General features: G+C 65.3%; 101 protein-coding genes. 37 read left to right on the forward strand and 64 right to left on the reverse strand.

Annotation, left to right across the window (positions count from 1 at the left end; genetic code table 11):
• From A7X97_RS06505 to A7X97_RS06565, 13 genes are all read right to left on the reverse strand, one after another.
• On the reverse strand, nt 1-555 hold a 555-nt coding region (locus tag A7X97_RS06505), incomplete at its 3' end, for a flagellin N-terminal helical domain-containing protein (protein WP_484359122.1).
• Nucleotides 556-786: 231 nt separating this feature from the next.
• Nucleotides 787-1,992 (reverse strand): flagellar hook-associated protein FlgL, encoded by a 1,206-nt coding sequence (flgL, locus tag A7X97_RS06510; RefSeq protein ID WP_049461054.1) that lies wholly within the window; start codon nt 1,990-1,992, stop codon nt 787-789.
• A complete protein-coding gene (gene flgK / locus A7X97_RS06515; RefSeq protein ID WP_049461056.1) occupies nt 1,989-3,869 on the reverse strand; it encodes a flagellar hook-associated protein FlgK in 1,881 nt (626 codons plus the stop codon). The genes flgL and flgK overlap by 4 nt, the downstream gene beginning before the upstream one ends.
• An 8-nt stretch (nt 3,870-3,877) precedes the next feature.
• Nucleotides 3,878-5,074, reverse strand: a complete 1,197-nt coding sequence (gene flgJ, locus A7X97_RS06520; protein ID WP_049461058.1) for a flagellar assembly peptidoglycan hydrolase FlgJ — start codon at nt 5,072-5,074, stop codon at nt 3,878-3,880.
• A 1-nt stretch (nt 5,075) separates the two neighbouring features.
• A complete protein-coding gene (locus A7X97_RS06525) occupies nt 5,076-6,218 on the reverse strand; it encodes a flagellar basal body P-ring protein FlgI (RefSeq protein ID WP_087786533.1) in 1,143 nt (380 codons plus the stop codon).
• Nucleotides 6,219-6,220: 2 nt separating this feature from the next.
• Complete coding sequence (gene flgH / locus A7X97_RS06530) at nt 6,221-6,913, reverse strand: flagellar basal body L-ring protein FlgH (RefSeq protein WP_049461061.1); 693 nt, start codon at nt 6,911-6,913, stop codon at nt 6,221-6,223.
• Nucleotides 6,914-6,935: 22 nt separating this feature from the next.
• On the reverse strand, nt 6,936-7,721 hold the full coding sequence (gene flgG, locus A7X97_RS06535) for a flagellar basal-body rod protein FlgG (RefSeq protein WP_049461063.1): 786 nt from the start codon (nt 7,719-7,721) through the stop codon (nt 6,936-6,938).
• A gap of 103 nt (nt 7,722-7,824) precedes the next feature.
• Entirely contained in the window at nt 7,825-8,574 is a 750-nt protein-coding gene (locus A7X97_RS06540; protein WP_075075990.1) for a flagellar basal body rod protein FlgF, read from the reverse strand.
• A gap of 32 nt (nt 8,575-8,606) precedes the next feature.
• Complete coding sequence (flgE, locus tag A7X97_RS06545; RefSeq protein ID WP_049461067.1) at nt 8,607-9,830, reverse strand: flagellar hook protein FlgE; 1,224 nt, start codon at nt 9,828-9,830, stop codon at nt 8,607-8,609.
• A 32-nt stretch (nt 9,831-9,862) separates the two neighbouring features.
• The gene (locus tag A7X97_RS06550) at nt 9,863-10,543 is read right to left on the reverse strand and encodes a flagellar hook assembly protein FlgD (RefSeq protein WP_049461069.1); all 681 of its coding nucleotides are present in this window, start codon (nt 10,541-10,543) and stop codon (nt 9,863-9,865) included.
• 23 nt (nt 10,544-10,566) lie between these two features.
• The gene (flgC, locus tag A7X97_RS06555) at nt 10,567-10,974 is read right to left on the reverse strand and encodes a flagellar basal body rod protein FlgC (protein ID WP_075075989.1); all 408 of its coding nucleotides are present in this window, start codon (nt 10,972-10,974) and stop codon (nt 10,567-10,569) included.
• Nucleotides 10,975-10,977: 3 nt separating this feature from the next.
• On the reverse strand, nt 10,978-11,373 hold the full coding sequence (gene flgB, locus A7X97_RS06560) for a flagellar basal body rod protein FlgB (RefSeq protein ID WP_075075988.1): 396 nt from the start codon (nt 11,371-11,373) through the stop codon (nt 10,978-10,980).
• A 138-nt stretch (nt 11,374-11,511) separates the two neighbouring features.
• Nucleotides 11,512-12,456 carry a chemotaxis protein gene (locus A7X97_RS06565; protein WP_111007705.1) on the reverse strand — a complete coding sequence of 315 codons (945 nt, stop codon included), beginning with the start codon at nt 12,454-12,456 and terminating at the stop codon, nt 11,512-11,514.
• A gap of 231 nt (nt 12,457-12,687) precedes the next feature.
• On the opposite strand from A7X97_RS06565, the gene flgA reads away from it, so the two are divergent.
• The 4 genes from flgA to A7X97_RS06585 all read left to right on the forward strand — a co-directional run bounded on the left by flgA (nt 12,688) and on the right by A7X97_RS06585 (nt 15,372).
• The gene (flgA, locus tag A7X97_RS06570; protein ID WP_005416463.1) at nt 12,688-13,344 is read left to right on the forward strand and encodes a flagellar basal body P-ring formation chaperone FlgA; all 657 of its coding nucleotides are present in this window, start codon (nt 12,688-12,690) and stop codon (nt 13,342-13,344) included.
• Between the two features lie 75 nt (nt 13,345-13,419).
• Nucleotides 13,420-13,725, forward strand: coding sequence for a flagellar biosynthesis anti-sigma factor FlgM (gene flgM, locus A7X97_RS06575; protein ID WP_005409579.1), 306 nt, complete (start codon nt 13,420-13,422; stop codon nt 13,723-13,725).
• Nucleotides 13,722-14,060: a FlgN family protein gene (locus A7X97_RS06580; protein WP_014037132.1), complete on the forward strand. Its 339-nt coding sequence runs from the start codon at nt 13,722-13,724 to the stop codon at nt 14,058-14,060. Before flgM ends, A7X97_RS06580 begins: the two co-directional genes overlap by 4 nt.
• A 91-nt stretch (nt 14,061-14,151) precedes the next feature.
• On the forward strand, nt 14,152-15,372 hold the full coding sequence (locus A7X97_RS06585; protein ID WP_053496680.1) for an ATP-binding protein: 1,221 nt from the start codon (nt 14,152-14,154) through the stop codon (nt 15,370-15,372).
• A gap of 93 nt (nt 15,373-15,465) precedes the next feature.
• Here the strand turns inward: A7X97_RS06585 and A7X97_RS06590 are convergent, their stop codons facing one another.
• Nucleotides 15,466-17,238, reverse strand: coding sequence for an EAL domain-containing protein (locus tag A7X97_RS06590; protein ID WP_065196741.1), 1,773 nt, complete (start codon nt 17,236-17,238; stop codon nt 15,466-15,468).
• Nucleotides 17,239-17,241: 3 nt separating this feature from the next.
• Entirely contained in the window at nt 17,242-19,344 is a 2,103-nt protein-coding gene (locus A7X97_RS06595; protein WP_032954159.1) for a sensor histidine kinase, read from the reverse strand.
• Between the two features lie 130 nt (nt 19,345-19,474).
• On the opposite strand from A7X97_RS06595, the gene A7X97_RS06600 reads away from it, so the two are divergent.
• Nucleotides 19,475-22,234 (forward strand): bifunctional diguanylate cyclase/phosphodiesterase, encoded by a 2,760-nt coding sequence (locus tag A7X97_RS06600; protein WP_111007706.1) that lies wholly within the window; start codon nt 19,475-19,477, stop codon nt 22,232-22,234.
• Between the two features lie 191 nt (nt 22,235-22,425).
• On the opposite strand, the gene A7X97_RS06605 is transcribed toward A7X97_RS06600, so the two are convergent.
• The 8 genes from A7X97_RS06605 to A7X97_RS06640 form a co-directional block, all read right to left on the reverse strand.
• Complete coding sequence (locus tag A7X97_RS06605) at nt 22,426-23,457, reverse strand: GAD-like domain-containing protein (protein WP_075075986.1); 1,032 nt, start codon at nt 23,455-23,457, stop codon at nt 22,426-22,428.
• Nucleotides 23,458-23,577: 120 nt separating this feature from the next.
• Nucleotides 23,578-24,084, reverse strand: coding sequence for a hypothetical protein (locus tag A7X97_RS06610; protein WP_075075985.1), 507 nt, complete (start codon nt 24,082-24,084; stop codon nt 23,578-23,580).
• Nucleotides 24,085-24,151: 67 nt separating this feature from the next.
• On the reverse strand, nt 24,152-24,367 hold the full coding sequence (locus A7X97_RS06615; RefSeq protein ID WP_049461083.1) for a hypothetical protein: 216 nt from the start codon (nt 24,365-24,367) through the stop codon (nt 24,152-24,154).
• Between the two features lie 98 nt (nt 24,368-24,465).
• Entirely contained in the window at nt 24,466-25,656 is a 1,191-nt protein-coding gene (locus A7X97_RS06620) for a methyl-accepting chemotaxis protein (protein ID WP_014647075.1), read from the reverse strand.
• Nucleotides 25,657-25,872: 216 nt separating this feature from the next.
• Nucleotides 25,873-26,487: a high frequency lysogenization protein HflD gene (hflD, locus tag A7X97_RS06625; RefSeq protein WP_075075984.1), complete on the reverse strand. Its 615-nt coding sequence runs from the start codon at nt 26,485-26,487 to the stop codon at nt 25,873-25,875.
• A complete protein-coding gene (mnmA, locus tag A7X97_RS06630) occupies nt 26,484-27,626 on the reverse strand; it encodes a tRNA 2-thiouridine(34) synthase MnmA (RefSeq protein ID WP_075075983.1) in 1,143 nt (380 codons plus the stop codon). Before mnmA ends, hflD begins: the two co-directional genes overlap by 4 nt.
• Nucleotides 27,623-28,084 (reverse strand): NUDIX hydrolase, encoded by a 462-nt coding sequence (locus tag A7X97_RS06635; protein WP_049460786.1) that lies wholly within the window; start codon nt 28,082-28,084, stop codon nt 27,623-27,625. Before A7X97_RS06635 ends, mnmA begins: the two co-directional genes overlap by 4 nt.
• A 1-nt stretch (nt 28,085) precedes the next feature.
• A complete protein-coding gene (locus A7X97_RS06640) occupies nt 28,086-28,559 on the reverse strand; it encodes a hypothetical protein (protein ID WP_005416476.1) in 474 nt (157 codons plus the stop codon).
• Nucleotides 28,560-28,671: 112 nt separating this feature from the next.
• On the opposite strand from A7X97_RS06640, the gene clpS reads away from it, so the two are divergent.
• On the forward strand, nt 28,672-28,998 hold the full coding sequence (clpS, locus tag A7X97_RS06645; RefSeq protein ID WP_005416477.1) for an ATP-dependent Clp protease adapter ClpS: 327 nt from the start codon (nt 28,672-28,674) through the stop codon (nt 28,996-28,998).
• 138 nt (nt 28,999-29,136) lie between these two features.
• Here the strand turns inward: clpS and A7X97_RS06650 are convergent, their stop codons facing one another.
• Nucleotides 29,137-29,949 carry an APH(6) family putative aminoglycoside O-phosphotransferase gene (locus A7X97_RS06650; RefSeq protein WP_075075982.1) on the reverse strand — a complete coding sequence of 271 codons (813 nt, stop codon included), beginning with the start codon at nt 29,947-29,949 and terminating at the stop codon, nt 29,137-29,139.
• Nucleotides 29,950-30,087: 138 nt separating this feature from the next.
• On the opposite strand from A7X97_RS06650, the gene clpA reads away from it, so the two are divergent.
• Nucleotides 30,088-32,373: an ATP-dependent Clp protease ATP-binding subunit ClpA gene (clpA, locus tag A7X97_RS06655; RefSeq protein WP_065178564.1), complete on the forward strand. Its 2,286-nt coding sequence runs from the start codon at nt 30,088-30,090 to the stop codon at nt 32,371-32,373.
• Between the two features lie 72 nt (nt 32,374-32,445).
• Here the strand turns inward: clpA and A7X97_RS06660 are convergent, their stop codons facing one another.
• The 4 genes from A7X97_RS06660 to A7X97_RS06675 form a co-directional block, all read right to left on the reverse strand.
• On the reverse strand, nt 32,446-32,826 hold the full coding sequence (locus tag A7X97_RS06660; protein ID WP_049460780.1) for a hypothetical protein: 381 nt from the start codon (nt 32,824-32,826) through the stop codon (nt 32,446-32,448).
• Between the two features lie 202 nt (nt 32,827-33,028).
• On the reverse strand, nt 33,029-33,247 hold the full coding sequence (gene infA, locus A7X97_RS06665) for a translation initiation factor IF-1 (protein ID WP_005409596.1): 219 nt from the start codon (nt 33,245-33,247) through the stop codon (nt 33,029-33,031).
• 86 nt (nt 33,248-33,333) lie between these two features.
• Nucleotides 33,334-34,074 carry a leucyl/phenylalanyl-tRNA--protein transferase gene (gene aat / locus A7X97_RS06670; RefSeq protein WP_088497515.1) on the reverse strand — a complete coding sequence of 247 codons (741 nt, stop codon included), beginning with the start codon at nt 34,072-34,074 and terminating at the stop codon, nt 33,334-33,336.
• Nucleotides 34,075-34,139: 65 nt separating this feature from the next.
• The gene (locus A7X97_RS06675) at nt 34,140-35,264 is read right to left on the reverse strand and encodes a GNAT family N-acetyltransferase (RefSeq protein WP_088497503.1); all 1,125 of its coding nucleotides are present in this window, start codon (nt 35,262-35,264) and stop codon (nt 34,140-34,142) included.
• A 192-nt stretch (nt 35,265-35,456) separates the two neighbouring features.
• Between A7X97_RS06675 and A7X97_RS06680 the strand changes: the two genes are divergently transcribed.
• On the forward strand, nt 35,457-36,731 hold the full coding sequence (locus A7X97_RS06680) for an N-acetylmuramoyl-L-alanine amidase family protein (protein ID WP_245884963.1): 1,275 nt from the start codon (nt 35,457-35,459) through the stop codon (nt 36,729-36,731).
• Nucleotides 36,732-37,064: 333 nt separating this feature from the next.
• Here the strand turns inward: A7X97_RS06680 and trxB are convergent, their stop codons facing one another.
• Nucleotides 37,065-38,036, reverse strand: a complete 972-nt coding sequence (trxB, locus tag A7X97_RS06685) for a thioredoxin-disulfide reductase (protein ID WP_005416486.1) — start codon at nt 38,034-38,036, stop codon at nt 37,065-37,067.
• Between the two features lie 233 nt (nt 38,037-38,269).
• Between trxB and A7X97_RS06690 the strand changes: the two genes are divergently transcribed.
• The 3 genes from A7X97_RS06690 to lolA all read left to right on the forward strand — a co-directional run bounded on the left by A7X97_RS06690 (nt 38,270) and on the right by lolA (nt 43,363).
• Nucleotides 38,270-40,630 (forward strand): DNA translocase FtsK, encoded by a 2,361-nt coding sequence (locus A7X97_RS06690; protein ID WP_072166984.1) that lies wholly within the window; start codon nt 38,270-38,272, stop codon nt 40,628-40,630.
• 39 nt (nt 40,631-40,669) lie between these two features.
• Nucleotides 40,670-42,613, forward strand: a complete 1,944-nt coding sequence (locus A7X97_RS06695; protein ID WP_088497501.1) for a DUF3857 domain-containing protein — start codon at nt 40,670-40,672, stop codon at nt 42,611-42,613.
• A gap of 111 nt (nt 42,614-42,724) precedes the next feature.
• Entirely contained in the window at nt 42,725-43,363 is a 639-nt protein-coding gene (lolA, locus tag A7X97_RS06700) for an outer membrane lipoprotein periplasmic chaperone LolA (RefSeq protein WP_005416489.1), read from the forward strand.
• 231 nt (nt 43,364-43,594) lie between these two features.
• On the opposite strand, the gene A7X97_RS06705 is transcribed toward lolA, so the two are convergent.
• Nucleotides 43,595-44,767 (reverse strand): hypothetical protein, encoded by a 1,173-nt coding sequence (locus A7X97_RS06705; RefSeq protein WP_088497500.1) that lies wholly within the window; start codon nt 44,765-44,767, stop codon nt 43,595-43,597.
• 290 nt (nt 44,768-45,057) lie between these two features.
• On the opposite strand from A7X97_RS06705, the gene A7X97_RS06710 reads away from it, so the two are divergent.
• Complete coding sequence (locus A7X97_RS06710; RefSeq protein ID WP_227836677.1) at nt 45,058-46,335, forward strand: replication-associated recombination protein A; 1,278 nt, start codon at nt 45,058-45,060, stop codon at nt 46,333-46,335.
• A 22-nt stretch (nt 46,336-46,357) separates the two neighbouring features.
• On the opposite strand, the gene A7X97_RS06715 is transcribed toward A7X97_RS06710, so the two are convergent.
• Entirely contained in the window at nt 46,358-46,723 is a 366-nt protein-coding gene (locus A7X97_RS06715) for a hypothetical protein (RefSeq protein WP_049436388.1), read from the reverse strand.
• A 182-nt stretch (nt 46,724-46,905) separates the two neighbouring features.
• Here A7X97_RS06715 and A7X97_RS06720 point away from each other — a divergent pair, with 182 nt between their 5' ends.
• The gene (locus tag A7X97_RS06720; RefSeq protein ID WP_026346975.1) at nt 46,906-47,277 is read left to right on the forward strand and encodes a DUF805 domain-containing protein; all 372 of its coding nucleotides are present in this window, start codon (nt 46,906-46,908) and stop codon (nt 47,275-47,277) included.
• A 73-nt stretch (nt 47,278-47,350) separates the two neighbouring features.
• Here A7X97_RS06720 and A7X97_RS06725 read toward each other — a convergent pair whose 3' ends face one another.
• A complete protein-coding gene (locus A7X97_RS06725) occupies nt 47,351-47,725 on the reverse strand; it encodes a hypothetical protein (protein ID WP_005416493.1) in 375 nt (124 codons plus the stop codon).
• Nucleotides 47,726-48,045: 320 nt separating this feature from the next.
• Here A7X97_RS06725 and A7X97_RS06730 point away from each other — a divergent pair, with 320 nt between their 5' ends.
• From A7X97_RS06730 to A7X97_RS06770, 9 genes are all read left to right on the forward strand, one after another.
• Nucleotides 48,046-49,074 (forward strand): alpha/beta hydrolase, encoded by a 1,029-nt coding sequence (locus A7X97_RS06730; RefSeq protein ID WP_088497499.1) that lies wholly within the window; start codon nt 48,046-48,048, stop codon nt 49,072-49,074.
• A 122-nt stretch (nt 49,075-49,196) separates the two neighbouring features.
• Nucleotides 49,197-50,573 carry a YncE family protein gene (locus A7X97_RS06735; protein WP_111007707.1) on the forward strand — a complete coding sequence of 459 codons (1,377 nt, stop codon included), beginning with the start codon at nt 49,197-49,199 and terminating at the stop codon, nt 50,571-50,573.
• 51 nt (nt 50,574-50,624) lie between these two features.
• The gene (locus A7X97_RS06740; protein WP_088497498.1) at nt 50,625-51,671 is read left to right on the forward strand and encodes a heme/hemin ABC transporter substrate-binding protein; all 1,047 of its coding nucleotides are present in this window, start codon (nt 50,625-50,627) and stop codon (nt 51,669-51,671) included.
• Nucleotides 51,668-52,711, forward strand: coding sequence for a FecCD family ABC transporter permease (locus A7X97_RS06745; RefSeq protein WP_088497497.1), 1,044 nt, complete (start codon nt 51,668-51,670; stop codon nt 52,709-52,711). Before A7X97_RS06740 ends, A7X97_RS06745 begins: the two co-directional genes overlap by 4 nt.
• The gene (locus A7X97_RS06750; protein ID WP_088497496.1) at nt 52,708-53,469 is read left to right on the forward strand and encodes a heme ABC transporter ATP-binding protein; all 762 of its coding nucleotides are present in this window, start codon (nt 52,708-52,710) and stop codon (nt 53,467-53,469) included. The genes A7X97_RS06745 and A7X97_RS06750 overlap by 4 nt, the downstream gene beginning before the upstream one ends.
• A 64-nt stretch (nt 53,470-53,533) precedes the next feature.
• Nucleotides 53,534-54,283: a hypothetical protein gene (locus A7X97_RS06755; RefSeq protein ID WP_088497495.1), complete on the forward strand. Its 750-nt coding sequence runs from the start codon at nt 53,534-53,536 to the stop codon at nt 54,281-54,283.
• 415 nt (nt 54,284-54,698) lie between these two features.
• Nucleotides 54,699-56,735, forward strand: a complete 2,037-nt coding sequence (gene fusA, locus A7X97_RS06760) for an elongation factor G (RefSeq protein WP_088497494.1) — start codon at nt 54,699-54,701, stop codon at nt 56,733-56,735.
• A gap of 252 nt (nt 56,736-56,987) precedes the next feature.
• Complete coding sequence (locus tag A7X97_RS06765; protein WP_005409616.1) at nt 56,988-57,260, forward strand: hypothetical protein; 273 nt, start codon at nt 56,988-56,990, stop codon at nt 57,258-57,260.
• A 110-nt stretch (nt 57,261-57,370) separates the two neighbouring features.
• Complete coding sequence (locus A7X97_RS06770; protein WP_053496662.1) at nt 57,371-58,126, forward strand: SapC family protein; 756 nt, start codon at nt 57,371-57,373, stop codon at nt 58,124-58,126.
• Here the strand turns inward: A7X97_RS06770 and A7X97_RS06775 are convergent.
• The 11 genes from A7X97_RS06775 to A7X97_RS06825 form a co-directional block, all read right to left on the reverse strand.
• On the reverse strand, nt 58,083-60,452 hold the full coding sequence (locus tag A7X97_RS06775) for an ATP-binding protein (protein WP_227836684.1): 2,370 nt from the start codon (nt 60,450-60,452) through the stop codon (nt 58,083-58,085). The genes A7X97_RS06770 and A7X97_RS06775 overlap by 44 nt on opposite strands.
• Entirely contained in the window at nt 60,449-61,075 is a 627-nt protein-coding gene (locus tag A7X97_RS06780) for a response regulator transcription factor (RefSeq protein WP_072166996.1), read from the reverse strand. The genes A7X97_RS06775 and A7X97_RS06780 overlap by 4 nt, the downstream gene beginning before the upstream one ends.
• 315 nt (nt 61,076-61,390) lie before the next feature.
• A complete protein-coding gene (locus tag A7X97_RS06785) occupies nt 61,391-61,924 on the reverse strand; it encodes a lipocalin family protein (RefSeq protein ID WP_088497492.1) in 534 nt (177 codons plus the stop codon).
• Nucleotides 61,925-61,932: 8 nt separating this feature from the next.
• The gene (locus tag A7X97_RS06790; protein ID WP_088497491.1) at nt 61,933-63,006 is read right to left on the reverse strand and encodes an SAM-dependent methyltransferase; all 1,074 of its coding nucleotides are present in this window, start codon (nt 63,004-63,006) and stop codon (nt 61,933-61,935) included.
• Nucleotides 63,003-63,788, reverse strand: coding sequence for a DUF1295 domain-containing protein (locus A7X97_RS06795; protein ID WP_088497490.1), 786 nt, complete (start codon nt 63,786-63,788; stop codon nt 63,003-63,005). The genes A7X97_RS06790 and A7X97_RS06795 overlap by 4 nt, the downstream gene beginning before the upstream one ends.
• On the reverse strand, nt 63,785-64,330 hold the full coding sequence (locus A7X97_RS06800) for a DUF2878 domain-containing protein (protein WP_088497489.1): 546 nt from the start codon (nt 64,328-64,330) through the stop codon (nt 63,785-63,787). Before A7X97_RS06800 ends, A7X97_RS06795 begins: the two co-directional genes overlap by 4 nt.
• Before the next feature lies 1 nt (nt 64,331).
• Nucleotides 64,332-65,591 (reverse strand): SAM-dependent methyltransferase, encoded by a 1,260-nt coding sequence (locus A7X97_RS06805; RefSeq protein WP_088497488.1) that lies wholly within the window; start codon nt 65,589-65,591, stop codon nt 64,332-64,334.
• Nucleotides 65,588-66,355, reverse strand: a complete 768-nt coding sequence (locus tag A7X97_RS06810) for a DUF1365 domain-containing protein (RefSeq protein ID WP_088497487.1) — start codon at nt 66,353-66,355, stop codon at nt 65,588-65,590. The genes A7X97_RS06805 and A7X97_RS06810 overlap by 4 nt, the downstream gene beginning before the upstream one ends.
• A complete protein-coding gene (locus A7X97_RS06815; protein WP_111007709.1) occupies nt 66,352-67,629 on the reverse strand; it encodes an NAD(P)/FAD-dependent oxidoreductase in 1,278 nt (425 codons plus the stop codon). Before A7X97_RS06815 ends, A7X97_RS06810 begins: the two co-directional genes overlap by 4 nt.
• 1 nt (nt 67,630) lies before the next feature.
• Entirely contained in the window at nt 67,631-68,581 is a 951-nt protein-coding gene (locus A7X97_RS06820; protein WP_065178583.1) for an acyl-CoA desaturase, read from the reverse strand.
• Between the two features lie 81 nt (nt 68,582-68,662).
• A complete protein-coding gene (locus A7X97_RS06825; RefSeq protein ID WP_031269076.1) occupies nt 68,663-69,430 on the reverse strand; it encodes a hypothetical protein in 768 nt (255 codons plus the stop codon).
• Between the two features lie 131 nt (nt 69,431-69,561).
• Here A7X97_RS06825 and A7X97_RS06830 point away from each other — a divergent pair, with 131 nt between their 5' ends.
• The 3 genes from A7X97_RS06830 to A7X97_RS06840 are packed head-to-tail and all read left to right on the forward strand — an operon-like array spanning nt 69,562 to nt 71,562.
• A complete protein-coding gene (locus tag A7X97_RS06830; RefSeq protein ID WP_053496654.1) occupies nt 69,562-70,185 on the forward strand; it encodes a sigma-70 family RNA polymerase sigma factor in 624 nt (207 codons plus the stop codon).
• A complete protein-coding gene (locus A7X97_RS06835; protein WP_088497486.1) occupies nt 70,182-70,856 on the forward strand; it encodes a ChrR family anti-sigma-E factor in 675 nt (224 codons plus the stop codon). Before A7X97_RS06830 ends, A7X97_RS06835 begins: the two co-directional genes overlap by 4 nt.
• Nucleotides 70,857-70,869: 13 nt before the next feature.
• Nucleotides 70,870-71,562 (forward strand): NAD-dependent epimerase/dehydratase family protein, encoded by a 693-nt coding sequence (locus A7X97_RS06840; RefSeq protein WP_088497513.1) that lies wholly within the window; start codon nt 70,870-70,872, stop codon nt 71,560-71,562.
• A gap of 2 nt (nt 71,563-71,564) precedes the next feature.
• On the opposite strand, the gene A7X97_RS06845 is transcribed toward A7X97_RS06840, so the two are convergent.
• The 4 genes from A7X97_RS06845 to A7X97_RS06860 all read right to left on the reverse strand — a co-directional run bounded on the left by A7X97_RS06845 (nt 71,565) and on the right by A7X97_RS06860 (nt 77,364).
• Nucleotides 71,565-73,964, reverse strand: coding sequence for a hybrid sensor histidine kinase/response regulator (locus A7X97_RS06845; protein WP_088497485.1), 2,400 nt, complete (start codon nt 73,962-73,964; stop codon nt 71,565-71,567).
• Nucleotides 73,957-74,424, reverse strand: a complete 468-nt coding sequence (locus tag A7X97_RS06850) for a response regulator (protein ID WP_005416517.1) — start codon at nt 74,422-74,424, stop codon at nt 73,957-73,959. The genes A7X97_RS06845 and A7X97_RS06850 overlap by 8 nt, the downstream gene beginning before the upstream one ends.
• Nucleotides 74,421-76,661 (reverse strand): ATP-binding protein, encoded by a 2,241-nt coding sequence (locus A7X97_RS06855; RefSeq protein ID WP_088497484.1) that lies wholly within the window; start codon nt 76,659-76,661, stop codon nt 74,421-74,423. The genes A7X97_RS06850 and A7X97_RS06855 overlap by 4 nt, the downstream gene beginning before the upstream one ends.
• A gap of 115 nt (nt 76,662-76,776) precedes the next feature.
• Entirely contained in the window at nt 76,777-77,364 is a 588-nt protein-coding gene (locus A7X97_RS06860) for a biliverdin-producing heme oxygenase (protein ID WP_172412153.1), read from the reverse strand.
• A gap of 127 nt (nt 77,365-77,491) precedes the next feature.
• Between A7X97_RS06860 and A7X97_RS06865 the strand changes: the two genes are divergently transcribed.
• On the forward strand, nt 77,492-77,785 hold the full coding sequence (locus tag A7X97_RS06865; protein WP_111007710.1) for a hypothetical protein: 294 nt from the start codon (nt 77,492-77,494) through the stop codon (nt 77,783-77,785).
• A gap of 16 nt (nt 77,786-77,801) precedes the next feature.
• Here A7X97_RS06865 and A7X97_RS06870 read toward each other — a convergent pair whose 3' ends face one another.
• The gene (locus A7X97_RS06870) at nt 77,802-78,287 is read right to left on the reverse strand and encodes a TspO/MBR family protein (RefSeq protein ID WP_072167008.1); all 486 of its coding nucleotides are present in this window, start codon (nt 78,285-78,287) and stop codon (nt 77,802-77,804) included.
• Nucleotides 78,288-78,360: 73 nt separating this feature from the next.
• On the reverse strand, nt 78,361-80,556 hold the full coding sequence (locus A7X97_RS06875) for an AsmA family protein (RefSeq protein ID WP_088497481.1): 2,196 nt from the start codon (nt 80,554-80,556) through the stop codon (nt 78,361-78,363).
• 133 nt (nt 80,557-80,689) lie between these two features.
• Between A7X97_RS06875 and A7X97_RS06880 the strand changes: the two genes are divergently transcribed.
• The 5 genes from A7X97_RS06880 (at nt 80,690) to A7X97_RS06900 (ending at nt 86,729) form a co-directional block, all read left to right on the forward strand.
• A complete protein-coding gene (locus A7X97_RS06880; RefSeq protein ID WP_088497480.1) occupies nt 80,690-81,169 on the forward strand; it encodes a GNAT family N-acetyltransferase in 480 nt (159 codons plus the stop codon).
• 213 nt (nt 81,170-81,382) lie between these two features.
• Nucleotides 81,383-83,398, forward strand: coding sequence for an alkyl/aryl-sulfatase (locus tag A7X97_RS06885; protein ID WP_111007711.1), 2,016 nt, complete (start codon nt 81,383-81,385; stop codon nt 83,396-83,398).
• Between the two features lie 98 nt (nt 83,399-83,496).
• Complete coding sequence (locus A7X97_RS06890; protein ID WP_245884964.1) at nt 83,497-84,282, forward strand: transporter; 786 nt, start codon at nt 83,497-83,499, stop codon at nt 84,280-84,282.
• Between the two features lie 1,453 nt (nt 84,283-85,735).
• Nucleotides 85,736-86,065, forward strand: a complete 330-nt coding sequence (locus A7X97_RS06895; RefSeq protein WP_080376385.1) for a YegP family protein — start codon at nt 85,736-85,738, stop codon at nt 86,063-86,065.
• Between the two features lie 202 nt (nt 86,066-86,267).
• Nucleotides 86,268-86,729, forward strand: a complete 462-nt coding sequence (locus tag A7X97_RS06900) for a hypothetical protein (protein ID WP_053494981.1) — start codon at nt 86,268-86,270, stop codon at nt 86,727-86,729.
• 338 nt (nt 86,730-87,067) lie between these two features.
• Here A7X97_RS06900 and A7X97_RS06905 read toward each other — a convergent pair whose 3' ends face one another.
• Nucleotides 87,068-87,985 carry a DNA-binding protein gene (locus A7X97_RS06905; RefSeq protein WP_111007712.1) on the reverse strand — a complete coding sequence of 306 codons (918 nt, stop codon included), beginning with the start codon at nt 87,983-87,985 and terminating at the stop codon, nt 87,068-87,070.
• Between the two features lie 103 nt (nt 87,986-88,088).
• Here A7X97_RS06905 and A7X97_RS06910 point away from each other — a divergent pair, with 103 nt between their 5' ends.
• From A7X97_RS06910 to A7X97_RS06920, 3 genes are all read left to right on the forward strand, one after another.
• Nucleotides 88,089-89,177, forward strand: a complete 1,089-nt coding sequence (locus tag A7X97_RS06910; protein ID WP_111007713.1) for a site-specific integrase — start codon at nt 88,089-88,091, stop codon at nt 89,175-89,177.
• 42 nt (nt 89,178-89,219) lie between these two features.
• The gene (locus A7X97_RS06915) at nt 89,220-91,067 is read left to right on the forward strand and encodes an AAA family ATPase (RefSeq protein WP_111007714.1); all 1,848 of its coding nucleotides are present in this window, start codon (nt 89,220-89,222) and stop codon (nt 91,065-91,067) included.
• A gap of 183 nt (nt 91,068-91,250) precedes the next feature.
• Entirely contained in the window at nt 91,251-92,528 is a 1,278-nt protein-coding gene (locus tag A7X97_RS06920; RefSeq protein ID WP_111007715.1) for a hypothetical protein, read from the forward strand.
• 112 nt (nt 92,529-92,640) lie between these two features.
• Here the strand turns inward: A7X97_RS06920 and A7X97_RS06925 are convergent, their stop codons facing one another.
• The 5 genes from A7X97_RS06925 to A7X97_RS06950 form a co-directional block, all read right to left on the reverse strand.
• Nucleotides 92,641-93,534, reverse strand: coding sequence for a hypothetical protein (locus A7X97_RS06925; RefSeq protein ID WP_111007716.1), 894 nt, complete (start codon nt 93,532-93,534; stop codon nt 92,641-92,643).
• A 1,128-nt stretch (nt 93,535-94,662) separates the two neighbouring features.
• Nucleotides 94,663-94,857 carry a hypothetical protein gene (locus A7X97_RS06940; RefSeq protein ID WP_111007718.1) on the reverse strand — a complete coding sequence of 65 codons (195 nt, stop codon included), beginning with the start codon at nt 94,855-94,857 and terminating at the stop codon, nt 94,663-94,665.
• Nucleotides 94,858-95,042: 185 nt separating this feature from the next.
• Entirely contained in the window at nt 95,043-98,834 is a 3,792-nt protein-coding gene (locus A7X97_RS06945; protein ID WP_088497473.1) for an autotransporter outer membrane beta-barrel domain-containing protein, read from the reverse strand.
• Nucleotides 98,835-99,077: 243 nt separating this feature from the next.
• Entirely contained in the window at nt 99,078-99,311 is a 234-nt protein-coding gene (locus tag A7X97_RS21675) for a hypothetical protein (RefSeq protein WP_143592550.1), read from the reverse strand.
• Between the two features lie 76 nt (nt 99,312-99,387).
• On the reverse strand, nt 99,388-100,068 hold the full coding sequence (locus tag A7X97_RS06950) for a response regulator (protein WP_088497472.1): 681 nt from the start codon (nt 100,066-100,068) through the stop codon (nt 99,388-99,390).
• Between the two features lie 116 nt (nt 100,069-100,184).
• Between A7X97_RS06950 and A7X97_RS06955 the strand changes: the two genes are divergently transcribed.
• Complete coding sequence (locus tag A7X97_RS06955) at nt 100,185-100,844, forward strand: response regulator (RefSeq protein WP_088497471.1); 660 nt, start codon at nt 100,185-100,187, stop codon at nt 100,842-100,844.
• Nucleotides 100,845-100,855: 11 nt separating this feature from the next.
• Here A7X97_RS06955 and A7X97_RS06960 read toward each other — a convergent pair whose 3' ends face one another.
• A complete protein-coding gene (locus A7X97_RS06960; RefSeq protein ID WP_245884965.1) occupies nt 100,856-104,098 on the reverse strand; it encodes a hybrid sensor histidine kinase/response regulator in 3,243 nt (1,080 codons plus the stop codon).
• Between the two features lie 157 nt (nt 104,099-104,255).
• Nucleotides 104,256-106,916, reverse strand: coding sequence for an ATP-binding protein (locus A7X97_RS06965; protein WP_111007719.1), 2,661 nt, complete (start codon nt 106,914-106,916; stop codon nt 104,256-104,258).
• A gap of 273 nt (nt 106,917-107,189) precedes the next feature.
• Here A7X97_RS06965 and A7X97_RS21895 point away from each other — a divergent pair, with 273 nt between their 5' ends.
• Both A7X97_RS21895 and A7X97_RS06970 read left to right on the forward strand, forming a co-directional pair.
• Nucleotides 107,190-107,375 carry a hypothetical protein gene (locus A7X97_RS21895; RefSeq protein ID WP_172412152.1) on the forward strand — a complete coding sequence of 62 codons (186 nt, stop codon included), beginning with the start codon at nt 107,190-107,192 and terminating at the stop codon, nt 107,373-107,375.
• A complete protein-coding gene (locus tag A7X97_RS06970; RefSeq protein ID WP_172412151.1) occupies nt 107,372-108,565 on the forward strand; it encodes a TIGR00341 family protein in 1,194 nt (397 codons plus the stop codon). Before A7X97_RS21895 ends, A7X97_RS06970 begins: the two co-directional genes overlap by 4 nt.
• Nucleotides 108,566-108,648: 83 nt before the next feature.
• Here the strand turns inward: A7X97_RS06970 and A7X97_RS06975 are convergent, their stop codons facing one another.
• The 7 genes from A7X97_RS06975 to A7X97_RS07005 all read right to left on the reverse strand — a co-directional run bounded on the left by A7X97_RS06975 (nt 108,649) and on the right by A7X97_RS07005 (nt 115,296).
• Complete coding sequence (locus A7X97_RS06975; RefSeq protein ID WP_088497467.1) at nt 108,649-109,092, reverse strand: fimbrial protein; 444 nt, start codon at nt 109,090-109,092, stop codon at nt 108,649-108,651.
• A gap of 62 nt (nt 109,093-109,154) precedes the next feature.
• Complete coding sequence (locus A7X97_RS06980; RefSeq protein ID WP_146260231.1) at nt 109,155-109,556, reverse strand: fimbrial protein; 402 nt, start codon at nt 109,554-109,556, stop codon at nt 109,155-109,157.
• An 86-nt stretch (nt 109,557-109,642) separates the two neighbouring features.
• Entirely contained in the window at nt 109,643-110,137 is a 495-nt protein-coding gene (locus A7X97_RS06985; protein WP_088497465.1) for a fimbrial protein, read from the reverse strand.
• Between the two features lies 1 nt (nt 110,138).
• A complete protein-coding gene (locus A7X97_RS06990; protein WP_146260232.1) occupies nt 110,139-111,185 on the reverse strand; it encodes a fimbrial protein in 1,047 nt (348 codons plus the stop codon).
• A 5-nt stretch (nt 111,186-111,190) separates the two neighbouring features.
• Entirely contained in the window at nt 111,191-113,875 is a 2,685-nt protein-coding gene (locus tag A7X97_RS06995; RefSeq protein WP_111007722.1) for a fimbria/pilus outer membrane usher protein, read from the reverse strand.
• Between the two features lie 35 nt (nt 113,876-113,910).
• Nucleotides 113,911-114,651 (reverse strand): fimbrial biogenesis chaperone, encoded by a 741-nt coding sequence (locus A7X97_RS07000; protein ID WP_111007723.1) that lies wholly within the window; start codon nt 114,649-114,651, stop codon nt 113,911-113,913.
• A 60-nt stretch (nt 114,652-114,711) separates the two neighbouring features.
• Complete coding sequence (locus tag A7X97_RS07005; protein ID WP_088476134.1) at nt 114,712-115,296, reverse strand: fimbrial protein; 585 nt, start codon at nt 115,294-115,296, stop codon at nt 114,712-114,714.
• Between the last annotated feature and the right edge of the window lie 47 nt (nt 115,297-115,343).

Below are 115,343 nucleotides of genomic sequence, written 5' to 3' on the forward strand. Positions count from 1 at the left end.
CACTGCGGCAGTGCTCGTCTGGGTTGCGGCGAACAGACCCGAACCCAGCGAGCTGGTGCGGGCATTGACGATCGAGTTGATGCCAATGGTCTGGCCCGCATCCGCGCCGATCTGGAACTGCGCGCCGGAGAACGTGCCGTCCAGCAGGCTGGTGCCGTTGAAGTTGGTCTGGCGGGCAACGCGGTCGATTTCCGAGGTCAGCTGCTTGACTTCGCCGTTCAGTGCTTCGCGGTCGCTGTCGGAGTTGGTGGCATTGGCCGACTGCACCGACAGTTCACGGATGCGCTGCAGGTTGTTGCCGATTTCAACCATCGCGCCTTCGGCGGTCTGGGCCAGCGAGATGCCGTCGTTGGCGTTGCGCACGGCAACGTCCAGACCGCGGATCTGGGTGCTGAAACGCTCGGAGATCGCCAGGCCGGCGGCGTCGTCCTTGGCGCTGTTGATGCGCAGGCCCGAGGACAGGCGCTGGATCGTGGTCGCCAGGCTGTTGCCGCTGGTGGACAGATTGCGCTGAGCGTTCAGCGACATCACGTTGGTATTGATGACTTGTGCCATTTTTTCTCTTCCTGTGGGCGAAGGCCGGCGCGAGGTGGCCGACCGATGCACGACGCGAAGGTGTTTCGCGTTTGCAAGGTCCAGTAACGGCGCCAGGAAGGCGGTCTTTAGCACAAACGCCAACGCCACCGTCCCGAAGGGCGGTGGTTGGGTGCCGCAGCCCAGGCGGGCTGCGGTTCAGCGGCCTTCGTCGCGCGGCCCGGGGGAGTGCCGCGCGACGAAGGCGCCTGCTCAGCGGATCGCGTTGAACAGCGACATCTGCTGCATCTGGGTAAAGATCGTCTGCGCGGCCTGCAGCGCGATCTGTTCAAGCTGGTACTGGCCCACGGCTTCGGCGTAATCCAGGTCGCGGATCGACGACAGCGTGGTTTTCAGGGTGACCGCGTTGGATTCGCGGGTGGCGGCGGCATCGTCGATGGCCTTCAGCTGCGCACCACCGGCCGAGCGCGCGTCGATGAACTGTTCGGCGGCGCGGGCGATATCGCGGATGCCCGACTGCAGTGCGTTCTGCTGGTTGGCCACCTCGGCGGGGGTGTTGGCGGCGGTGTTGAGCGCATCGATCATGCCCTGCACCGTGGAAAACACATCGCGGGTGCCCGACGGGCCGATGCTGAAGCTGTCGCCGGCCGCGGGCGCGCCTTCGATACGCATCGACACGCCTTCGAAGCTGATGTCCTCGCCGGCCTTGAACGTGCCGGTGCCGACCACGGTGCCGGTGGAATCGAGCACTTCGTACTGGTCGGCAGCGGTAAAGTTCAAGGAATAGCTGCCGCCATTCCAATTGCCGGAAGAAGAATTCAAACCAAAGGTGGTGAGCACGCCATTGCCGGTATTGCCGGCTGCAGCCGCACCATCCAGGGTGCCATCGCCGGTGCGGATGCGCAGGAAAATCTCGCTGCCGGGCAGGGCATCCTTCACGAAGGTATCCGGTGCCACTTCCACCTGGCGCTGGGTCTGGTCGCCGTTGTAGCTGACCGTACCGTTACTCAGCTTGAACGGCGCGTCGGCATCGTCGGTGCCGCCGAACAGGTAGCGGCCCGTGCCGTCGGTGGTGTTGGCCAGCGACAGCAGGCTGTCGTACACCGTCTGCAGCTCCGAGCCGATCGACTTCAGGTCGGCCGCCGACAGGGCAGGGTTGTTGGCCTGCAGGGTCAATTCGGTAATGCGCGCCATCAGTTCGTTGGCGCCGGACAGGGCGTTTTCCTGCAGGCCCAGACGGTTCTGCACCACGTCGGCGTTGGATTTGAAGCGGTCCAGTTCGGCCACGGCGCGGTCCAGGCTGACCGCGGTGCCGGCGGCGACCGGGTCGTCCTTGGCCGACACCAGGCGCTGGCCGGTGGCCAGCTGCTGTTCCAGGTGACTCATCTTGGCCTGCTTGGACAACATCAGCGAGACGGACTGGCTGAACATCATCCCGGTGGAAATGCGGTTGTTCATCGCGATACAGCTCCCAGGATGGTCTGGAACATGGTGTCGGCAGTGGAAATCAGCTGCGAGGCGGCCTGGTAGGCCTGTTGCAGGCGCAGCATGTCGGCAGCTTCTTCATCCAGGTTCACCCCGGAAATCGAATCGCGCGCGGACTGTGCCTGGTCGGTGATCACCTGCTGCGCATCCAGCGAATATTCCGCTGCACGGGCGGCGGCGCCCACCTGCGTGGTCAGCCCGCCCAGTGCGCCGTTCAACGTGATGGTGCCGGCGTTGAATGCCTTGGCGTCCTCGACCTTGGCCAGGGCCAGGGCATTGCTGTTGTCGGACGAACCGACCGGGGTGGGGGTGATGTTGAAGGTATCGCCGGTCTTCGGCGCGCCATCGAGCACGAAACTCCAGCCATTGGCGGTGATCGCCTGGCCGGCGGTGTAGGTGAACGGTCCATTGCCATCGATGGTGTATTCGGTGGCCGAGGTGAACACGATTGCGGCAGGGTTGCGCAGGTTGGCGTTGCTGGCGTCGGCCACCTTCACGTCGCTCAGCTTGCCGGTGCCGGTGTTGGCCAGCGCGGCACTGCCCTTGATCGGCGCGGCCGCGGCCAGGCGCGAGGTATCGGTGATCGCCACGCCGATGCTGCCGGCCACGCCCGCGGTGGGCTGCAGCAGGAAGCGGTCATTGGTGGCCGGGGTGCCGCTCACCACCAGCTCCACGCCATTGATCTTCAGCGGATCGGTGGCGGTGCCGGTACCGGTCATGGCCACGCTGGCGCCGGTGTCCGAACGCATCGCCAGCCACTGGGTGCCGTCATACTTCAGCACGATGTTCTGTGCATCCAGCGATGACAGGTCGCCGTAGCTGGCGGTGATCGAGGCAGTGCCGGTATTGCTGGTATTGCCGGTCACCCGCGGGCTGCCGATGTTGAACAGGTCGCCGCCCATGTTGCCGTACAGATCCACGCCGTTGCGGTGGGTCTCGTTGAACGTGGTCGCCAGGCCCACGGCCAGCTTGCCCAGTTCGGCCTGGGCCGGGGTCAGCACGGTGTCGCGGAATTCCAGCATGCCACCGACCTGGCCGCCCAGCTGCTTCGGGTCCAGGGTGATCTTGCCGCCCTGGGTCTGCAGCGCCAGTTGCAGGCGCTCGGGCTGGTAGGGGTCGGTGACCGTGGTCACCTTCGAGGCGGTGGTACCGACCACCAGGGCCTGGCCGCCGGCGGTGTACACGTTCAGGGTGCCGCCATCCTGGGCCACGGCGGTGCCGCCGGTGTAGCCCACCAGGTTGGCGATCAGCTGGTCACGGCGGTCCAGCAGGTCGGGCGCAGCAGTGGCCGCATTGCTGCCGATCACCCCGTTGATCTGGGCGATTTCCGCAGCCAGCCGGTTGATTTCGGTGGCGGCCGCGGTCAGGCCGTTGTTCACTTCGCTGTTGAGCGTGTTCAGGCTGTTGTTGAGCTGCTGGAAGCGGTTGGCCAGCGTGTTGGCGCTGTCCAGCACGTTCTGCCGGTCGGCGCTGCCCGACGCGTTGGACGACAGGCCGCTGACCGAATCGAAGAAGTTGGACCACACGCCGGACACATTGGTGGCGGTGTCCGAGAACAGCGCATCGACGCGGTCGGCCATGGTGGAAAGCTGCTTCAGCCGCGCCAGTTCGCCGCTGCTGTCCAGCAGGCGGGAAATGGCCAGCTGGTCGGCGGTGCGGCGGATGTCAACGATACGCGTACCGTTGCCGACATCACCGTAGCCGAAGTTCTGCGGATCGGCGGTGGCAAAGTCGACCTTCTGCCGGCTGTAGCCGGGCGTGTTGATGTTGGCGACGTTGTGGCTGGTCGTCGCCAGGGCACGCTGGAAGGCGAGCAGGGCGTTGGTACCGGTGGAAAGGACGCTGGACATGGGGTTCCTCAACGGCGGGTGATACCCAGCGCCGCGGTTGCGGTGCTGGCGAAGGTCTGGCCAAGGCGGGCGCCGGCATCGGTCACCGCGGCTACCGCGCGTTCGATGGTCGGGCCACCGGCAATGGCGGCGATCTTGGCGGCGTAGCTCGGGTCGGTGGCATAGCCGGCACGCTGCAGGCCACGGGCGAAGCCCTGCACATCGGTGCCGGCCTGCAGGGCCTGCTGGTAGCGCGGGCTGGTCTTCAGCAGGCGCACGTAATCGGCGAAGCTTTCGGCCGGCGAGCTGTAGGCGCGGAAGCTGGCGGTTTCGTTACGGCGCACGCCATCCACGTATTCGTGGGTGCCGGCCACCGCGCTCTGGCCGTTCCAGCCGGTGGCCTTGATGCCGAACAGGTTGTGCGAGGTGCTGCCGTCGGCATGCTTGATCTGGCGCTTGCCCCAGCCGGTTTCCAGCGCGGCCTGGGCCACCAGGGCGCGGGCATCCACGCCCAGTTCCTTGGCCGCGTTCTGCGCATGCGGCCAGATGCTGGCCACGAAGCCTTCCGGCGTGTGTGCGCCCAGCTGGGCCACCGCGGTGCGGCTGGCCAGCGCGTCGGCGGCGGTGGCGGTGCTGCCACGGTTGCTGGCCGTGGGCGCCCACTGGTCGCTGGCGGCGGCCCAATCGGCACCGCCAATGCTGCCCGCATACGGATCCTCGGTGCCCAGCGCACGGTGCGCGCTGCTGCTCTCGCGGCCGGCAATCAGGTCCAGCGCCTGTTCCATCGGTGCCACCGACGATTGCGCGCCGTCCTGCACGCCTGCGGACATCTGCTGCAGGATGCGCAGTGCGTTGCTGGCATCTTCCAGCGGCAGCGACGGCGCCTGCGCCGGTGCGTTCAACTGGTAGGCGCGGCTGGCCTTGGCCGGGTCCACGCGGGTGTCCAGCGCCGGGGCGTCGCCCTGGTTGCCGGACAACTGGCGGGCGATGGTTTCGTGCAGGCCCAGGCCCTTGCCGCGGGTCAGGGTCTCGGCAATCTTCTGGTCGTACATGTCCCGGAAGACCTTGTTTTCACCCGGGAACAGCGAATCGCCGAAGCTGGCATCGCGCATGCTCTTCACCAGCATCTGCGCGAACTGGCCTTCCAGCTGGCGTGCGACCTTGTCGATCTTGGCCGGATCGTTCTGCTGCGTCGGGTGCAGCTCAAGGGCGGGGGTGATACGCATGTCAGATCACCTCAAGCTCGGCGCTCAGCGCACCAGCCTGCTTCAGGGCTTCCAGGATCGCAATCAGGTCGCCCGGCGCGGCACCCACCGCGTTCACCGCGTGCACGATTTCATCCAGGCTGGTGCCGCCGCTGAACTTGAACATGCGGCTGCCATCGTTGGTGGCGGTAATGGTCGATTGCGGGGTCACCACGGTCTGGCCACCGGCCAGCGCGTTGGGCTGGCTGACGTTGGCGTTTTCCTGGATGGTCACGGTGAGCGAGCCGTGCGAGATGGCTGCCGGCCCCACGCGCACCTGCTGGCCGATCACCACGGTGCCGGTGCGCGAATTGACCACCACCTTGGCCGGTGCGCTGCCCGGGGTCAGTTCCAGGTTTTCAATGCGGGCCAGCAGACCGATGCGGGCACCGGGATCGGTGGGCGCACGCACGGCCACGGTCACGCCGTCCACCGCACGCGCGGCGCCTTCGCCGAAGGCATTGTTCAGCGCGCCAACCATGCGCGAGACGGTGGTGAAATCGTTGTTGTGCAGGTTCAGGGTGATCTCGCCGTTGGCACCGAACACATCGGGCAGCGCACGTTCAACGGTGGCACCGCCGGGAATGCGGCCCACGCTGGGCACGTTCACCGACACGCGCGAACCATCCTTGCCCTGCGCACCGAAGCCGCCCACGATCAGGTTGCCCTGGGCAATCGCATAGATCTGGCCGTCGGCACCGCGCAGCGGCGCCATCAGCAGCGAACCGCCGCGCAGCGACACGGCGTTGCCGATGGAAGACACGGTGATGTCGATCGGCTGGCCCGGCTTGGCGAACGGCGGCAGTTCGGCGTGGATCGCCACGGCGGCCACGTTCTTCAGCTGCGGATTGACGTTCGGCGGCACGTTCACGCCCAGCTCGCCAAGCAGGTTTTTCAGGCTCTGCACTGTAAAGGGTGCCTGGCTGGTACGGTCGCCGCTGCCATCCAGGCCGACCACCAGGCCATAGCCCACCAGCGCATTGCCGCGCACGCCGCCGACCTGGGCCAGGTCCTTGATGCGCTCGGCGCTGGCAGGCGCAGCCATTGCCAGCAGAAGGAAGAATGATCCGTAGAGCGACGCCATGCGTCGCTGCCACGTAGAAGAGAAGAGAGCTTTCATGGCCATACTCAGAACGGCGTCAGGCCGGAATTGAAGAAGCGGCTCAGCCAGCCCATCGCGTTGGACTGCGCGACCGGGCCGCGGCCGCCGTAGACGATGCGGGCCTCGGCCACGCGGCTGGAAGGGATGGTGTTGTCCTGGCTGATGTCGCCCGGGCGCACGATGCCCTGCACCTGCACCAGTTCATCACCCTGGTTCAGCCGCAGGTTTTTCTGCCCCTGCACCACCAGGTTGCCGTTGGGCAGGCGCTGGATCACCGTGACCGTGACGCTGCCCTGCAGGCGGTTGCTCTGCGCGCTGTTGCCCTTGCCGGTGAACTCGCGTTCGCCATTGGCGCTGGCGCTCAGAATGTCCTTGCCGCCCAGGGTGACCGGCGCGCCGAACAGCGAGGGTGAGCCGATGGTCAGGCCCGATTCCTTGCTGGTTGCAGTGTTGGCACTGGTCTGCGCGGTGGTGTTTTCCAGCAGGGTGATGGTCAGCAGATCACCGACATCGCGGGCGCGGCGGTCGGCATACAGGTTCAGCGTCGGGCCGGCGGCATAGATGGCGCCGGCGGTGGGCGCGGCCTGCATCGGCACGATCGGCTGCACCGGGGCCATGGCCGGGTAGGGGCGCACGTCGCCGGCAATCACGCAGCCGCCCAGCAGGGCGGTCACGGCGCAGCACAGCGCGGTGCGGGCGAGGGTAGAGAAGGGCGACATGGCGGTATCCCGGTGGTTGCGGTCAGACGTTCTGGTTCAGGTAGCCGAGCATGGCGTCGGTGGTGGAAATGGCCTTGGCGTTCATTTCGTAGGCGCGCTGGGTTTCGATCATCGACACCAGCTCTTCCACCACGTTCACGTTGCTGCCTTCCAGCGCACCCTGCACCACGGTGCCCAGACCGTTCAGGCCGGGGTTGCCGTTCTGTGCGGGGCCCGATGCCGTGGTTTCCAGGAACAGGTTTTCACCGCGGGCCTGCAGGCCGGCCGGGTTCACGAAATCGGTCAGGGTCAGTGCGCCCACCTCCACCGAAGCGGCGTCGTCGGCCATCTTTACGCTGATGGTGCCGTCGCTGCCGATGGTGACCGACTGCGCGCCTTCGGGAATCTGGATGCCCGGCTGCACCGGATAGCCGGTGTTGGTCACCAGCTCGCTGTCCTGGTTGATCTTGAACGAGCCATCACGGGTGTACGCGGAACTGCCGTCGGGCAGCTGCACTTCGAAGAAGCCGCGGCCGTTGACCATCACGTCCAGCGCGCGGCCGGTCTGCTGCTGGCTGCCCTGTTCGAAGTTCTTCGAGGTGGCCACCACGCGCACGCCGGTACCCAGCTGCAGGCCGGTCGGCAGCTGCGTCTGTGCCGAACTGGCGCCGCCGGGCTGGCGCACCTGTTGGTACAGCAGGTCTTCGAAGCTGGCGCGGTCCTGCTTGAAACCGGTGGTGTTGGTATTGGCGAGGTTGTTGGAAACCACCGACATGCGCGTCTGCTGCGCATCCAGTCCGGTTTTTGCGATCCACAATGCCTGGTTCATCTTCGGAATCCTGTCTGGCTGAAGCGGGCCGCGCGGTGCGGCCGTTGGTGAAGGCTGTGCAAGCGGTGTGCCAACGCCGGCCCGTGCCGGCGCCGGAATTCCGTCAGCCGCCCAGGCGCAGCAGGCTGTTGGCGCTGCGCGCGTTCTCGTCGCCGTGCTTGATTACCTGCACCTGCATTTCGTACTGGCGCTGCAGCTGGATCATCTGCACCAGCGCGCCGGCGGCGTCCACGTTGCTGCCTTCCAGCTGGCCGCTGTGCACGGTGGCGCCCTGCGCCTGGGCGAAGGGCTGCTGCGGGTCGGTGTTGCGGAACAGGCCGTCCAGGCCGCGCTCCAGGCGCTCGTCCGGCGCCTGCACGATCTTGATGCGGCCGATCATCGCCATGGTCTGCGGGCCTTCGCCCCGCGGAATGATCGAGATCGTGCCGTCGTTGCCCACTTCCATCGCCTGGTAGGGCGGAATGGCGATCGGGTTGTTGTTGTCATCCAGCACCGCACGGCCGCTGGAGGTCACCAGCTGGCCGTTGGGGGTGACCGACAGCGCGGCCCCCCGGGTGTAGGCTTCGCTGCCATCGGTGGCCTGCACGGCCAGCCAGGTGCCGGTCTGCAACGACAGGTCCAGCGGCTTGCCGGTGATGTGCTGCGCGCCGGCGCTGCGGTTGAAACCGGCGTCGACGTGCAGCGCATCCACCCGCGAGGCATAGCCCTGCCCACGGATCGGGAAGGCCTCGGTGTTGGCCAGCGCTTCCTTGAAGCCGGGGGTGTCGGAGTTGGCGAGGTTGTGGCTGAGCGTACCCTGCGCCTGCAGGGAGGCGCGGGCACCGGTCATCGCCACGTAAAGGGCTTTATCCATGCGGGGAGTTCCGTGACAGGGTCAGCAGCTCATCAACGGATGTTGATGACGGTCTGGGTGATCTGGTCCTGCGTGGTGATCATCTGCGCGTTGGCCTGGAAGTTGCGCTGGGCCACGATCATGTTCACCAGCTGCTCGGTCAGGTCCACGGTGGACGATTCCAGCGCGCCGGCCTGGATCTTGCCCAGGTTCGAGGTGTCCGGAGAGCCGGTGCGCGGGGTGCCCGAATCGAAGGTTTCCACCCACAGGTTGTTGCCCTTGGCTTCCAGGCCCTGCGGATTGTTGAAGGTGGTCAGCGCCACCTGGCCCAGCGCCTTGTCATCGCCGTTGGAGTAGCGGGCAAACACCACGCCGCTTTCCGAAACGGTGATTTCATTGAGCTTGCCGGCCGCGTAGCCATCCTGCTGGGTGTTGCGCAGGGCGAACTTCTCGCCGTACTGGGTCGAGCCGGTCACATCCAGGGTCATGTTCAGCACGCCCGCGCCGGTGGTCGGGGTGAACGTGCCCAGGCTGATCTTGCCGTCGGCCGGGTCGATCAGGGTGCCGGCGTTGTCGAATTCCAGGTCGGTGGGCGTGCCCGCGGCCTGGCCGTCAACGTAGTTGTGCACGCGCCACTGGTTCACGCCCGGCAGCTTTTCGAAGTACGAGACCTGGGTGTGGCTGACGCCCAGCGAGTCGTACACGGTGATGCCGCCGCTGGAGAAGTTGTAGCTGTTCGAATCGGTCGGGTCGAAGGTGCCCACGGTCGGTACGCTGGCGTTGGCCGGCAGGGTGAAGCCCACCTTCACTTCGCTGGTCTGCTTGGGCGGGCTGTCGGTGGTCAGCAGCTGCAGGTCGACCAGGCGGCCGGCGTCGAAGTTGGTGCCATCGGCGTTCGGCGCGAACACCTGCAGGCGTGCGCCCTGCGGGTTGATCACGTAGCCGGCCGAATCGGTCTGGAAGTTGCCGGCACGGGTGTAGACGCGCGCACCGTTCATGTTCATGGTGAAGAAGCCCTCACCGGAAACGGCCATGTCCAGGCTGCGCCCGGTCTGCTCGTTGTTGCCCTGCAGGAACTGCTGGGCCACGTTGGAAACGCGCACGCCCGAACCGATCGAGTTCTTCGACAGGCCATAGCTGGTGGCCGAGAACAGGTCGGCGAATTCGGCGCGCGATTCCTTGAAGCCGGTGGTGTTGACGTTGGCGACGTTGTTGGCGGTGACGCTCAGGTCGGAGTTGGCGGCATTGATGCCGGACAGTGAAATGTTGAAGCCCATGGGATGCTCCTGGTAGATGCGGGATGTGCGGCTCAGCTGACGCGGAGCACGTAGTCGATCGGGGCCGTGCCCAGGCCCTTCAGGTTCAGGTACAGGCCGTCCGAGCCGACGGTCACGCTTTCCACTGGCGCCTGCACATAGGTGGACAGCTTGGTTTCCGCGCCAGCGGTGTCGGTGTGGGTGGCGGCAATGGTGTAATCGCCGGCAGCCACGCGGTTGCCGTTGGCATCCTTGCCGTCCCACTCGAAGGCGGTTTCGCCGGCGGCGGTAGCTTCAACACTCAGCTGGGTGACCGTGTTGCCGTTGGCATCGGTCACCGTCACGTTCACGATGCCGGCGCCCGGTGCGGCAACCACGCCGCTGGCACCGCCTTCATCGCCCAGCACCATCTTGGTGGAAGGCACCAGCACTTCGTGGCCGACCAGTGCCGCGCCGCGCAGCACCTGGTCGCTGGCCATCGATTCCTGAAAGCCCTGCACCGTGGTGTTCAGATCGGTAATGCCCTGCACGGTGGACATCTGCGCCATCTGCGCGACCATCTGCGTGTTGTCCATCGGCTTCAGCGGGTCCTGGTGCTGCAGCTGTTCGGTCATCAGGCGCAGGAAATCGGCCTGATCCAGCGTGCTCTTGCGCGTGCTGGCGTTGCTGTTGGGGGCAGTCAGGCCCAGGGCGCTGTACACGTCCTGGCTGGTCTGGGTAGAGACGGTGGTCATCGGGTAATCCTCAAGGGTCCGCCTCAGCGGCCCATGGTCAGGGTGGCCAGGGCCAGTTCCTTGGCGGTGGTCAGCATTTCCACGCCGGCCTGGTAATTGCGCGAGGTCGAGATCAGGTTGACCATCTGCGCCACCGGGTCCACGTCGGGCTGGTAGATGTAGCCTTCGGCGTCGGCCAGCGGGTGGCCTGGCTCGTAGCGCTTGATCGGCGCTGCTTCGCTCTGGCTGATTTCCTTCACCTTCACCGAAGTGACATTCGGATTAGTCTTGCTGGTAACGGCCTGGAAGATCGGCTCCAGCGGCTTGTACACCGCGTCGGCCGAGCCGGCGATGCTGTCAGCGTTGGACAGGTTGGAGGCGATGGTGCTCATGCGCACCGACTGCGCCTGCAGCGCGGAACCGGCGATATCGAAGATCGGCAGATTGCTCATGGCTTATTGCCCCGTGATCGCGGTCAGCATGGAACGCACCTTGCTTTCGACGAAGCTGAGCGAGGCGCGGTATTCCAGGGCGGCACGGCCATAGGCGGCGCGCTCTGCATCGGGGTCGACGGTGTTGCCGTCCAGGCTGGGCTGCACCCCTTCGCGGGCCACCTGGAACGGGTTCAGGCCACTACTGATTTCGTAGTGCTGCTCGTTGGTGGTGGTCATCAGACCGTTGGCATCCAGCCCCTGGGCGTGGCGCAGGGCGGCATCGAAGTCCAGGTCCTGGGCCTTGTAGCCGGGGGTGTCGGCGTTGCCGAGGTTGCTGGCGATCAGCTTCATGCGCTGTTCGCGCAACGGCATGGCCTGGGCGTGGACACCCAGGTAATCGGTAATCAGGTTGCGCACGATGCACTCCCACAGGAACGTTGCCCGGGAAGCTGCAAGGGGTGTGCCAAATTCGAGAGGGTTGTGCCGGCCGCGGGCCGGCTCCCCGATGGATCTGCGGTTGCCGGCCAGCGGCCGGCACTACCGGATCAGTGGCCGTCAGGCCGCCATCGCCACCTTGCGCAGGCGGTCCAGCACGAAGTCAGCCAGCTCGTGCGGCGAGTACTTGGCGACGAAGGCGTTGGCGCCGACACGCTCGACCATGGCGTTGTTGAAGACACCCGACAGCGAGGTGTGCAGCAGCACGTAGAGGCCGGCCAGGCCCGGATGGCGCCGGATTTCCGTCGTCAGCGTGTACCCGTCCATGGCCGGCATCTCGATGTCGGAGATGACCATGGCATAGCGTTCGGCGGGGTTTTCGCCCGAGGCTTGGATCTGCAAGAGGTGGTCGAGAGCCTGCTTGCCATCGGAAAGCAGGGTGGCACCCACGCCCAACTGATCCAGCACGCTGCGGATCTGCTGGCGGGCCACGCGCGAGTCGTCCACCACCAGCACCTGCAGCTGGGGGCCATCGGCGGGCATTGCCATCGCCGGATCGAGTACGGCGTCACCGCGGACCTGGGCGATATCGGCCAGCACGCTTTCAACGTCGATCACCTGGATCAGCTCACCCTGGAAGCGGGTTACCGCAGTCAGGTAGCTCGACTCGGCGCCAAGCTCCGGCGGCGGGTGGATGTCTTCCACCGCGATGTTGACGATGCGTTCGACGCCGCTGACCAGGAACCCCTGGATCGAGCGGTTGAATTCGGCGACGACCAGGTAACCCGGCGAGGTATCGGCATCGGGCTCACGTTCGGGGTGGCCGATGGCCAGGCCCAGGTCCAGCACCGGCACCGAGCGGCCGCGCACGTCGGCCACGCCGGCGAACTGGCTGGGCAGGCCGGGTACCTGGAACAGCTCGGGGCGCCGCAGGACTTCCTGCACCTTGAAGACATTGACGCCAAAAAGCTGACGTCCGCCGAGACGGAACAGCAGCAGCGCCAGGCGGTTGTGGCCGGCCAGGCGGGTCCGCTGGTCGATCCGGTTGAGCAGGTCATGGGACATGGCTGCTGTATCGGCGCGTTGGGTGCCAAACTTGAGGGCGCTCTGCCACTGCGCGCTCCACACCGCAATTGTGTTGTCGCGCCATGTTCGACCGAGGCTCTTGTAGCCTCGAGCGATGCTCGGCTGGCTGTTGGGCGCAAAGCGGTCGAGCATGGCCTGACTCTACAAGTGCCCCTCTGGCACACCCCTTGCACGCACCTGGGCCAGCTCTTGCCGATTGAAGGAGGCGCCATGTGCCGGGTCACATCTCTATTCGCCATCGCGCTGGCCGTGGCCTCGCCGTGGGCGGCTGCCGCCGACTGGCAGCCGGTGGCAAGCATCCGCGCGGCGGCCTTGTCGACGCTGCCGGCGGGCAGCGAGGGCGAGGCCCAGGTGGCCGATGCGCTGCGCCTGCCGAAGTGCGGGGGGGCGTTACAGGTGCAGCCCACCGCCAACACCACGGTGGAAGTCAGCTGTCCGGACGCGGGCGGCTGGCGCCTGTTCGTGCCGGTAAAGGTGCGGCGCAACCAGACCGTACTGGTGCTCAACCGCGGAATCGGCACTGGAGAAACCCTCACTGCCGCCGATATCACCACTGCCCAGCGTGACGCTGCCCGGATTGCCGGCGCGGTGCTGTCCGATCCCAATGCAGCGATCGGCCGCGTCGCCCGCCGTCCGTTGCAGGCCGGAGCCCTGCTGTCGAACAACGATCTGGTGGTGCAGCGTCTCATCAAGCGAGGAGACAATGTGGCCCTGGTGTCGCGTCGCGGCTCGGTCGAGGTCCGCATTGCCGGCCGTGCGATGGGTGATGCCGGTGAGAACGAACGGGTCTCGGTCGAGAACCTGTCCTCGCGGCGGATCGTGCAAGGCACGGTCGATGCCGCAGGTGACGTAATCGTGGCGCGTTGAATTACCGCAAAATATCGCTAAAGATCACGGCCCTGCGGCCGTTATCCCTTGTGAACGGCAACTCCAGGACACCCCATGAGCCAGAAAATCGACGGCAACCTGCAGGTCCCCCAGGCACTGCGCAGCGTGACGACCCCGGCCAACAAGCCCGGTGTCAGCACCGATGCGGCGGCGCGCCCGGTCGAGGCGGCCGACAGCCTGCGCCTGACCGGCGAGGCCACCAATCTGCAGGCCATCGAGCGCGAGCTGACCACCGCCCCGGCGATCGACGCCCAGCGCGTGGCCGCCGTGCGCGAGTCGCTGCAGAACGGCACCTACAAGATCAATCCGGACGCGATCGCATCGCGCATGCTCGATCTGGACCAGCAGCTGCACGGATGACTGCGGCGATGAGCGAGCCGCTGCAGCGTCTCGCCCAGGCCCTGGACGTTGAACGCCAGGCCCTGGTCGAGCACGACGTGCACGCCCTGATCCGGGCTACCGGCGCCAAGCTGGAAGCGTTGCGTGCGCTGGAAGGCGCGCCACCGGTGGGCGAGGGCGAACAGCTGCAGGAACTGGCCGAGCGCAACCGGGCCAACGGCGTGCTGCTGTCGCGCCGCCGCCGCGAGGTGAACTGGGCGCTGCGCCAGCTCGGCCGCACCGAAGACGCCTCGGCCTACGATGCCAAGGGCCAGTCGCACACGGTCAGCATCGGCCGGCCCCTCGCCGTCGCCTGAGGCGACGGCGGTCGCATAACCCCTCACGGCGGGCTGAAGCCCGCTGCATGACCGCGTATATTGGGCGCCTGTTCGAACGTCCCGAGTCGCCGTGTCCGCTGCCAACGCCCTGGTTACCGCCCCCCTTCCGCCGCAGCCGGTGCTGCAGGCCCTGCTTGAGCGCCTGCGCGAAGGCCTGCTGCTGTTCACCGATGACGGGCGGGTGGCCCTGGCCAATCCGGCCGCACAGAACCTGCTGGCCAGTGGCGAGGACGGCGGGTTGCCGCCGCCGCAGCGCCTGCGCGAACTGCTGCCGCCCGATGCGCTGGAACAGGCTCGCCAGCATGGTCACTGGAATGGCAGCCTGCCGCTGGGCGAGGGCGTGGTCATCGCCCATCTGTACCACCATGGTCCGGTCGGCCAGGGGCATTTCCTCGCCCTGTTCCGCCACATCGAAGGGCAGGAAGACTACGAACGCGAGCTGCAGCAGCGCCATGCCGAACTGCGCCAGGCCTACCTGCGCCTCAATGGCACCCAGGAAAAGCTGCTGCAGTCGGAGAAGATGGCGTCGATCGGCCAGCTGGCCGCCGGCGTCGCGCACGAGATCAACAACCCGATCGGTTACGTGCACTCCAACCTGGGCAGCCTGCAGGAATACCTGCGCAGCCTGTTCACCGTGATCGAAGCCTACGAGCGCGCCCTGCGCGCACCGGACCCGAAAGCGCTGATTCCGGAAATCGATGATATCCGTGACCGTCTGGATATCGATTTCATCAGCCGCGACCTGCCGCAGCTGATGGCGGAATCGCGTGAAGGCATCGAGCGGGTCACCCGCATCGTGCGCGACCTGAAGGATTTCTCGTATTCCGGCCGCGACGAGTCGTGGAAGCTGGTCGACCTGCACGCGGGCCTGGAATCGACCATCAACATCATCTGGAACGAACTCAAGTACAAGGTCACCCTGGTGCGCGAGTTCGGCCAGTTGCCCCTGGTGGAGTGCCTGCCATCGGAGTTGAACCAGGTCTACATGAACCTGCTGCTCAACGCCGGCCATGCCATCGCCGAGCGCGGCACGATCACGGTGCGTACCGGCGTTGATGGCGATCACGTTTGGGTCGAGTTCGAAGATACCGGCGGTGGCATCTCGCCGGAACTGCGCCAGCGCATCTTCGATCCGTTCTTCACCACCAAGCCGGTGGGCAGTGGCACCGGCCTGGGCCTGTCGATCTCCTACAGCATCATCAACAAGCACCACGGCCGCATCGATCTGGACAGCACGCCCGGCGTGGGCTCGCGCTTCCGCGTGGTGCTGCCGGTCAAGCAGCCGCGCTGACCGCTTCTGGCAGTGCCGGCCGCTGGCCGGCAACCTCATTGAACCCGATATCCAGAGCAGCCGGCCAGCGGCCGGCTCTACCAGAGGGGATGGTTACCGCAATGGGCGCTCCTCGCCGCCATCTCCGCTCTCCACCGGCGCCGGGCCGGCATTGCTGCGGCGCTGTTCCTCGTACGTGCGGAACGCCTGGTGGATGTGCTTGCGCAGCTCGTCGTCGTTCCACGGCTTGGTCAGGAAGCGATAGATCGCGCCGCGGTTGATCGCATCGGTCACCGTGTTCAGATCGGTGTAGCCCGACAGCACCAGGCGGATCGTATCCGGGTACAGCATCTTCACCCGGCCCAGGAACTCGGTGCCGCTCATGTCGCTCATTCGCTGGTCGGACAGGATCACCTGCACGTCGTTGATCGCCAGCAGGTCGAACGCATCGCGCACGTTGCCGGCGGCCAGGATGCGGTAGCCGTCGCGGCGGAACAGGCGCACCAGCGAGCGCAGCACGTTTTCCTCATCATCCAGCAGCAGCAGCGTCCGGTCCGGGCGCGTCTCGGCGAAGGCTTCCGGGCGCAGGTAGCGGCGGCGCAGGGTCATGCCGGCGGCATCGGCCGACATCGGTTCGCCGAACAGGTAGCCCTGGAACACGTCGCAGTCGTTGCGGCGCAGGAAGCCCAGCTGCGCCTGCGATTCCACGCCGTTGGCGATCACGGTCATGCCCAGCTGGTGGCCCATGGCGATGATCGCGCGGGCGATGGCCGCTTCACGATTGCCGGCCGGCGCGCTCTTGATGAAACTGCGGTCGATCTTCAGCTTGTCCACCGGGTAGCGCACCAGCGCGCTGAGGCTGGAGTCGCCGGTACCGAAGTTGTCCAGGCTCAGGCTGATGCCTTCATTGCGCAGGTTGGCCAGCGTTTCGTGGACGAAATTGACGTTGTTGGTCAGCGCACTCTCGTTGATCTCCAGCGTCAGCATGTGCGCCGGTACGCCCGCCGCCTGCAGCAGTGACATCACTTCGGCGAAGAAGTTCGGCCGCAGCAGCTGCAGGGTGGACACGTTCACTGCGATGGTGAAGTCATCGAAGCCCTGGTCGCGCCACAGCCGCGCCTGCTTCAAGGCGCCTTCCAGCACCCAGGTGCCGATCTGCACGATGATCCCCAGGCGTTCGGCGGTGCGCATGAAGCGCTCCGGCACCAGCATGCCCAGGGTCGGCGACTGCCAACGCAGCAGCGCTTCCATGCCCACCACGTGGCCGTCGCGCGCGCTTACCAGTGGCTGGTAGCGCAGCTTCAGCTCGCCATTGGGAATGGCATCGACGATCTGGCGCGCGATGATGCTCTCGCTGTGCGCGCTTGGCGGGGTGTCCACCGCATGGATGCGCACGGCATTGCCGCCTTCGCGGGCGGCCTGGTACAGCGCATCCTCGGCATGGTCGAGCAGGCGCGAGGTGCTGCTGGCATGTTCCGGGCACAGGCTCACGCCCAGCTTGCCGGTCATGAACAACGTGTACGGCAGCACCGACAACGGCAGCTCCATCTGTTGGCGGATCTCCTCGGCGAAATCCTCCGGCAACGGCAGATCGGCGGTGCGCGGCACCGCGATCAGGAACTCGTCGCTGCCATGTCGCCACAACTTGCCGCGCCCGCGCAGGTAGGACTGCAGGCGCTGTGCCACCAGCACCAGCGCCTGGTCGCCCACTTCGGCACTCATGTTTTCATTGACCGATGCGAAATGGTCGATGTCCACGTGCATCAGCATCAGTGCGATGCCGCCTGAGGCTGCCTCGGCAACCATTGCCTGCAGCTCGGGGTTGCCGGCGCCAAGGCGGTCGGGAGCGTCATCGATGCTGACCGGGGGCAGGTTGGGATTCCACATGGTTCAGTATTCCGGTGAATCGACGGCAGCCCTGCTGGCCGCCTGGTAGGGGAGGTGGACATCGACCAGGGTGCCTTCGCCATGCGCGGATTCAATCCGCACGTGGCCACCGACGCTCTGTGCGCGCTCGCGCATCACGATGAGGCCCAGGCCGCGCGGGCCGTCCGGATCGAAGCCTTCGCCGTCATCGCGGATCTGCAGGTGCAGGCCGCGCTGGCCGACATCGCGCAGCTGCAGCAGGACCTGGCTGGCGCGCGCATGGCGCAGCGCATTGGTCAGGCTTTCCTGTGCGATGCGGAAGCAGGCCTGTTCGATGCTGTTGTCGGGGCGATGCGGCAACGGCTCGATCTCGGCCAGCAGCTCCACCGGCGAGGAGCGGAACAGAACCCGCGCCTGCCAGCTGAGTGCTGCCTCCAGGCCCAGTGCATCCAGCTGCGGGGGGCGCAGCAGGGTGGAGATGTCGCGCAGTTTGGCCACGGTGGTGTCGGCCAGGCTGACGATCTGCGCCAGATCCTGCCCACGCCGCTGCGGATCGTCCTCTTCCAGCGCCGCGTGCGCCGACAGCTTGATCGCGGTGATGGCCTGGCCGATGTCATCGTGCAGATCGCGCGAAATCGCACGACGTTCGTCCTCCTGCAGCGAGAACAGCCGCCCGGCCATCGCCTGCAGTTCGCGGTTGCTGGTTTCCAGCGCGCTGCGGATGCGCTCGGAATCACTGAGGTCGCGCACGATCAGCAGCTTGCAGTCGCGGCCACCGTAGCGCACGTCGCCCACCGCCAGGCCGGCATGGAAGCTGCGGCCGTCGCCGCGCTGCATGGCCACCACGCTGCTGTGGCCTGGTCCCAGGTGCGGCTGGCCGGCACGCAGCTGGCTGCGCACCCGCGGCAGGTCTGCGGCAGCGACCAGCGCCGACAAGGGCTCGCCCAGCAGGGTATGGCTGCCGTAGCCGAACAGGCCGGCGGCCCAGGCGTTGGCGTACAACACATGTTCGTCGGAGAGGATCACCACGCCGTCGGGCAGTACCCGCACCAGCTCGCGGAACTGCTCCTCGCGCTCGCGCAGCAGTCGCCGCGACTGCTCGCGTTCGGTCACGTCCTGCAGCGTGCCGAGCACGCGGTTGCGGCCAGCCTCATCGAGACCACTGGCGGCACGCAGGTGCACCATCAGCGCGCGCCCGTCCATCGACAGCAGCGGCAGCAGCACGTCCACCTGTACCGGCTCGCCGGAGCACAGCTCGGCCAGCAGCTGCTCGGTCTGGGTGGCGGTGGCCGGGTCGGCCGGCACCAGCAGTTCGTCGAAGCGGTGCCAGCGGCGGGCTTCGGGCGGGCGGCGGCCGAGCAGGCGATAGACCTGGTTGGAATAGCGGCCCAGCCCGGTGGACGGGTCCAGCTCCCAGGCGCCGATGCGGGCCAGTTCGTGGGCTTCTTCCACCCGTGCCAGCGCCTGGTCGCGACGCAGCTGGGCCAGGTCCTCGGCAGTGCGATCGATGGCGATCAGCAGGCGCGCATTGTGACCGTCGTAACTGATCGCGTTGGAGCGCAGTTCCATCTGCCGCAGCGCGCCATCGCGCAGCTGCAGCTGCGCGCGCAGGATGCACAGCTCGTCGGGCGCCTCGCGGATCGCCTCCAGCTTGGCCTGCAGCGCCTGGCCCTGGCCGGGTGGCCACAAGGCGTCGATGGTCTGTTCCAGCAGCTCATCGCGCTCCCAGCCGAAAGCGGTGCAGGCGGCTGGGTTGGCGTCGAGGATCGCCAATGTGTCCAGGTCATAGACGAGGATCGGGCCGGGGTTGCCCTCGAACATCTGCCGCAGGCGCAGCTCCGAGGCCTGCTGGCGGGCGTGGGTATGCAGCACGTGCTCGGCCAGCGGGCGCAGCAGCAGGTACAGCAGGCCCGCGCTGGCCAGGGCGAAGAACGAGCCCTTCAGGCCTTGCCACAGGGCCGCCTGCTGCGGATCGGGCACCAGCGCCTGCACCACGCTGTCGGTGGAGATCATCCAGGCCAGCGCCATCACCAGGTAGCTCAACACCACCCGTCGCCGGTCACGGCTCAGCGCCTGCGCCATCCGCGGGTCGGGAACTGGGGCGTTGCCGGTCGGTTCTGCGGGCATGGACGGGGAGGGTGAAAGGGGCGCCGGTCATCTTACCCCGCAGCGTGCCGTCACCACTCAATTATCCGCCGCAGGCGCCGTTAACCACTGCGTGCCCCGCTGACGGGCGAGTCATCCGGAGCAAGATCGCGTGGACCAAGGGATCATCGCCAGCCTGCTGCAGCACCCGCTTGCGTCGGCGCTGGTCATCGTCGACCGTACCGGGCGCCCGCTGGCGGCCAATCCGGCCGCGCGCGAGCATGGCCTGCCGGCCACCGTGGCTGCCTATGCGCCAATGCTGGAAGATCTACGCCTGATGGCCGCCGATGGCGGCATCGTGCCCTGCACGCTGCCAGGCGGCCCGCGCGGCCACTACGACGGCCACCTGCGCGCCGTGCATGACGGTGCCGGCAACCTGCTGGCGTTCACCCTGAGCATTCCCGAGCCGGTGCCGGTCGATGGGGGTGGGCGCTGGGAACTGGCACTGGACAGCGCCGGTCATAGCCTGTGGGACTGGGACATCCCCAGTGACCGGGTGGCGCGCACGCCGGCGCTGGGCGACGAGACGGCCACCGAACTGCTGTCGCGCGTGCACAGCGAGGACATCGACCAGGTGCGTGCCGCGCTCGACGAGCACCTGCGCGGGCGCAGTGAGCAGTACAGTGCACAGTTCCGCTTCCGCCAGGCCGATGGCCAGTGGCGTTGGGTGCTGGATCGCGGCCGCGTGGTCGCGCGCACCGCTGATGGCCAGCCGCTGCGCATGGTCGGCACGCATACCGATATCGAGCAGCAGAAGCAGCTCGAATCGCTGCTGCAGGAACAGCAGCTGCACCTGAGCGAGGCCCAGCGCATCGCCAGCATGGGCAGCTGGTCGTTCGACCCCAACAGCGGGCACTTCTGGTGGTCGCCGGAACTGCGATCGCTGCTGGCGCTGGAGCACGGCGCCGTGCCCGGCCAGCGGCGCTGGCTGAAGCAGCTGCATCCGCGCTCGCGTGGCGCGTTGCGTGCGGCATGGCGGCGGCTGTGGCGCGATGGTCGTGCCGCCAATCTCGAGCTGGAGCTGACCCGTGGCCATGAGCCATCACAGCACCTGCGGCTGTGGATGCAGCCGCTGCTGGACATGGACGGGCAGCCCAAGCGCCTGCTCGGCCAGGTGCAGAACATCACCGAACAGCACCAGACCGACGCGTTGATTCGCTGGCGCACCGAACTGCTGAACCGGGTTTCCGCGCTGGGCCGCATCGGCGGCTGCGAGATCGAGGTGCAGACCCGGAGCATGCAATGGACCGAGGAATGCTATCGCATCCACGGCCTGCGCAAGGAGCCGATCACCCTCGATCAGGCGATGGCGCTGTATACCGAAGACTCGCGCGATGCGTTCGAGGCGGCACTGGCCCGCATCGCCAACGGCGGCCTGCCCGAGCAGCTGGACCTGTGCTTCTACCGCCAGTCCGGCCTGCGTGTCTGGGTGCAGGTGCTGATCGAGCTGGATCGTCGTGACGGACTGCCGCCGCGCTTCGTGGTGCTTTTCCGTGATATCACCCGCGAGCGCGAGGCCAACGAGCGCATTGAACTGCTGGCCCACTACGACCTGCTGACCGGCCTGCCCAATCGCGTGCTGCTCGGCGAACAGACCGCCGAGGCCATCGAGGAGGCGCGTGATCGCGGCACCTCGTTGGCGATGCTGTTCATCGACCTGAACGGCTTCAAGACCATCAACGACAGCTTCGGCCACGCCACGGGTGATGCGCTGCTGAAGGCTGCCGCGACCCGCCTGCACCAGAACCTGCGCAACAATGATCTGTTTGGCCGTTTCAGCGGCGACGAGTTCATCGTCGTACTGCGCGACCTGGCTGAGCCCGAGGATGCGGGACATGTCGCCCGCAAGCTGATCGCCTCGCTGGCCGAGCCGCTGCGCCGTGGCGAGACCACGCTGAAGGTCGGTGCCAGTGTCGGCATCGCGATGCTGGGTGATGCGCAGACCGATTTCGATTCACTGCTGCGCGCTGCCGACGCCGCGATGTACGCGGCCAAGGAAGCCGGACGCAACACCTACCAGTATTACAGCCAGGATGCCCTGGCCCGCATCCAGCGCAGGCTGGAGCTCGAGCACGCGCTGCACGGTGCGATCGAGCGCGAGGAGTTCAGCCTGGCCTATCAACCGCTGCTGCATGCCCACCAGGGCGAGCCGCCGGCAATCGAAGCACTGCTGCGCTGGCATCGCCCCGGCATCGGCTATTGCAGCCCGGCCGAGTTCATTCCCATCGCCGAGAAATGCGGCGAGATCGTACGCATCGGCGACTGGGTACTGAACGAAGCCTGCCGTCAGGCAACCGCCTGGGACCGGGCTGGACTGCACTTCGACCGCATCGCGGTCAACGTGTCGGCGGTGCAGCTGCGCGACCGTGGCTTCGCCGAACGTGTGATCGAGATCTGCCATGCCCACGGCTGGCCGCCGCAGCGGCTGGAGCTGGAGCTGACCGAATCGGCGCTGATCCGTGACACCGACATCCTGCGCCACTGCTTCGACGTGCTCGAACGGCACGGCGTGCCGCTGGCGGTGGACGACTTCGGTACCGGCTTCTCCAACCTCAACTACCTCAACCGCTTCCCGGTCGGGCGGCTGAAGATCGACCGTAGTTTCGTGCAGGGCATGCTGCACGATTCGGGCACGGCCGAAGTGACCCAGGCCATCGTGCACCTGGGCCACGCGCTGGGCATGAAGGTGGTGGCCGAGGGCGTGGAGACGCACCAGGAGGAAGACATGCTGCGCCGCCAGGGCTGCGACGAGATCCAGGGTTACCTGTACTCGCGCCCGCTCAGCCCGCGTGACCTGGCGCAGTGGCTGCGTCAGCAGCGTCCGTTACCGATGCGCACCGACGCCAGCAGCGAAGCAGTGCTGGTGCGCTGACCACCCGCCGCTGGTAGGTGCCGACCGTTGGTCGGCACGGTTGCCGCATGGCGTGGATCTACTCAAAGAGCCAGCATCAGGTAGTTGCCGACCTTGGTCGGCGTGCACGCTGGTTCGCCCGTTGATGTGTCCGCCGTCAGCGACGCTGCGCAAGCTCTGCGAGCACATCCAGCGCCTTGCGTTTTACCAGGCTACCTAGCCCGCCAGCCGTGCTCTGACACCGGCTCCTTCGAGCTGTAAATCTCTCCGTCGCCCAGCGGCCCCAACATCTCACGGGCTCGCCAGAACATTGGCTCCCCGTCCTCGGCCAGAACATCCAGTTCGGCAGCATCCAATGCAAGCAGGAAGTCGTGCAGGCGTCTGTCGCGGTCGATGTTGCTTGCTGGAAGAGTCAGTGTTGCAGGCGCGCATAGGTAACCTTCGTGGGGTTCAAGCGTGAGTTCGACTCCGGTTCGCTCGCCACAGATCAGCATCTGGCCGAATGGCGAGATCGCATAGACATGGAAATCATCTTTGCCCCATAGAGGGCTGCCCGCCAGAAGGTCGGCGAGCACCGATTCGTACCCCGCAGGGTTCACCAAAGCCAGTCGATCATCGTGATAGCGCGCAAGACCGTCGCGCTGCCACAGTGCCAGCAATGCGTCCGGGAACCTGCCTTTCCAGAGCGTCAGCATGGTGTCAGCAACAGGCGAGCCTGGAGTACTGGTTTGCAGTTGATCCAGAAGGCTCGTCGTGAAGAGGGCGGAAGTATCGGTATCCACGACTGCCGAGACGGTCTCCGGGTGGTCCCGGCCCTCCGGATCTTCCGGCAGCAGGTCGAGGAATGTCAGCATGCTCTCGGCCCGTGCAAGCTCCAGGTTCGATTCCTCGCCCGGAATGGCGCTTGCCTTGCTTCCGGAGACAAGCAACAAGGCGCCCGTTGGAAGCTCATGCCACGGGGCTTCAAGGATCAGATAACGTCGCGGCGCCTGTTCGGCATCATCGTCAAGGATGATGACTGGCGGGCCGTCTTGCACGCACCCCGCGGACACTTCAACTGCTGCATCGATCACACCCGCTTCAGGATCGTACGCATCGATCGGAGCGGAGTAGGGCTGCTGGAACGCTCCAAACGTCTTCAGCGCCTGCTGAAGTGCCTCAAGGGAATCGGGATCCACGGTCAATGGGACAGGGGTTGCCGGAAGCTGCAAAGCTACTGAGAGGCAGAGAAGGGCGCTGGTCATCGGGCTGGTTTGATCTGAACCCCAATCGGCCCCTTCACGATGAAGGGCGCATGGTTCACGGTCCATGCAAACAGTCGGAAATGCTGGCATGGCGGGGCATCGTCCACGCGTGGCGTGGATCTATTTCGGAAACTCCGCCTTCAACTGCATGCGCAGCGCCTCGACAATGGCCGCATAGCGCCGCTTCTGCACCAGATAGCTGGCCAGGAACAGTGGCAGCACCAGCAGCATGGGCGCCACCATCGGGCGCATCGCCACCAGCGGCAACAGCAGCAGCGACAGGATGGCCACGAACCAGCTGCACAGTCCGATCACCCGCACCTCGTGCCGCCGTGCGTTGAGCACGATGCGTCCACGCATCACCGGGAAGTAGCGCAGGCCGAAGCTCGGCGCGAAGCTCTCGCGGAACGCCATGCTGCCATCGGGCAGCGCATGGAAGGCCAGCCGCAGCCACTTGTCCTGCGGCAGGTCACGCTCCAGGCTGCCCAGCGAGAGCCGGGCCTGCATGGCCGGCGGCGCCGCGATGCGTTCGTTGAACAGGGTGATGCCGCAGCTGAAATAGCCGGCCACCCAGGCCATCAGGAGGACGGTCTCCAACAGCACGAGTGCGATCAGGGTGATGGCCATAGGTCTTCCATGGACGGGACCGGGCAATCATGCCATGCGGGATGCCCCACCCACGCAGGGCGTGGATCTACTTCAGGGCTTCGCCATCCAACCCCAGGTCCCACGCCAGCCCCAACAGCTCGTCGTCCGCCGGCGATGGCGCCGGGCGCGCGTCCGCCAGCTGCTGCAGCTCGCAGATTTCCTCGCGGGCGACCTCTTCCAGCTTTTGCAGCTGCTCACGCACGCTCGCGTTGCGCGGGCGCTCGGTGTCGGTGAGGGCGGGCAGGGCGCGGATCAGGGTCATGGTGCGCGTACAGGATGCATCCAGCGGCGGGTTACAGGCAAAGGCCCCGGACGAACCGGGGCCTTGCGGGCTGCCGGCGAGGGCAGCGGACATCAGGATCAGAACAGCTCTACCGTGCCGGCACCCATGCTCTGCTGGGCAACCGGCTTGTGCGGCGGGCGTTCCCATTCGCTGCGCAGTTCGCGCAGGCGGTTGCCGGTGCGCTGCAGGGCGCTGGCGATCTCCTCGTCGAACACGCCGCCATTGCGGTGCAGCAGCTCCTGCAGGGCCACCGCTTCGCGGTTGATCGCGGTCAGGCGGTCCAGGTGGGTGTGCACGCCGCCCAGCGCCTGGGTGGCGATGTCTTCGAACTGCAGGGCGCGCACGGCTTCAGCCACGCTGCCATCGATCGCGCGGGCGCACTCGGACACTTCGCGCATGCCGTCGCCCAGCGAGGCATTGATCTGCGCGACGTTGTCGAGCATTGCCGCCGCTTCCTGGCGCGCTTCGCGGGAGCGGTCCATGTCACGCGAGGCCATGTGCGAGACCGTCTCGCGCACCTTGGCGATGGCGTCCTTGGAGCTGTGCGCCAGCTTGCGGATCTGCTCGTTGAAGGTGGTCGAGCGCTCGGACAGGTTGCGCACTTCGTCGGCGACCACCGCGAAGCCTCGGCCGGCTTCACCGGCACGCGCGGCTTCGATGGCGGCGTTCAGCGCCAGCAGGTTGGTCTGGTCGGCGATCGACTTGACGTCTTCCAGCAGCGCGAAGATGCCATCCAGGTGCTGTGCCATCTGGTCGATGTGCTGCACGGTGGTGCTGCTCTGGCCGCTCACCTGTTCCAGCGCTTCCACCAGCTGTTCCATGCGGTGGCTGGCGTGCTGGGCGAAACGGGCAACGTCGAGGCCGGCATTGCCTTCATCGCCGGCGCGGTCGACGATGCGCGACAGCGCCTGGCTCTGCTGGCGCGACTTGCGGTTCATCGCATCGAAGCTGCCGCCCAGGCTGGAGACCGCCTGGCGGATAAGGTCGCGGGCGCGTTCCACTTCACCACGCGAACCGTCGATTTCGTTGCCGACGAAGTTGCGCAGTTCGGTCAGCAGCTGGTCCTGCTCACGCAGGACACGGGCATGTTCCGGGGAACGATGCGCCTGGGCGCGGGTGGTCCACCACGCAAAGCCGAGCCAGCTCAGCGTCATCGTGGTCAGGATCGCCCAGCGCAGGGCGGCCGGCCACTCGAAACCGATGGCGAAGGGGAGCAGCAGGGTCAGAGCCAGGGGGGCGGCCAGACGGATGAAAATGCGTGAGTACATGGACGTTCTCGGGAGGTGCACGGAGGATGTATCGGCCGTACCCCCTTTCTCTTTAACGTCGATGTGCTTGGAAGTGCATTCTGAATGCGCCGGTTTTCCGGCGCTTGGCGGCTTCGGGGTCTGAGCCCTTTCCGTGCCGGAAAGGGATCCGACCCCTGGGTAGGCAGCGGCGGGGTCGGATCCCTTTTCGTGGAAAAGGGCTCTGACCCCACACCCTTACGCCAGCTGCCGGTCCACGGCCTCGATCATCGCCTTGCGGCCGAACAGGAAGTCCCAGTAGCTGCCGCCCAGCTGGCGCCACAGCACTGCCGAGCGCACCGCGGCCAACAGCAGGGCACGGATCTCGGCCACCACGCCGGCCTGGCCCAGGTAGTGCGGGTTGCCCTGCACCATCACCCGCGGCTTGAGGTGGCTGATGGTGTCCGCGTACAGGCTTCCCAGGCTGGCCAGCACATCCGGGTGGCCGCTGTCGCCCAGTTCGGTGGCCTGGAGCTGGGCACGCTCGATGCCCGAAGCAACCTTGTTCACGGTGGCGCCATCCTGAACAAAGCGGCGCTCCAGCTGCAGCACCGACAGCGCCAGTTTCGGCAGGATCGGATCCTGGCCCTGGTTGCGGAAATAGTTGTGCAGCAGGCGCAGCCCGGCCTTCAGTGCATGGCGGTCACCGAACACCGCCTGCGGCGAGGACGCATCGACACGGAACACGCTGTCCACGGCGGTGCGCACGGCGGCGGCGTCGGAATGGCCGGTATCGGCGATGCGGCGTACCTGCTGCAGGGCCTGGGCAATGCCGGCCAAGGCCAGGACGCGGTCGTCGACAGTGAAACTCATGCAGCGGTTACCTCAAAAGGGGAGGGGGTGGTGCGCAGGCGCTGTTCCAGCGGCGCATCGGTGGCGGCGATCACCGCGCCACCCAGGCACACCTCACCGTCATACAGCACCAGCGATTGACCGGGGGTAACGGCACGCTGCGGGCGCGCGAAGGTGACCAGCACGCTGCCATCGTCCAGCACGTCGACCGTACACGGCTCATCGGGCTGGCGGTAGCGGGTCTGGGCGGTGCATTCGAAGCGTCGCGCGGGTGGCGAGCCCGAGATCCAATGCGCCGGCTCCGAGCGCAGGCGCTCGGACAGCATCCATGGGCTGTCGCGATCCTGGTCGACGTACAGCACGTTGCTGGCCACATCCTTGCCGACCACGTACCACGGTGCGGCCGGGCGGCCGCGTACGCCGCCGATGTTCAGGCCCTCGCGCTGGCCCAGGGTGAAATAGAACACGCCCGGATGTTCGGCGATCACGCTGCCGTCGGCCGGGTCAAGGATCTGGCCGGGCCTGGCCGGCAGGTAGCGGCCGAGGAATTCGCGGAAATCCCGCTCGCCGATGAAGCAGATGCCGGTGGAATCCTTCTTGGCGTGGGTCGGCAGGCCGACGTCGCGCGCAATCCGTCGCAGGTCGGTCTTCTCCAGGTCGCCGATCGGGAACAGGGTGGCCGCCAGCTGCTCCTGGCCCAGCTGGTGCAGGAAGTAGCTCTGGTCCTTGGAGCGGTCGGCACCGCGCAGCAGCAGCCACTGGTGGCCGCGCTGGGTCACCCGCGCATAGTGGCCGGTGGCGATGCGCTCGGCGCCCAGCTCGCGGGCGGCATCCAGGAAATGCTTGAACTTCACTTCACGGTTGCACAGCACGTCCGGGTTCGGCGTGCGGCCAGCGGCGTATTCGGCCAGAAAGTGCTCGAACACGCCCTGCCAGTACTCGCTGGAAAAGTCCCGGAAGTGGAACGGGATACCGAGCAGGCCGCATACGGCGACCGCATCGCGGCGGTCATCCTCGGCACGGCAGTCACCGCTGCCGTCGTCGGCCCAGTTCTGCATGAACAGGCCGGCCACGGCCTCGCCCTGCTGGACCAGGCGCCAGGCGGCGACCGAAGAGTCGACACCACCCGATACGCCCACCATCACGCGCGGCGTGCTCATGCGACCTCCCGGACCAGCGAAAGCGGATGGCGCTGGCCACCCAGGTAATCCGCCACCACCTGCCAGACCAGCGGGCTGCGCTGGCGCTCGCCGGCGGCCTGCAGCTCGGCCGGGGTCAGCCACAGCGCGCGGTCGATGCCGGTGTCCAGTGGTTGGGCCGGGTCGTGCGAGACCGGGTGTGCTGCGTAGCAGAAGCGCAGGAAGGCGGTGCCGTCGCCGGCAGTCCACTGGTAGCAGCCGATGAAATGGGTCAACTGCACGGTCCAGCCGGTTTCCTCCCGGGTCTCGCGCAGGGCTGCCTCGGCCAGGCTTTCGCCTGGCTCGAGGTGGCCGGCCGGCTGGTTCAGCACCTGGCGGCCTTCAATGGTCTCTTCGACCAGCAGCACGCGGCCGCCGTCAACCACTACCGTGGCGACGGTGGCGTGCGGTGCCCAGCGCGGGTCCGGCGTGGCGTTCAACTCAGAACTCGTCCTTCTTGGTCAGCTCCAGCTCCATCGCGTCGGCGGTGCGGATGGCCGCATCGATGGCGTCGCTGAGCTGGTCCGGGGTGGCATCGGCGTCGATCTTGACCACGAACATGGCGGTGGTGTCCTGCTTTACCCAGCCCCCCATCTTGGCGTCCTGCGAATCCTCCAGCAGGCGGTTGGCCACGGCCACCGGGAACTGCTTGGTCTTGGCGTTGTAGGCCGGCGACCAGATCTCACGGATGTTGTGGCTGCCGAAATCCTCCACCGCCGAGCGCACGTAGACCATCTGGGTGCGGTCACCCTCGACGTCGAACACCATGCGGTAGTCGCCATCCTCGTCGACTTCGTAGGTATAGCCCAGCTTGTCCAGATGGCGGGCCACGGACTTGTCGGCGCTGGTTGCGGCAGTGGCAGAGCCGGCAGCGGCCAGCGCGATCAGCAGGGCGGGAAGAAGGGTCCTTTTCATGAAGATCCTGTGAAACAGTGTTGGGAGAGGGTGCAATTGTGACGGTGGGCGTGCGTGCCGTCCAATCTGCGGCGGGCCGACGCAGGCCTGCCCGAGCCCCTATAATGGATGGATGCCCCATGAGTCCTCCCCCGATTCCCAGCACGAGCACGGCGTTGCCGTAGAGCCCGCGCGCCCGGAAGTGGCGCCGCCGCCGTTCTACCAGGTGATGCTGCTCAACGACGACTACACCCCGATGGATTTCGTGGTGGATGTGCTGCAGCAGTTCTTCAGCATGGACCTGGACAAGGCCACCCAGGTGATGCTGCACGTTCATACCCGCGGCCGCGGCGTCTGCGGTGTCTTCACCCGCGAAGTAGCCGAGACCAAGGTTGCCCAGGTCAACGAGTACTCGCGGATGAACCAGCATCCGCTGCTGTGCACAATGGAAAAGGCCTGACCGGCTGCCGATTCGCGTCCGGGCACAACGATCCCGGACCCAGTGTGCCCACCAAGGTGGGCACCTACCAAAGCAGAGGCCTGTATCGATCGTGGATGGAGCGCCCCCAGCAAGGTAGGCACCTGCCAAGCGCGGGTCTCAGCTCTCCGCCAGCGCCTCCAGCGCCATCCGCGCCACCGCCTCGTCCACGTCGGCCGGGTCGCCGCCATCCCAGAACCACACTGCCGACAGCCCCGCGCTGGCTGCGATCCAGCGCAGCAGGCGCGTGCGTTCCAGGCCGGCCAGTGCGCTGACCTGTTCCAGCCGGGCAGCAAACCGCTCCGGCCGCGTGGCCACGTGGATGCCCGGGCCACAGAGATCCGGATTGCTGAACATCGTCGTGTAGTCGAACGCACGGTCGCCCAGCAACCGCTTCGGGTCGATCGCCAGCCAGCCGCGCGCGCCGAAATCGAGCACGTTGTCGTGGTGCAGGTCGCCATGCAGGGGCCGGACCTCGCGCTCTTCCTGCAGCAACCCCTCCGCCAGTGATCTGCACTGTTCCAGCAGTGGCGGCAGCGCAGCCCTTGGCTGCAGCAGATCGGCGAACCATGTACGCAGGCAGACCAGTTCCGCTGGCGGCGCGCTCCGTGGCCGGTGCAGCCGTTGCAGGACCTGGCACAGGATCGTGGTGCAGGCCTCATCGTCGCCCTCGATCGAGCGTTGCCGCAGCGAGTCGCCGCCGGCACGCTCGATCAGGATCGCCGGCCCGGCGTGGGCCAGCAGGCGGGCAGCGCCGTCGCCGTCCCACCAGCGCAGGAGGCGGTGGCTGTTCTGTTCCTCGGTTTCGCTGCTGATCTTCAGCATCGCCGGCGTGCCGGCAGCGGTCAGCACCGGCCAGAGCCGGGCATGGGCCGTTTCGATGGCCGGGCCATCACGCCGCAATCGCCAGCGGCTCAGGTAGGGTTCGCTCATGCCGGTTGAGGTCTTCTGGAGTGAACGAAGATCAAGCGTTCTGCAGTGCTAACGCCATCTGAACGCAGCAATCCGCTAGGGTGATGGAAATCGCGTAGTCAGGCCGCATATTGTTCCCATCTGCCGCCGGAGTAATCCATGTTCAGCAAAGACCTCGAACACACCATCGGCCAGTGCTACAAGCGCGCCCGTGAGGCCCGGCATGAGTTCATGACGGTCGAACACCTGCTGTTGGCACTGCTCGACAATCCGTCCGCCCAGGCCGTCCTGAAAGCCTGTGGTGCCGACGCCGAACGCCTGCGCCAGGAGCTGGAGCAGGCCATCGAGGCCTCAGTGTCGCGCCTGGCCGAAGATGACGGTCGCGATACCCAGCCGACCCTGGGCTTCCAGCGCGTGCTGCAGCGGGCCGTGTACCACGTGCAGTCCTCGGGCAAGAAGGAGGTCACCGGCGCCAACGTGCTGGTCGCCATCTTCGGCGAGAAGGACTCCCACGCCGTCTACTACCTCAACCAGCAGGATGTGACCCGGCTGGATGTGGTCAATTACCTGTCCCACGGCATCGCCAAGCTGGGCGAGGAAGGCGAGCAGCCGTCCTCCTCCTCCGACGGCGAGGGCCGCATGGAAGGCGGGGAGGGTGAGCCGAAGGGTGATGCCCTGACCGAGTTCGCCAGCAACCTCAACGAACAGGCCCGGTCCGGCCGCATCGATCCCCTGGTCGGTCGTGGTGACGAGATCGAGCGCACCATCCAGGTCCTGTGCCGTCGCCGCAAGAACAATCCGCTGTACGTGGGCGAGGCCGGCGTGGGCAAGACCGCCATCGCCGAGGGCCTGGCCCGCCGCATCGTCGAGGGCTCGGTGCCCGACGTGCTTGCCGACGCGGTGATCTATTCGCTCGACCTGGGCGCGCTGGTGGCCGGCACCAAGTACCGTGGCGACTTCGAGAAGCGCCTGAAGGGTGTGTTGACCGCGCTGAAGAAGGTGCCCAACGCAGTGCTGTTCATCGACGAGATCCACACCATCATCGGCGCCGGCTCGGCCTCGGGCGGCACCATGGATGCGTCCAACCTGATCAAGCCGGCCCTGGCCTCCGGCGAGCTGCGCTGCATCGGTTCGACCACTTTCCAGGAATACCGCGGCATCTTCGAGAAGGACCGGGCACTGGCCCGCCGCTTCCAGAAGATCGACATCGTCGAGCCGACCGTTGGCGAGACCTACGAGATCCTGCAGGGCCTGAAGTCCAAGTACGAGCTGCACCACGGCGTGACTTACTCCGACGAGGCGCTGCAGGCGGCGGTGGACCTGTCGGTGAAGCACATCGGCGACCGCCTGCTGCCGGACAAGGCCATCGATGTGATCGACGAGGCCGGTGCCCGCCAGCGCCTGCTGCCGGAAGGGCAGCGCAAGGAGCTGATCGACGTCGAGGAAGTGGAGGCGATCGTCGCCAAGATGGCGCGCATCCCGACCAAGCAGGTCAGTGCCACCGACAAGGATGTGCTGCAGCACCTGGAGCGCAACCTGAAGATGGTGATCTTCGGCCAGGACCCGGCCATCGAGACGCTGTCCTCGGCAATCAAGCTGGCACGCTCGGGCCTGGGCAATCCGGAAAAGCCGATCGGCAACTTCCTGTTCGCCGGCCCGACCGGTGTTGGCAAGACCGAGGTGACCAAGCAGCTGGCGCTGCAGCTGGGCATCGAGCTGGTCCGCTTCGACATGTCCGAGTACATGGAGCCGCATTCGATCAGCCGCCTGATCGGTGCCCCTCCAGGCTACGTCGGCTTCGATCAGGGCGGCCTGCTGACCGAGAAGATCGTCAAGACGCCGCACTGCGTGCTGCTGCTGGACGAAATCGAGAAGGCGCACCCGGACATCTTCAACATCCTGTTGCAGGTGATGGATCGCGGCGTGCTGACTGATACCAACGGTCGCGAGGCCAACTTCAAGAACGTGGTGCTGGTGATGACCACCAATGCAGGTGCGGCGCAGGCCTCGCGGCGCTCGATCGGCTTCACCAAGCAGGACCACGCCACCGACGCGATGGAGACCATCCGCCGCAGCTTCACCCCGGAATTCCGCAACCGCCTCGACGCGGTGGTGCAGTTCCAGGCGCTGGGCTTCGAGCACATCCTGCGCGTGGTCGACAAGTTCCTGATCGAGCTGGAGATGCTGCTGCAGGACAAGCACGTCAGCCTGTCGGCCACGCCGACCGCGCGCGACTGGCTGGCCCACCACGGCTTCGACCCGCTGATGGGTGCGCGTCCGATGGCCCGGGTGATCCAGGACAGGATCAAGCGTCCGCTGGCCGACGAGCTGCTGTTCGGCAAGCTGGTCAACGGCGGCAAGGTGAGCATCGATGTGCGCGACGACGAGCTGGTGGTCGAAACCCAGGCCGAACCGGAGCGCCTGCTGCCGGTCACGGTGGAATGAACTGACCCCCGGCCGGTTTCGGCGGACCTGAAATGACAAGGGCGGCTTCGGCCGCCCTTGTTGTACGCGACGTCAGCGGCTGCGCTGGCGGGCTTTCTTCTTGAAGGTTGCCTCGTCAACTGGTTCGATCTGCGACACGATGCAGCGGCTGGAATCGGTGTTCAGCTGGCTGCGGCCGGCAGCGCACAGCAGACCCTGCTGGCCGTCCGTAGCGAAGCTCAGTTTCCGCGAGTAGCCTGCCGCCGAGCAGTCGTCCTGGAAATGCACGACGTAGTGGTCCTGGCCATTGCGCAGCAGGATGTTGCGCGAGGCGCCGGCGCGCACCAGTTGCTGGTCGCTGCCCAGCTGGACGCAGTCACTGGAGGTGGAAAGAGTATCGGCGGCGTGCACGGGCGCTGCGCTGGCGGACACGGCAAGGGCGACGAGCAGAGCGGTCAGCGGGAGCATGTTCATGGCGGGGCAGGGGATGGCGATCCGGACTGGATCGGGTCCTACGATGCCGCCACGGATGCAGATGCGAATCTGCCGCAAGCAGGGCTGACCGACGTCACGGTGAGTTCGGTCACGATGACCTCCGGCAGGGCCGGATTGCAGGCATGACAAAAGGCCAGCAACCAGGGCTGGCCTTGTCGAAATGGCGCAGCGCGCCGACCGCTTACTTCATGCGGTAGGTGATACGACCCTTTGTCAGGTCGTACGGGGTCATTTCAACCTTGACCCGGTCACCGGTGAGGATGCGGATGTAGTTCTTGCGCATGCGGCCGGAGATGTGGGCGATGATTTCGTGCCCATTTTCCAGACGAACGCGGAAAGTGGTGTTCGGCAGCGTCTCGCTGACGGTGCCCTCGAACTCGATGGAATCGTCTTTCGACATGTAGTCCTGTGCGGTTCAGAAAACGGCCACGCTGGGCCTAAGGCGCGGTATTTTACGCGTGACCGGCCCAGCTTGCAAAGTTTGTGTTAACCGCCGGCCAAATGCCGGGCTGGCAAGCGTCCGACGGCCTGTGTCCACGAGCCTTCACGGCCGTCATGGCGCACGGCCTGGCGCACGTGCTGCAGGAATTCCGAGCGCGGCAGGTGTTCGGCGCCCATCCGCAGCAGGTGCGGATTTTCCACCTGGGCGTCGATCAGCTCCCAGCCCCAGCCGTGAATCGTGGACGCCAGTGCCGCCAGCGCGATCTTGGAACCCCCGCTGGCGCCGCTGAACATGCTCTCGCCGAAGAACATCGACCCGATGGCCACTCCGTAGATGCCGCCGACCAGCGACTGACGGTCCCAGACTTCGAACGAATGGGCGAAGCCGAGATCGTGCAACTGGCTGTAGGCCTCGACCATCGCCGGGCTGATCCAGGTGCCGTCCTGGCCGGGCCGAGGTGCCGCCGCACAGGCGCGCATCACCTGGCTGAAGGCGGTGTCGGCGGTGACCTCCCACGTGCTACCGCGCAGCTGGCGGCGGAAGCGGCTGGACAGGTGCACGCCATCGGTGCGGAACACCATGCGCGGATCAGGCGACCACCACAGGATCGGCTCGCCCTCGCTGAACCACGGAAAGATGCCGCCGGCGTAGGCGTTGAGCAGGCGCGCTGGATGCAGATCGCCACCCACCGCGAGCAGGCCGTCGGGCTGGCGCAGGGCGGTCTCGGCCGGAGGGAAGGGCGCGTCCGGCGCATCGGCCAGGCGCCAGGGCAGCTGACGGGTCATGCCGGCATTGTAGTCGTCGCGGCCCCGCGCGAATGCCGCGGTAGATGCCAACCCTGGTTGGCTGGTCACCCGTCCGCGCGAAATGGGCTGTGCCCCAGCAGCTCCTGCCGGTACCGCCGCACATCGCGCCGCTCCTGCCGGCACCACTCCTGCAACGCCTCGGCGAAATCCGCGTCGGCCACCCAATGCCGACTGCGCACCAGTGCTGGCAGGAAGCCGCGCGCCAGTTTGTGCTCGCCCTGGGCGCCCGGCTCGAAACGGCTCAGGCCTTCGCGCAGGCAGTATTCGATGCCCTGGTAGTAGCAGGCTTCGAAATGCAGGCCGGGCAATGTGGCGCCGCCCCAGTAGCGACCGTACAGCGTGTCACCACCGCGCAGGCAAAGTGCGCCGGCAATCGGCTGGCCTTCCTGCTCGGCCAGGAACAGCACCAGCCCGCGTCCCAATGAAATGGCCAGATGGCGCAGGAAGGCCTCGGTCAGCGCCGGGGCATTGCCGTACTCAAGGAAGGTCTGCAGGTAGAAGCGGTACATCGCCTGCAGGTCGGCGCGGCCGGCTTCATCGCCGTGTACCACGCGGAAGCTGATGCCCTGGCGGGTGACCTTGGCCCGTTCCTGGCGGATGTTCTTCCGATGCTTGTGGTTCATCGCACCGAGGAACTGCTCGAATGTCGCCCAGTCACCCGGGTTCTGCCACTGGAACTGCACGTCCTCGCGCAGCAGCCAGTCATCGCCGAACAGGGCCTCGTCCACTGCGGTGTGGAAGTTGATATGGGCCGATGACACCTCCAGTGCTGGCAGTGCGTCGCGCAACGCCGACAGCAGCGTGGTGCGCTCTGAATCGTGACGGGCCAGCAGGCGCGGCCCGGTGACCGGCGAGTACGGCACCGCGCCCAGCCACTTCGGGTAGTAGTCGCGGCCATGCCGGGCATAGGCGTTGGCCCAGGCATGGTCGAACACGAATTCGCCGTGGGAGTTGGTCTTCAGGTAGCCCGGAATGGCGCCGATCAGGCGCTCGCCCTCCCAAAGCGTGAAGTGCCGGGGTTGCCAGCCCCAGTCCTCGCGCAGGCAGCCGTGCTGTTCCAGGCCTGAGAGGAAGACGTGGCTGACGAACGGATTCTGGCCGTCGTGCAGGGCGTCCCAGTCGGTGGCGGGAATGGACTGCAGGGAGTCGAGGAAGCGGGCGGAGGGCATGGTTGGCAAGGATAGGCCAGGTGGATCGCGAACGGTGCTGGCGGGGCTGGGTTGGTTTGTTCCGGTTGGGGATGAGGGAAATTTGAAATCTCCATCCGTGTGCGCTGGGTGCGGAATCGCGGGCGCATGGGTCGGCAGGGTGGCGGGGCGCTGCATGACTGGCGCGCATCCAACCACTTGGAGAAATGAACAATGAAGGGATTGAAGCTTGCAACTGCCGTGGTCGCGTGCGGCCTGATCTTTGCGTTTCCTGTTTTGGCTTTTGGAGATCAGCCAGCAGAAGTGCTTGAGGATCCGGGTGCCTACGCGGAGGTGGTTGCGCTGTTGGAGCGTGAAGTTGGGAGCCAGTTGACGCGTCATTTGCAGGAGAGGGGTGAGCTGCGACACGTCAGCGTCAGCATCCGTCTCAATGCGAAGGCAAGATCAATGGTGATCAGCTTTGGGCCTGGATATCTTCCTGGCCCCGATCGGGGTTATGACGAGCTCTTCCTGATTCCGATGGCGTCCTCGTTGAGGTTCTATGCCGAAAAGTCAGGACTGATTGTGAACGACATTGATTTCCTATTCGACGGAAAAACTCTTGAGGAGTACTACCCGGAGGATCTCGCCGTTCCGCCGCAGGCGCGGGCGAGATCGACGCATACCTCAGCTTTGGTATCAGCAAGCCATGGCTACATCAGCTTGCATCCCAGTAGAGAATGGAAGTTTCAGCGGCCGGCGCCTCTGGGCATTCAGGAAGACACGCTGAGTCCACTGTTTGGCGACGAACTGCAAGGATTGATCGAACAACGTAGCGGCTTGACGGTGCACCGGGCACGGAGCCGCTCCACGGAACTCCATCCGGAGTCCGGGAAGCCATGGGAGCACATGTCATCCCGCTACCACCTGAAGGCTCTTTTCCCCGAACGCACCGACATGTGGAATGAGTTTCCGAACAGCCCAGAGTCTGCTCGCGAAAAGGAAGAGGACATACGGGCTCGCCCCAACTACGCAAACCATCTGGGTGTGGATGTGATGCTGAGCCTGCACACCAATGGCAGCGATTCAGCCAGTCTGCGTGGAACCGAGGTCTACTATCATCAGGACAAACCGCAGGACAAGGCGCTAGCGGATAGCATCCTCTGTGGGATGCGTGAAATCATCCGAGCGCAACCGGGCTATCGGGATTTCCCGATTCGCGAGAGTTCGACCTCGGCCAGGCACGGCGAGAACCGCATTGGGAAGATGCCCTCGGTGATCATCGAAACCGCCTACCACTCCAATCCTGATGATGTGGCGGCACTGCAGGACCCCGTCTTCCGCTCGGCGTCGATGAAAGGCGTGGAGAAGGGCTATCGCCTGTGGCAACGGGAAAGACGTGTGAGCCGCTGTCCGGGCAGCCGATCGCGGATGTCGACGTTCCATCCGGCGACTCGCGCGAGGTGGACGTGGCGTTTGCGGGCCATCCGCAATTCCCGATCAGCCTGATCACCCACAATACGCTTTGCCCACCAGGGTGGAGCTGCAGCGGACGGACGGTGGTCATCGATTCGCCTGACCAGCCCAGCAGGATGCAGCTCAGCTGCGGTCGCAACAGCGTGGGGGCGCTCGGCTGGGAGACGCTCGTGTTGGATGCGGATGGGGTCAAGTCGCAGCCCGTGCCTCACACCGTTCGTTGTGTTGCCAATGAGGGCGGCCCTGATCGAAATGGCTTGCCTGAGAATACGGCTGCCGCAGGGATGTAACGAGAAAGGCCGACGCTTTCGCGTCGGCCTTGCCTGAGTCGAGCATGGCTCGACTCTACAGAGCATAACCAGCGCTTCAGCTGGCCTTCCCCTGCGCGTCCAGGTAGCGCTCGGCGTCCAGCGCGGCCATGCAGCCGAAGCCGGCCGAGGTGATCGCCTGGCGGTAGTGCTGGTCGGCCACGTCGCCGGCGGCGAACACGCCTTCCACCGAGGTCTGGGTGGCGTTGCCGCCCAGGCCCGAGCGGATTTCCAGGTAGCCGTTGTTCATCGCCAGCTGGCCGTCGAACAGGGTCGTGTTCGGATGGTGGCCGATGGCCACGAAGAAGCCGTGGGCGTCGATGTCGCGGGTGCTGCCGTCCAAGGTGGACTTTACGCGCACGCCAGTCACGCCGGCATCGTTGCCCAGCACTTCCTCCACCTGGTGGTGCCAGACGGTCTCGATCTTGCCTTCGGCCACCTTCCTGAACAGCTTGTCCTGCATGATCTTTTCCGCCTTCAGGGTGTCGCGGCGGTGGACCAGGTAGACCTTGCGGGCGATGTTGGACAGGTACAGCGCCTCTTCCACGGCGGTATTGCCGCCGCCGACCACGACCACGTCCTGGTCGCGGTAGAAGAAGCCGTCACACGTGGCGCAGGCGGAGACGCCGCGGCCCTTGAAGGTCTCTTCGGTCGGGATGCCCAGGTACTTGGCGGTGGCGCCAGTGGCGATGATCAGCGCGTCGCAGGTGTACTCGTGGCTGTCGCCGATCAGCTTGAACGGGCGCTGCGACAGGTCGGCGGTGTGGATATGGTCGAAGATGACCTCGGTTTCGAAGCGCTCGGCGTGCGCCTGCATGCGCGCCATCAGGTCCGGGCCCATCAGGCCGTGGGCGTCACCCGGCCAGTTGTCCACCTCGGTGGTGGTCATCAGCTGGCCACCCTGCTGCAGGCCGGTGATGACGACCGGCTTCAGGTTGGCACGGGCGGCGTAGACGGCGGCGGTCCAGCCGGCCGGTCCGGAACCGAGGATGACGAGGCGCTGGTGGCGGGAGGGCAGGCTGGTGCTCATGTAAACTCGCGAAAAGGTAGATGGGACAAGGCGCTGGCGATGTTTGCGCAGCATCCAAGGCAGGTCATAGAGTGGCGGCTGGGGCAGGGCGATTCAAGCCGATGAACAGAACGCCGTCATCCAACGGTGGTTCCGGGCCTCGGATTGCCCTGTCGGGCGTCGCATAACTGAAAACTGACGCCGTCTCATTTATTATCAATCACTAACAGCGCATTCCAAAGGTATGGTCTAAGGTGGCGAAGCAGGTCCCCGAACGCTCCAAGTCCGACGACAGCAAGGCGTCACGTCGCACGGCCGCGGCGGCGACGACCGACAATCCACGCCGCCAGCGCCTCTGGCGCGATCTGGGCCTGATCGCCATCGCGCCGGCCCTGCTGTACCTGGCGGCCAGTCTGTTCACCTATTCAGCCACGGATCCGGGCTGGTCGCATACCGGCAGCGTGGTCGCGCCGGTGCACAACCTGGGTGGCCGCGCCGGGGCCTGGATTGCCGACGTGCTGCTGCAGCTGTTCGGCTACATCGCTTTCCTGCTGCCGGTGGTGCTCGGCGCACTGGCGTGGATCGCCATGTTCGGCCTCAAGCGCGAGAGCAAGGGCGAGAACGATCTGGACCCGGCGCTGCGCCTGGTCGGCCTGGTCGGTTTCCTGATCGCCGGCACCGGCTTCCTGCATGTGCGCCTGTTCAGTGGCGATGTTGCCAGTGCCGGCGGCATCCTCGGCAAGCTGGTGGGTAATTCGCTCACGGTGGGCTTCGGCGCGCTGGGGGCGAACCTGTTCGTGCTGGTATTGCTGCTGGCCTCGATCACCCTGGCCACCGGGCTGTCCTGGTTCACGGTGATGGAGAAGATCGGCCGTGGCGTGATGTCGCTGGCGCCGTTGCTGGAACGCAAGAAGGAAGAAGTCACCGAGTGGAAGCAGACCCGGGTGATGCGCGAGGAGCGCCAGGAAGTGCGCAAGGCCGACGCCGAAGTGCGCGCCAAGCGCGAGCCGGTAAAGATCGAACCGCGCCCTGAGCCGGTGATCGAGAAGAGTGATCGTGCCAAGCGCGATACCCAGATTCCGATGTTCCGTGGCGTCAACGGCGATGGTTCCGACCTGCCGCCGCTGGCGCTGCTGGATGATCCCAAGCCGCAGCCGAAGGGCTACGACGAAGAAACGCTGGAAACGCTGTCGCGGCAGATCGAGTTCAAGCTGAAGGACTTCCGCATCGATGCGCAGGTGGTCGGCGCCAACCCTGGCCCGGTCATCACCCGCTTCGAGATCGAGCCGGCACCGGGCATCAAGGTCAGCCAGATCAGTTCGCTGGACAAGGACATCGCGCGTGGCCTGTCGGTGAAGTCGGTGCGCGTGGTCGACGTCATCCCGGGCAAGTCGGTCATCGGCCTGGAAATTCCCAACGTCACCCGCGAGATGATCTTCCTGTCCGAGCTGCTGCGCTCGAAGGAATATGACAAATCGGCCAGCGTGCTGACCCTGGCGCTGGGCAAGGACATCGCCGGCCGCCCGACCGTGGCCGACCTGGCGCGCATGCCGCACCTGCTGGTGGCCGGTACGACCGGTTCGGGCAAGTCGGTGGCGGTCAACGCGATGGTGTTGAGCCTGCTGTTCAAGGCCTCGCCGAAAGACCTGCGGATGCTGATGATCGACCCGAAGATGCTCGAGCTGAGCGTCTACCAGGGCATTCCGCACCTGCTGGCGCCGGTGGTTACCGACATGAAGGAGGCCGCCAACGGCCTGCGCTGGTGCGTGGCCGAGATGGAGCGCCGCTACAAGCTGATGAGCGCGGTGGGTGTGCGCAACCTGGCTGGCTTCAACAAGAAGGTGAAGGAAGCCCAGGACGCCGGCCAGCCGCTGATGGATCCGCTGTTCAAGCCGAACCCGGAGCTGGGCGAGGCGCCGCGTCCGCTGGAAACGCTGCCGTTCATCGTCATCTTCATCGACGAATTCGCCGACATGATGATGATCGTCGGCAAGAAGGTGGAAGAGCTGATCGCGCGCCTGGCACAGAAGGCGCGTGCGGCTGGCATCCACCTGATCCTGGCCACGCAGCGCCCGTCGGTGGATGTGATCACCGGCCTGATCAAGGCCAACATCCCGACCCGCATCGCCTTCCAGGTCAGCTCCAAGATCGACTCGCGCACCATCCTCGACCAGTCCGGCGCGGAGACCCTGCTCGGCCACGGCGACATGCTGTATCTGCCGCCGGGTACTGCGCTGCCCGAGCGCGTGCATGGTGCGTTCGTGTCCGACGACGAAGTGCACCGCGTGGTCGAGCACCTCAAGGCGATGGGCCCGGCCGACTATGTCGACGGCGTGCTGGACGAAGTGCAGACGATGGGCGACGGCGTGGTCGTCGGCGCCACCGGCCTGCCCGAGAACAGCTCCGCTGGCGACGAGTCCGACCCGTTGTATGACGAAGCACTGCGGGTGGTCACCGAGACCCGCCGTGCCTCGATTTCCGGCGTGCAGCGCCGGCTGAAGATCGGCTACAACCGTGCAGCGCGACTGATCGAGGCCATGGAAGCGGCCGGCGTGGTCAGCCCGCCCGAGCACAACGGCGACCGCACGGTGCTGGCACCGCCGCCGCCGAGGTAAGACCCGACGTATCCCCCACGACGTCCAAGGAACCGACGCATGCTTCACCCCGTACCAAGCGCGCTGGCGCTGGCGCTGGCAGCCCTGATGGCTGCCGGCCCGGCACTGGCAGAAACCGCCACCTCCGCGCCCGCCACGGCGCCGCCATCCACCAGCGGCGATACCGAAGCCAGCAATAATTTCAGCATTGTCCGTTACCGCGCCGACTACCAGGTGCGGCCCGATGCGGGCAATGTGCAGACCGAAACCTACGAAGTCCTGCTCAAGACCAAGGCCTCCGTCGAGCAGTTCAGCCAGGTGCGGCTGAGCTACAGCGAGAAGATGGAAACGCTGGAAGTGCTCGGCGCCTACACCATCACTGCCGAAGGCCAGCGCCGCGACGTTCCGGCCGACCGTATCTACACGCAGGAGAGCTACTCCAGCGCCTCGGCGGCGATGTATGCCGACCGCAAGGTGCGGGTGATCGTGTTCCCGAACCTGGCCCCGGGCACGCGCCTGTACTACCAGGTGCGCCGCACCCAGGCCACGCCGTACTTCCCGGGCTATTTCGGCCTGTGGGAGACCTTCAACGTCTTCACCGAGTACGAGGACGCCGAGGTCACCCTGAGTGCGCCGGCCAACCTGCCGATGTTCGTCGACAGCCGCGGCGTGCAGGGCAGTGACCGGCCGACAGTGAAGAATGGCCAGGCGCAATGGCGCTGGCGCTACCAGCGCCGCGAGGCGATGCCGGCGCAGAACTGGTCGGCGGCGGGCTGGGAGTTCGGCCCGAACATCATGGCCAGCACGTATCGTGACTGGTCGCAGATGGGGCGCGCCTACCAGCTCAAGGCGGGCCCGGCGGCCCAGGTGACCCCGGCGCTGCAGGCGCTCGCTGATGAGATCACCGCCGGCATCAGCGACCGCCGCGAACAGGCTGATGCGCTGTATCGCTGGGTCGCGCAGAACATCCGCTATGTGGCGGTGTACCTGGGCAACGGTGGCCTGGAGCCGAACAGCGCGCAGAGCATCCTCGACAATCACTATGGTGACTGCAAGGACCACGTGACGATCCTCGAGGCGCTGCTGGCGGCCAAGGGTATCGCCAGCTCGCCGGTGCTGATCGGTGCGGGGGGCGGCCCGACGCTGCCGAAGATTCCGGTGCTGGGCCGCTTCAACCACGCCATCACCTATATCCCCGAGTTTGATCTCTACCTGGATTCGACCACCGCGTGGGCACGCTTCGGGCAGCTGCCGGAAGGTGACCTGGGTGCGCCGGTGATGCGTACCCGTGACGCCACGCTGGCGCGTACCCCGGCCAACACGCCGGAGCGCAATGCCACCTCGATGGAAGTGCGATTCACCTTCGACGCCAACGGCAACCTGCGCGGTGAGACGATTCCGAAGCTTGGCGAGAACGCCGAGATCGGCATGCGTGCGCAGTTCTCCCAGCTCAACGCGCAGAACCGTGCGCGCGCTGAAGAGCAGATCATGGCCTCGTCCGGTTTCGATGGGCGAGGGCAGCTGCAGATCCAGGGCGTGCCGGTCGACCTGACCCGGCCGTTCGGCTACCGCATGGCCTTCCAGGCCGAGGACTACGCCGACTTCAGCGTGGCCGGCGGCATGGCCGTGCCGGACCCGCCGGGTGGCGAGTCGGTGCGTGGCTTGTACGCCACCGCCTCGGCGCCGGCCAACGAGACGCCGTTCTACTGCAATGCCAGCCTGCGCGAGGAAACCTATCGCCTGCAGTTCCCGGCCAATGCGCCGATCATCGCCATTCCGGCCAGCCAGCGCTTTACCAATGCCGCTGGCGAATACCGGGTGGACTGGAGCCGCGAGGGCCAGGAGGTGATCGTGCACCACCGCTTGCAGCAGAACGCGGTGCGTGGCCCCGAGGCGCTGTGCCAGCCGCAGGACTATCCGGCGTTCCGCGCGCTGTATCGCGAGGTGCGGCGCGGCTTCCGTGGGCAGGTGCTGTACGGCAAGCTGCCCGGCTCGGGCGGCTGAATCGCCGATGGACGTTCAGGGCGGCATAATGTCGTCCTGATCGCCCATTCATCTTCCCCCGGGCACACTGGCAACCACCTTTCCTGGCGCCCGCGCCCACAGGATTTCCGCATGAACTTCCGCTTCCGCCGTTTCCTTGCCACGACTACCCTGGCCGTCGCCTGTGCCGCTGCCGGCAGTGCCTGGGCCGGTGCCCGCGATGACCTGAAGACTTTCACCAGTGGCCTGAAGGGCCTGGATGGCCAGTTCAGCCAGCAGGTGTTCGACAGCCGCGGCAAGGTGAAGGAATCGACCAGTGGCCGCGTGGCCCTGTCGGCGCCGCGCCTGTTCCGCTGGGAATACGTGCGCCCGCACGAACAGCTGATCGTGGCTGACGGCAGGAAGGTCTGGATGTACGAGCCGGACCTGGAGCAGGTCACCGTGCGCGAGCAGGGCAAGGAAGAGCAGAACAGCCCGCTGACTGCGCTGATCAACCCGGCGCTGCTGGAACAGCAGTACGACGTCAGTGAAGAGGCTGCGCAGCGTGATGGCCTGCAGTGGCTGTCGCTGTCGCCGAAGCGCGAGACCGAAGCCAGCTTCCAGTACGCCGCGCTGGGCTTCAATGCCCAGGGCCTGGCCAAGATGGAGATCACCGACGCGGTCGGACAGCGCACCGTGATCAGCTTCAGTGGCTGGAAGCGCAATCCAGGCTTTGCTGCCGGCACTTTCAGCTTCACCCCGCCGAAGGGCACGGACGTCATCGGTAATTGACCGAGGATGCCGGGCATGACCCGGCGCCACCTGCTCCGGTGGGTGTCAACCGGCACCGCCTTGGTGGGTGTCAACCTTGGTTGACGCAATTTTGATCTGCCGGCCAGCGGCCGGCACTACCACCCGTGCGACCTGATTCAACGGGCATAGCCTGGCGCTGCCTGCTCTGGTGGGTACCAACCGGCACCGCCTTGGTGGGTGTCACCCTTGGTCGACATGCTTCCGGCTGGCTCATCCGTTGTCTGGATGAACGATCACCTGCCACGCGGTGCCGTCAAATCGAATCAGGTCCCAGGGCGTCAGCACCCAGAGCACGCTACCGACGGAACTGATATCAATAATCGTTGCATCTCTCAGTTCTTCGGGGATGCCTTCCAGCAACGGTTCAACTGCGCCGGTTTCTAGACTGTAGACGTAGAGGCCGCCATTCTCCGAGCCGATGTAAAGCTGTTGCTTGTACTGGCACGCAGAGTTGAAGTTGATGCCTTCGCTGACGTCGTGGTGCAAGCACTCGAATCCAGTGGAGATGTCGCCCGTAACGATGGTGCCGTCCATGCCTACAAAGACGAGGCGGCCCTCGTCGGTCCTGCAGGCATGAAACAGCTCCGCAGTAGTGACTTGCTCGGGCACGGTCCAGCTCGAGCCATCCCAATGCGCAATCAGGCCTTGGGAGCCGATTGCGTAGAGGTCAGCAAAGCCCGTTCCGCAGAGGTCGTTCACGCTGCCCACGCGGAACTCAGCGAGTAGCTGGTTGAATCGCTCATCCTCCCGGACATGGATCATGTGGGCGCGCCAATCGGCGAATCTCCGGCGAAGCTCTGCGTCGCGTTCCATCGGATCTCGAGGAAGTGCGGGAGCATCGCCCAGTTCGAGCAGGTGGCCGACATCTTCGAGCCAACTGTCGAAGTCGTCCAGATCCGACTCGTCTTCGTCCTCCTCGCACAAGGCAGTCGCGAATTGGGTTGGCAGCTGCTGCCATCCGCCTTCGCCGCGATGATGGATCTGTCCTCTTGTGCCCGCGCAGAAAAGGGCGTCGCCCAGCAGTCGCAAACGGGTAAGACCTCCGGGGAAGTCGGCGCCTTCAGCCGAGACGTACTCGATCGTGGCCCCAGCACGGGAGTAATCTTCCAGCTGCCCATAGAAATCCAGCGCAAGCACACGACGGGGGCGACCGCCTTCTTCCTCTGGGACAAGCTCTGTGGACATGACCTGGAAGTCCTGCAGGTCATGGTAGAACCACTCCTCTTTGGGGGTGCGGCCAAAGACGAACATGCGGGTGGGTGGGCCGGGATCCGGGTCGTAGTAGTCATGCCCGGGGCCAAGGGCGGCAGCCAGATAGTAGATGTCCTCGTCGACAGCGCAGCCAGCAATGAACTCAAGGAGATTGGATTCGGGATCGCGCACGCTTGGGTCCTGGATGGCTGGGTCTCTCGAATTTTCAGTCGCTGGAAACAGTAGGCGGAACTGCCCAGTATGGATTCCTGTTGAATCAGTGACTTATCGACGAGGTGCTTGCGCAGCTACGGCTCATTTCCGACAGATTCTGGGGTTGCCGGCCAGCGGCCGGCACTACCGGAATCGTCGTCACCCTGTCGCGGTACAATGAGTGGGTGGCAAGACATCGTTCAACTTCCTTCCCCGGCCCCGATCTGCTGAGCGTTGATCGGGAACATCTGCGCCCGCTGGCCGAGCGCATGCGCCCGCGCACCCTCGACGAAATGGTCGGGCAGAAGCGCCTGCTGGCGCCGGACAGCGCGCTGCGTCGCGCGGTCGAATCCGGGCGCGTGCATTCGATGATCCTGTGGGGCCCGCCGGGCTGCGGCAAGACCACGCTGTCACTGCTGCTGGCCGAGTACTCCGATGCCGAGTTCCGTGCCATCTCCGCCGTGCTGTCCGGCTTGCCGGAAGTGCGCCAGGTGCTGGCCGAGGCTGCGCAACGATTCGCCGAAGGCCGGCGCACCGTGCTGTTCGTGGACGAGGTGCATCGCTTCAACAAGGCGCAGCAGGATGCCTTCCTGCCGCACATCGAGCGTGGCACGATCCTGTTCGTCGGTGCCACCACCGAGAATCCGTCGTTCGAGCTGAACTCGGCGCTGCTGTCGCGTTGCCGCGTACATGTGCTGGAAGCGGTATCGCCAACCGATATCGTCGAGGCGCTGGAACGCGCGCTGGGCGACCGCGAACGCGGCCTGGGCGAGGAGGGTATCGAGGTTGCGCCCGAGCTGCTGCTGGAAATCGCCACTGCCGCTGATGGTGACGTGCGCCGCGCACTGACCCTTCTTGAAATCGCCGCCGAACTGGCGGGTGGGGAGGGCGGTCGCATCACCCCGCAGACCCTGACCCAGGTGCTGGCCGATCGTACCCGCCGCTTCGACAAGGGCGGCGAGCAGTTCTACGACCAGATCTCAGCGCTGCACAAGTCGGTACGCAGTTCCAATCCGGATGCCGCGCTGTACTGGCTGACCCGCATGCTCGATGGCGGTTGCGATCCATCCTACCTGGCACGTCGACTGACCCGCATGGCGATCGAGGACATCGGCCTGGCCGATCCGCGCGCGCAGAGCATGGCGCTGGAAGCCTGGGACATCTACGAGCGGCTCGGCAGCCCGGAAGGCGAGCTCGCGTTCGCCCAGCTGGTGCTGTACCTGGCCAGCACCGCCAAGTCGAACGCGGGCTATGCCGCGTTCAACCAGGCCAAGGCCGACGTGCGCCAGAGCGGTACCGAAGAGGTGCCGTTGCATCTGCGCAATGCGCCAACCAAGCTGATGAAGGAGCTGGGCTACGGCGCCGAATACCAGTACGACCACGATGCCGAGGGGGGCATCGCGCTGGACCAGACCGGTTTCCCGGATGCGATGGGCGAACGGGTGTACTACAACCCGGTGCCGCGGGGCCTGGAGATCAAGCTGAAGGAAAAGCTGGATCGGTTGCGCGCTGAACGTGAAGCGGCGCGGGCGGCAAAGGGCCGTTGACCCTGCTTGTGTGGCGGATACGTCAATCTGCGCCGATTAGGATCAGGTTGGTGCCTGTGGGATGAAGCCAGAGAAAGACTTCCTGCTTGCCCTTGCGGAAGCCAGACGAGCAGACTGCTTGCCAGCCTTGCCCACAGTTGACCTCGGGGAATCCCTGGACGGTAGGGTGAGAATACTCGCGTGGCGTTGCGACCCACCCAGCCTTTAACAGGGCGCGGCGCAGCGCCTTGTAGTCCATTTCCCATTGCGCATCCACTGCCTTGAGTGCGCCAGGCATCGGTGGCGGGTTTGCCTTGAGGCTGCCCATTATGTAGCCGGGCTCTATGTAGTCAGGTTCTTTCGAGGGCAGTGCGGACGTCAGCAGTAAGGCGATCAGGATGCTCTTCATTTGCCCAGCGTAGTGATGTTGCTGCGCTGTGCAAATGGCGTTGACGCAAATGCCGCGGTGAGGAACAGAAGGGGCGCCCGGAGGCGTCCCTCACTAAGGTAGCCGAGCAGGGCTCGGCGCTACATTGTCCTGCGGGCGCTCCTTTGGCACACTGCGCGGCTGCTTTTTCAAGGATTGATGCCGTGCAGGAAATGATTCTGCCGTTGAAGCGTTATGCCCAGTTCGAGGGTCGTGCCAACCGTCGCGAGTACTGGATGTTCCAGCTGTTCCTGTTGATCGTCTCCGCCGTGCTGATGGTGCCGCTCATCGCCGGGCTGGTGATGCAGTCCGACGTGCTGGGCATCGCGTCGATCATCCTGTTCGTCGTGTTCTGGCTGGCCACGTTCGTGCCGGTCATCGCCGTCACCGTGCGCCGACTGCACGACTGCAACCAGTCTGGCTGGATGTACCTGCTGGCCTTCGTTCCGTTCGGTGGCCTGGTGATCTTCGTGTTCGCGCTGCTGCCAGGTACACCGCAGGAGAACGTCTACGGCCCGGTGCCTGCGGGGCCGTGAGACTGCGTGAGTCGAGCATGGCTCGACTTCTACAGGGCGGGAAAACGAAGCCGGCGTTTCGCCGGCTTCTTTCTTACTTGATGCTGCAGTCGCCGAAGGAAAGGTAGTCCGTTCCCGAGCTGAACTGCAGCGTGCAGCTTGCGGTGAAAGTCGCGCCTTCTTCCAGCGCGCCCAGCTTGGCCGCCTGGTGCTCGTCGTCGCTGGTCAGCCGGGCCAGGACATTGCCCTGGTCGTCGCCGGCCTCGATCAGCGGCTCGCCCGCCAGGTTGCTGGAGACGCCCAGGGCAACGGCAGTGAATGTCACCGTCTGGTTGAGTTCTTCCATGCCCAGTGACGAATTGCCGGCCTCTTCAAAGGCCTGGTAGAGCGTTGGCAGATCCTGTGCGGCATGGGCGGCCAGCGGTGCAAGCAGGCCGAGGGAAAGGGCGATCAAGGCGGTGCGCTTCAAGGTGTTCTCGCAGTCACGGGATTCATTCCCGTGGATGGTGGTCAGTAGATCCACGCCATGCGTGGATGGGTTTGGCAAAGGACAGGGCGCGGCCGGCGACTCGATTGCCCATCCATCCGCAGCCCTGCGAGGGAAGGGCGCTCCTGCGCCCCGCTGCCCGGCAAAGTAGTGGATCCGGTGTTTCCGGCGCAACCGGGAAAATGAATGCATCGCGCGCGTGATACACAGTGTGACGTTTGATCGATGTGATAATCATTCGCGTTTAAGGTAGACTGCGGTCCCCTGAGAACCGGCGGCCTTGGCCGCTCCTGCCGCCACTGATGAAGCTTTTCGTCCTGCCTTCGCGCCGTGGCCCATTGGCCCGCGGCCTGGCTGCCATGATGATGGGTCTGCTCCTGGCCACTCCTTACGCCCATGCGCAGCAGCGTAATCCGCTGCAGAAGATCGGCCACACCGTGCTGGACGAGCCGGCGGCCAGCTATCGCTTCGAGCGTTTCGTGGTGGACAGCCCGGACCAGCAGCGCCGTTGGCGGGTGAACCTGGCGATTCCGGCCAGGGCCGGCAAGACCCCATCCCCGGTGCTGTACGCGCTGGATGGCAATGCCGTGGCCATGGTGCTGGACCAGCCGCTGCTGGCCGAGCTGGCTGCGCGCAAGGCACCGCCGGTACTGGTGCTGATCGGCTACGACAACGACCTGCGCATCGATTCCAGGGCGCGTACCCGCGACTACACCGCGTGGATCGACCGTGCCGACGACGAGAGCGGCACGGCCCAGGCCGTCGGCGGCGGCGCTGCGGCTTTCCTGGATGTGATCGAGCGCCGCATCAAGCCGGAAGTCGAGCGTCGCGCACGCATCGATACGCGGCAGCAGGCGCTGTGGGGCCATTCGCTGGGCGGGTTGTTCGTGCTCAATGCGCTGTACACGCGACCTGCCGCGTTCCAGTCCTATCTGGCAGCCAGTCCGTCGCTGTGGTGGAGCCAGGGCGCGGCGCTGGGTGATCCAGAGCAGCAGTTCGTGCAGAACGTGCACGGCCAGCCGGCCAAGCTCTGGCTGATGCTGGGCGGCGCCGAGCGCGTCGGTGATCGCGGCAAGCGCGATATGAGCAACCCGCGCGTGGTTGCGCACCTGCGCCGGATCAGTGGCGCCACCCCGGATGCGGCGATGCAGTTGTCCGAGCGGCTGGGCAAGGTGCCGGGCCTGAGCGTGCAGTACCGCGAGTTCGACGGCCTCGGCCATGGCCCGATGCTGCCCGCGTCGTTCCATGCCGCGCTGCATGAGTTGTACGGCGTGACCGACCGCAGCGCCGGCGATGGCGCGCCCAGTGGCGGAGACAACGCCGCCGAATGAATGCCTTCGCACGCGATCCCGTGCGACCCCACTACCCAGGCGAGGCTGCCGGCGTGCAGCGGCCCAGGCAACCGATGACTCCCGCGCCGCGTGGCGCGGCCTACGTGTGCAAGGAGCCTGCCATGTCGTTCCGTCCGTCTTTCCGTCTCACCTCTCTCGCCGCCGGCCTCTTGCTGGCGGTGACCGCCACCGCCCAGCCCGTGTTCGATCAGCCGGCCAACGCCACCTTCAAGGGTGAGGTCGTCTCGCGCGGTGAGAACGTGGTCCCCGGCAGCACTGCCGATGTGGTTGGTCGTGGTTTCGTGCCGGGCCAGAAGGTCAGCCTGCTGCGTGGCGACAGCGTGCTCAACACGCAGCCGCTGGTGGTCGATGCCGACGGCAACTTCAAGACCCAGCTGAGCATTCCGGCCGATGCGGTGCCGGGCACCCACCCGGTGGTGGTGCGCGCCAGCCAGCCGGCTGCGGCCACGGTGCTGAAGCTGCGCGTGTCGCCGCAACTGCCGCTGTCCGGCCAGGCGCAGTTCGCCACCCAGTCCAACAGGCTGGTGCCGGGGCTGTATCAGTCCGCTTACAGCGCCGCCAGCAATGCGGTGTTCGTGACCTCGGCGGTGGGCCGTCCGCCGGTGACCCAGTCGCAGTTGCTGAAGCTGGACCCGAAGTCGCTGAAGGTGACCAGGGCGATCACCCCGGCGCAGGTGCCGGGCAGCACCAACGGCGCGGTCTATGCGGTCTACGGTGTGGGCGTGGATGACATCAATGGCAATGTCTGGGTGACCAATACCCGCCAGAATTCGATTGCGGTCTATCGCCAGAAGGACCTCTCGCTGGTCCACCAGTTCCCGGTCGACACCGTGCCGCATGCGCGCGACGTGGTAGTCGACGGCACCCACGGCAAGGTGTTCGCTTCGGCCACGGGTGAGGACCACCTGTCGGTGTTCGATGCGAAGACGTTCACGGAACTGCCGCAGGTGACGCTGGAGTCCGGCGTGGATGATGGCAAGTTCACGCCGATGAGCCTGGTGCTGGACGAGAAGGGCGGCAAGCTGTTCACCGTCAGCATCGGCACGCCGGAAGCGGCGGTGATCGATGTGGCCAGCGGCAAGGTCGACAAGGTCATTGACCTGGGCAATTCGATCAGCGCCTCTGGCGTGGCCTTCGACGCAGCACGCAACCGCCTGTACGTGGCCTCGCAGGGCACCGACAACCTGCTGATCGTCGATGTGGCTTCCGGCAAGGTGCTGCATGACGTGCCGGTCGGCGCCGGCGCGCTGAACGTCGCCTTCGATGATGCCTCCGGCCTGGCCTATGTCAGCAATCGTGGCGCCGGTACGGTCACGGTGGTGAACGGCGACGGCAAGGTGGTGGCCAACCTCGATGGCGGCACCCTTCCGAACCATGTGCGTGCCGACGGCAAGGGCAACGTGTTTGCGGTGAACAAGTCACGTGGCGCCGAAGATCCGAAGGGTGATCGCATCACCCGCATCACCCCGAAGCAGTAAGTCACAGGGCAGGGCGGCGTGCGCGTCGCCCTGCCAGCAAGGAGAATGTCCATGAACATCGCGTCCCGTCTGCGCCTGTGTGCGCTCCCGCTGGCTGTTTCGCTGGCGCTGTCTGCCTGCAGTGGCTCGTCAACGCCGTCGGATGGCCACAAGACTGCCGAGCCGCCTGCCGCAACAGCTGCTGCCGAAACCGCGTTGCCGGCAGGCTGGCAGCGCCTGGCCGGTGCCGAGATGCCAGCGGTGCATGAACAGAGGGCCGTGCTGCCGGCCAAAGTGCATTCCGATGACGGTGCTGACATTGAAGTGTCCGACACCAGCCGGATCATTGCCGGTGGTGACGACGTCATCGCGGTGATCGAGGCGCTGGGACTGGGCAAGCAGGTATTCGCTGCGCCAACCAACACCACCACCCAGGCCGGCCTGGCTGCCCCGCACCAGTTCCTGTTCAACCGCACCACGGGCGTGGAAGGCGTGCTGAGCCTGCAGGGCTCGCTGTTCCTCGGCAACAGCCTGCGCCGCCACACCGAGCTGGCGAAAAAGCTGCGCGAGGTGGGCGAGCCGGCGGTGGTCATCGATGACCTGCAGCCGGCGCCGGACAAGGTGCGCAAGGTCGCTGCGGCACTAGGGCTGGCCGAAGCGGGGCAAACACTGGCCACGCAGGTGCAGCGCCAGCTCGACGAGGCTGCAGCGATTGGCAAGGGCCTGGGCCATGCGCCACGACTGATCCACGTATCGGCGACCGGCGCTGGCGGCTCGCCCACTGTTGCAGGTGCCGACAGCGCCTCGGCGCAGCTGATCGCCCTGGCCGGCGGCATCAACATCGGCACCGAGGCCGGGGTGAAGAATTACTCGCAGCTGAGCAATGAGGGCGTGGTCGCGGCGGCACCGGAAGTGATCCTGGTGACCGAGCATGACCTGCAGCTGTTCGGCGGTGCCGAAGGCCTGTGGAAGGCGTACCCGACGCTGAAGCAGACCCCGGCTGGGCAGGCCAATCGGGTCTGGGTGATGCCGGATGTGCAGCTGAAGTACACCAGCGTGGGTTCTGGTGCGGGCGCGCTGGCACTGGCCAAGGCCCTGGCAGCGTTGCCGAAGGCATGAGTCCGGCGGATCGGCGCCGCCGTCGCGGGCGGGCGATGTTGATGGTGGCCTTGCTGGCACTGCTGGGAGCGGTGCTGGCGTCGTTCGCCGTGGGCCCGCTGCGGTTGCCACCGCTGGAGGTGATGCAGGCGCTGGCGGTGAAGCTGGGCCTGCTTGATCCGCAGGCGGTCAGCAGCCGCGATCTGGCGGTGGTCTGGCAGCTGCGTATTCCGCGTGCCCTGTTGGGCGCGATGGTCGGTGCGTCGTTGGCGATGGCCGGTGCCAGCCTGCAGGGCCTGTTCGGCAATCCGTTGGCCGACCCCGGCATCGTCGGTGTCAGCCAGGGTGCTGCGCTGGGTGCAGTGGCTGCCATTGTTCTCGGCGCTGCCGGTGCCGCCGGTTGGCTGGTGCCGGTTGCCGCCTTCGTCGGTGGCGCCCTGGCCATCGGCCTGACCTATGCGCTGGCGCGGCCGGGCAAGGGCAGTGGCAATGCGACGCTGCTGCTGGTCGGTATCGCGATGGCGGCCTTCTGTTCGGCGCTGATCGGTTTTCTCACCTATATCGCAAGCGAAAGCGAACTGCAGTCGCTGGTGTTCTGGCAGATGGGCTCGCTGGCACGTGCCAACTGGGCCGATGTGGTGGCGGTGGTGCCGCTGTTTGCGATTGGCGTGTTCGCGTTGCAACGATTGGCAACGCCGCTGGACATGCTGGCGCTGGGCGAGCGCCAAGCCCAGCATCTGGGGCTGGATGTGACCCGCACGCGGCGCCGACTGGTAGCGTTCAGCGCGCTGCTGGTGGGGGCGGCGGTGGCGTTTGCGGGCTCGATCAGCTTCGTCGGCCTGGTGGTGCCGCACGTGGCGCGCCTGCTGGTGGGTCCCGGTCATCGCTGGCTGCTGCCGTTGTCCGGCCTGCTGGGTGCACTGCTGATCGTGGTGGCGGATACGGCCGCGCGCACGCTGGATCCGCCCGCGGAGATTCCGCTGGGCCTGTTCTCGGCCGCGCTGGGTGCGCCGTTCTTCCTCTGGCTGGTGCTGCAGCAGCGCCGCAAGGCGGTGCCATGAGTGTGCTGCTGAAGCTGCACGAGGTGGTGGTGCGCCGCCAGCAACGTGAGATCCTGCACGGCATTTCCTTGGCGTTCGAACCGGGTACGGTGACCGCGCTGGTGGGCCCGAACGGTGCGGGCAAGTCGACGCTGTTGGCGGTCGCGGCCGGCGACCTGCGCGCCGATGCGGGCGAGGTGAGCCTGCTGGGCAGGCCGCTGGCCAGCTACAAGGCGGGGCCGCTGGCGCGCGAGCGCGCGGTAATGCCGCAGGAGCACGGCGTGCGTTTTGCTTTCAGCGTCGAAGAGGTGGTGGCGATGGGGCGATTGCCGCATCCGCCGGATCCGCGTGTGGACGACGCGCAGGTGGAAGCTGCCATCGATGCCGCCGAACTGCAGGTCCTGCGCCTGCGCGAGGTGCAGCAGCTGTCCGGTGGTGAGTCCGCCCGGACCACGTTCGCGCGCGTGCTGGCACAGGACACGCCATTGCTGCTGCTGGATGAGCCCACTGCTGCGCTGGATCTGCGCCATCAGGAGCGCACGCTGCGCAGTGTGCGTGCCTGTGCCGAAGCCGGTGCGTGCGTGATCGTGGTCCTGCACGACCTCAATCTGGCGGCCGGCTATGCCGACCGCATCGTGCTGCTGGAGCAGGGCACGGTGGCGGCCGATGGCACGCCATTGCAGGTGCTCACCGAAGACAACCTGCAGCGCGTGTACCAGCAGGATGTAGTGGTGCTGGAGCATCCGCGTCGTGGGGTGCCGCTGGTGGTGGTGACCTGAGCGAAGGTCCGCCCGATTGCTCCGGGTATCATGGCGGCTTCGTCTTCTTCAAGGGACTGATGCCATGTTCCGCACGGTTACCCGCAGCGTGCTGCTTGCCGCGATGATTGCTTCCGTTTACGCAGCCCATGCAGCGTCGACCTCCCAGGTTTTGCTGACCAACGCGGCCGAGAATGCCTCGCTGATCGAAACCCGGCATTCCAGTGGCGACGGTGCCGGAGTGACGTCGATGAAGACGCAGTACTTTGCCAACGAGGAAATGTCGGTGAGCTGGGACGACCAGCAGGTGCTGGTGCTGTGCAGTGAAGCGGCGTACCTGAAGATTCCTGCCGCCAAGCTCAAGGCCGGAGCGCTGACTACCGAGCAGCGGCAGATGATCGTCTATCAGGCACTGATGTCCGGCTTGGGGGCTGTCGCGGGCGTTGTCGGGCCGGCAGGCGAGGTGGTGACCGTGGCGGATGACGGTAGCGAGACCCGCAGTGTTGGCGAGAACAGCTGGGCATACGGTATCGAGCGCTACGACGTGATCAGTCAGCGGCTGCCGGATGGTGCTCTTCGGGTCCGGACCCGTAAGACGGAAACCGTGAATACCACGCCGCCGGCGGGCCCGGACGACACATTCAGCACCGAGGATGATCAGGCCGCACGCCTGTCCGAGCTGGCGCCGGTGGGGAGCTGGATCGAGGTCGTGATTCATGGTGGCCCACGGCTGCCGCACGTGGACCCGGCGATTTCGTTGAAGGGCTGGATGTCGATGGGGGATGACCAGCCTGCAACAGTGGCCGAGGCGCGCAAGCTGCACGGCTGCAAGTGAGGGCTGCCAGGGGTCAGATCCCTTTGCCAGGGGCAAAGGGATCTGACCCCTATCGTTGTCGGCCTCATCGTTCCATTTATGTGCGCAATATTCACTTGCGCGCCAGATTGGCAGGTCTAGAATGCGCCCCATGAACCGGATGCCGCTCCTGAAGTTTTTCACCCTGACCCGCGCAAGCGCGGAATGGGCGTGTCTGCCTGGAGCTCCACAGGGCCGCTGAAGCGGCTATCGCTGGATCATCCACAGAGCGCCCTTCGGGGCGCTCTTTTCGTTTCTGCAGTTTCATTTCCCTAACCCGACGTACCGCAAGGAGAACGTGCCATGCACCAGATCGCCGAGACCGAACGCTAGCCGCGCACCCTGTCGCCAACCGGGGTGCGCGGCCCCCGTAGTTGGCTTTGCAGGAACCTATCTCATGAACACCCAAGTCCTTTCCCGCCGTCGCAACCTTGGCATCATTGCCCACATCGACGCCGGCAAGACCACGCTGACCGAACGCCTGCTGTGGAAAAGCGGCGAGATCCATCGCGTCGGCGAAGTGCACGACGGCAATGCGACCACCGACTTCTCGGCGATCGAGCGCGAACGGGGCATCACCATTGGCGCGGCCGCCGTGCAGGCGCAGTGGGCACCGCGTGATCTGCCGCCGCATCGGTTGACCCTGATCGATACCCCCGGCCACATCGATTTCGCCATCGAGGTCGAGCGATCCCTGCGGGTACTCGACGGCGCCGTGGCGGTGTTCTCGGCCGTGGATGGCGTGCAGCCGCAGTCCGAGACGGTGTGGCGCCAGGCGCGTCGCCATCACGTGCCGCTGATCGCTTTCGTCAACAAGATGGACCGCGTAGGCGCTTCGTTTGAGCGCGTGCTGGAGCAGCTGCAGGACAAGCTGCGCGCGCGGCCGTGGGCGCTGGGCGTGCCGTTGGGCAGCGAAAGCGGCTTCAGTGGCTGGGTCGATCTCGTCGATGCGCGCGTGCTGCAGTGGCAGGAGGGCGGCGCAACCACGGTGACCCCGTGGGACGAAGCGGCGCGCGCCCAATGGCAGGCCCAGCGCGATGCGCTGGTCGAAGCTGTGGCCGATCATGACGAAGAACTGGCCGATGCCTGGCTGGAAGGTCGCGTGATTGGTGCCGATATGCTGCGCGCGGCGATCCGGCGGGCGACGCTGGCAGGTGCAGGCGTGCCTGTGCTGGCCGGTGCTGCGTTCAAGGACAAGGGCATCGAGACGCTGCTGGATGCCGTGGTCGATTACCTGCCGTCGCCGCTGGACCGCCCTGCTGTCAGGGCTGAAAGCGATGAGGGCGAGGTGATGCTGCCGCCGGATCCGGACGGTCCACTGGCAGGCCTGCTGTTCAAGATCACCCACCAGCAGCACGGGGCGCTGAGCTTCGTGCGGCTGTACTCGGGCACCTTGAAGGTGGGCGACGCGGTGGCCAGTTCGCAGCATCCGCAGGGGCGGCGTGTCAGTCGCCTGGTGCGGGTGCAGGCCGACCAGACCCATGACATCGAGCAGGCCGTGGCCGGTGACATCGTCGCGGTCCTGGGCTGGAAGGATGCGGTCAGTGGCGAGACGCTGAGCAGCCGTGCGCTGCCGTTGCGCCTGGAGAACATCCAGGCTCAGGCGCCGGTGCTGGCCTGGCGGTTGGAGCCGGCGCGTGCGGCGGACCTGATCCGGATGGCGCAGGGACTGGCCAGCCTGGCCCAGGAAGATCCCTCGTTCCGTGTGGAAACGGACCGGGAAACGGGTGAAACCCTGGTCTGGGGCATGGGTGAGCTGCATCTGGAAGTGATGGTCGAGCGCCTGCGCAGCGAATGGAAGGTCGACGTGGCCGTAGGTGCGCCGCGCGTGGCCTACCAGGAGACGCCGATGCGCCCGATGACCGGTGTCGTCGGGCGGCTGGTCAAGCAGACCGGTGGCCAGGGCCAGTTCGCGCACGTGGTGCTGGATGTGGCGCCGCGCGACGACGACCTTGTCGTGTTCAACGACCGCATCGTCGGTGGCGTGGTGCCGCGCAGCTTCATCGCAGCGGTGGAAAAGGGCGTGCGTGCCGCGCTGTCGGAAGGTCCGCAGGGACATCCGGTGGTCGGCATCGAGGTCAGTCTTGTCGATGGCCAGACCCATGCCAAGGACTCTTCGGAGATGGCGTTCCATCGCGCAGGCGCCGAGGCGATCAAGGCGGCGCTGGCCGAGGGTGGCACGCAGCTGCTGGAGCCGGTGATGGCGGTGACGGTGCATTCGCCGTCGGCGTCGGTAGGTGATGTGGTCGGCGACCTCAACCGGCGCCATGGCCGCATCGCCCGCATCGAGGACCAGGACGGTCGTGCCGAGGTCAGTGGTTTCGCGCCACTGGCGCAGCTGGTGGGGTACACCACCTCGCTGCGTTCGCTCAGCCAGGGGCGGGCCAGCAGTGAGGCGCACCTGCACGGCTATGAGCCAGTACGCGCGGCATGAAGAAGGCAAGGGAGCCCGTTCGCGGGCTCCCATTTTTTTTGTCCGGGTTTCCGTATCCGCGCATGGCGTGGATCTACCGGGTGACCGGGTCGCGAGCTCTGCAGTAGATCCACGCCATGCGTGGATGGATCCGCACCGACACGGCAACATTGGCGCTGCATCGCACCAAATCTGTAGAAAAAGCTGGATTAAAGTGATGCCTCACGATAAATTGCGCACCCCCCGTTGCTCGCCGCCGCCCGCACCCCTCTCATGCGTGATGACAAAGACCCCGGAACCCTGGAGCTGACCCTGCCGCGCAAGCGCGGTCGTCCGCCCAAGTTCGGGTACGCGATGAGCGATGCGCAGCGGGCGGCGCGCTATCGTGCGCGCAGGGCAGGGCAGGCCAACCATGCCGACGTGCGTTCCTGCAGTGACATGGTGCTGCTGGACAAGATCCGTGCGGCGGTCAGTGCCCGCGACACCGAGCTGGCCGGTTTCCTGGTCCACGTACTCTGGCAGCGCTACCCCCTGCAGCTGAAATAGTTCGCCGGTGGGGTGGCCGTTGTCATCGAGCTTGTTGATAATGCGGGATTCAGGTTGTTCCCGCTGGCGTGCCCGGGATGGCAGGCGCGCATGATCGAACGGTTCCCAACATGACCACCACCAGCGACACCACCACCGAAGCGGCGCCGAGCGGCGCCCCCCTGTTCTATACCCGCCCGGTGCCGCTGCAGGCCGATGTGCATGCCGATCTGCGCATCCTGCCGGGCAAGCTCGAGTTCGCCGCCGGCAACAATGCCATTCCGCTGGTGCTGGGCGAGTTCTCGCTGGCCCTGCACCACTTCCCGATCCTGTTTGCCGGCCCGAGCGCGGTTCCGATGGCTGCCGTGGGCGTGTCCGACCAGAACCTGTTCATCAAGGATGGCCTGTGGGAAGACGAGGCCTATATTCCCGCCTACCTGCGCCGCCACCCCTTCATCTTCATCGACACCGGTGCGGAGAATGATTTCCTGCTGGGCATCGACGAAGAGAGCCCACGCGTGGTCAAGGGTGGCGAAGAAGGCCAACCGCTGTTCGTTGATGGCAAGGCCACCGAGATGGTGCAGCAGGCCCTGGAATTCTGCGGCCAGTACACCCGCGAACACGAACAGACCCAGGCCTTCTCCAAGGCCCTGGTCGACAACGGCCTGCTGGTGGAGCGCAACGCCACCGTGCGTATCCCGGATGGCCGGGAGTTCAACCTCAACGGTTTCCTGGTCGTGGACGTCGAGAAGTTCGTCGCGCTGCCGGAAGCAACCGTGGTCGAGTGGCACCGCAGTGGCTGGCTGGCACTGATCCACCAGCACCTGATGTCGCTGGGTCGCTTCAATGACCTGACCCGTCGCCAGGTCGAGCGTCTGGCCGCGTGATCAAGGGGGTGGGCAGGGTTCCCGCGACGCGGGCGCCCTGTCCGGCCTGCAGTACGCCCAGCAGGCGACGTGCGTCGGTCCAGTCCGGCGTGGCGTCCTGCGCCAGATCGACCAGCTCGGCCGCGATGGCGGCGTGCTCGCATTGACCCAGCATCTGTAGCGCGCCCTGCAATCGGTGCGCGTGATGACCGAGCGCCGATGCGTCTGCATGATCGACAATCCGCTCGATCCTGCCGAGTTCATCGCAGATGTCGGCGCTGTAGGCCGCGTCCATTTCAGTCACCTGCTCAAGTGCGTCCACGCTCTCCGGCGCCGGAATGCCCAGCGCAGCGAGCAGTTCGGCGGCGCGCAGCGGCTTGGCCAGCACCGCGTCGAAACCCGAGCGGCGGCAGCGTGCGTGGTGACGTCGCCCGCTGCGGGCAGACAAGGCGATCAGACGGACCGGATGCCCGCTGCGGGCGCGCAGTTCGCGTGCCAATGCGTAGCCATCGATGCCACGCAGCCCAATGTCGATCAGCGCGGCAGGGCGGGGGTGGCGTATCTGTTCGGCCAGCGCGCTGGCCGCGTCTTCCAGGGCACATACCTCGGCGCCCCAGCGCCGCAACTGTTCGGCAATGACGTGGCGATTGAGTGCGTGGTCCTCCACCAGCAGCAGTTGCAGCCCGGCCAGTGGCGTGCCCTCCACGGGCATGTCCCGGACACTCTCGGCAGAGTCAGCAGCGCATACCGGCAGGCGCAGGATGAAGCGGCTGCCGCGACCGAGGACGCTGTGCACGGTCAGATCGCCCCCCATCGCACGTGCCAGCTCGCGTGCAATGGAAAGCCCGAGGCCACTACCGCCACGCTGATGCCCACCGCTGCCTTGATGGAAAGGCTGGAACAGTTCGGCTACCTGTGCGGGCGCGATCCCGATCCCGCTGTCGATCACCTCCAGCAGCAGCTCTTGCGGCCGCGCTACTGGAAGCAGTCGCAGGCGCAGCTCGATGCCGCCGATATCACTGAACTTCACCGCATTGGCCAGCAGATTGCTGGCAATCTGGCGTAGCGCATCAATGTCCACCCGAATGATCGGCGAAGGTTCGGTCGGGGCATCAAGATGCAGTTGCAGGCCTTTCTGTTGCGCCTGAGGCCGAATGGCCTCCAGTGCCTGCCGGCAAAGCCGGGTCGCATCACAGGCTTGTGCATGCGGCCTGAAAGCGCCGCTGGCGAGGCGCGAAAAGTCCAGTGCGCGATTCAACAGGCCGCGCAGGGATTGGCCGGCGCTGCTGGCAGCGGCGAGCAGATCGCGCTCGCCTTTCGGCAGTGTCGATCGTCCAAGCAGCTCGATCGAGGCCAGTACGGCCTGTGCCGAATTGCGCATCTCGTGACTGATCATCCCGATGGCCTGCGCGCTGCGGCGGTCGCCGCGTACCCGCAGGTGACGGGTCATGGGCCACAGCAACAGCGCGACCAGCAGAGGGGGCAGCAGCAGCCAGCCGCGCGGGGGCGAGGCCTGCATCCAGTCCAGTGCGTTTCCCGCCGCCGCTGGCAGGGTCTGGCCTGCCCACAGGTGGAGCAGGCTCGCATGCTCCTCCAGCGTGATCTCCCGCAACGCCTGTCCGATGCGTTCAAGCAGCTGCTGGTCTTCCTGGCGGACGAGCAGGTAGAGGTCGGTGGAGAAGTCGCTGTCGAATGGCTGCAGGCGCAGGCTGCCGTTGAAATGGCGTCGAACCAGCGGGCGCAGCGTGGATTCCAGGCCAATCGCCACGTCGGCCAGGCCGGATTGAACTGCCGTCAATGCTGCGTACCGATCAGGCAGGTGCTGCAGCCGGATCTGAGGATGATGCGCGCGCAGCCAGCCGGCGTAGGGCCCGCCTTCAACGACGGCCACCACCCGGCCGTCGAGCTCGCGTATCTCCCGTGGCAGCCATTCACCGGCGCGCCCTGCCAGCAGGGTGGCGCCACCCCGGAAGCGGCTGGACGCGGCGAGGTCGGGGCAGGGCAGCTTCTGGTGTCTCGCGCCGCCAAACACCATGACCAGGTCGGCCTCGTGATGACATACAGCGAGGATTGATGCGGCGGTCGTCGGATAGGGGTGTTCCAGGAAGCTGAGTTGGGCGTGACGCGCCACCAGGTTGGCGTAGCCATGGGCGAGCGTCGGCGGTGATGACGGATCGGCTATCGCTGCGGGCACGGGGCGTAGGGACGGAGCGGTGGAGACCCGCACGCTGCTGCCCGGTAGCCAGCGTGGTGACCGGATATCTTCCGCCGACGCGGCGGGAAGGAGAAGCAGTACCAGCAACCCCCGGATCAGCAGGCACGGACGCAATGGCGCATGGCGCCTCACGGCGACTCCAACCGTTCACGCAGCGCATAGATCTCCACATCGCTGCGCAAGCCCAGCTTGCGCAGCACCGCGACCTTCTGTGTGCTGACGGTCTTGATGCTGCGGTGCCGGCGCAGCGCGATCTCCGATACGGTCAGGCCTTCCAGCAGCAGCTCCAGTACCTCCCGCTCGTTGCGGCTGAGCTCGCCACGATCGCCGGCCAGCCTGACGTCCGGCGGAATCCGGATCAGGCCCTGGAAGACGCGCACGATGGCGTCGGACAATGCCGCAAGGGGTTCGGCCTTGCTGACGAACCCACCGAGTCCGGCATCGATCAGGCTGTTGAGATTCGTGGTGGGAGAGAGCGTGGCGAAGGCCAGCATTGGTGTGCGCGGGAATTCGCGACAGAGCAGCGTAACCAGCTCGATGCCGCCCAGGTCGCCACGGGCGAGCGTGAGATCGATGATGGCCACATCCACGGGCAAGCGGTGCAGGCTGTCGATCAGCGCACTGCTGCAACCATGGCTGGCGACGATGTCGAACCGGAGATCGCCTGACAGGTGCAGGGCGGTGCCGCGACGGACGACTTCATGGTCGTCCAGGAGCGCCAGTCGAAGCCGGCGCGGTGCAGGAAATCCATTCATGCGCGGGAGGTGGTCAGCGCCCGTGGGCGTGGCCGCCATTCTGGCGCCGCTGTCGCGTCGAACATCGAATTTGTTGCGTTTTTACGACTATTCCTAAAGATCGATGGATGAGCTCCATCGATAAGAGCTGATCCATGGGCTGGACGTATCGTCAGGTTGAGAGCCGTGTGGACGCAGTGTCCTGGTGCGCTCTCGCTGGGTACAGGTGGCCTGGGTTGCAGGGCTGCCGGCACCCTTCGAGGGGGGGGTATTAATGTGACGCGTCACGCTGAAGTGCCTGGTCACCCGCGAGCCGAGTGGTCGGCGGTTGGCGATCTATCGCACCGACTGAGGTACGCGCCTGAGCCTGCCGGTGTCGTAGCCCATGGCCGCGATGCGCTCCACGGCGTGCTGGTAGTCGCTGTCCGATACGTGCGGGGTACGTGCCATGTACCAGACATAGTCGCGCTTGCTGCGTGCGACGATGGTCTGGCCATAGTCGTCGTCCAGCCAGGCAATCACATACTCGGCCTGGATCGGCCAGATGAACTGCATGCCCCAGATCGCGCCATTGCCGTTCCTCTCGACCCGTCCAACCGGGTGCATGGACTTCTGCGGGGCGTCGAAACTGCCCTTGCGATAGGTGAAGGTCGTCTGGATGCGCCCGTCCGGCCGCAGCGCATAGCTCTCCACCGCGTCGAAGGCCTCGCGCTCCGGCCATGAGGGTATGTGGGCGATCACATACCAGTCGCCCATGAAGCGCGGCACGTCCACCGAGGGCGGGCGGGGCAGGGGACGGGTATCGCTGGAGCTGCAGCCGGAACCGAACAGGCTCAAGGCCAGCAGGGGAAGCAGGGAGCGCATGCGCATGTCACACCTCAACGGGGACGGAACAGATAGTGGGCAACCAGCCACTGCTGGCCATCGTCGTAGCCGAACAGCTCGGCGCAGGCCATCCAGAACATGCGCCAGCGCTGCCACCAGATCTTCGCCGCCGCCTGGCCGTAGGTTGCGACCAGTACCGGCATCACCGCCTCGCGGGCCGCATCCTGGTTGGCCAGCCAATGGTCGGCGGTGCGCTGGTAGTGGGTGCCGTCCAGCAGCCAGCGCTGATCGAGTCGCAGGTCGCGCTGGAAATGCAGCAGCGTGTCAGCGGCCGGCATCAGGCCGCCGGTGAAGAAATGGCGCCCCATCCAGTTGTCGCCGCCCTCGGTCTCGAACGGGTACATCAGCGTGCGATGGGCGAAGATGTGCACGAACAGCGCGCCGTCGGGCTTCAGCCACTGCGCGATGTGCGCCAGCAGTCGCTGGTAGTTGCGCACATGTTCGAACATTTCCACCGAGACACAGCGATCGAAGCGTGCCGTGGGCAGCTCAAGCTGGTTGACGTCGCAGGTCAGCACCTCGACGTTGTGCAGGCCCCTGGCCTGGCACTGCGCCATGATGTGCTGGCGTTGGCTGTGCGAGTTGGACACCGCAGTGATGTTGGCCTGCCGATAGCGTTCGGCCATCCACAGGGTCAGCGAACCCCAGCCACAGCCCAGTTCGAGAATCTGCTGGCCGTCGGCAAGTCCGGCGCGCTGGCCATACAGTTCCAGCATCGCTTCCTCAGCCTGCTCCAGCGTTTCGCGCCCGGTAGGGTAGTAGCAGCTGCTGTACTTCAGCCGCTTGCCCAGGCAGGCCTGGAAGAATGCCGCGGGAACTTCGTAGTGCTGGCGGTTGGCCGCGTCGGTATGCAATGCGAGCGGACTGTCGGTCAGTTCTGCGATGCAACGGCTGAAGCGCGCGGACTGTGCCTCGATACCCCCCGCCGATTCCTCGTGCAGGCGTTGCGCGCACAGGCGCCGGATGCCTGCACGCAGCGCCGCATCGGGAACCAGCCCGCGTTCGGCCCAGGCGATCAGCCCGGTTTCCGCATCTTCAGCCGGATTCAGTGACGGGATCGCGCTCATGCGGAATGCTCCTTGGAAGAACGGGGGAACCAGGGAAAGAACATCGGCGTGCTGCGCTGGTAGGCACGGTAGTCGTCGCCGCGGCTGCGCAACGCCTGCTTCTCGGTGAAGGGGATGCCGCTGAGATAGCGCAGGAACAGATACATCAGCAGCGGCCCGGCCCACGCCAGCCACCACAGGGGGGAACCGACGGCGAGCAGCACATAGGTGAACCAGTGCAGCCACTCGAAGAAGTAGTTGGGGTGGCGTGAATAACGCCAGAGCCCCTCGCGGCAAGTGCGGCCCTTGTTCGCCGGGTCGGCACGGAAACGTGCGAGCTGGCGGTCGGCCAGGCTCTCGCCGCCGACGCTCAACAGCCAGGCCAGTGCTGCGGCGACTGTCCACGGTGTCAGGCCGGCATGGGAATTGGCTGCCACCGCAACGAAGGGCAGAGCGAACAGCACGACCAGCAGCGCCTGCGCCATGAAGAAGCCAAAGATCTTGCCCTGGTGGCTCTGCCAGTGTTCGCGCAGATAACGGTAGCGCCCGTCTTCGGGTTCACTACGGACCCGGCGCCACAGGTGCAGCGCCAACCGGCCGCCCCACAGGCCGCCGAGCAGGCCCAACGCAACCCGAGGCAACATCGCGCCATCGCCGAGCAGCGCCAGCAGCAGGGCCGAGGCACCCACGCACTTGGCCCAGAGCACGTCGACAACGCCGATGTTCTGGTGGCGGCGCTGCCAGGCCCAGCCCCAGCTCATCACCAGCACGGCATACAGCAGTACCCACAGCAGATTGATCATGACGATGCTCCGGCCAGGGAGGGCGGGGTGGTGCGAGAGCCGCGACGCGCGGTGACGCACAGCAGCGAAAGCGCGATGCTCCAGCCCGCACCCAACACCAGCAGGCCCTGCCACGTGGGTGCGGCGAAACGGACCGCATCGAAACCGCGCGCTGCGGAGAGATAGGCCAGCGGTGCCAACAGCAGGCCGAACAGAGCCGGCAAGGCCGGGTGGCGCAGCAGGAAGCGCATCGAGGTGGTCAGCGTCATCGCGAACGCGGCCCACAGCGCCATGATCCAGGGGGGCGGCACCCAGCCCAGCGGGGCGGCGGCGTAGCGCACGGTGCCGCTGGCGGCGGCGCTGGCATCGACCAGCCATGCGCAGGCCAGTGCCAACACCATCAACCGAAGGTCCAGCCGTGGTTGCGGCGACGTCAGCAGCTGGCTGCCGATGTAGAGAGAGGCTGCCAGCAACGCCGGCCACTGCCAGCCGCGCCCGGCGCCGGCTACGGCGCACAGCCAGACCAGCTGGTTGCCAAGCAGATTGGGCCAGAACCTGCGCATCTCAGCTGCCTTGGCCCGATGAGGCGCCCGGGCGATGCCCCGGGCGCGCCATCAGCAGATGGGAGACCCCGATCGAGCGCTCCAGGAAGCCGCCCTCGCAGTAGGCCAGGTAGAACTCCCACAGGCGGCAGAAGCGCGTATCGAAGCCCTGCGCCTGCACGTCGGGCAACCGGGCGAGGAAGCGCTGGCGCCAGGCGCGCAGGGTCAGCGCGTAGGAGTGACCGAAGTCCTGCTGGGCGATCAGCTGCAGGTCGCTGGACCGCGTTTTGGCGGCCATGATCGCGTTGATCGACGGAATGAAGCTGCCGGGGAACACATAGCGCTTGATGTAGTCTACGCTGCGCCGGGCCTGCTCGTAGCGATGGTCCTCGATGGTGATGGCCTGCAGCAGGGCAACGCCATCAGGCTTGAGCAGGCGCTGCAGCGTGGCCATGTAGGTGTCCAGGTATTCTGCGCCGATGGCTTCGATCATCTCGATCGACACCAGCTTGTCGAACTGGCCCTGCAGGTCGCGGTAGTCCTGCATCAGCAGCGTGACCTGGTCCTGCAGGCCGGCCGCCTGCACGCGCTGGGCAGCCAGCGCGTGCTGCTCGGCGGAGATGGTGGTGGTGGTGACGTGGCAGCCGTAGTGCTGCGCCGCGTGCAGCGCAAAACCACCCCAGCCGGTGCCGATCTCCACCACGCGATCGCCCGGCTTGAGCTGGAGCTGCTGGCAGATGCGGTCCAGCTTGCGCCGGGAGGCGGATTCCAGCGACTCGTCTTCTGTGTCGAACAGGGCTGAGGAATACATCAGGTCCGGCGACAGGAACAGGGCAAAGAAGTCGTTGCCAAGGTCGTAGTGCGCGGCAATGTTGCGGCGGCTGCCTTCACGGCTGTTGCGGCGCAGGCGGTTCCAGCCGCGCAGCAGCCAGCCACCCACGCGGGCCGGGCCGCGCTCCATGCCGTCGAGCAGGTCGCGATTGCGTACCAGCAGCCGGATCAGCGCCACCAGGTCATCGCAGTGCCATTCCCCCTGTATGTAGCTTTCACCTGCGCCCACGCTGCCTTGCGCTGCAACCTTGCGGTAGAACGCCGGGTCATCGATGGTGACGGTCACCTGCAGCTCGCCATGGGCATCGCCCAGCCAGACTTCGCCGAGTGCATCACGCACGCACAGGCGGCCGTCGCGCATGGGGGCAAGCTGTTGCAGCAGGCGGCGGCGCAGGAAGGCATCCAAGGCGCCGGGACGTGGCAGGGCGACCAGGGGAGTCATCGAGTTCATCGCGGTTTCTCGGCAAGGGCAGGGTGGTCATGCACGGGGTTGCGTTTCAGCCACAGCCGCAGCGCGTGCCAGTGGATGGCGGCCATCACCTGCAGGGTCATCAAGGGATAGCAGGCCAGGACCCGGGCCAGCCCGCGGCCGTCCAGGGCGTGTCGCTGCATGGCCTGGGTGGCATCAAACTGGCGAACGCCTTGGCGCCAGACCTGCATGTGCACGCGCAGATCATCATCTGGGCGGTTGAACCGCCAGTCGTAGTGGCAATCCATCGGCATGAACGGCGAGACATGGAAGCGCTTGTCGAACCGCCAGCGCAGCGAGGCGCCTTCGTGGGTGGCCGTGGCGACTGGCAGCACATAGGCGTGCCGTTCCTTCCAGGGCGTATTGGTGATCTCGGCGACGATGCAGTCCAGGGTGCTGCCATCGGACTGGTAGCAGTAGTAGAAGCTGACCGGGTTGAATACGTGCCCGCCGAAGCGAAGGTGGGTGAGCAGGCGTACCGGGCCGGCAGGCCGATAGCCCAGGGTAGCCGCAGCATGATCGCGCACCGCATCGGCCAGCGGTTGTGCGGGATTGCCGAAGTAGTCGCTGCGGCGGAACTCGGCCAGGTTGCGGCGATTGACCGACCACAGCCAGCGCCCGGCGAACACGGTCTCCAGCTCGTCCAGATCGAGCAGCAGCTGCGCGATCGGATAGCGGAACGCGTGGGGCTGCGGATGATGCCGTCGGTGCATCACCTGCCCGAAGTAGAGTGCGCTGGCACTCACGCTGCCACCTCGCCGGGCGCAACGCTGTCAAGGTGCGCGGTGCACTCGCGCATCGCGTCCACCACGCGGCGGGCGCTGCGGATGCCGTCTTCGTGGAAGCCCCAGCCCCAGTATGCGCCGGCGAACCAGGTGTGGCGGCGGCCCTGCAGCTCTGCCCAGCGCTGCTGGGCGCGGATAGCGGCATGATCGTGCACCGGGTGGGCATAGTGCAGCCTGCGCAGCACCTTGGCCGGATCAATCGCCTCGCTGCGGTTGAGGGTCACGACCAGCGGGGTGTCACCGGGCAGGCCCTGCAGGAGGTTCATGCAATAGCTGACCGTACAGGGCGCGCCTGGATCCCTGGGCACGTGTGCATTCCATGCAGCCCATGCTTTGCGGTTGCGCGGCAGCAACGATGCATCGGTATGCAGTACTGCTTCGTTGGGCTGGTAGCGGATGGCGCCGAGTACTTCGCGTTCGACCTGATCGGCGTCATGCAGCAGGGCAAGCGCCTGGTCGCTGTGGCACGCCAGGATGACCTCGTCGAACCCCTCCACGCCGGCCGCGCTGTGCACGCGCGCGCCGCACGGCATGCGTTCGACCGAGTGAACCGGGCATTCCAGCCGCTCACGCACCCGCCAGCGGGCGCGAAGGGCATCGACATAGCGTGCCGAGCCACCGCTGACCACCCGCCAGGGTGCGCGCCCGGTCATCTGCAGCATCTGGTGGTTGGCCATGAACTGGGCCAGGTAGCGGGCCGGGAACTGCATGACCGTGGCGGTCGGTGACGACCATAGTGCCGAAGCCATCGGCAGCAGGTGCTCGTCGATGAAAGCGGTGCCGTAGCGCTGGCCGCGCAGGTACTGGCCCAGTGTCGGGCCTTCGTCTTCCGCCAGCAGCAGCGGCGCATCCCGGTAGAACCGGCGCAGGTCGGCCAGCATTCCCCAGAAACGTGGCGAAACCAGATTGCGACGTTGGCAGAACAGACCATCCAGCGAAGTGGCGTTGTACTCGACGCCACTTCGCTCGCTGTGCATGGAGAAGCTCATGGTGGTCGGCTGCGAGGCCACACCCAGTTCTTCGAACAGTGCCGTCAGCAGTGGGTAGTGCAGGGGATTGAAGACGATGAAACCGGTATCCACCGCCATGCGCGTGCCGTCCACCTGCACGTCATGGGTGTGGGTATGCCCGCCCAGGTAATCGTTGGCCTCGAACAGCGTCACTTCGTGTTCGCCGTCCAGCCACCAGGCACTGGCCAGGCCTGCAATGCCGGAGCCGATGATCGCGATGCGCATGTCAGTACCTCGCCTTGGCCAGTACCCACTCGGGGATGGGCTTGAGCCCCCTCACCAGGCCCATGGCCGCCATTGCGCGCAGCCCGTACCAGGTCAGGTCGATCTCCCACCAGCGGAACCCTTGGCGGACGGTCCCAGGGAAGAAATGGTGATTGTTGTGCCAGCCTTCACCGAAGGTAAGCAGAGCCAGCCAGAGGTTGTTGCGGCTGTCGTCACGGGTCTCGAAGCGCCGCCGGCCAAAACGATGGGCCAGCGAGTTGATGGTAACGGTGGCGTGGAACAACACCACGGTGGAAATGAAGAAGCCCCACACCAGCAACTGCGGGCCAGAGGTGTGCAGTCCGGGCGCCCAGCGCTCCAGGCCGGCGCCGAGTGCGTACAGCGCGGCAGCCAGCAATACCGGCACCGCCGTATCAAAGCGGTCCAGCCAGCGCAGTTCCGGGAAGCGCGCCAGGTCAGGCACGCGCGATAGATCCGTGGCGAATGCCTCGCGGGTGAGGAACCAGCCCATGTGGCTGCGCCAGAAGCCGCCTTCGCGCGGCGAGTGCGGGTCCAGCGGTTGGTCGGCATGCCGATGGTGATGGCGATGGTGGGCCGCCCACCACAGCGGCCCACGTTGCACGCTGGACGCGCCGATCACCGCGAACACGAATTGCACCGTTCGCGATGCCTGGAACGTCCGGTGCGAGAAGTAGCGGTGGTAAAAGGCGGTGATCGCAAACATGCGCACTGCGTAGAGGGCTGCGGCGACGATCACTGCCGTCCACGAGATACCTACCCAGATCACCGCGATGCAGGCCAGGTGCATCAACGCGAACGGTACGGCGCGCAGCCAGTCGATGCGTCCGGGCTCGCCAGCGGCGTGGTCTGCAGCGCTGCCGGTGTCGACCCAGCGCTTCAGGGTGCGCAGCAGGCGCCAGCGTCGGCGGGGGAGGGGCGCTACAGAGGCCATGGCGGATCTCGGCGGGTGTCGTGTCTTCCTCTACGCAGCAGTGCGCGCAATGGATGCGGCCGACTGTGGAAAATTCCGGCTTCACTTGGGCATCACGCTGCAGCGTTCGACCAGCGGTTGCGCCCAGGCCTGTTGCCATTCGCTGGCGGGCCGCTCGGCCACCGGCGAGCTGAAGCGCACCGTGACCTGTGGGTAGGTGCCGCGGGTATCGCGCAGGTTGCTGGTTCCGCGGAATTCCAGCAGGCGGCGGTCGGCGCTGGCATAGACCAGCGACAGGCGCGGCGCGATGCCGCCGTACCACGTGTCCAGACTGACCTCGATGGCCTGGGCGTCGATGCCCTGCCAGCGAACAGGGCCGGTACGCCGCACCTGCACCGGGAAGAAGCGCTGCCGCCCCGGCACCAGGAAGGGCAGGCTGATGCGTTCACCTCGCAGCAGCGCTGGCCAATGCTGGCGCACCGCGGCGTCGAAGCCCGTGTCGATCACCGCATCCGGTGCCAGCTCAAGCCGACGCTGACGCAGCTCGCTGGCGGCATCTTCTTTCCAGGCGATCGACACCGACTCGCCACTCGCGTCGACTTCAGCGGTTTGCCCACTACGGCTGTCCTGCAGCGAATAACCCCGGGCCTGCGGGCGGGCGCTGGCCGGCAGATGCTTGCGGGCGAAGGGGCGGCCATCCGGGCACTGATAGAGCACCCAGCGCTCGGCACCCTCCGATGGGCCGCGCCGCCAGTGCACTTCACGATAGAGCAGATCGCCCTGCGCCGAGGTGGCCACGCCCTCGTTGCGCAGCCAGGGCGCCGCCAGCGCGGCATGGGGCAGGCACAGCAGCAGCCAGGCAGTGCGCATGGTGTTCATCCGGTCGGGAGGCTCAGGTCATACGGCGGGCGCGGCTGCTTGGATGCACAGTGCCTGCTGCATCCAATGGCCGCCCCTGCGCGTAGAGAGGACAGACCTTCACCTGCCCGCCGCTCACGCAGATGTACCCTGACGCTGCCAGCACCCTCCTCAACTTCGATACCGCACGCACCGTGTCCAGTTCCCAGCAGCCCAGCAGCGAGCCGACGAACTGGGCCGATGACATGGACAGTGTGGCGCGGCTGCGCGACCGCGACTGTTTCATGCGGATCTATGACTACTTCATGCCGCGGCTGTGCGTGTATCTGCGTGGCCTGGGGGCACCCGACGCCGTGGCCGAGGAAATGGCGCAGGAGTGCCTGCTGCGCCTGTGGTTGCGGGCGGCCGAGTATGATGCGGCCCAAGGCGCGCTGAGTACCTGGCTGTACCGGATCGCGCGCAACCTGCATATCGACCGCATCCGTCGAGAGCGCAGCTGGATGCAGGTGCAGGCAGCGGTGGAAGACGCCGCGGCGGTGGAAATGATCGAGCGCAGCAGCGCCGAGCAGTTCGCCGACCAGGCGCGCCTTCGCCAGCGCATCAACGAGCTGCCCGCCGTGCAGGCGAGGCTGGTGCGGATGTCCTATTTCGAGGCGAAGAGCCACAGCGAGATTGCCCAGGCGCTGGGCATGCCGCTTGGAACGGTAAAGTCACACCTGCGACGTGCGTTCCTGCAACTGCAGGCCAAAGTGGGAGGTGCGCTGTGAATCCGCATCACCACCTGCACGAATCCACGCTGATGAGCTATGCCGCCGGCGCGCTGCCGGCGCCGTTGAGCATCGTGGCCGGTGCCCACCTCGAGCAGTGCCCCCACTGCCGCCAGCGCCTGCGCGATGCCGAGGCGATCGGCTCGGTGCTGCTGGAGCAGACCCAACCGCCCGCGGCCGAGGCGCGTCGCGAGCAGTTGCGCGAGGCCATGCTGATGCAGCTGGCCTCGGACGCGCCGAGCGCCATCGCCGGAGCCAGGCGCCCGGTGCCGAGGGAGCGGCCCGAGGCCGATCCGGACCATCTGCCCGCCTCGTTGCATCCTTACTTCGGCGCTTCGCTCAGTGCCCTGCGCTGGCGCTGGATGGCGCCCGGCGTGCACTGCATCAGGGCTGAGCAGATGCCCTCGCTGATCATGCTGAAGATTGCCCCGGGCAAGTGCCTGCCGATGCACAGCCATGGCCGCAGCGAACTGACCCACATCCTTCGAGGCTCGTACAACGACGCGCTGGGGCTGTTCGCGCCGGGCGACGTGGCGGACCTGGACGAGGAGGTGGAGCATCAACCGGTAACTGCACCCGGTGTTCCCTGCATCTGCGTGTCAGCGCTGGACGCGCCGTTGGTGTTCAGTGGCTGGTTGGCGCGGAAGATCCAGCGTTTCGTGAAACTCTAGCGTGGGTGCGACCATGACCGGGAAAGGTGCGTTGAGGATTCTGTTGACCGGTGCTGCGGGCCTGGTGGGGCAGGGTGTTGCGCTGGCCTGCCAGCGCTCGCCGCAGGTGGCCCACCTGACTGCCCTGGTCCGCAGGCCGGGCAGCCTGAACGGGCCTGGCAGCGAACTGATCGTCCCCGATTTCCTGCATATGCAAGGCCGGCATGAGCAACTGGCCGGCTTCGACGCATGCTTCTACTGTGCCGGTGCGCCACCGGTCGGCACGGCAGAGGCCGAGTATCGACGCGTGACCCTGGACATCACGCTGGCGGTTGCACGCGCCTGGGCGGCGGCGAATCCCGAGGGGCGCTTTCTATATGTATCCGGTGCGGGTGCGGATCCGCAGAGCCGGGTAATGCCGCTGAGGGTCAAGGGCGAGACCGAAGTGGCATTGCAGGCCCTGCCGGTGCGCTCGGTGATGCTGCGCCCAGGAGGCGTTCGTCCGGTCCCGGGTACCGGCACCCGTCATGCAGTGCTGAAGCCGCTGTACTGGGGCGGTGCGCCATTGATGAAACTGGTCGGCGCGGTCGCGCCTTCGCTGGTGACGAGCAATCTGGCACTGGGCCAGGCGATGATTGCCTTGGCCGCCAGGGAGCATCCGCCGGGCACGGTGGAATGCGCGGACATCAACCGGATCGCGGCCGGCGGGCGCGATCCGGCGTCCTGACCTCAGTGTGGCGCTGCCTCCAGCGCGGTGCGCACGGCCGTCGCCAGATCACTTCGGGTGAACGGCTTTGGCAGCAGCGCAACGGCCCGGCCCTGGCTGCCCACCTGGTCGTGGTCACGGGGATAGCCCGACGTGAACAGCACGGCGACCTCCGGCCAGCGTTCACGGACTTCCCGCACCAGCTCCCAGCCCGACATGCCGGGCATCACCACGTCCGAGAACAGCAGGTCCACCCTGGTATCCGGGCGTTCCAGCAGCCGCAGTGCGGAAGGGCCGTCGTGGGCTTCCAATACCCGGTAGCCCAGCAGCCGCAGTGCATCCACCGTGTGGGCGCGGACATCGTCGTTGTCCTCGGTCACCAGGATGGTTTCCTCGCGCGGCGAATAGCCTGCCAGGCCGGTCTGCGGAGTGCGCGCCTCGCTGGGCAACGGCAGCAGTGAACGCGGGAACATCATGGTGATGCTGGTGCCGCCGCCTTCCACCGAATCGATCAGCACGTGGCCGCCTGACTGCTTGACGAACCCGTGCACCATCGACAGGCCCAGGCCGGTGCCACGGCCAACCTGCTTGGTGGTGAAGAAGGGTTCGAAGACCCGGGCGAGCGTCGCCGCATCCATGCCGTGGCCGTTGTCGCGCACCCGCAGCATCACGTACTCGCCCGGCGTTGCATCCGGGAACAGTGCGGCGTAGTCGTGGTCGAGGTGGCTGTTGTCGACCTCGATCACCAGTCGGCCGCCGTGCGGCATCGCATCGCGGGCATTCACCGCCAGGTTCAGTACAGAGGCCTCCAGCTGGCTGACGTCGATCTCGACGCACCAGATGTCCTCGGCGCTGCGGATCTCCAGCTGCACCAGCTCACCCAGCGCACGCTGCAGCATGTCGTGCATGTCCAGCAGGCGCTCGTTGAGGTTGGCGGCCTGGCTGCGCAGCGGCTGGCGGCGGGCAAACGCCAGCAGGCGCTGGGTCAGGCTGGCGGCACGGCCGACACCCTTCAGTGCATTGTCCAGCGCACGGCTCACCATCGCTCCGGGTTCGCCCGCGCGCTCGCTGAGCAGCATGGCGTGCTCGACGTTGCCTGAGATGACCGTCAGGATGTTGTTGAAATCATGTGCGATGCCGCCGGTGAGCTGGCCGACCGCCTCGATTTTCTGCGACTGGCGCAGCGCATGCTCAGCCTGCACGCGCGCGGTGGTTTCCACGGCCTCGGAGACCACAGCGGTGACCACGCCCTCCGTATCGAGTAGTGGACGGAACGAGAAATCAAAGCTGCGCCGCCCGGTCGGTAGTTCCAGTTCCAGCGCATGCAGTGAACTGCGGCCCTGTACCGCTGCGGCCACGGCCCGATCGATCAGCGCTGCGATGCCCTCGGTGGTGCCGAACCAGACCGATTCGGCGAAGCGTTGGCCAACGACGTCCTTCTTGTCTGCCAGCACCGCGGCCAGTGACGCGTCATTGGCATCGACCACGCGTCCAGACAGATCCAGCAGCACCTGGTGCTGGAAACTGGATTCGAAGATCGCCTGCAGGCGCCGCTTGCTGGCGCGCAACTCGGCCGTGCGTGCCTGTACCTGCTGCTCGAGCAGCTGGTTGTCTTCGCGCAGGGCCAGCTCGGCCTGTTTCAGCAGCGACACGTCGCTGCCCAGGCAGATATACCCGGCCACGCTGCCATCGGCGGCATGCTCAGGCACGCAGTCCATCTGCACGAATCGTGATTCGCCGCTGCGATGGATCAGTTCGGCCTGGAAGCGGGTGCGCTCGCCCTGTAGTACCCGTTCCAGGCTGGGCAGGGCGTGCTCGAAGGCGGAAATGCCGCTGACATCCCGAGCCGACCGACCCAGCAGTTCTGCAAGGCTGAATCCATGCCAGTCCAGGAACGCCTTGTTGGCAAACCGGTAGCGATGGTCCTTGTCCAACTGGGCGATCAGCGCCGGGACGGCATCGGTCACCTTCTGCAGCTGGGCCTGGCTTTCGTTCAGCGCGGCCTGCGCATTGGCCAGCTGGATACGCTCCTGCGCCTCCTGGCGGGCGCGGCGGATCGCATCGGGCAAGCGTTGCAGGCGTTGCTTCACCACATAGTCGCGGGCACCGCGCGTGAGGGCCTGTACCGCCAGTTCCTCGGTCAGGGTGCCGGAAACAAAGATGAAAGGCGTCTGCGGCACGCACTCGCGCGCCAGGGCGAGTGCTGCGTCACCATCGAAGCCTGGCAGGACATGATCGGCGAGGATCACGTCGAACGGGCGGTTTTCGATGGCCTCGATGAACGCGTTGCGGGTCCACAGGCGCTCGGCCTCGAAATCGAGGCCGGCACGCTGCAGCTGGGCGCTGATCAGCTCCGCATCAAGCGCGCTGTCCTCCAGCATGAGGATGCGCAGGCGCTCGCTGCGGCGCGATCCATCACGCATTGCGCTGCCCCGAACCGTTGGGCCGATGCGGTGGCGGCTGGTTGGTGATGCCCCAGAACATGCCCAGGCCCTGGATGGCGTCGAAGAATTCCTTGAAGTCGACCGGCTTGACCACGAATGCGTTGACGCCCAGTTCGTAACTGCGCACCAGATCCTGCTCTTCGCGCGAGGAGGTCAGCATCACAACCGGGGTGCTGCTCAGGTACGGGTCGCCACGGACCTGCTCCAGTACCTCCAAGCCATTGACTTTGGGCAGCTTCAGGTCCAGCAGCACGACCACCGGGCCGCCGTGCATGGCACCGGCGAACTTGCCTTCGCAGCGCAGGTAATCCAGCGCTTCGGCGCCGTCGCGTACATGGATGACATCGTTCAACAGCTGGCAGCGCTCAAGCGCGGCCATCGTCAGCTCTGCATCCTTGGGGCTGTCCTCTACCAGGAGGATCGGCCGCAGGTCCCTCATGGGTGTTCTCCTGTGGAGCGGGGTAGGGTGAAGTGAATGGTCGCGCCCTTGCCGGGCTCGCCCTCGGCCCAGGTACGGCCGCCATGGCGGCCGATGATGCGGCGTACGTTGGCCAGGCCGATGCCGGTGCCTTCGAATTCTTCCACATGGTGCAGGCGCTGGAACACACCGAACAGCTTGTCGACGTAACGCATGTCGAAGCCGCAGCCGTTGTCGCGCACGAAGAAGTGATCTTCGTCGTCGCTGCGGTCGTGCCCAATCTCGATCATCGCGTGCTCACGCTCGCGGGTGAACTTGATCGCGTTGGCCAGCAGGTTCTGCCAGACCAGGCGAAGCATCGTCGGGTCGGCTTCCACCTCCGGCAGCGGCGCGAGCGTCCACTGCACGTCGCGGCCGGCGTAATCCAGCGCCAGGCTCCGGCGCACGTCCTCGGCCAGCGCAGCCATGTCCAGCCGCACCCGCCCCAGCGTGGAGCGTCCCATCTGCGAGAAGCTGAGCAGGTCATCCACCAGTGTGCCGGCGGACTTTGCCGAATCGACGATCGTATCCAGGAAGCGGCGCTCGGTCTCGTTGAGGCGGTCGCCCGCCGAGCTGCCAAGCAGCTCCGAATAGCCCACGATGTGGCGGAAGGGGGCGCGCAGGTCGTGGCTGACCGAATAGGAAAAGGCTTCCAGTTCCTTGTTGCTGCGCAGGAGCTGCTCGTTCAGTTCCGCCATCTCCTCGGCCTTGCGCAGCACGATATCGACGATGGCCGTGCGCATCTCGTGTGCCGCATCGCAGTCGGCGTCGGTCCACGGCAGGCTGCGCTGCCGCACGGTCTCTTTCCAGGCGTCGAAGGAGCTCCGCGGGGAGAGTGCGACGCCGGGCGCTGCGGTCTTGCGGGGGTCTCCCCCCCAGCGCACGGTTCGCACCACCTCCGGCCGGAACCACATCAGGTAGCTGTCATGCAGCTGCGAAATGGACACTGCCAGCAGGCCGCTGGCTACATCGGCCAGGTGCGCGGCAGGCGACCAGTCGGCGGCAAGGTGGTCGGTGCAGTAGGTTTCCTGCCCGGCCTGCCGGGTAGCCAGCCAATCGGCCAGGGCCAGCACGTCGCTGGCCGGTGGGCACTCACCCACGCGCATGCAGTCGCCCTTGTGCACGATGGCAGCCCCGGCCGCGCCGGTCAGCGACAGCAGGCTGCCTTCGTCCTGGCGCAGGGCCGCCATGAATTCTTCGTCGCCGGCCATGCGGCCCAGCAGCTTGACCAGTATCGAGCGACGCGCGACGCGTTCTTCAATCGCGAGCGCGCGCTCCTTCAGTGCAATCTGCAGCGACAGGATCTGGCCCATGAACTCGCAGGCGGTACGCACGTGGTAGGGCAGGCGGCGTGGCTGCACGGTGTGGCAGGACACCAGGCCCCATAACCGCCCCTCATGTACCAGTGACACCGACATCGACGCCCCGGTCCCCATGTTGCGCATGTACTGAAGATGCACGGGGGACACGCTGCGCAGCACGGCCAGGCTCAGGTCGGTCGGTGGCGCCTCGCGGTGGTCTTCGGCCCGCATCAGCGGGGTAGGGGTATAGTTGTTGTCCGCGATCAGGCGCACCCGGTTCCGGCGGTACAGTTCGCGGGCCTGTGCGGGAATGTCCGACTCGGGAAAGCGCAGGTCCAGGTAGGACGGCAACAGGCCATTGCCATCTTCGGCCACCACGATGCCATTCCAGCCAGCATCGAATTGATAGACCAGGGTGCGGTCAAAGCCGGTGAGCCGCCGCATGTGCGCGGCCGCAAGCCTGCACAGGTCTTCCACCGTCGCTGCCGATTCAATGCCGGTCATCAGCTCGCGGATGGCTGGATACAGTTCTTCCAGCGAGCCGGGCTGGCCGGGAACCGGTGCTTCCAGCTCGACCAGAAGATCCGTGGCGGAGCGGTGCACCAGCAACTGATGGCGGCCGTGCCCATCCAGGTGCACGGCACCGACATGCGCGCTGCTGCCCACCGTCGCCTGTTGCAACACGCCCTGGAACGGTGCCAGCACGCCGCCCAGCACTTCACTGACGTGCTGCATCAACGGTTCGCCGAACTGTTTCAGCAGCCCGGGGTGGCTGATGGCGCGCTCGCGTACCTGCAGGGACTGCGGTTCAACGATCAGAAGCACACCGTAGGGCTGGATCGCGCCAGGGGTGTGGATCGGTTCGCGCGCGCAACGGGACAGGGCAGTGTCGTGCGCGGATTCGGTAGGAGGCGTCAAGGGCGGGACTCATGATTCGTGGATGGCTGGAACGGCCCAGCACTGTATCCGGTGTGCATGAATGGTGAAGCAAAAGCGTGCCGCCGCATACCACCACGTGAATGTGAAGGGGCTTTCATTCAAACCTGAATTCTTCATCTACGCAGCGACGGATGAACTGGAAGGCGTCTGTCGCGCCCCTGCATGCCTGTGCGCGCTCTTGGCCACTTAAAACGAGCGCATCCAGTTCCTCCCGCTCGCGTCTCCAGTACTCAGCCACACCGAGCTCGGAAGGACGCAGGTGGCGCGCCCCGTACCCGGCATGAAGCTGCAACGCAGCGGCCATCTTCAACAGCACGGACGCTCCCAGCGTCGAGCCCTCCGCCACGTAGCGCCAGCCCAGAACGGTCGCTTTCGAGAATGCTTGAGGCTGCGGTTGCCAGGCATGGGGTACCGGCATGGAAGCGCCGAGGTCGCGAAGATCCTCCTCGATCAGCGGCAAGCGGGTCGCGCCCGGATCCTGCATCCGGTACAGCGGCGCAACGGCGCTATGGAAGTGCCATTGCACGCGCAGGAAGCAGAGGTAACGCTGGCGCGACGCGAAGATGTGTTGCTGCAACAGGTGCTGGTCGAGGCGATCGTGGGCCGCTCGGGTGTGCGCTTTCAGGGCGGCGCTGAGGGCAATGGGGTGATCGGGTTGTGCTGGCAATGTGGATGTAGGCATCGGCGCGCACCCTAGCAGATTTCGATGCAGAGACCGGTGCAGGTTTCGCGGCCAGCACATCTGCGCTGCACGCCAGCTAGACAGCGGCTGCCCTACGGTGACTGCAATTCCAACAGATGCCACGCCCGTGAACCTGCAGACCGCACCCGCGCCCCAGTACCGCATGCTCCCTGACAGCTGCCAATTTGAATTGCTGGATGTGGATGCACTGCAGGATCCAGCCAGTGGCCGGCTGCTGCACCTGTACTCGCTGGTAGCGCGTTGCCTTTCCTGCGAGACGATCTTCAAGGCAGAAGAAGGGCAGGGCCTGGTCAGCCATACTGCAGCGCGAGTGGTGCGGTGCCCCACCGGTTGCGGGCAGCAGGCGTTCAAGCCGGCCCTGCTGCGGACCTGGTGCCCACAGGCCGTGGCCCAGGTCTGAACGCTGGATCCGCGTGTCACAGCAGCCCTGGATTGGCCCGCCAGACGGCGAAGTTGAGCGCCGAGGCGAACAGGATCCAGGCGAGATAGGGAAGCAGCAGCACTGCCGCGGCCGGGCGGGTACGCGCAAACGCGACGATCGTCGCGCACACCAACACGATCAATACGAGAATGTCGGCGAAGGCAAGCGCGCCCAGCTTCCAGCCGAAGAACAGCCAGCTCCACAGTGCGTTGACGGCCAGCTGCACCAGATAGAGCAGCAGCGCGGGTCGTGCCCCGCGCCAGCCACGTTCGCGCCAGACCAGCCACGCGGCAACCGCCATCATGGCGTAGAGCAGCGTCCACACCGGACCAAAGACGCTGGCCGGTGGCGCCCATGCCGGAAGCGTGAGGGTAGCGTAGAAGCTTGCCGCGGACGTGGACGCCCATGCCCCCAGCGTGGCCGCGACGAAAGTGATTGCCACCCATCCCAGAAATCCGGAAACCTGTGAACTCCGCTTCATAGCGTGCAGCTCCCTGATGCTTGTGCTGCCTGTCTACGCACAGGGGCAGCGAACGGATGCGGGTTGCTGGCCTTCAATCTGAAGAACCGACGGCACCCGCTCCCTGGCTCGCTGGCAGCAGGGAAGGTCGCTGGTCAAACCACTCCCTTGCTTTCGCCAGGTGCCATTGGCGCTGGTCACCGTCCAGCTCGATGCCCGCACCCAGCAGCCCCCAGCGCAGGTAGAGATCACCGCGCTTGCGCTGGTCGAGCAGATCCAGCCGCGCGCGTACCGAAAGCCGATCGTTCTCGGCCTGCAGTCCATCGATGATCAGATGGCCCGGGCGCCAGCGCAGCGTCGCCCGTGCCTGCACCTGGCCGGAATCCAACAGCGACAGGGTCCAGCGCGGGTAGTCGGTACGCTCTGCGAACAGTGCAAGCAAAGGGCGGGCATCGCTGAGATCCAGATCCGTGGTGGCATCGACCTGGAAGGGCGACTGCGCGTCGATGCGGCCACGCTTGAAGGCCACGCGGCCTTTCCATGGGCTTGTTTGCTCTGTATCCGCCACCTGCACATTGCGCAGCTCGACGGTGGTGCCGGACAGATCGAAATGACGCTGATTGAAGTCACCGCGGCGCAGCGTTGCCTTCACGTCGACGTCGCCGCCCATGTCCAGCCCTGCCACCTTGGCGCTGGCATTGCGCCCCAGCAGCCGGGCAGTGCCGTGGCCGACGCGTCCATCGGTGTCGAGCGTGGCATCGCCGCTCAGGCTGCCGGTGCCACGGAGCAGCCGCACCTGCGGCGAGCCCAGGTAACGGTTGTAGGCGGCCAAGTCGGGAATCGTTGCTTGGCTGAAGCGCAGGTGCGCGCGGACACCCTTGCGCAGCTCCTGCAGGCGACCATCACCGGTCAGGTCCAGGGCCAGATCACGGCCGTCGAACAGGCGCACGTCCTTGGCATCGGTTGGCCGAGCAGTGAATCGTGGCAGCCGGACAGCCAGCTGTGCCTGGCTGGGGCTGCCGGCCTTCAGTTCGCCATGGGCGCTGGCCGTGCCGGCCAGGCGTACGCCGGCGACTTCGGCCACGGCTTCGGCGGCCGGAATGTCCACGGTGCTGCCTTCGATCAGTTCGCCGTTGCGCACGCGCAGGTCCGCCTTCAGCGTGCCGCCGCCGTCCAGCTGCAGCCACGGCTTGCGAACGAACAGGGCAGGGATCCAGTTGAGCGAAGTGAACGTCCATTCGCCGCGCACTGTGCCGGAGCTGCGTTCCAGCAGCTGGGCGGGCTGCTGGAAGGGAATGTTCCGGCCACTGATGTGCAGATCGGCATCCACTTCGCTGCCTGAGCCGGGCTTGGGCGGCAGGCGGGCCTGCAGGCGCAGGTCGTTGGACACATTGAGCTGCAGGGCCAGCACGCCGCGATTGGGGGCACCATCACCCAGGTAGAGCGGCACCTGCCAGATTGCGCGGTCCCCGGGCTGCAGCTGGCCGTCAATCAGGTGCAGCGCCAGCTGCAGGCGTCCGGGCACGGGCGCGCTGGAGATCTTCGGCGTTGTGGCATCCGTGTCCATGCGCAGGCCCTGGCTGCGGGCGTCGACCTCGAGCTGGGCATTCAGCAGCTTCAACTTGGCCAGACCGGGCGCCTGGTCCCGATAGTGGCGCGGATAGCTGAAGCGCGCTGTGAGATCCATGTCGCCCAACAGCTGCACGCCGTCAAAACTGGTGTCCGCATCGCTGAACGCCACCTCGGATTCGAAGAGCTCCGACGGCCCGCCGCGCAGCTGCTTGAGGAAGCCCACCGCACCCCGGCCCTTGCCAATGATCAGCAACTTGCCAAAGCGTGCGCTGCGGATGCTGTCGCTGTGGATGGCGTCGAAACGGAGCGTCCAGCCGCGGTCGCTGCGCGGCGGTGGCGGGATGGCTTCTTCGACGCGGCTGATCTCGGCGGAAACCCCCGTTGCCTGCAAGCGCGGAACCCGCACCTCGCGCTGGAACAGGGGCAGCACCGCCAACCGGGCGCTGGCGCGCTCGGCATGCAGCACGTAGACCGTGTGGTTCACGTGGCCGCGCATGTGCACGTTCCAGGCGATGACATGGCCGGGCAGCAGCGTGATGGCCGGGCCGGTGGTCATCACGAACTTGTGCGGCTTGCGGTTGGTGACCTGATCGAACAGCGGGGTATTGAGGAAGATGTTGCCGGCCAGCAGGTACAGCAGGTAGATGCCCAGCAGGACGTAGGCGGGAACGCGCCACCGTCGAAGCCGGTGCGGGATGTGCACGGAAACAGGAGACATCTACTGCTCTGAGGGCCGGAATTTCCACAACTATTGCGGAGCCGATGGCGGTGGCGCGTGAAGCAGCCATGGGGCAGGGGCTGGATTCTGGTAGTGTCCGGCCTGGTCACCACCACAGATCTGCAGGAGACGCATGGAGATCCGGCCCGCCCGTGCAGGCGATTTCGACGCGATGTGGGGCATGTTCAAGGCGGCCATTGCGGCGCAGGATGCGCTGCCCTTTGCCGGCTCTTTTGGAGTCGAAACGTTTCGCGCGCATTGGTTCCAGGCCCAGGCACCTCATGTAGCTATGCTGGAGGGCCGAGTTGTGGGCATGTACAAGATGGGCCCGAATTTCCCCGACCTTGGGGCGCATGTGGCCAGCGCCACGTATGTGGTGGATGCGCCGGCACAAGGGCAAGGTGTGGGCCGGGCCCTGGTGGAACACAGTCTGGAGCGGGCGAGGGCGGAAGGATTCCTGGCCATGCAGTTCAATTACGTGGTCAGTACCAATGGGCCGGCGGTGGCGCTGTATCGGAAGCTGGGGTTTGCGGTAGTGGGGACGCTGCCACAGGCGTTCCGGCACCGGGAACTGGGGCTGGTGGACGTCTTTGTGATGCACCGGTTCCTGTAGCGGGAATAGAGCGGCGTCACTAAAGAGTGCGGTTGGCGTGGCCAACGTGGCGCGCTGAGATTCAAGGCTCCCGCTGACGCCGGCATCACGCCAGCTGCATCAATAATTCGGCCCTTCGCGACACTCGCTGGCAGCGCCAGCGACTTTCGAAGTAGGTCGCTCCCTTCATCGAAAGCTCATCACTCGGCCAACGTCAATTGAAGGAACGCAAAGATGAACAGCGGTGCGCGCATGCCTCGTGGATGTGTCCTGGGCATCCTGATGGCTTCCACGCTGCTCGACTCCGGCACTGCACTGGGTTCCAGTACCGGCACTTCGCAGCGCACCCCGCCTGCGAGCGCGAGCAGGGCTACCGAAAACATCAACCGTCGCGTGCTCTCCCAGCTCGATTTCAGTGATCGTGCAGACTTCGATTCGGCCAATCGCGGATTGATCGCGCCGTTTGACGGGATCATCCGTGGCGACAAGGGGCAAGTCATATGGGACATGCACTCCTACGCGTTCCTGCAGGACGAGACATCACCGGCTACAGTGAACCCCAGCCTGTGGCGGCAGGAGCGCCTGAACCGCATAGCAGGACTCTTCAAGGTGACGGACCACGTGTACCAGGTGCGCGGACTGGACCTGTCGAACATGACCATTATTGAGACAGCCAAAGGCCTGGTCATCATCGACCCCCTTGTCTCGACGGAGACGGCCAAGGCCGCGCTGGATCTCTATCGGGCCCATGTAGGGCAGCTACCCGTCAAGGCAGTGATCTACTCGCACTCCCATGTTGATCACTACGGGGGCGTGAAGGGCGTCGTCGACGAGCGTGACGTCCAGCGGAGAAGCGTGCGGATCTATGCGCCGGCAGGTTTCATGGAACATGCAGTTTCCGAGAACGTCTATGCCGGCAATGCCATGACCCGGCGCGCGCAGTACATGTACGGCGCGCTGCTGCCCAAGGGGGCTCAAGGCCAGGTGGGTGCAGGCCTGGGCAAAACGACCTCGCGCGGTACTGTAAGCCTGATCGCGCCAACCGATATCATCGGCTCCGCCGGGCAGGCGGTGGAAAGCGTGACGATTGATGGCCTGCAGCTCGAGTTCCAGCTGACGCCAGGCACGGAGGCGCCAGCGGAGATGAATGTCTATGTGCCGCAGTATCGCGCCCTCGGCATCGCGGAAAACGCAACGAGAACCCAGCACAACGTGCTGACCATTCGTGGCGCCCAGGTCCGGGATCCGAAAGTCTGGTCGGAGTATCTGGACCAGACCATCAGCCGCTATGCCGCCCGTTCGGATGTGGTGTTCGCGCAGCACCATTGGCCCACATGGGGCGGGGCGGAGATCACCACGTTCCTGTCCGACCAGCGGGACATGTACCGGTATATTCACGACCAGACATTGCGGCTGGCCAACCGCGGCATGACGCCACTGGAAATTGCCGACACCCTGAAAGAACTGCCCGAGCCGCTGGGAAAGCGCTGGTACAGCCGCGGGTACTACGGCACGCTTTCACACAATGTGAGAGCGGTCTACCAGCGCTATCTCGGCTACTACGACGGGAACCCTGCCAATCTGAATCCGCTGCCACCGTCGGACGTCGCGCGGCGCTACGTTGATTTCATGGGCGGCGAGTCGGCATTACTTGAGAAGGCACGGCGTTCTTTTGACCAGGGTGATTATCGCTGGGTCGCTGAAGTAGCCAAGCACATCGTGTTCGCGAATCCGGATTCGCGCGAAGGACGTGCACTCCTGGCCGACGCATTGGAGCAGATGGGATACCAGAGCGAGGCGGGCACATGGCGCAACGCCATGTTGATGGGAGCACTTGAACTGCGCGATGGCGTACCGAAGGGCGGTGCTACCACCGCGTCACCTGACGTATTGAAGGCCATGACAGTCGGCATGCTGTTCGACTACCTCGCCATACGCCTGGACGGGCCTGCGGCTGCAAGGGCAGGGAACGCCAGCATTGCCTGGATCATTCCCGAATCCAAGGAACGCTACTTGGTGACGCTGCGGTCGGGCGCGCTCTCCTATCGGCCGCTCGCTGACCAGGACCAAGCAGATGCGACCGTGGAGCTTCCCCGGAGCACACTCAACCAGCTTGTCATGGGCGCACAGCCGGCGCGCGAGCTGCTGGCCGGGCCGGCCGTCAAGCTGCGTGGCAAGCGATCCGCAGTCGAGAACCTGTTCGCGAACGTAGAAACGTTCGATGTCATGTTCAACATCGTGACCCCATGAACACCTACCTCCGTCCTCTGGCCACATCTGCCGTTGCGCTTGCGGCATTCGGGATGAATGCCGATGCGCGCGCCGATGGAGCCCGCGATTGGTAGAACGTGCCAGTAGATACCAACCTGCTGTTCGTCTACTACACGTATGCGCGCAACGAAATCGCGTTCGACCCCTCGCTTCCGGTCGATGGCGCCCGGATTGAATCCCAGCTGGGAATCATTCGCTATGCGCGCACCTTCGCTCTGGGCGACCGCATCGCGGGCATCCAGGTCTTGGCGCCCTATGGCAAGGTAACCGGCAGTATCGGTGGCACACCGCTACGCACATCCGCCTCCGGCATGGGCGATGCCACCGGGATCTTCCTGGTCAACGTGTTCGGGGCGCCTGCGCTCACGCCGTGGGAAGCGGGCGCCTACCTGACCGCGTCCGTCGGCGTGACCGCGCCCACGGGCAGCTATGACCGGGATTCCATCCTGAATCTGGGGAAAAACCGCTGGTCCTACAAGCCTCAGTTGGCCTATGGGTTGCCTCTGGCTGAAGGGACACTGCTGGCCATCAACGGCAACGTTCAATTCTATGGTGATGCGGAAAGGCCAGGAGAGGCTGCGTTGGAGCAGAAGCCGCTCTACGGATTGGATCTGCATCTGAGCACAAATGTGGGTGAACGGGTCTGGCTGTCGATGGATGCCAATTACGCGCACGGCGGCAGGAGCGGCTCCGGCGGCGTATGGAAAGACAACGGCCAGCGGACCTTGAAGATGGGCGTGAGCGGCAATTACGCGTTTTCACCTCGAGTCGGGTTGAGCGTATCGGCCAATCGCACCGTTCTGAGGCGGGATGTCACACCGGCAGCGACGACTGTGTCGGTCAACTGCAGCTTTGTGTTCTGAGGCTGCGCCGAGCTCATCCGTGACAGACGGAGCGCGGGGCGTTGGCATTAACGTGACGCATCACGACCATCGGGTGGCGATGGTCGCGGGGCACCCGAAATCCTTGGCCCTGAACGCAAAGGGCCACGCGCATGCGCGACTGGAACCCCCGAAGTCTCGGTATCAAGCCGCCGCAAGCAGCTATTCCGGACGGGCGCAGCCCTCGCACGGCCACGACAGACATGCTGAACGGGGTCTCGGGTGCTCGGCGGCCAGCCCAGCAGAGGCGCAGGAGCGGTAGAGTGAGGGGAACTTCGATCAAGAGCCGTAATCGCCAGGATCGGGACGGTTACATGCCGCCGCAGGGCGGTGGCTGAGGTAAGAGAAGCTCACAACGGCTTCCCGCCTGAACATAATATACATTATGCGAAATGCTACTTAGCCGGCGCAGGCTACGCCGCTTGGCCGCTTTTGTCGGTTCTGCTGATTGACGTTGAACGGCCGCCCCCGCTGCAGCAGACATTCGCCCCGATTGCTACGAAAGTTCGCCCCCCAATTACTGGCTTGCCCAAAGAGACGCCCCCGAGACTTCTGCGCGAACAAGAATTCGCCCCTTGCTCCGCTGAAAATTGTGGTACCCGCGCCTTCTGCTTCACCAATTCGGTAGCTTCGACACGCGCGGCGACGGTCTGCCTCAAATCTGATGGCCTAAACTGCCGAGTTCTCGACAGATTTCAAGGCTGCCTCCCCGTAGCGTTGATGGGCCTGCTGCTGCATGCATTGCATTCTAAGGACATGACCGTAGTCATGATTCCACAATTGCTCCATGCACCAAAACACGATCAGGGTGAGGAACCTGGCGCCTAGTGCTGACGTCCTTCGCATGCAGCCATACTGCCCGCAACTGGCCTTTGCCACGACCAGAAATTTGCGAAATAGCGATGAATGCAGCTGCCGTGTCCGCACTCAACCTGGGCTGCGTCAGATACCATGTGATCTGCACCAGGTGCAGCTGCGGAGTACTCCCCAATGAACGAAACTGATCGGTCGATCATGATCATCGCCTTGGTCATCGCCGTCTGGGCCTGTTCGTTTACAGGCTGTGCGATCTGGCTGGCAAATAGAGCGCGTCGTAGAAAGCTCCTTCGAAGTGAATGAGCTCAGGAGGCGTCGCGCCGCGATCGCTGGTTGGCGCGACCCCCAGAGGTGATCATCCCGGGCCGTGTCTGTACTGCGGTCACTTGCTTCGTGCATCGACCCTAGAGTAGTGTTGGGACAACAAAGCTTTCTGAATCAATACGTTACTTCGCATAACGTATCTTATGTTTGTCAGGGCGATGTAAATGTCGATATGGCTTCGGTTTTTGCCGGATGCTGCCGATCTTTCGTCGAGGTGCGGCTTTCCCTGATAGACACTCAGGATTTCCTCTGACAGATTCGCTTGGCCAATCCAGGCGCAGCTAGGGGAACTTGCATGGCAGCTCGATATGTTCTGAGTCGTTCGGGAACGCAGTACCGCTTTGTCCTTAAGGCCGGCAATAACGAGATCATCCTCACCAGTGAATTGTATGCCTCCAAGCAGGGGGCACTGACTGGAATTGCTTCAGTCAAGGTGAACTCTCCTGACGATTCGCGCTATGAGCGCAAGAACGCGGCAAACGGCCAGCCTATGTTCAACCTCAAGGCCGCTAATGGCGAGCGCATTGGTACCAGTGAGACCTACTCTTCCACCCAAGCCCGCGAGGCAGGAATTCAGGCTGTTAAGAACAACGGGCCAACTGCGCCAGTTGACGACCAGGCTTGAATTCCAAATGGGGAGCATGCCGCTCCCCATTCTCGGCTACCCCGCCCTGCCCTCGGTGCCTGCCACACCCACCGGCCAAAAATACAGATCCGCGGGCGTGTCCTATTCGCGAGGCTTGGGACGTTTTCCCCACAGATCGCCCACAATCTTCCGACTTGCTAGACTCGTGTCCTGTGTGGTCTCCATAGTGCGAGGCGGCTGAATGCACTTCGACACCTTTACGCCCGCTCAACGGATCCTCCGAGATGCGGCTGACGCGCGCCAAGCACTTGCTGAGCAATGGCTCACTGCAGCACAGGTCAGTCAGGGGCTTGGCTCTCATGCTCCGAACGGTGGCCGCCTGGTCAGCCAGTTGCGCCGCGCTGGCAAGTTGCTCGGGGTCTACGTCACCAATCCGTCGCCCAGTTACCGCTACCCGACCTGGCAGTTCCTGCCGAGCGGCCAGCCTGTGGACCACCTGGCCGAGATTCTGGCTGTGCTGCGTGAGTTCGGTCCTTTTGAGCATGAGCCAAGCGGACTGCGGCGAAGCACCTATTGGGGAGAAGTCGAGTGGTTTCTGTCGCCGCACGCGATGCTCGATGGTGGAACCCCATCCAAAATGCTGGCGTCGGACCCCTGCCGCGTTCTGAACGCCGCATGTGTGGAGTTTCAGGGCGAATCCTGACTATGCCGTTACTGCACTGGAGAGCGTTCAGCGCTGATGTCGGGCAATTGCTCGGTCGGTCTGGGTAGTCATGATTCGCCATATCCCAAAGATCGGCGAGAAGAATCCGGCGGGCGTTTCTCTTGCGCCTTGGACGAACGCGCGGAGCATTTCTTGCAAGAGGTTCATGGTCGTCTACTGGGGTAATTTTCTTGTAGTTCAACTATAGCGGCGGAGCTCGGCACGCCCAAGACGGTCCAGCTTCCTGTACGGAAACGAAAGCCGCTATCTGTTCGACAGATCTGAGACGTTTCCCCCACACGCTAGGGCTTCCCTGAGGGCGCCTGTTAGCCATATTTTCACTGTTTCGAACGTTTTCGTTTGGGCTGAACATCAGTAGCTATGCGAGATTCTTCGGATCGTTTGAGTGCCGCCTCTAGCTGCGTCGGCAGATCTCGAAGGCTCGAAATTTGCCCCTCGAGAGCGTCACATCTGCCGCGCAGGATGTCCGCAGACTGGGTGGCCGTAGCTGCCGCCGACTGGGCGGCTTGGATATCCTGGCGTAGCTGGTTTTCAAGGGCCCTGTGGTGTTCGGAGGCCTTGCTTAGCTGCGCTTGGAGTTCCTTGACCTCCTGACGTGCTCGATCGACGTCGCTCAGTGTCCGATTCTCGACAGATCTGACGTACTCGGTCCAGTCTTCCCGCTCAGATTTCGCCGTCTCTAGGGCTTCATGAAGCCGGACGTCAAGTTGCTGTCTCGCTTCCTCAGTTCGATCGGCTCTTCTAAGCTCGAGGTCTCGCTGCTCTGCGAGTTCTGAGATCTGCAGACGGAGCTGGTCAACCAGCTGCTGCAGCTCTGCAGCTTGTGTCGATGCGATCCTCTCGCCAGTGATTGCAGCGTCACGCTCTGAACGGACTTGCGTCAGCTCGTCAGCTATAAGCCGGGATTCTGCCTCCTGTGCATCACGCTGGGCGGCCAACGACTGCTTAGCCTCTGCAAGCTCTCGATGGGCGACCTCCCGTGCATGCTTCAACGCCAACTCCCACCATTGCCCGGCGAGTTCCGCCAACACCGCTGGCGCATCGTCCAGGTCCGGCCGCGCTGGCTGCAGGCGCGTACCGAGTTGGTTCCACCACGTTTCCAGCCAGCGAGTCACGGTGTTCGGCGAGCCGGTCCCCAGGTGAGCCCGGATCCGCTCAACGGTCGGGCGCTCGCCCTTGGCCACCAGCTCGTCGGCGGCGGTGTGGACGTCGGATTCGGTGATGCCGCGGGCCATGCGAAGTCTCCAGTACTGACGCCCTACTCTGCTGGTAACGTACTCGCGATAAGTGATGATTATCGTGAGTAGACACGTTGATTCATAGCGTACATTACATACTATGAAGCAGAACTCCACATCTTCGACCTTGTCAGCAACTGTCGCGCACTTGGTTTTGCCGGGGCAGCTGGCCGAGCAAGCCGCCGAGGCGGTGCGTGAACTGCTGGCCGAAGCGGCTGCGGCCAACACTACCCGTAGCTATGCCACTGCCCTGCGCTACTGGGCCGGCTGGCACCAGGGACGCTACGGGATCGAGCTGGCGCTGCCGGTCAGCGAGGCGGTGGTGATCCAGTTCTTGGTCGACCATATCCAGCGCAAGAGCAAGGCCGAACTGATCAGCGAGCTGCCGTCGGCGCTAGACCAGGCGCTCGTGGCCGCAGGGCTCAAGGCTAGGATCGGGCCGTTGAAGCTGTCGACCGTGGTCCAGCGCGTGGCCGTGCTGTCCACTGCCCACAAGCTCAAGCGGCTGGCCAATCCTTGCGAGCTGCCTAGTGTCCGCACCCTGCTCAGCCGTGCCCGACGTGCCGCGGTGAAACGGGGGGAGCGGCCGACCAAGAAGACCGCCATTACCCGTGCCGAGCTCGAGGCCATGCTTGCCACCTGCGATGACACCCTGGAGGGCCTACGCGACCGCGCCCTGCTCTGCTTCGGCTTTGCCAGCGGCGGGCGGCGGCGCAGTGAGATCGCCGCCGCAGAGATGCGGGACTTGCGCAGGGTCGGTGAGGACGACTACATCTACCGGCTGGAGTACTCCAAGACGCAGCAGGCGGGCGTCACGGCGGATTCGACGCCAGACAAGCCAATCTTGGGGCGCAGTGCCGAAGCGCTCACGGCTTGGCTGGAGGCGGCAAGGATTCATGATGGGGCGATCTTCCGGCGAGTTTGGAAGAATCGGGTTGGGTCTGCCCTCCTCCCTGGCTCGGTGGCCACCATTGTAAAGCGGCGGGCTACTCTGGCTGGACTGAAGGGGAATTTTGGGGCACATAGCCTAAGGTCGGGCTTTATTACCGAGGCGGGTAAGCAAGGGGTGCCCTTGCCTGCAGTGATGGCAATGACGGAGCATCGCTCCGTTGCGAGTGTGATTGGGTATTTTCAAGCGGGCGCGGCTGAGGATAACCCTGCCGCACGCTTACTGAAGGACGCGATGTAATTACCCGCTCCTGTTCGTAGGGGCGCTATTCCAGGAGGGAACATGAGATTTCGGCTGGACAAGATCATTGTCAAGAATTTCAAGCGCATTGAGACACTTGAAGTTGATCTCAGCCCTATCACTGCGCTGGTAGGGGGCAATACATGTGGCAAGAGCAGCGCGCTTCAGGCTGCACAGCTTGGCGTCTCAATATTGCAGGCGGCTTTCCGCAGAAAAAGGGCGGACGGCACCTTTGAATTTCTTGGGACCGTCGCAAACGATGCCGTACTCTTTAGGCCGACTGATCGGCTTCTTGACCTGCGCCGCGGTGAGCCTGCAACGCAAAGCCTGGGATTTTCGGTTGCTTATCTAGGCGTCGACTTGGATGCCGGTGCCGACAAGCAACTCACTATCGGAGTGCATCGAGGGAAGAACGCCAACATCGCGATCACTCGCACTGGTGATAACGACTTGGCCGGGTTGCTCGCAGACCCTGAACACCCCTTTTCGATTCTGACCCCAGGCCTTTCAGGTATACCGCTTAGAGAAGAGTGGCGTACGAAGGGAGCGATTGATGCGGCCGTCATGCACGGGGACGCGAATCTTTACCTTCGTACTGTCCTCGATCACTTATTCACGCGAGATTTGGACGAAACTGCCAGGGCCGCTTGGCGCAAGAGCAGAGACATAAACATTCTTCCGCCTGACAGTGGGTGGAAGACATTCTCCACGCTTCTGGATCACTGCTACCCGGGTAGTCGTGTCATTGTCGGGCATAATCCACAACACGATAGGTATGTCTACGTAGAAGTTGAATTTGAAAGCTCGCGCGTTACTCTCGATATGGCCTCCACGGGGATGCTTCAGGTCATTCAGATCATCGCGTATACCTGCTTCTATGCGCCACCTCTCCTGCTGCTTGATGAGCCCGATGCGCACTTGCATGCAGACAGTCAAGGCCGCCTATATGAGGCGCTAAAGGGGGTCGCTTCCGCCACCCAGACGCGTATTCTCTTTGCCAGTCATTCGCCTCAACTGATCCAGCGGATCATGTATGACCCGAACTCTACGGTTGTATGGATGAGTGATGGCGCCAAGGTGCCAGTTGACGCTACCCAGCGACCAGCCATTCCGATATTGATGACGCTTGGCGCGCTCTCTGTGGGGGCAGATGCCTTCGACCCTGCGAGGCCAATGATACTCATGACAGAGGATAAGTTGGCCAGGCCTGTGACTGTATTGGCGAAGGCCAATGGTGCTCCGGAGAACATTGCTGTTCTCTCCTACAACGGCTGCGGAAATCTTCCGGCGGCAAGGCTACTGGCAAACATGATCACTGACATGCGGCCAGACGCACGAATCATCATTCATCGAGATAGAGACTTTAGGACAGAGCAGGAGATGCAGTTCGAGCTGTCCGTTGCCGATGCGGAAAGGCAGCGTAATGGAATCGTGCGGGTGAAAGAAGTCTTTACGCCTTTTAACGATGTGGAGCATTCCTTCGCCCAGCCGAGTCACCTCAAGGCCGTATTTCAGCAGCTCGATCCTGACATGATTGATGCTGCGATTACGGATGTCACAGCACTGAGGCGCGACGATTTGGTCAATGCCGCGCGTGTAGCTCGCGAGATAATTCGCGGGTCAATCTATGAGGTTCCTCGAAAGCGCGCAAAGCCCGAGTGGGCGGTGTCTGGCATGCCGGACATCGCGCCATCTGTCAATCGCTTCCTTCCGGCAAATGGTCTTATGCCGGTATCCTTTGAAAATGCGCACGGAAAGCTATTGATGGATGGGCTCCGTCCCAAAATTCATCACTACGTAGGAGGTGCCTCTCAAATTTCGGACGCGCGGATCTACACGATCACAGCACACCTTCGCACCCCTGCTTGGCAAGAAGCATTCGGGGCATGAGAGACGTTGCCGTCCGAAGTGCAGGAGTTACTATCCATGAGAAAAGTGCGATGCTGATTGCGCATCCATCTTGCTCGGCCTCGCCCCAGGGGAAAAGACGGCGTCCGAGTGGCGACCAACTAGGGGTTGATTGGAGGCTCTTCTTGAACTGGGTTCTACTGTTAGGGATTTGACGGGGGGAGTATGAAGTTCGGCTACAGCGAAGATGAGGTCCATGCACACATTTATGCCAAGGGGATCGAGGCGCTCATCGTCGACTCTAAAGAATTGGATGATGCGTTGAGTGTTGCTATGCCGGTCGATGAAGGGGATGGGCAAGAGGGTGGAGAGTTTGCATTTTGGAAGATTATCAAGCAGCGCGTTCTAGAGAGAATTCAGCGAATTCATTGTAGCGTGCGCCATGGAAGGTTCATCGGGTCAAAAGTCAAGCTCCCAATTGATAGAAGTCGGCCGATGGAGCTGGATCTGCTTGGCGCACACGATGACGGCATATTCGTGCTCGAGCTGAAAGTTGACCGCTCGTCTGAGCGGAATGCATTCTCGGAACTTCTCGCGTATAGCCACTACATCGCCCAGATGTTCGCTATGTCCGGTCCGGAAGACATCACTAACGTTCTCGTTGCGCCGATGGACGTCAAGATCACCCGACAGGCGTTCTTGTACGATCTAATCGTCACCAATCGCAATGTCATCGTTTACAATCCTGTCCTAAAGGGCAGCACGCTGGATAGCCTGGAGCTTCAGCTTTTCGTCCCGACTGACGAGGAGTTTAGATTCTTCGCCAATCGACTTTTGTCGCATGATGCGATGGCGTGCGTGGTTGCTTCATTCCCAGACCTGGACGGGTGGTACGACAGCAAAGGGAGCTCGGTTAATGACTATACCAAGAAGTTTCTTGGCGGTCTCGCGGGGTACGCCTCTCAGCTCATGGAGGCTGAGCAATTGCATGGGTTTGCATATATTCGAAAATACTGGCCGGAGCTGCCCTTTCCTTACAAGAATGCACTGATTCTTTGCGCAATAAATCCATTCTTGGTTGCGGATCCGGATCGTGCGAATGCGATTACCGAGCAGCTTTCGGAAGATGGTATTTCGGCACTTCTGGAGAGTCCTGAGTACTCTTTCTATGGTCGCGTTATCCGGCTTGCACAGCGCGCAATTGCGGACAGTCTTGCGCATGGGCAAAGATCAGAGATAGAACTCCCGCATTGGCCAAGCATGATCAGATCGATCGTTGAAACGGCTACTTGCACTAACTTCGCCTTCCGCCCTACTGGCCTCTTTCGGGAAGCCTATGTCGCCCACATAAACCGTCTGCACGAACAGAATTCGGGAGGGCAAGTGCATGATCTATCAAGGGTGAAAGGCGAAGACATCAACAATTGGCTGAAGGCCTGGATGTTCATGGAAATGTGTGGGTTCGATGATTCTCAGGAGATGGAAGAGGAGAACATGGAATGAGACAAGCCTGAGAGATCGGGCAAATCAAGGGAGCCGCGATTCTGCTCAAGGGTGGCGCTTAGGAGCCGAGCCCATAAGGCGCCCCCCCCCCCTTTGGTCTGATTCGTCTCGGCTAGTGGTTCCCATTCCACTTCGCCTGAAATTCCCTGACCCCCGCAAGAAATGATGCGCTATGACTACCATGTAGCAGAAATGCAAATATGCCGGGCAGAGACCTCCGTAAATGAATAAGGTCATCCCAGAAATTGGGAGGAAATGGGAAGTCGCCGAATCGGTTTCGTGGATGAAATGCGGTGATACGCCCCTGATAGAATTCTTCGAAGTACTTGTATGAAGAATCTGGAGGATCAAAGTCGAAATGTGAATCAAAAGTGTCGTGCAACCACCGCGCCGCATCGCTGGCGGATGGACTGGGGTTCCCGTCCTCTCGAAGGCGTTGCAAGACCAGCTGAAATGAGCACTCCAGCGCTACGTACAGGCTCATGAGAGCTTCCGCGCCAAATTCTGGATGTTGCGACAGCATGTCGCTCTTGATCAACGCAGAAAGACCTCGCAACAGAACGAAGTCCGTGGGACGTAAGCGCTCCCAGGTACTCGCCAAGCGTTCCAGCTCAAGTCTCGTGGGGTCAAAGGTCGAAATTCTTTCCTCGGCTTTCTGGGTGAATCCGTTAGCGATGTGGGTTCGCAATGGCCAGCGACCTACATCCTTAATTAGATCAACAATTGCATTTCGGCCGAGCGAACTACTGAGGTCAACAGTCGCTGGATCCAGCAAGAACGTGGGCTCTTGGAGTGGGTAGAGTATGGGGGTTGGCTCATCCTGCCTTTCGCACATCACCATGCTTCCCATAAGGCGAATCTCCTCGGGAAACGACCAGCCGAATTCGTCAAAGCTCGACTCTTCAAAGTAGTGAGTCCAGCTGAAGCCCTTCGTGACAAGCGTGGCAATGCTCTCGTCTGCATGAAAGAAGCCTTTGGGGAGAGCTATCTGCCCGTAAGGGTACATCCCCCTATGTGAGAAGAGCCGTACTCGAATAACTTCACTGTGTCGGAGACGGTACCAGCTCTGTTCTGTATTGAATGCGGGCTTCAATTTGCGACTCTCGCGTAATTTTCGAAGGGTGGGCGCGCAATTTTGGGAAGCTTCGCGCACACTTTGCGGTCCATTCTTGCCTAATTTATGGCTTTCCGCTCTAGCTGTCAGTGCGCCCGTTTTGGTGGATTGCACAGCAGCTCAGCGATTGAGGATGACTTGCCCACTCTTCTCCCAATGATTCTGTGCCGGGAGAGAGGTGGCACCAGGGTGTGGCTGCTCGGGCGCCGCTCGAAGGTGGAAGACGGTCAATGGGGCGCGCCGTCATCCTTCAGCTATTTGAACGCCATGGATCGTCAAGATCAGCTTGGAGCGAGCGCGCCCTACCCCCGATAAATCTTCCTAATCCATGGATGACCTTGGCCTACTGCGGTCTTTGGGCCCTGGGGCCAGGGGTTGAACTTAGAATTCAGCCCTTGGCGCAGTTGGCTCCACGAGCTAGATTTCTCCAAGCTCCTTGAGCACGACTTGCCCCTCTGTAGGAATCCAACCAGCAGCTGATCTCCCGCCACCTTTCGGCCCATTTGCTTATTGAGGTAGCTTGCCTGCAGACGCGCATGGGCCATAGTCCTCTGCCAGGGTATCCAGTGCGACGACAAGGTGATCACGAGTGAGCAGAAGGTTAAGGATGCTCATGGCGGACTCGTCTAGATGTTCGCAGACTATCGCCTTCCACTCGCCTTCCTGTCCAGACTGCCATGACCTCCGAGATCACAGAAATCCTTGATCGCCTCCATGTATGCGAGTCCACACTTGAGATGCATCGCGGCTACCTCAAGGCAATGGAGTATGCGCTGCGGGTTTCGTTTCTAACACACCAAAATCCGGGAATTCTGCTTGACACATGGGCGAGATTGCTCCCCTCGATCGCTCAAGTTCCCGAGAGAGATGGCGGCCAGGAATTTGCGGCCGCATTTCAGCAATCCCTGACACTTCTCACTGAGCAGATTGGCGCGGAGTGCAATAGGCCTTAAGCGGCAAGAAGTACGTACCAACGAGCCGAATCGGGTACGCCTGAGTGAAAGCCTGAGTGTAAATAGGTCAATCAAAGCGCTTTGTATAACGCTCAGGCAACGGATCCCGCGCCGGCAATCCGGCGAGATATGCTTCAAGAGCAGCAATGGCTTGGGCGTAGTGAATCGCCATGTCAATCATCTCAAGCCCCTGAAATGAGCCTGTGTTCCAGATCTTGTCGCTCTCCGCTGACGTCAGCTTCTGGCCCAGCTTGGCGTCCATCGCCGATTCCGTTGCCGCAGACAACAGCCGATTCCGCACCGATGGTGTTGCCATGGCAGGATCATCCCACGAATCAGCCTGGGCAGCAGGCACGCCCCTGGATGCCCTGCTCGACTGCGGTGCTCGCTGGGGCGCCATCAGATGCGGGGTCGCCGCATCTGATGGAGGACACCGGCGGCTCGCCCTTACCAGCGCACCTGCAGGCTGAGGTTGCCGAACGCGCCTTCCCGGCTGGCACCACTGCTGTTGCCCATCGAGCGCTCGCGCCCACCGGAGATCTGCAGATTGAAGCGCTCATTCAACCGGACGTTGACGCCAGCGCTCAACGAAGCTCGGTTTCCACCCGCCCCCAAGGGAATCTGGTCCTTGCCGGCGTACGTCACTGCCGAGCGCGCATCCGATTCGTGCCACACATCGGCGGCGAGGTACGGCGCCCACTGCACGCCGCCCGCGCTCTGGAACTGCCAACTGCCGTTGATGCCCAATCGCCCGCTCAGCCCCTGCGTGCTTCCAAGCGACACCTGCCCTGCAGCGTCCTGCCCTGCATCGAAACGCACCTTCTGCCAGACCAGCTGGACTTCAGGCTGCAGCGTGAACTGCCCGGTGCCGGCCTGCATGACAAACGGATAGCCGGCCTCGAGCGACGCCAGGTAGCCGTCACCACGGGTGTTGAGGCGAACCGGGCCCGCATTGGCGGAACCGCCGTAGCGGGTCAGCTGGACGACGGCATCAAGATAGCCGCCTCGGCTGCCAACGCCGGTCAGGGTCAAGCCAGCGCTGGTGGCCTGCAGCTCGACGTTGCCGGTCGCCCCACGCACATAGCGGGTCCGCTCATCATTGGTGTAGATGCCGTCGACCTGCACATTGCTGCTTGCGTGCGACAGGTAGCCACCCGCACGCCAGCGGGCTCCTGCCGACGGGGCGGCTTGCCAGAAATCACTTCCGACCTGCAACGCGTCGATCCTGCCCTGGGCTTCCGGCGCAACCATGGATTCGTACCCGTTGTGCAGGTCGCGGGTTGCCATACGCACCCAGGCAGCACGCGGCCTGTCGCCAGCAGCGGCGGCCTGCGCCCGGTCGCGCCGGTTGCCCATCGCCAGTGCACCCAGTTCGCGCGCCAGCGGCTGGACCGAGCCGTACGTCGCCAGCTCGCGACCGAAGATGGGCAGGGCCACCGGAGGCACAGGGTTGGTCGGATTGACCGGGTTGATGGGATCAACCGGATCAGTCGGATCGACCGGGTCAGTCGGATTGACCGGGTCCGTCGGATCAACCGGCGGCTGCACGACAAAGGCGTTGCGCAGGTACCAGTTTTCGGTCGACTTGCCTTCCAGGTCGCCGCGGAAGAGCCCATACCCGAATGCGCCGTTTCGTGCGTAGTCTCCGAGCTTGAATGCATCGGCCGACGTGGTGGCGCCATTGATGGCGGCAACCACCAGGATGCCGTCCCCGACGGTGTGGCCTTCGGTGCCGCTGGTGTTGTGGACGCGCACGGTGGTGTTGCCGCTGGCGCTGCCGCCATCGATCACCAGCTGGCTGCTGGGCGATGCGTCGTCGCCCAGCCAGGTGTTCAGTTCCAACTGCCCCTGCTGGCCCACGTAGTTGCCCTGGATGGTCAGGCGACCGTAGTCATTCCCGCTGCCCGGACGGATCACGCCGGCGTTCACCACGTCACCGTGAATGGCGCCGTTGCCGCTCAGGGTGGCATTGCTGGCCACTTCTGTTGCCGACCGGATGCTGCCATCGACTTGAAGTGCACCGGCGAGCACGCGGGTGGCACCGGTGTAGGCCTGGTCATCGGCGATGCGCAAGGTACCCGTGCCCATCTGCACCAGGCCGCCCGTTCCGCTCACCGCATTGTCCAGCAGCACGTCGTCGCTGCGGTTGAATTCCAGCCAGCCCTGGTTGTCGATTGCACCGGTCACGCTGCCGCTGGTGCCACCGTTGCCCATGCGCAACGCACCGGCCGCGATGAGCGTTCCGCCGGCGTAGCTGTGGTCAGCGTTCAGCACGGTGGTGCCCGATCCGATCTGGCGCAGCGCGCCATCCCCGGCGACACGTGCCGAGAGCAGGAACGTATCGTTGCGGTCCACGTCCAGGTACGTGCCACCGGCCAGGCTGACATCGCCGCCCAGCGTGCCGCGCGAGCCGCCATCACCGATCTGCAGGGTGCCGGCCGCCACCCGGGTGCCGCCGCTGTGCGCGACGTTGCCGGACAGCACGACGGTGCCGCCACCTGCCTGCAGCAGCTCGCCGCTGCCTGCGATGTTGGCGGACAGGGACATGCGATCACCGCGATTGAGGGTCAGCCGCGCGTTGTTGACGATGTCGCCCGCCACATTGCCGGCTGCGCCGCCGTCGCCAAGCACCAGTTCACCCTGTTCGATGCGGGTCACGCCGGTGTGGGTGTTGTCTGCGGTCAGGGTGAGCGCGCCGTCGCCGCGCTTGATCAGCTGGCCGCCTTCGCCGCGCAGGGCCGTGGCCAGGGTGACAGCATTGCCGTTGGTGTCCAGCGCCGCGCCTGCAGCCCCCAGCGCCTCCAGTCGCGCGGAGATGTCTTCATCGCTGCCTGCAGCCCACTGCAGGCCGCCGCCATCCAGAACAATGCTGCCGGTGCCCAGGTTGCTGCCGGACTGGAATCGGATCAGGCCTTGATCGACGCGCGTCGAGCCGCCGTAGGTGTTAGCGCCGGTCAGGGCCAGCACGCCCTCGCCTGTCTTTGTCAGGGTGCCTGCATTGCCGCTGACCCGACCACTGACGGTCATCACGGCATCCTCGCCATCGACGCGGAACGCGTGCTCGCCGATTGCGGCCAGCACCACCGGAACGTCAACCCGCATGTCCTGGCCTGCGGCACGGTTGCCCAGCACGCCATCGTTGAAGGTGATCACACGCGTGCCGGGACCGGCGCCCGCCAGGATGCTGCCAGCACGCAGCGCACCCCCATCGAGGGTGATGTTCGACGACACTGTCCCTGTCGTACCGGTGCGGTTGCCCAAGGTGATGGTATTGGCAAGCACGGTGCCGCCTTGGCCAATGTTGAGACGCCCGTTCGAGCCACCGGTGCCTGAGGTGCTGCTCCGCTCGCCGAGCATGATGGTGTTGGCCTCGAGCACGCCCCGGCCCAGGCTGAGTGTGCCAGTTGCGGTGGCATCACCATAGGTCGCGCCGGCGATGTTCAGGGCGTCCACCTTTGCGTCAAGCACACCTCGGCGCAGGTCGACATTGCCAGTGGTGCCGCTGTAATTGCTGCTGTTTCCCGTGCCAATGTTCCAGGTGCCCACGGCGCTTTCCCCGTCCGACCCACGCAGGATAAGAGTCCCGTCCGTGACTGAGTCCTGGAAAACCAGGGTGCCGGTGCTCTGGTTGCCGCCGAGCGTGATGCTGTCGGCATTGATCGTATTGTTCTGGCCCAGACGCACGGTACCTTGATTGGTGGCCGCTGCGCTGATGCTACGGCCAACATCGCCTATGCCAATATGCGATGCGCGGATGAGGTTGGTATCCGAAGCCAAAACAACCGTACCGGTGGTAGCCCCGGTCTGATCCCGTGTGCCGCCTATGACGCGGCCACCGACGCTGAAGTTGAGGCTGGCATTGTCGTAGACGTAGTGAGACAGCCCGCTGAGGTCCAGATTCTGGGTGGCGCGGTTCGCTGTGCCGCCGATGCGGAAGGAATTTCCCTGCTGGATCAGCGTGCCGCCGTTGCCAACGACGACGCCCGTCGCGCCATTGGCTACAATGATGTCCTCGACGACTCGCGTGCCATCGGCAACGTCAACCGGGGCGCCGGGGAACTGCAGCGTCTCTGCACCAGCGGCACCGCCCCACGCCAGGGCGACAGCGATAGCCAGCTGCAGCGGGCGGAGCACGGTACGGCTGCCCGCGTGGGCGCGACGGCGACGGGTGGCGAATTCGGAGGCGACGACCCATCGACCGGCGGCCGCATTCCAGACGATTGAATGAATCTTGTTCATGAGGCTCTCCTCGAAGTGAAATGAAGGCTGGACGGCTTCCTGGAGCGTTCGGACGAACCGAAGGGGAAGCACTCAGCGGACACTTGCGAGGTTAGTGAGGGCCACCCGGGAGTCGAATCGGACTCGTCCCAAAAGCGGGGGGACCCGGCGTTGCAGCCCTGCCCGAGGCGCTGCGCGCGTGCGCCGCCCGCCCCGGCAGATGCCACCAGGGTGCGTTGCAGCGGCCATGCCTGTTGGCAGACGTCAAGAATCGTGTTGAGAAGCGTTCTGCTTTACAGTGCCCCGTGCCGGGCCCGAAGCTTGGCCCGCTTCGCTGTCACTGCATCGGTCCTGCCATTGGCGGCGCAGCGCTCGGCGCAACTGCGGCGAGGCAAACAGGTACTGATTGAGGCAGTCCAGGAAGCTCGCCTGCGAGCTGGCCGAAAGCTCGCTGAATCGAAGCAGCAGCAGCGTTACCAGAAAATTGGGGTCGGGCACGTGGTCACCGGTTACAGGGGTGTGCCCCACCGAGAATACGAACGCTGCAGCGCAAAACCATCGGACAATGCCTGAATCAGTCCGATTCTCCACCGGCGCCTGCACGGGCGCACTGTGATGCCTGCACCAGCCCATGCGCCAGCGCGTACTCGAACACGTCCGCGTCGCGCTTAAGCCCAAGCTTGCGCATGGCCGCCATTTTCTGCGTGCTGACGGTCTTGCTGCTGCGCCCTACCCGCTCGGCGATTTCCCGGATGGTCAATCCTTCGGCGAACATGCGCAGCACTTCTGTTTCCCGCTTTGACAGTGCGGACGCGCCACTGGCAGGTGCTTCGGCCGCGTCGGCGAGCAATCGCTCAATGGCCGGAGAGACGAACGGCTGGCCGGACCGGGCCGCATGCACCGCAGGAACCACGTGCTCCAGCGAATCGCTCTTGCTCACGATGCACGTCACCCCGGCGGCCTGGATGGAGCGCAGGACCAGCGGACTCTCCATGCCGGTGAGCACCACCAGCTTCAGGTTGGGAAACCGCCGCTGCAGGAATCTGAGCAGGGTCACGCCGTCGCCGTAGCGTCCGTTCGGCATGGAAAAGTCACAGACGGCCACGTCCACCGATGCGGCGCTCAGCAGCGCAACCAGTCCGGTCGAGTCGCTGGCCAGGCCAGCGACCGCGATGCCGGGTTCGGAGCGCAGCAGCATTTCCATGCCGGCCAGCATCACGGGATGGTCGTCGGCAACGACCAGGTTCAAGGCCATACAGTCATCCTCTTGGTTGCAGGTATCGCCGGGCATGCCACCACGCGGTCGCCTGGCCTATAGTTGCGGCGGCGGGTCGCCGGTGTGGCGGGCCAACTTCAGCGCGGGGCTGTTGCATGTCTCATCCGATCATTCGTGTAGCCATTGCAGACGACCACCCGGTCATCCGCATGGGAATCGAGGCCGCAATCGATGCGGTTCCCACGCTGCAGTGCATTGGAACGGCGTCCGACTCCTCGGAGCTGGTGGCGCTGCTGGACAGTACCGCATGTGATGTCGTGGTGACCGACTACGCCATGCCGGGCGGCCAGCACGGCGACGGCCTCGCCCTGCTGGATACACTCCGCGAACGCTACCCCGACCTGCGTGTGATCGTGATGACGGGCATGGACCAGCCGGTGGTCATCCAGTCACTTTATCAGCGCGGCATCACCCATATCCTCAGCAAGGCCGATGACACCAGCCATGTTCCGGCGGCCATCGCTGCGGCCTGGGCCAACCGGCGCTACCTCTCGCCGTCGGTCGCGCAGATCTTGCCACACCATGCCGCGGCGTCAAGGAAGACAGCGCTCTCGCCACGGGAACGTGAAGTGCTGACGCTGTTCGTGTCGGGGCTTGGCATCAACGAAATTGCCGAGCGCCTGGACAAGCGCAAGCAGACCATCAGCACGCAAAAGCGGATCGGGATGGCCAAGCTGGGCATCGACAAGGAAGCCGATCTCTTCAAGTTCGCGACGGAACTCGGCCTGCGTTCAAACGGCCCCGATCCGGACTGATCGGCGTTCGCTCACGAGCCGTCCGGCAGGCCCTCCCGATAGCTGTCGATGAGCGCGGACAGGGACGCGAGAAGCGCCTGCAGCTCGGCTTCATCCACCGTGTCGTGCTCGCGCAGGCGGTGCTCCACAGCACCAAAGCGCTCACCTAGCGGACGCTCCCCCATCATCAACAGCACGCCCTTCAGGGAATGGACCTTGTCCAGCAGCGCGGCCTGCTGCCCTTCCCGCAGCGCGGCGGCAAGGACGTCAAGATCACGCGCGCCGCTTTCCACGAACAGGGCCCGAAGTTTCAGCGGCAGCCCCTCCCCCGCGGCCGACGGGGACGCCCTGCGGTTGCTGGGGGGAACATAGCGGGACAACGCCGCCGACAGCCGTTCCAGATCCAGGGGCTTGAGCAGCAGCCCATCGATGCCCGCCTGCCGGCAGCGCTCCCGCTCGCTGGCCAGTGCGGTTGCGGTGATCGCCAGGATCGGCACCTTATCCCCGCGTGCACGCAGCGCCTGGGCCAGCTCGTAGCCGTCCATCACCGGCATGTTGATGTCGGTCAGCACGACGTCCCAGCTGGCTGACGGCCACAGGCTCAGCGCGGCCTGGCCATCCTCGGCGGTGCCCACATGCCAGCCGAGCTCCTCCAGCTGCTGCTGGATCAGCTCGCGGTTCACCGGATTGTCCTCCACCAGCAGCACCCTTCCCCGTCCCGCCGGCGGCCGTGCCTGCGCGGCGACCGGCGATGGCGCTTCCGCTCCCATCGCATCCTGCAGCAACGCGCGCAGCAGCGCCCGGCTGGAATAGCTGGTGACGTGCACGCCATCAGGACGGCGTTCGGGGGCCAGGGGGCCGCTCGGGTACGCGCGCACCAACCGGGCGTGGAGGCTGCACAGCGCCTGCTCATCCTCCTCCGGCCATGCGCGGCGCTCGCCGAAAATCAACAGCGTTGTCGTTGCGGCATCGGTGGGCAGCGCGGCCGGACGATCAAGGACGGTCAACCCCGCGCCCCAGCGCTGCAGGACCTGCCCGATTTCCTGCCGCCACTCCGGCGCTGCGGAAAGCAGCGTCACGGTGGTGCCCGACAGCGGCTGGTCACCGCCATGCGGCGCATCGACAGGGTGAACCGGCACCTCCAGGGTGAACACGGTGCCGACACCCAGCGTACTTTCGGCCTGGATGCTGCCGCCCAGCAGATGCGCAAGTTGCCTGCACAGCGCCAACCCCAGCCCGCTGCCACCGTAACGCCGGGACACGCTGGCATCGCCCTGCTCGAAGGGACGGAACAGATGCGCAAGCTGCTCGTCGGACATGCCAATGCCGGAGTCCACGACCCGCAGCCGCAGCACGCTCTGGTTCGGCTGCAGGCAGTTCCCGAGCCCGGCGTGCAGCGTGATGCGTCCGGACTCGGTGAACTTCACCGCGTTGCTCAGCAGGTTGTTGATGATCTGCCGGATGCGATGCGCATCTGCCTGGTAGGCATCCTCAAGCTCGCCATCGATCATATAGAACAGCTTCACGCCCTTCTTGTGCGCCTCGGGCGCATACAGCAGCGTGGCCTGCTCGATCAGTTCACGAACGTTGAAGTGAGCCGGGTCGATATCCAACTGCCCGGCCTCGATCTTCGAGAAATCGAGCACATCACTGATGATCGCCATCAGTGAGTCCGCCGACAGCCGGATGCGCTGCACGCGCTCCTGCTGCGCAGGCTGCAACGGTGAGCGTGCCAGTAGTTCCAGATGGCCGAGGATGCCGTTGAGCGGTGTGCGGATTTCGTGACTCATGGTGGCGACGAAGGCGCTCTTCGCCCGGTTGGCCGCCTCCGCAGCGGCGCGGGCATCCTCGGAATCGCGACTGGCGCGCTCCAGGGTCTGCTGCAGTTCCATCTGCGCCGTGACATCACGCAGCGCGCAGACCCACACGGTCTGGTCGCGATAGCGTGCGATGGCCAACGCCACCTGAAGCTGGATCGGCGCTGCACCCGCGTCGTGCAGCGTCCAGTTGAACTCCTTGCGCGCACCGGGCAAGGCATGCGCCTGCTCTACCAGCGCGGCATAGAGCGCCGGGGTCGTCGAATAGCCCGCCGGCTGCGTCGCCAGTTCGCGTGCGACCTGGTTCTGCAGAAGGGGAGCACCATCATCGCAGCTGAGCAGTGCCAAGCCCACCGGCGCCGTGCCGATGATGGTCTGGCTGAGCGCTTCGCTTTCGTAGACGCGCGATGCCTCGGCCAGGGCCGGCGCCATGACCTTGCGCTCCACCCGCCAGAGCAGCAGCCAGAGCGCTGCGATGATCGACAGTGCCGTCAGCAGCCGCGCAACGATGGCCATCCCCTGGTCGCGCCACAGCGCGCTCCAGTCGTAAAGACGCGTGAAGCGCCAGTCCGTCCCTGACAGCCCCCCGCTTACCGCAAACAGATGCTGGAAGGACAGCCGTGTCACGTTGCGTGTGTCCTGCTGCGCCAGCAGCGGGCCGAGCGCATTGGCCTCCCGGCTGAGGGGGCCCTTTGCCAGCACCACTTCACCGGTGGGCCCGGTCAGCAGATAGCTGCCGGCGGCGGTCGCCTCCAGGCGCGAGCCGATGCTGCTGATCGGCTCGAAGGTGACCCGCCGGAAATAGGGCGTGGTGCCCTCGGCCAGGGTGAGAATGCCCACCAGCGAGGGCCGGCCATCCAGCGGGTTGCGGCCGAACAGCGAGGCCAGGCGATGGCCCCTAGCGGCGCTTTCCATCGGACCGGGGTCTGGAGATTGCAGCGGTGCTTGGCGCTCGATGCCCTTCAACAGTGCGAACGCCTGTGCCCGCGAATCTGCGCGCAGCCCCCGCAGCAGCTGCGCCTCGTCAACCACGCCGGGCAGTGCCATCAGCCGCGCCTGCGGGTCATAGCCATACACCATGGCCGGGCTGCTCCCCTGCATCGAACTGATCGCCGCAGTCGTGTACAGCGAGTACTGATAGATCATGCCCAGATAGGCTTCCAGCTCAGGCTGTGGCATCGGCCGCTCGGGATCGCCCAGCACCAGCCACGGCACCGATGCCGGACCTTCTGCCCGGACCACCGTTCGCATGTCCTGCGACAGGTAGTTGGCCACCATCGGCCGACCCAGGCGCCGCAGTTCTTCCCGCTGCCCGCTCCACATCACGTCGTTGGCGTTCACGCTTCCTGCATAGGCACGGTCACGTTGCACCAGGAAGTAATCGATCGCGCCGCGGGCCTCGAAGAACTTCTGGCGCTCGCGGTCATGGAATTCGCCCACGCCGGCAAAAATGCTCACCGCTGTGGTCAACAGCACCAGCAACGTGATCAGCCCCCCTCCCCCTAACAGCAGCCGGCGCTGTGAACGGTGGAGTGCCTGCAACGGGGCGGAAGGCAAGTCAGGCGAGGCCGGAGGCATGGCATTCCCGCGCACGGGCAAGGGGGTGGCCATGAATCTAGTGCATGCCCCTTTCCACCGCCAGTGTCGGCACGCCCCGCTGCGAGGAAACCAGCAGGGCCTGCAGCAGGCCATCACTGGAATAGCAGGACACGCGCCACGCATTTCCCCGCACCTGCGGCTTCAGCGGACCGTCGGCAGATACCAGGATCACCCGCCGCCGTCCCGCCCGCGACGCCACTTCCGTCCGCGCGGGACTTCTCTCGAATGCAACGAGCGGAACGTGCGCCTCCCAGTGTTCGGCGGGCCAGGCGTCGGCCTCGCTCACGATGATCACGGTGGCGCCCCAGCGTTCAAGCCGGCGCCGCAGCTCGTCCCGCCACCCGCTGGCCGAGGAACTCAGGAGCACCGAGCGGTCAGCCAAGGGCAGCGTCCCGGCAGCCGGAACCGCCTGGACCGGTATGCAGAAGGTGAAGACACTGCCGACGCCGGGCGTGCTGCTGGCATGGATGGTGCCCCCCATGCAGCTGCTCAGTTCACGGCACAGTGAAAGCCCCAGCCCAGACCCGCCAAAACGGGTGATGATGCTGGCGTCCGCCTGCACATAGGGCTGGAAGAGCCTTGCCATCTGCGTCTCCGTCATGCCGATGCCGGAGTCGATGACCTGCAGCTGCAGCTGGGAACCGTCCGTATCGGGCACCCAGTCAGCCCTCAGTTCGACACGACCGGACGGGGTGAACTTCACTGCATTGCTGACCAGGTTGCGCAGGACCTGCTCGACGCGTGCCTGCGGCCCGACCAGCCTGGCCGGCACTGCATCATCGACCATGACGTCCAATACCAGGCCCTTTGCTTCGGCCAGTGGCGAGAACAGCAGCGCGACCCGCTCCAGCAGCGTCACCGGTTCGAAGGTCTCCGCAACCAGGTCCAGGTGCCCGGATTCCGCGCGGGAGAAATCCAGCACGTCGTTGATGATCTGCAGCAGCGAGTCCGCAGCCTGGGTAATCCGCCGAAGCCGTGCCTGCTGGTTGTCGTCCAGCGCAGAGCGGCCGAGCAACTCCAGGTGACCCAGGATGCCATGCAACGGCGTGCGGATCTCGTGGCTCATGGCCGCCAGGAAGCGGCTCTTTGCGCGGCTGGCGGCCTCCGCCGACTCGCGCGCCTGCTTCTGCTGCTGCTCCAGTTCGATTCGCGCACTCAAGTCGCGCACGGCGCACAGCAGTACCATGCGCCCTTGATAGCTGGCACTGGTCGCCCCCACCAGCAGCACGACAGGCGCCTGGCCCTGGGGATCCGGCACCGACACCTCGAACTCGGCGATGGTGGTATCAGGCAGCAGCAGGATCGCCGAGGCCTGGTCGACCATGCGGGCATAGAGCATGGCGCCGCGTCGCTCGGCGGCGGCGGCGAGCTGACGCATCATGTCGTTCTGCACCACCGGGTCACCGCTGTGGCGATCGAGCAGGCACAGTCCCACCGGTGACAGCTGGATCAACGCGCGGCTGAGCTGTTCGCCCTGGTAAACGCGCGCGGCGCGTGCCAGCGCGGGCCCGAAGGCGCGCCAATGCAGCCAGGCCAGCAGCGTCCAAAGACCCAGCAACAGGCCGAACGCCAACGACGCGGCGGCGATGTACAGGCGTTGCCCATCGGCAATGACATCGGCGATGCAGTACGTGCTGACCAGTGCCCAGTCAGCCTCCTCGATACGGACCACCTGGAAGAAGCGCAGCCCTTGGCGGAAGGTGGCCAGCGTGCGCCCCTTCTGCTCCGCGTCCAGAAGATGCCGGGTCACCTCGCCCAGATCCAGCGCTTTGGGGCTGCCGGTGCCCGCCACCACGCGGCCGTCGCCAGTCAGCACGAACGACACGCCACCGTCGGCGATACGCATTGCCCGGGACAGCGGTGCCGTTGATTCCAGCGTGACGAACGTACCGATCACCGTGGCACCGTCACGCGCCACCAGGGCACTGGCGATCGCCGGAGCCCCCGACACCGGATGGCGCACCAGTTCCATCCGGGTGGCGTGCGTGCCATACGCCTCCGCGTCGTCGACGCCGGTGCGGGACAGCGCCGCGAGCCGACCGATGAGCTGCGCACGGTCCTTTTCTCCCGTGGCCGACAGAAGATGCTGTTCGCTCATGCCCTCGCCCAGTACCAGCAGCTGGCCGCGCGGATCAAGAAAGAAGCTCGACTCCGATTCGCTGGACCGGCCGCCGGCGCCGCCCAGCCGGCGGATGATCGACAGCGAGTGCGCCAGCATGAGATAGCGATCCAGACGGTCAACGGGCCAGGCATCGGTGCCGGCACCCAGCACCGTCTGCGGCACGCTCTCGGTGCCAGCGGTCATGACGGCCCGCTGTCCGGCACGCAGATAGTTGGCACGGTCCACTTCCAGCGTCCGCGCATCATTGTCCGGGCGATGCCGCCAGGCGTACTCGGCCATGCTCAACAGCCGAAGGTGGGCCGCATCCGACGCCGCCAAGTGGGCCTCGACGATGGCACGGCTGCGCTGCAGCGCTTCCGACCGCCGCGCCGCAAAGCCATCTGCGTGGAACAGCGCCAGCGCGATCAGCCCGGCCACGATAGCGATGCTGAGCAGGCAGCCGCCGCCCAGCAGCACGCCGCGCTGGTACTTGCGGAGCGCAGCGAGGTCGCAATCGTCGGTAGCATCAGGCGAGGCGTCCTGGCGCAGGTGTGCGGAGCGGAAGAAACGGAACATTGTTGCTGTGGATGCGCCCGCCAAGGAACATGCGGGCCATACCGGAGAAAGTGAAAGGGAGCGGCCACCCTATCGGCCCCTGGCAGACAGCCACATAGGACGCGGCTGACTTTCTGCCGCGCTGTGGCGCAACGCGGCCGCACGGCTGGCGTGGGTGCGTGGACGTCCGTGTCACGCTTCGGATCCCCCGCGGAATGGGCGTCGTCCGATGGGCTACCGCACCACGCTGGCTGACGATACGCGTTCGACCCTCTTTATTTCCCAGGCATCTCCATGGCAGATCTTTCCCGACACACCCTCATCTACACCGAGTACGGCCACTGGAATGTCATGCGCGGCCGTCAGCTGCTTGGCGGCCGTACCTGCCTCGCAGAGGCGCTGGCCCTCCTGGACTACTTCCACCGGCTGCAACGGGCCGAAGCGCTGCATTCACCCGCGCAGCCGGGAGCGGATCGATGAGTGCCGTGCCAACGCTGCTGGTGAGTGTCCTGGCATCCGCCCACCATGGCTGGAGCCGGTGGCGCAACCGCATGCTTGCCGCCGTCGACCACGATGCCGTCATCGCCAACGTGAGTGACGGTGGCGGGCTCAGCCCGCGCTTCACGTTCATGGCAGTGATGTCCTGCGGTATCGCGATCCTGGGGCTGCTTCAGTCCTCCGGGGCCGTCGTGATCGGTGCGATGCTGATCTCGCCGCTGATGGGCCCCATCGTGCAGCTGGGTTTTTCGCTGTGCGTGGTCGATTTCCGGATGATGGGCCGTGCACTGCTTGCGCTGCTTGTGGGCATGGCGCTGGCGCTGCTGACCGCCATGTGCATCGTATGGCTGTCGCCGCTACGCGAGGCGACCAGTGAGATCCTTGCACGCACGCAGCCCACCCTGTTCGACCTGCTGGTGGCGCTGCTGTCAGGGCTGGCCGGCGGCTACGCAGTGATTACCCGAAAGGGAGAGGCCATTGTGGGCGTTGCGATTGCTACCGCCCTGATGCCGCCGTTGGCAGTGGTCGCGTTTGGGCTGGCGACGGGCGACGTGCGCGTGGCCGGGGGCGCGATGTTCCTTTTCATGACCAACCTGCTGGCGATTGCCCTCAGCGTGACACTGATTGCCAAGTGGTACAGGTTCGGGATGGAGAACTCACCTCGCCACACCGCCTGGCAGGCGGGGGTGATCGCCACCACGTTCATTCTGCTAGCGCTGCCACTGGGACTGGCCCTGCGCGAGATCGGGCAGCAGACTTGGGCTGCAAACCAGGCCCGCGCCGTGGTTACCCGGTACCTGGGCGATCGCCGTGCGTCGATTGAACACATGTCCGTAGTGCGTGCCGAGCATCGCTATGTCATCGAGGTGGTGGCGCTGGTCCCGGCCTATATCAACAATGCCCAGACCAATCTGGAAGGACGGCTGTCCGCGCGGCTGGCGGCTCCGGTATCCCTTCGCGTCAGACAGACCCTGGAGGCCAACGAGGACGAACTGCGCAACCGGGCAGATATCGATGGCCTGCGGCTCAACGTTGCCAGCCTGTCCGCCGAGACGAGGGCGCTTCGTGTCGAGATGGATGAGATCGTGGCGGAACGCTCACGCGTGCTGCGCGAGGAGAGCGCTGCGCAGGAGCAGGGCCAAGGATCGCACAGCGCGGACAGTCTCCGCTAGCGAGGCGCCGCTGCGCGCAGCAGCCCTGTCCTGCGCCTGAAACGCGAGGGGACGGCCCCGGGTGCCGTCCCCCACCCGCGTGATCAGTTGTACGTCATGGTTACCGTGATCGGTCGGCTGACCGTACCGGCCGATACCGTTGCGCGGCTCTGCACGAAGCGTGCGCGGAATGCGTGCGTCGCCGCAGCCGTGGCCATCTGGGCCGTTCCGCCAGGTGCGACGCGGGCCCCGCTGCTGGTGTACTGCAGCTCGATGCCGATGCCAGGCACACCCTGGAACAGCTGGGCATTGCTGGTGTCGGCGTTGCCATCGAAACGCAACGCGACCCGGGTCACCAGCGGGTCACACTGGCTGACCACAACATTCACTGGCTGGAAGGGCGAGGCATATGCGCCGGTAAACAGTGTTGCCTGATAGGTGCCAAGACTGACGTCGGCCACAGCGATGCGGCAGACACCCGGCAGAATGGTGCCGGTGACGTTGAACGTGGTGGTCGTCTGCGCGGCCGCGTGGCCAGCAGCGAACATTGAGGTCAGCGCCAGTAGGATGGGACGCAGGCGGAGGGCGACAGTGCACATCAGCTGCAGCCTCAGTTGTAGGTGAGCGAAACGGTGATGGGACGCGTCACGCGGCCCGCGCCCACCGTTGCAGCGGACTGCCGGAAGCGCGCACGGTATGGATACACGCCGGCGGCGGTGGTGTACTGGGTACGGCCACCTGGTGCAATCGGCACGTTGACGGCACCGACCATGCGCACCAGTTCGATGCCCACGCCGGGAACCCCCTGGAACAGCGACGCGTTGCTGCTGTCGGCCGCACCGGTGAAGGTCATGGCGACCCGCAGCACCTGCGCGTCGCAGTCGCTGACGGTGCCACTGAAGTCCACATAGGCCGTGGCATAGCTGCCGGTGAACAAGGACGCCTGATGGGACCCCAGATCCACATCGGGGAACGCGACCTTGCAGACGCCTGGCAGGATTTCACCGGACATCGTGAAAACCTGGCTGTCCTGCGCGTGCACTGTGGCAGCGCAAAGCAACAAGCTCAGGGAGAGAAGCGGACGGGACATGGGAGACCTCAGTTGTAGGTGACCTGGACAGTGATGGGGGTACGGACCGCGCCTGCAGTGACATTGCCGGTGCGGACCAGTAGCGCGCCGAGTGCGCGCTGGCCTGCGGCATCGCCGCCGGTGGGCCAGTCAAACGCGGGCTGGTTGGGTGCGTAGAGCGTGCCGGTGGCACTCTGCAGGCGGATGGCCAGCCCCTGCACGCCGCCCGTCGGCGGAATGGCGAAATAGCTGGCGTTGCTGCTGTCGGCGGCGCCGACGAAGCGGACGTGCAGGGTTCGCAGGTCATCGGTGCAGTTCTTGCGCTCCAGCACGAAGGCAACGGCAGGTGACTGCGTGCTGGTGGTGAAGTACGTTGCCTGGAACGTGCCCAGATCGACGTCCTGCACGCTCAGCTGGCAGGTCCCGGCCAGGAACCTGCCGGTGAAGCGGACGGTGAGGTCCGCCGCCGCCACCGGCAGGGCGGCCCCGCACAGCAGCGCCAGCAGCAGCCATCGTGCGTGCATGTCAGTAGTACTCCAGGGTAATGGTGGCGGCACCGTTCGCCTGTCCCGATGACGCGGCAGCGGCGTAGCGGGTATAGCGCGCACGCAGCATCAGCGTGTAGGAAGCGTTGTCGGTCTCGCTTAGCGCCAGTCCGGAATCACGCATGCTGCCAAAGCCCACCGACTCGTCGGCCGCGGTCCCTATCTGGATGCCGATGCCGGTCGCCGTGGTGTTCACGCCGTCGTTCTGCAGCATCATCACCGAGCGCGCGCTATCCGCCACGGCCGTGACCGGATCCACGCGGAAGCGGAGGGTGTTGTCGACGCGCCCATTGGCCGTCTGTACCGTTCCCGTGGTGAGGTTGCCGCGGTAGCGGCCGTAGAACGCCGGGCAATTGCTCAGCGTTACCGGTACGTTGACCCATTGTGTCCCGCTGCCAACGGCGGGAATCTCCGTCACGCGGTGATCGCCAAGATTCACCGAAATGTCTGCAGCGGTGCAGGTGCGTGCAACGATGGACAGCGAGCCTTGCACCCGCCCGTTCCAGAGCTGGAGCGCGCTGTTGGCGCCGGTCATGCGGTATTCGAAGCGCGGCAGGTTCGCACCTGTGACCGTGCCGGCCGTTATCGGTCCGGTCTTGATCAGGCTGACGTCAAAGGATTGAACGGGCCAGATCACCGTGCCCGTAACGACCTCTACGGACGTAGATATCGGGAATGGGCTACCGTTGAACCAGACTGCCACGCCGACGCCGGGGAGGTTCGTGTTGTATACGGTTCCGTAGCGCGCGTCTGCGTAGCCCGAAGGCCCGTACGGGAGCGCGGTGTACTGGCGGATGCGATCGGCCCTGCCCGGTGTGCAGTAGATCTCGTTGGTGGGCCCGGCGTAATACGTGGCCCGATAGATTTCGGTGCCGACCTGCACATCCGGACCGACGGTGATGCTGCCACTGAGGTTGGCGATGTTGGTGAGCGTGGTGGTGCCGGCGTTGAAGCGACAGTTCTGCGCAAGCGCAGGCGCTGCGGCCATCAACAGGACAAGCGCGATCAATCGCGCGACCAGAGGCATGCGAATCACGGTGCGTTCTCCTGGAAGGTGGTGGTAGTAACCCGGCGCGCGGGCGGCGCGTCACCGTTGGCATGGACGACGGGGGATCGGCATTGCGCGCTGAGCACGGCGTACTGGCCGCTGACAGGGCCGTCGGGAATCTGCACGTCCACCACGCACTGGTGGTCGGCGCCCTCGCCCCATTGCACCTGCACCGGCCCGGACGACTGAAGGCCACTGAGCAGCAGGCGGCTGCCCTGCCCCACCACGCCGACCGTGGCGCCGCTGGCATCGGTGGCCTCCGCGCCGAACGGCAACGGGCGGCCGTCTTCGGTCTGCGTGTCGACCATCAGCCCACGGCTGGCGCGCGTACTGAAATCGAGCTTCACCAGGGCGCCGGCACGCGGCGCCACCGCGCGTGCGGTTTCCTGCAGCTCCACGCTGTAGCCGGCCCCCTTGGGGTCGAGCGAAATCGTGTTCAGCTGGTACGGCGTCAGGTACGGCACCACCGCAAACCCACGCCTGTCCACGCGGGATCCGCCACTGTTCTCCACCCGCATTCCCGCCGCGCCGGGCGCGTGCACCAGCGCGACCGTGTCGCCCAGCGGCGGCGACAGGGTCAGCCCACCCGCGTGGAGCACCAGCCCGCCCGACGCGCCAAGGCCCATCTGGGTATAGCCGGGCCCCCGGCTGAGATTGGCCGCCACCTGGCCGCGGCCGCCGCGATAGCCGCCGTTGACGTCCAGGGCGTTGCCACCGCCGATACGCGCCAGTGACACGCCGTAATTGACTCGGTCGTCGCGGGCCCACAGTCCGCTGGCCGACAGCTGCGTGGAGGGATCGGCATTGTCGCTGCGGGTCTGGGTGGCATTGAGCTGTGGCGCACGGGGCGTGCGCCCCAGGGGCACCGACAGCATCAGCATCAGGCGAATGTCAGCCCGCGCCAACTGTGGACGCGGCGCGGCATCCGCGCCGGGAATGCGATCCTGCAGGAAGCCCGGCATGAAATCGATCGAATCGCGCGTGCGCTGGAAGTTCAGGCTGTAGCTCAGCGACTTCCACTGGTTGCTGTAGCCCACGCTCAGGTCAAGCTGGCGGCCTGCCGTGTTCCAGAAGTCGCGCCGCGTCCCGATGACGAACAACTGGCCACCGCGCTCCCCCAGGCGCTGGTTGACGCTCAGGTCCATGCGGTTGCGCTGGCGCGCCACCGCATCGATGCCAAGATCACGTGCCTGTGCGTCACGCAGGCTGGCCCAGTCGCGCACGCTCACGTAGCCACCCGTTGCATAGCGGTAGGCCGCGATGGCAAACGAGGTGCCGGTGCTGGCGATGCTTCGATTGTAGGCCACGCGGAAGCTGCTGCCGGACAGCTCAGGCAGGCCGCGTACACGGGCCTGTGACAACGACGCATCCATTGCCAGCGCGCCGAATCGTGTATTGACCGCACTACCGGCCAGCACCGAGTGGTAGTTGTCGCCCACCACGGCGCCGCCGTAGGCACTGACCACATTGGACAGGCCGCGCTGGTACTGCAGCTGCAGGACGTCCGGCGCATCGAACAGCGAGGCCTCGGCAACACGACCGGCCGCTACCGACCACCGTGACTGGCCCGGACGCAGCAGTTGCGGCACCGCCGAGTACGGTAGCGTGAACCGCCGTGAGCGGCCGTCGGCTTCGACGACTTCCACGTCGAGATCGCCGGCATACCCGGTCGGGAACAGGTCGTTGATCTCGAACGGTCCAGGTGCAACGCTGGTTTCCAGCAGGACGTTGCCACGCTGGCGCACGATCACCCGGGCGTTGGTCTCGGCGATGCCACGCACTACCGGTGCGAAACCGCGCTGTGACTGCGGCAGCATGCGGTCGTCGCTGCCCAGGCGGGCGCCACGCAGGCGCACGCTCTCGAACAGGTCGCCCGCAGTGGACGTGTCGCCGACCATCAGCTGCGCCTTCCACGGCACGATGTCGTGCATCAGGTAGGCGGCCGCTGACCGGTAACGCTGCGGCTGGCTGCCACCGTGCGTCATCGCGCCCTGATGCACCAGCTGCCAGCCCGCCACGCGGCCCGAGGCGTTCAGGCCAAGGAACCCGGAGTAGGTCGGGGCAGCGCCATTGCTGTAGCGATAGACGCTGGCGTTGTAGCCCAGCGACAGCGCCGCCACGCCGGCATCCCACTCGCTGGGGTCGACATAGCCCCGCGCCTCGCTGCGCAGGTACAGCTGCGGCACCTGCAGGTCCAGGGTCTGGTTGCCTGCATCGAAGGACGCCGTGGCACCGGGCACGCGCTCGCCCAGGTCACCACAGAAGGGTTCGTCCGGCCAAGCCAGGGCCGGCTGCCGGGCCTGGTCGGCGTGCAGGCGCTCCGGCGCGATGCCGTAGCGCTTCAGCGCGGCCGGGTCCAGGCACAGCCGCGAGACGCCATCCACCTCGCGGTAGACAATGTCCGCACGCGCTTGCCACTGGCCGTTCAGACGCACGTCCCCCCGGTAGGTACCAGGCGCAACGTAGTCTTCCTGCGAGAACCGCTGCAGGTCCAGGCGCGAGGACGCCCCCACCGGCAGGAACGCGGCGTCGAACTCGACATCGTCCGGGCTTTCGTTGCCGGCGCTCGCGACGGCCGGGGCAAACAGGATGGCGGCCACCACACCCGGCAGGCGGGCGCGCTGGAACCGGCGGGCGCCGGCGGCCGGCGCCCGGGAACGGGCGTTCATGATGGATTCTCCGGCGGTGCGGTGCGGTGCGCGGCTCAGGGCTGCAATACGGCCTCGGTGGGAACCAGCGCGCCGAAGTCATTGATGACCGTAACGGCAGCCTTCAGCTGGCCCGACGGGCGCGCGCGTAGATCCTTCAGCGGGAACTCGGCCTGTGAGAACGGCGCGACCATGCCGCCGCCCTGCCCGCCCTGTTCCTGGCCGCCGACATTGAGGCTGACGTTGGCAAAGTTGACGTGGAACGGGGTCGGATTGTCGGCACGCAGAACCAGGCCGTCCTTACCGGCGTGCAGGGTCCAGCGCAGCTTCTGGTAAGCCAGCACCGGCTCCCCTGCCAGGTTCGACGGCCGGTAGAACACCTTGATGCGGGTGCGGAAGGCGAACTGCAGGATGTTGGCGCTGGCAGTGCCATTCTTCGGGGGGATTTCCAGCATGTTCAGCCAGTACAGCGTTTCCCGGTCGGCCGGCAGGCCCGCGCCGGTGAACATGATGCGGGTGGTCTGCTGCTTCTTCGGGTCCAGGCGGAACACCGGTGGCGCGACCACGAAGGGGGCTTTGGCGGTATCCGGCGTGGACTGGTCATCGCCATCATCCAGCCAGACCTGGACCAGCGTCGCGCGCTCGCCTTCATTAATGAACTTGAGCGTGACTTCCTTGTCCTGCGCGGGATAGACCACGCGGGTACCGCCGATCACGACCGACGCATGGGCCACCGGTGAAGCCAGCGCGACGAGCGACAGCAATGCAGCAGCGATGATGCGATGGAGGGCGTTCATGGGTCACCTCGGAACGGGAAAGGAAGGAGGCCGCCAGCGCCTGCCGGCGACCTCCCGCGATCAGTTGTAGACAACCTTGTAGTTGACGTACGACTGCACGAAGCCCGGGGCCGCAGCGCCACCGTTGGCGACGTACTGGCTGGCCATGTCGATCGTGGCGGTGTTGTTGGTGATCGTCACCGGATCGGTCTTGAACGACGGATCGCGCAGGTCGACCACGGCGTTCTTGTACTTCACCTGGATCTGGGTGTTGGCTGCCGGCGCGTTGGCTTCCTGGTTGCGCAGGTTGCCGTTGCTCGCGTCGACCTGGCCGGCAGCCGGGTCGAAGTACAGCTCGGCGACCTTGCCATCCAGGCACGTGCCCTGGCCGGGGCCACCGATGATCAGCTGGAACGGGTGTTCACCGGCAACGTCGCCGGCTGCTGCCAGCTGGTTGGCCTGCACCGCGCTCATCGGAACGGTGACGTTGGTGGTGCCGATGGCGCCGGCGCCACCGGAAATGGTGCAGGTCAGGTCGGTGACTTCGCCGGTGAACTCGATGGTGCCCGAGCCATAGGACTGGGCGCTGGCCGCCGAAGCGGCCAGCAGCAGGCTTGCAGCGGAAGCGATCGGAATGAGCTTCATGATGGTGGTGTTCTTCTTCACAGATGTGATCCGCACGCGGGCGGCAAGAAACCACCGCCGCCGAAGCG

This window comes from Stenotrophomonas sepilia, assembly GCF_003244875.1.
Taxonomy (GTDB): Bacteria; Pseudomonadota; Gammaproteobacteria; order Xanthomonadales; family Xanthomonadaceae; genus Stenotrophomonas; species Stenotrophomonas sepilia.

Bases quoted from the DNA above. Each gene is read 5' to 3' on its own strand.
- flgL (WP_049461054.1), bottom strand. From the start codon at position 1,992: ATGAACAACCGCATTTCCACCGGGATGATGTTCAGCCAGTCCGTCTCG.
- flgK (WP_049461056.1), bottom strand. From the start codon at position 3,869: ATGTCCAGCGTCCTTTCCACCGGTACCAACGCCCTGCTCGCCTTCCAG.
- flgJ (WP_049461058.1), bottom strand. From the start codon at position 5,074: ATGCGTATCACCCCCGCCCTTGAGCTGCACCCGACGCAGCAGAACGAT.
- A7X97_RS06525 (WP_087786533.1), bottom strand. From the start codon at position 6,218: ATGGCCATGAAAGCTCTCTTCTCTTCTACGTGGCAGCGACGCATGGCG.
- flgH (WP_049461061.1), bottom strand. From the start codon at position 6,913: ATGTCGCCCTTCTCTACCCTCGCCCGCACCGCGCTGTGCTGCGCCGTG.
- flgG (WP_049461063.1), bottom strand. From the start codon at position 7,721: ATGAACCAGGCATTGTGGATCGCAAAAACCGGACTGGATGCGCAGCAG.
- A7X97_RS06540 (WP_075075990.1), bottom strand. From the start codon at position 8,574: ATGGATAAAGCCCTTTACGTGGCGATGACCGGTGCCCGCGCCTCCCTG.
- flgE (WP_049461067.1), bottom strand. From the start codon at position 9,830: ATGGGCTTCAACATTTCACTGTCCGGCATCAATGCCGCCAACTCCGAC.
- A7X97_RS06550 (WP_049461069.1), bottom strand. From the start codon at position 10,543: ATGACCACCGTCTCTACCCAGACCAGCCAGGACGTGTACAGCGCCCTG.
- flgC (WP_075075989.1), bottom strand. From the start codon at position 10,974: ATGAGCAATCTGCCGATCTTCGATATCGCCGGTTCCGCGCTGCAGGCG.
- A7X97_RS06565 (WP_111007705.1), bottom strand. From the start codon at position 12,456: ATGTCCCATGACCTGCTCAACCGGATCGACCAGCGGACCCGCCTGGCC.
- flgA (WP_005416463.1), top strand. From the start codon at position 12,688: ATGTGCCGGGTCACATCTCTATTCGCCATCGCGCTGGCCGTGGCCTCG.
- flgM (WP_005409579.1), top strand. From the start codon at position 13,420: ATGAGCCAGAAAATCGACGGCAACCTGCAGGTCCCCCAGGCACTGCGC.
- A7X97_RS06580 (WP_014037132.1), top strand. From the start codon at position 13,722: ATGACTGCGGCGATGAGCGAGCCGCTGCAGCGTCTCGCCCAGGCCCTG.
- A7X97_RS06590 (WP_065196741.1), bottom strand. From the start codon at position 17,238: ATGTGGAATCCCAACCTGCCCCCGGTCAGCATCGATGACGCTCCCGAC.
- A7X97_RS06595 (WP_032954159.1), bottom strand. From the start codon at position 19,344: ATGCCCGCAGAACCGACCGGCAACGCCCCAGTTCCCGACCCGCGGATG.
- A7X97_RS06605 (WP_075075986.1), bottom strand. From the start codon at position 23,457: ATGACCAGCGCCCTTCTCTGCCTCTCAGTAGCTTTGCAGCTTCCGGCA.
- A7X97_RS06610 (WP_075075985.1), bottom strand. From the start codon at position 24,084: ATGGCCATCACCCTGATCGCACTCGTGCTGTTGGAGACCGTCCTCCTG.
- A7X97_RS06615 (WP_049461083.1), bottom strand. From the start codon at position 24,367: ATGACCCTGATCCGCGCCCTGCCCGCCCTCACCGACACCGAGCGCCCG.
- A7X97_RS06620 (WP_014647075.1), bottom strand. From the start codon at position 25,656: ATGTACTCACGCATTTTCATCCGTCTGGCCGCCCCCCTGGCTCTGACC.
- hflD (WP_075075984.1), bottom strand. From the start codon at position 26,487: ATGAGTTTCACTGTCGACGACCGCGTCCTGGCCTTGGCCGGCATTGCC.
- mnmA (WP_075075983.1), bottom strand. From the start codon at position 27,626: ATGAGCACGCCGCGCGTGATGGTGGGCGTATCGGGTGGTGTCGACTCT.
- A7X97_RS06640 (WP_005416476.1), bottom strand. From the start codon at position 28,559: ATGAAAAGGACCCTTCTTCCCGCCCTGCTGATCGCGCTGGCCGCTGCC.
- clpS (WP_005416477.1), top strand. From the start codon at position 28,672: ATGCCCCATGAGTCCTCCCCCGATTCCCAGCACGAGCACGGCGTTGCC.
- A7X97_RS06650 (WP_075075982.1), bottom strand. From the start codon at position 29,949: ATGAGCGAACCCTACCTGAGCCGCTGGCGATTGCGGCGTGATGGCCCG.
- clpA (WP_065178564.1), top strand. From the start codon at position 30,088: ATGTTCAGCAAAGACCTCGAACACACCATCGGCCAGTGCTACAAGCGC.
- A7X97_RS06660 (WP_049460780.1), bottom strand. From the start codon at position 32,826: ATGAACATGCTCCCGCTGACCGCTCTGCTCGTCGCCCTTGCCGTGTCC.
- infA (WP_005409596.1), bottom strand. From the start codon at position 33,247: ATGTCGAAAGACGATTCCATCGAGTTCGAGGGCACCGTCAGCGAGACG.
- aat (WP_088497515.1), bottom strand. From the start codon at position 34,074: ATGACCCGTCAGCTGCCCTGGCGCCTGGCCGATGCGCCGGACGCGCCC.
- A7X97_RS06675 (WP_088497503.1), bottom strand. From the start codon at position 35,264: ATGCCCTCCGCCCGCTTCCTCGACTCCCTGCAGTCCATTCCCGCCACC.
- A7X97_RS06680 (WP_245884963.1), top strand. From the start codon at position 35,457: ATGAAGGGATTGAAGCTTGCAACTGCCGTGGTCGCGTGCGGCCTGATC.
- trxB (WP_005416486.1), bottom strand. From the start codon at position 38,036: ATGAGCACCAGCCTGCCCTCCCGCCACCAGCGCCTCGTCATCCTCGGT.
- A7X97_RS06695 (WP_088497501.1), top strand. From the start codon at position 40,670: ATGCTTCACCCCGTACCAAGCGCGCTGGCGCTGGCGCTGGCAGCCCTG.
- lolA (WP_005416489.1), top strand. From the start codon at position 42,725: ATGAACTTCCGCTTCCGCCGTTTCCTTGCCACGACTACCCTGGCCGTC.
- A7X97_RS06710 (WP_227836677.1), top strand. From the start codon at position 45,058: ATGCGCCCGCGCACCCTCGACGAAATGGTCGGGCAGAAGCGCCTGCTG.
- A7X97_RS06715 (WP_049436388.1), bottom strand. From the start codon at position 46,723: ATGAAGAGCATCCTGATCGCCTTACTGCTGACGTCCGCACTGCCCTCG.
- A7X97_RS06730 (WP_088497499.1), top strand. From the start codon at position 48,046: ATGAAGCTTTTCGTCCTGCCTTCGCGCCGTGGCCCATTGGCCCGCGGC.
- A7X97_RS06735 (WP_111007707.1), top strand. From the start codon at position 49,197: ATGTCGTTCCGTCCGTCTTTCCGTCTCACCTCTCTCGCCGCCGGCCTC.
- A7X97_RS06740 (WP_088497498.1), top strand. From the start codon at position 50,625: ATGAACATCGCGTCCCGTCTGCGCCTGTGTGCGCTCCCGCTGGCTGTT.
- A7X97_RS06745 (WP_088497497.1), top strand. From the start codon at position 51,668: ATGAGTCCGGCGGATCGGCGCCGCCGTCGCGGGCGGGCGATGTTGATG.
- A7X97_RS06750 (WP_088497496.1), top strand. From the start codon at position 52,708: ATGAGTGTGCTGCTGAAGCTGCACGAGGTGGTGGTGCGCCGCCAGCAA.
- A7X97_RS06755 (WP_088497495.1), top strand. From the start codon at position 53,534: ATGTTCCGCACGGTTACCCGCAGCGTGCTGCTTGCCGCGATGATTGCT.
- fusA (WP_088497494.1), top strand. From the start codon at position 54,699: ATGAACACCCAAGTCCTTTCCCGCCGTCGCAACCTTGGCATCATTGCC.
- A7X97_RS06765 (WP_005409616.1), top strand. From the start codon at position 56,988: ATGCGTGATGACAAAGACCCCGGAACCCTGGAGCTGACCCTGCCGCGC.
- A7X97_RS06770 (WP_053496662.1), top strand. From the start codon at position 57,371: ATGACCACCACCAGCGACACCACCACCGAAGCGGCGCCGAGCGGCGCC.
- A7X97_RS06780 (WP_072166996.1), bottom strand. From the start codon at position 61,075: ATGAATGGATTTCCTGCACCGCGCCGGCTTCGACTGGCGCTCCTGGAC.
- A7X97_RS06785 (WP_088497492.1), bottom strand. From the start codon at position 61,924: ATGCGCATGCGCTCCCTGCTTCCCCTGCTGGCCTTGAGCCTGTTCGGT.
- A7X97_RS06790 (WP_088497491.1), bottom strand. From the start codon at position 63,006: ATGAGCGCGATCCCGTCACTGAATCCGGCTGAAGATGCGGAAACCGGG.
- A7X97_RS06795 (WP_088497490.1), bottom strand. From the start codon at position 63,788: ATGATCAATCTGCTGTGGGTACTGCTGTATGCCGTGCTGGTGATGAGC.
- A7X97_RS06800 (WP_088497489.1), bottom strand. From the start codon at position 64,330: ATGCGCAGGTTCTGGCCCAATCTGCTTGGCAACCAGCTGGTCTGGCTG.
- A7X97_RS06805 (WP_088497488.1), bottom strand. From the start codon at position 65,591: ATGAACTCGATGACTCCCCTGGTCGCCCTGCCACGTCCCGGCGCCTTG.
- A7X97_RS06815 (WP_111007709.1), bottom strand. From the start codon at position 67,629: ATGCGCATCGCGATCATCGGCTCCGGCATTGCAGGCCTGGCCAGTGCC.
- A7X97_RS06820 (WP_065178583.1), bottom strand. From the start codon at position 68,581: ATGGCCTCTGTAGCGCCCCTCCCCCGCCGACGCTGGCGCCTGCTGCGC.
- A7X97_RS06825 (WP_031269076.1), bottom strand. From the start codon at position 69,430: ATGCGCACTGCCTGGCTGCTGCTGTGCCTGCCCCATGCCGCGCTGGCG.
- A7X97_RS06830 (WP_053496654.1), top strand. From the start codon at position 69,562: ATGTACCCTGACGCTGCCAGCACCCTCCTCAACTTCGATACCGCACGC.
- A7X97_RS06840 (WP_088497513.1), top strand. From the start codon at position 70,870: ATGACCGGGAAAGGTGCGTTGAGGATTCTGTTGACCGGTGCTGCGGGC.
- A7X97_RS06845 (WP_088497485.1), bottom strand. From the start codon at position 73,964: ATGCGTGATGGATCGCGCCGCAGCGAGCGCCTGCGCATCCTCATGCTG.
- A7X97_RS06850 (WP_005416517.1), bottom strand. From the start codon at position 74,424: ATGAGGGACCTGCGGCCGATCCTCCTGGTAGAGGACAGCCCCAAGGAT.
- A7X97_RS06860 (WP_172412153.1), bottom strand. From the start codon at position 77,364: ATGCCTACATCCACATTGCCAGCACAACCCGATCACCCCATTGCCCTC.
- A7X97_RS06870 (WP_072167008.1), bottom strand. From the start codon at position 78,287: ATGAAGCGGAGTTCACAGGTTTCCGGATTTCTGGGATGGGTGGCAATC.
- A7X97_RS06875 (WP_088497481.1), bottom strand. From the start codon at position 80,556: ATGTCTCCTGTTTCCGTGCACATCCCGCACCGGCTTCGACGGTGGCGC.
- A7X97_RS06880 (WP_088497480.1), top strand. From the start codon at position 80,690: ATGGAGATCCGGCCCGCCCGTGCAGGCGATTTCGACGCGATGTGGGGC.
- A7X97_RS06885 (WP_111007711.1), top strand. From the start codon at position 81,383: ATGAACAGCGGTGCGCGCATGCCTCGTGGATGTGTCCTGGGCATCCTG.
- A7X97_RS06895 (WP_080376385.1), top strand. From the start codon at position 85,736: ATGGCAGCTCGATATGTTCTGAGTCGTTCGGGAACGCAGTACCGCTTT.
- A7X97_RS06900 (WP_053494981.1), top strand. From the start codon at position 86,268: ATGCACTTCGACACCTTTACGCCCGCTCAACGGATCCTCCGAGATGCG.
- A7X97_RS06905 (WP_111007712.1), bottom strand. From the start codon at position 87,985: ATGGCCCGCGGCATCACCGAATCCGACGTCCACACCGCCGCCGACGAG.
- A7X97_RS06910 (WP_111007713.1), top strand. From the start codon at position 88,089: ATGAAGCAGAACTCCACATCTTCGACCTTGTCAGCAACTGTCGCGCAC.
- A7X97_RS06915 (WP_111007714.1), top strand. From the start codon at position 89,220: ATGAGATTTCGGCTGGACAAGATCATTGTCAAGAATTTCAAGCGCATT.
- A7X97_RS06920 (WP_111007715.1), top strand. From the start codon at position 91,251: ATGAAGTTCGGCTACAGCGAAGATGAGGTCCATGCACACATTTATGCC.
- A7X97_RS06925 (WP_111007716.1), bottom strand. From the start codon at position 93,534: ATGTACCCTTACGGGCAGATAGCTCTCCCCAAAGGCTTCTTTCATGCA.
- A7X97_RS06940 (WP_111007718.1), bottom strand. From the start codon at position 94,857: ATGGACGCCAAGCTGGGCCAGAAGCTGACGTCAGCGGAGAGCGACAAG.
- A7X97_RS06945 (WP_088497473.1), bottom strand. From the start codon at position 98,834: ATGAACAAGATTCATTCAATCGTCTGGAATGCGGCCGCCGGTCGATGG.
- A7X97_RS06950 (WP_088497472.1), bottom strand. From the start codon at position 100,068: ATGGCCTTGAACCTGGTCGTTGCCGACGACCATCCCGTGATGCTGGCC.
- A7X97_RS06955 (WP_088497471.1), top strand. From the start codon at position 100,185: ATGTCTCATCCGATCATTCGTGTAGCCATTGCAGACGACCACCCGGTC.
- A7X97_RS06965 (WP_111007719.1), bottom strand. From the start codon at position 106,916: ATGTTCCGTTTCTTCCGCTCCGCACACCTGCGCCAGGACGCCTCGCCT.
- A7X97_RS21895 (WP_172412152.1), top strand. From the start codon at position 107,190: ATGGCAGATCTTTCCCGACACACCCTCATCTACACCGAGTACGGCCAC.
- A7X97_RS06970 (WP_172412151.1), top strand. From the start codon at position 107,372: ATGAGTGCCGTGCCAACGCTGCTGGTGAGTGTCCTGGCATCCGCCCAC.
- A7X97_RS06975 (WP_088497467.1), bottom strand. From the start codon at position 109,092: ATGTTCGCTGCTGGCCACGCGGCCGCGCAGACGACCACCACGTTCAAC.
- A7X97_RS06980 (WP_146260231.1), bottom strand. From the start codon at position 109,556: ATGTCCGGTGAAATCCTGCCAGGCGTCTGCAAGGTCGCGTTCCCCGAT.
- A7X97_RS06985 (WP_088497465.1), bottom strand. From the start codon at position 110,137: ATGCACGCACGATGGCTGCTGCTGGCGCTGCTGTGCGGGGCCGCCCTG.
- A7X97_RS06990 (WP_146260232.1), bottom strand. From the start codon at position 111,185: ATGCCTCTGGTCGCGCGATTGATCGCGCTTGTCCTGTTGATGGCCGCA.
- A7X97_RS06995 (WP_111007722.1), bottom strand. From the start codon at position 113,875: ATGAACGCCCGTTCCCGGGCGCCGGCCGCCGGCGCCCGCCGGTTCCAG.
- A7X97_RS07000 (WP_111007723.1), bottom strand. From the start codon at position 114,651: ATGAACGCCCTCCATCGCATCATCGCTGCTGCATTGCTGTCGCTCGTC.